105 protein-coding genes and 2 riboswitches (2 of these 107 cut by a window edge) are annotated in these 111,738 nt (G+C 67.7%); of the genes, 48 read left to right on the forward strand and 57 right to left on the reverse strand.

Annotation, left to right across the window (positions count from 1 at the left end):
* Positions 1-972, forward strand: partial view of a helix-turn-helix domain-containing protein gene (locus tag ACUVWL_RS16355; RefSeq protein ID WP_014645590.1) — the 3' portion only. 396 nt of this gene lie to the left of the window's left edge; 972 of the gene's 1,368 nt are visible here — the last part of the coding sequence; its start codon lies beyond the left edge, outside the window; it ends in the stop codon at positions 970-972.
* Between the two features lie 134 nt (positions 973-1,106).
* Here ACUVWL_RS16355 and ACUVWL_RS16360 read toward each other — a convergent pair whose 3' ends face one another.
* Positions 1,107-2,999, reverse strand: a complete 1,893-nt coding sequence (locus ACUVWL_RS16360; RefSeq protein WP_445978568.1) for a patatin-like phospholipase family protein — start codon at positions 2,997-2,999, stop codon at positions 1,107-1,109.
* A 193-nt stretch (positions 3,000-3,192) separates the two neighbouring features.
* Here ACUVWL_RS16360 and ACUVWL_RS16365 point away from each other — a divergent pair, with 193 nt between their 5' ends.
* From ACUVWL_RS16365 to pncA, 4 genes are all read left to right on the forward strand, one after another.
* Complete coding sequence (locus tag ACUVWL_RS16365) at positions 3,193-4,242, forward strand: bifunctional nicotinamide-nucleotide adenylyltransferase/Nudix hydroxylase (RefSeq protein WP_014645588.1); 1,050 nt, start codon at positions 3,193-3,195, stop codon at positions 4,240-4,242.
* A 64-nt stretch (positions 4,243-4,306) separates the two neighbouring features.
* The gene (locus ACUVWL_RS16370; RefSeq protein WP_329768280.1) at positions 4,307-5,716 is read left to right on the forward strand and encodes a nicotinate phosphoribosyltransferase; all 1,410 of its coding nucleotides are present in this window, start codon (positions 4,307-4,309) and stop codon (positions 5,714-5,716) included.
* Positions 5,717-5,849: 133 nt separating this feature from the next.
* Positions 5,850-6,079: riboswitch (cobalamin riboswitch) on the forward strand.
* A gap of 161 nt (positions 6,080-6,240) precedes the next feature.
* On the forward strand, positions 6,241-6,927 hold the full coding sequence (locus ACUVWL_RS16375; protein WP_080281917.1) for an epoxyqueuosine reductase QueH: 687 nt from the start codon (positions 6,241-6,243) through the stop codon (positions 6,925-6,927).
* 55 nt (positions 6,928-6,982) lie between these two features.
* Entirely contained in the window at positions 6,983-7,609 is a 627-nt protein-coding gene (pncA, locus tag ACUVWL_RS16380) for a bifunctional nicotinamidase/pyrazinamidase (protein WP_014645585.1), read from the forward strand.
* A 133-nt stretch (positions 7,610-7,742) separates the two neighbouring features.
* On the opposite strand, the gene purU is transcribed toward pncA, so the two are convergent.
* A complete protein-coding gene (gene purU / locus ACUVWL_RS16385; RefSeq protein ID WP_005411937.1) occupies positions 7,743-8,594 on the reverse strand; it encodes a formyltetrahydrofolate deformylase in 852 nt (283 codons plus the stop codon).
* A 114-nt stretch (positions 8,595-8,708) separates the two neighbouring features.
* Here purU and ACUVWL_RS16390 point away from each other — a divergent pair, with 114 nt between their 5' ends.
* Entirely contained in the window at positions 8,709-9,620 is a 912-nt protein-coding gene (locus ACUVWL_RS16390) for a LysR family transcriptional regulator (RefSeq protein WP_142235534.1), read from the forward strand.
* 3 nt (positions 9,621-9,623) lie between these two features.
* Here ACUVWL_RS16390 and ACUVWL_RS16395 read toward each other — a convergent pair whose 3' ends face one another.
* The 3 genes from ACUVWL_RS16395 to ACUVWL_RS16405 form a co-directional block, all read right to left on the reverse strand.
* A complete protein-coding gene (locus ACUVWL_RS16395; protein ID WP_014645582.1) occupies positions 9,624-10,724 on the reverse strand; it encodes an NADH:flavin oxidoreductase/NADH oxidase in 1,101 nt (366 codons plus the stop codon).
* A gap of 141 nt (positions 10,725-10,865) precedes the next feature.
* Positions 10,866-11,672, reverse strand: coding sequence for an NAD-dependent protein deacetylase (locus ACUVWL_RS16400; protein WP_014645581.1), 807 nt, complete (start codon positions 11,670-11,672; stop codon positions 10,866-10,868).
* A gap of 56 nt (positions 11,673-11,728) precedes the next feature.
* Positions 11,729-12,130, reverse strand: a complete 402-nt coding sequence (locus ACUVWL_RS16405) for an acyl-CoA thioesterase (RefSeq protein ID WP_004153688.1) — start codon at positions 12,128-12,130, stop codon at positions 11,729-11,731.
* A 152-nt stretch (positions 12,131-12,282) separates the two neighbouring features.
* Between ACUVWL_RS16405 and ACUVWL_RS16410 the strand changes: the two genes are divergently transcribed.
* A complete protein-coding gene (locus ACUVWL_RS16410) occupies positions 12,283-12,918 on the forward strand; it encodes a LysE family translocator (protein WP_032956621.1) in 636 nt (211 codons plus the stop codon).
* Between the two features lie 123 nt (positions 12,919-13,041).
* On the opposite strand, the gene ACUVWL_RS16415 is transcribed toward ACUVWL_RS16410, so the two are convergent.
* Together ACUVWL_RS16415 and ACUVWL_RS16420 are read right to left on the reverse strand one after the other, a co-directional pair.
* Complete coding sequence (locus ACUVWL_RS16415) at positions 13,042-14,061, reverse strand: ribonucleotide-diphosphate reductase subunit beta (RefSeq protein ID WP_005420683.1); 1,020 nt, start codon at positions 14,059-14,061, stop codon at positions 13,042-13,044.
* Positions 14,062-14,205: 144 nt separating this feature from the next.
* A complete protein-coding gene (locus ACUVWL_RS16420; protein ID WP_014645579.1) occupies positions 14,206-16,608 on the reverse strand; it encodes a ribonucleoside-diphosphate reductase subunit alpha in 2,403 nt (800 codons plus the stop codon).
* A gap of 554 nt (positions 16,609-17,162) precedes the next feature.
* Between ACUVWL_RS16420 and ACUVWL_RS16425 the strand changes: the two genes are divergently transcribed.
* Positions 17,163-17,999 (forward strand): DUF2884 family protein, encoded by an 837-nt coding sequence (locus ACUVWL_RS16425; RefSeq protein ID WP_032956617.1) that lies wholly within the window; start codon positions 17,163-17,165, stop codon positions 17,997-17,999.
* 100 nt (positions 18,000-18,099) lie between these two features.
* Here ACUVWL_RS16425 and zapE read toward each other — a convergent pair whose 3' ends face one another.
* On the reverse strand, positions 18,100-19,200 hold the full coding sequence (zapE, locus tag ACUVWL_RS16430) for a cell division protein ZapE (RefSeq protein ID WP_049441797.1): 1,101 nt from the start codon (positions 19,198-19,200) through the stop codon (positions 18,100-18,102).
* Positions 19,197-19,868, reverse strand: coding sequence for an alpha/beta hydrolase (locus tag ACUVWL_RS16435; protein ID WP_014645576.1), 672 nt, complete (start codon positions 19,866-19,868; stop codon positions 19,197-19,199). Before ACUVWL_RS16435 ends, zapE begins: the two co-directional genes overlap by 4 nt.
* A gap of 43 nt (positions 19,869-19,911) precedes the next feature.
* Here ACUVWL_RS16435 and ACUVWL_RS16440 point away from each other — a divergent pair, with 43 nt between their 5' ends.
* The gene (locus ACUVWL_RS16440; protein ID WP_445978569.1) at positions 19,912-20,769 is read left to right on the forward strand and encodes an EamA/RhaT family transporter; all 858 of its coding nucleotides are present in this window, start codon (positions 19,912-19,914) and stop codon (positions 20,767-20,769) included.
* Between the two features lie 122 nt (positions 20,770-20,891).
* On the opposite strand, the gene ACUVWL_RS16445 is transcribed toward ACUVWL_RS16440, so the two are convergent.
* The 3 genes from ACUVWL_RS16445 to ACUVWL_RS16455 form a co-directional block, all read right to left on the reverse strand.
* The gene (locus ACUVWL_RS16445) at positions 20,892-22,337 is read right to left on the reverse strand and encodes an ExeM/NucH family extracellular endonuclease (RefSeq protein WP_445978570.1); all 1,446 of its coding nucleotides are present in this window, start codon (positions 22,335-22,337) and stop codon (positions 20,892-20,894) included.
* 208 nt (positions 22,338-22,545) lie between these two features.
* Positions 22,546-23,064, reverse strand: coding sequence for a c-type cytochrome (locus tag ACUVWL_RS16450; RefSeq protein WP_014035592.1), 519 nt, complete (start codon positions 23,062-23,064; stop codon positions 22,546-22,548).
* A 208-nt stretch (positions 23,065-23,272) separates the two neighbouring features.
* The gene (locus ACUVWL_RS16455; protein WP_014645572.1) at positions 23,273-23,890 is read right to left on the reverse strand and encodes a TetR/AcrR family transcriptional regulator; all 618 of its coding nucleotides are present in this window, start codon (positions 23,888-23,890) and stop codon (positions 23,273-23,275) included.
* 159 nt (positions 23,891-24,049) lie between these two features.
* Between ACUVWL_RS16455 and ACUVWL_RS16460 the strand changes: the two genes are divergently transcribed.
* Genes ACUVWL_RS16460 through ACUVWL_RS16470 form a run of 3 tightly spaced genes read left to right on the forward strand, consistent with a single transcriptional unit; the run spans position 24,050 to position 28,858 of the window.
* On the forward strand, positions 24,050-25,213 hold the full coding sequence (locus ACUVWL_RS16460; RefSeq protein ID WP_014645571.1) for an isovaleryl-CoA dehydrogenase: 1,164 nt from the start codon (positions 24,050-24,052) through the stop codon (positions 25,211-25,213).
* Between the two features lie 10 nt (positions 25,214-25,223).
* Positions 25,224-26,834, forward strand: coding sequence for a carboxyl transferase domain-containing protein (locus ACUVWL_RS16465; protein ID WP_329890313.1), 1,611 nt, complete (start codon positions 25,224-25,226; stop codon positions 26,832-26,834).
* 8 nt (positions 26,835-26,842) lie between these two features.
* Positions 26,843-28,858, forward strand: a complete 2,016-nt coding sequence (locus ACUVWL_RS16470; protein ID WP_445978571.1) for an acetyl/propionyl/methylcrotonyl-CoA carboxylase subunit alpha — start codon at positions 26,843-26,845, stop codon at positions 28,856-28,858.
* A 19-nt stretch (positions 28,859-28,877) separates the two neighbouring features.
* Here the strand turns inward: ACUVWL_RS16470 and ACUVWL_RS16475 are convergent, their stop codons facing one another.
* Positions 28,878-30,044, reverse strand: coding sequence for a putative peptide maturation dehydrogenase (locus tag ACUVWL_RS16475; protein WP_046427993.1), 1,167 nt, complete (start codon positions 30,042-30,044; stop codon positions 28,878-28,880).
* 138 nt (positions 30,045-30,182) lie between these two features.
* Between ACUVWL_RS16475 and ACUVWL_RS16480 the strand changes: the two genes are divergently transcribed.
* Positions 30,183-30,476 (forward strand): NHLP-related RiPP peptide, encoded by a 294-nt coding sequence (locus tag ACUVWL_RS16480; protein ID WP_445978572.1) that lies wholly within the window; start codon positions 30,183-30,185, stop codon positions 30,474-30,476.
* 7 nt (positions 30,477-30,483) lie between these two features.
* On the opposite strand, the gene ACUVWL_RS16485 is transcribed toward ACUVWL_RS16480, so the two are convergent.
* From ACUVWL_RS16485 to aceB, 4 genes are all read right to left on the reverse strand, one after another.
* Positions 30,484-32,973, reverse strand: coding sequence for a putative peptide modification system cyclase (locus ACUVWL_RS16485; protein WP_445978573.1), 2,490 nt, complete (start codon positions 32,971-32,973; stop codon positions 30,484-30,486).
* Between the two features lie 13 nt (positions 32,974-32,986).
* Positions 32,987-34,027 carry a GGDEF domain-containing protein gene (locus tag ACUVWL_RS16490; protein ID WP_032956218.1) on the reverse strand — a complete coding sequence of 347 codons (1,041 nt, stop codon included), beginning with the start codon at positions 34,025-34,027 and terminating at the stop codon, positions 32,987-32,989.
* Positions 34,028-34,459: 432 nt separating this feature from the next.
* Complete coding sequence (aceA, locus tag ACUVWL_RS16495; RefSeq protein WP_019337654.1) at positions 34,460-35,761, reverse strand: isocitrate lyase; 1,302 nt, start codon at positions 35,759-35,761, stop codon at positions 34,460-34,462.
* Positions 35,762-35,825: 64 nt separating this feature from the next.
* The gene (aceB, locus tag ACUVWL_RS16500; protein WP_445978574.1) at positions 35,826-37,448 is read right to left on the reverse strand and encodes a malate synthase A; all 1,623 of its coding nucleotides are present in this window, start codon (positions 37,446-37,448) and stop codon (positions 35,826-35,828) included.
* Between the two features lie 110 nt (positions 37,449-37,558).
* Between aceB and ACUVWL_RS16505 the strand changes: the two genes are divergently transcribed.
* Positions 37,559-38,527, forward strand: a complete 969-nt coding sequence (locus ACUVWL_RS16505; protein ID WP_046427979.1) for a LysR family transcriptional regulator — start codon at positions 37,559-37,561, stop codon at positions 38,525-38,527.
* Between the two features lie 224 nt (positions 38,528-38,751).
* Positions 38,752-39,660, forward strand: coding sequence for a LysR substrate-binding domain-containing protein (locus tag ACUVWL_RS16510; protein ID WP_014645561.1), 909 nt, complete (start codon positions 38,752-38,754; stop codon positions 39,658-39,660).
* 118 nt (positions 39,661-39,778) lie between these two features.
* Here ACUVWL_RS16510 and ACUVWL_RS16515 read toward each other — a convergent pair whose 3' ends face one another.
* Positions 39,779-41,035 carry an MFS transporter gene (locus ACUVWL_RS16515; protein ID WP_445978575.1) on the reverse strand — a complete coding sequence of 419 codons (1,257 nt, stop codon included), beginning with the start codon at positions 41,033-41,035 and terminating at the stop codon, positions 39,779-39,781.
* 123 nt (positions 41,036-41,158) lie between these two features.
* The gene (lepB, locus tag ACUVWL_RS16520; RefSeq protein WP_014645559.1) at positions 41,159-41,785 is read right to left on the reverse strand and encodes a signal peptidase I; all 627 of its coding nucleotides are present in this window, start codon (positions 41,783-41,785) and stop codon (positions 41,159-41,161) included.
* A gap of 275 nt (positions 41,786-42,060) precedes the next feature.
* On the opposite strand from lepB, the gene ACUVWL_RS16525 reads away from it, so the two are divergent.
* Positions 42,061-42,462 (forward strand): hypothetical protein, encoded by a 402-nt coding sequence (locus ACUVWL_RS16525; RefSeq protein ID WP_014645558.1) that lies wholly within the window; start codon positions 42,061-42,063, stop codon positions 42,460-42,462.
* Positions 42,463-42,465: 3 nt separating this feature from the next.
* Positions 42,466-42,912: a 3-dehydroquinate dehydratase gene (locus ACUVWL_RS16530; RefSeq protein WP_004153636.1), complete on the forward strand. Its 447-nt coding sequence runs from the start codon at positions 42,466-42,468 to the stop codon at positions 42,910-42,912.
* Between the two features lie 146 nt (positions 42,913-43,058).
* On the opposite strand, the gene dcp is transcribed toward ACUVWL_RS16530, so the two are convergent.
* The 3 genes from dcp to arfB form a co-directional block, all read right to left on the reverse strand.
* Positions 43,059-45,215 (reverse strand): peptidyl-dipeptidase Dcp, encoded by a 2,157-nt coding sequence (gene dcp / locus ACUVWL_RS16535; protein ID WP_049405170.1) that lies wholly within the window; start codon positions 45,213-45,215, stop codon positions 43,059-43,061.
* A gap of 110 nt (positions 45,216-45,325) precedes the next feature.
* Complete coding sequence (locus tag ACUVWL_RS16540) at positions 45,326-45,928, reverse strand: lysophospholipid acyltransferase family protein (RefSeq protein ID WP_014645556.1); 603 nt, start codon at positions 45,926-45,928, stop codon at positions 45,326-45,328.
* A gap of 4 nt (positions 45,929-45,932) precedes the next feature.
* The gene (arfB, locus tag ACUVWL_RS16545; protein ID WP_005420755.1) at positions 45,933-46,364 is read right to left on the reverse strand and encodes an alternative ribosome rescue aminoacyl-tRNA hydrolase ArfB; all 432 of its coding nucleotides are present in this window, start codon (positions 46,362-46,364) and stop codon (positions 45,933-45,935) included.
* Positions 46,365-46,477: 113 nt separating this feature from the next.
* Between arfB and ACUVWL_RS16550 the strand changes: the two genes are divergently transcribed.
* Positions 46,478-47,026 (forward strand): DUF2059 domain-containing protein, encoded by a 549-nt coding sequence (locus ACUVWL_RS16550; RefSeq protein WP_401730180.1) that lies wholly within the window; start codon positions 46,478-46,480, stop codon positions 47,024-47,026.
* 70 nt (positions 47,027-47,096) lie between these two features.
* Here the strand turns inward: ACUVWL_RS16550 and ACUVWL_RS16555 are convergent, their stop codons facing one another.
* Both ACUVWL_RS16555 and ACUVWL_RS16560 read right to left on the reverse strand, forming a co-directional pair.
* Positions 47,097-47,840, reverse strand: a complete 744-nt coding sequence (locus tag ACUVWL_RS16555; protein ID WP_014645554.1) for a pseudouridine synthase — start codon at positions 47,838-47,840, stop codon at positions 47,097-47,099.
* Between the two features lie 85 nt (positions 47,841-47,925).
* On the reverse strand, positions 47,926-48,513 hold the full coding sequence (locus tag ACUVWL_RS16560) for an O-methyltransferase (RefSeq protein ID WP_142235527.1): 588 nt from the start codon (positions 48,511-48,513) through the stop codon (positions 47,926-47,928).
* A gap of 166 nt (positions 48,514-48,679) precedes the next feature.
* Here ACUVWL_RS16560 and ACUVWL_RS16565 point away from each other — a divergent pair, with 166 nt between their 5' ends.
* Genes ACUVWL_RS16565 through ACUVWL_RS16580 form a run of 4 tightly spaced genes read left to right on the forward strand, consistent with a single transcriptional unit; the run spans position 48,680 to position 51,812 of the window.
* Positions 48,680-49,291, forward strand: coding sequence for a PIG-L deacetylase family protein (locus ACUVWL_RS16565; RefSeq protein WP_014645552.1), 612 nt, complete (start codon positions 48,680-48,682; stop codon positions 49,289-49,291).
* Positions 49,291-50,430, forward strand: a complete 1,140-nt coding sequence (locus tag ACUVWL_RS16570; protein ID WP_014645551.1) for a glycosyltransferase — start codon at positions 49,291-49,293, stop codon at positions 50,428-50,430. The genes ACUVWL_RS16565 and ACUVWL_RS16570 overlap by 1 nt, the downstream gene beginning before the upstream one ends.
* Positions 50,417-51,022, forward strand: a complete 606-nt coding sequence (locus tag ACUVWL_RS16575) for an acetyltransferase (RefSeq protein ID WP_032962223.1) — start codon at positions 50,417-50,419, stop codon at positions 51,020-51,022. The genes ACUVWL_RS16570 and ACUVWL_RS16575 overlap by 14 nt, the downstream gene beginning before the upstream one ends.
* A 4-nt stretch (positions 51,023-51,026) precedes the next feature.
* Positions 51,027-51,812 (forward strand): YaiO family outer membrane beta-barrel protein, encoded by a 786-nt coding sequence (locus tag ACUVWL_RS16580; RefSeq protein WP_032962225.1) that lies wholly within the window; start codon positions 51,027-51,029, stop codon positions 51,810-51,812.
* Positions 51,813-51,864: 52 nt separating this feature from the next.
* Here the strand turns inward: ACUVWL_RS16580 and ubiB are convergent, their stop codons facing one another.
* Complete coding sequence (gene ubiB / locus ACUVWL_RS16585; protein ID WP_014645548.1) at positions 51,865-53,520, reverse strand: ubiquinone biosynthesis regulatory protein kinase UbiB; 1,656 nt, start codon at positions 53,518-53,520, stop codon at positions 51,865-51,867.
* Entirely contained in the window at positions 53,517-54,152 is a 636-nt protein-coding gene (locus ACUVWL_RS16590; RefSeq protein WP_445978576.1) for a ubiquinone biosynthesis accessory factor UbiJ, read from the reverse strand. The genes ubiB and ACUVWL_RS16590 overlap by 4 nt, the downstream gene beginning before the upstream one ends.
* A gap of 335 nt (positions 54,153-54,487) precedes the next feature.
* Between ACUVWL_RS16590 and ddlA the strand changes: the two genes are divergently transcribed.
* Positions 54,488-55,582, forward strand: coding sequence for a D-alanine--D-alanine ligase (ddlA, locus tag ACUVWL_RS16595; protein WP_126411594.1), 1,095 nt, complete (start codon positions 54,488-54,490; stop codon positions 55,580-55,582).
* Positions 55,583-55,658: 76 nt separating this feature from the next.
* Here the strand turns inward: ddlA and ACUVWL_RS16600 are convergent, their stop codons facing one another.
* The 3 genes from ACUVWL_RS16600 to oleC all read right to left on the reverse strand — a co-directional run bounded on the left by ACUVWL_RS16600 (position 55,659) and on the right by oleC (position 58,543).
* Positions 55,659-55,814, reverse strand: coding sequence for a DUF1328 domain-containing protein (locus ACUVWL_RS16600; protein ID WP_005407633.1), 156 nt, complete (start codon positions 55,812-55,814; stop codon positions 55,659-55,661).
* A gap of 81 nt (positions 55,815-55,895) precedes the next feature.
* Positions 55,896-56,888, reverse strand: a complete 993-nt coding sequence (gene oleD / locus ACUVWL_RS16605) for a 2-alkyl-3-oxoalkanoate reductase (RefSeq protein WP_049441777.1) — start codon at positions 56,886-56,888, stop codon at positions 55,896-55,898.
* Entirely contained in the window at positions 56,885-58,543 is a 1,659-nt protein-coding gene (oleC, locus tag ACUVWL_RS16610; protein ID WP_111206826.1) for an olefin beta-lactone synthetase, read from the reverse strand. The genes oleD and oleC overlap by 4 nt, the downstream gene beginning before the upstream one ends.
* Before the next feature lie 104 nt (positions 58,544-58,647).
* Between oleC and ACUVWL_RS16615 the strand changes: the two genes are divergently transcribed.
* Entirely contained in the window at positions 58,648-59,079 is a 432-nt protein-coding gene (locus ACUVWL_RS16615) for a YkgJ family cysteine cluster protein (RefSeq protein ID WP_029380125.1), read from the forward strand.
* 111 nt (positions 59,080-59,190) lie between these two features.
* On the opposite strand, the gene ACUVWL_RS16620 is transcribed toward ACUVWL_RS16615, so the two are convergent.
* From ACUVWL_RS16620 to ACUVWL_RS16635, 4 genes are all read right to left on the reverse strand, one after another.
* Positions 59,191-60,081, reverse strand: coding sequence for an alpha/beta fold hydrolase (locus ACUVWL_RS16620; RefSeq protein ID WP_445978577.1), 891 nt, complete (start codon positions 60,079-60,081; stop codon positions 59,191-59,193).
* 140 nt (positions 60,082-60,221) lie between these two features.
* Complete coding sequence (locus ACUVWL_RS16625; protein ID WP_014035559.1) at positions 60,222-61,238, reverse strand: 3-oxoacyl-ACP synthase III; 1,017 nt, start codon at positions 61,236-61,238, stop codon at positions 60,222-60,224.
* A gap of 103 nt (positions 61,239-61,341) precedes the next feature.
* Complete coding sequence (locus ACUVWL_RS16630; protein WP_005407628.1) at positions 61,342-61,659, reverse strand: DUF4156 domain-containing protein; 318 nt, start codon at positions 61,657-61,659, stop codon at positions 61,342-61,344.
* A gap of 213 nt (positions 61,660-61,872) precedes the next feature.
* Complete coding sequence (locus ACUVWL_RS16635) at positions 61,873-64,722, reverse strand: M16 family metallopeptidase (RefSeq protein WP_049441774.1); 2,850 nt, start codon at positions 64,720-64,722, stop codon at positions 61,873-61,875.
* A gap of 416 nt (positions 64,723-65,138) precedes the next feature.
* Here ACUVWL_RS16635 and ACUVWL_RS16640 point away from each other — a divergent pair, with 416 nt between their 5' ends.
* Positions 65,139-65,615 carry a hypothetical protein gene (locus ACUVWL_RS16640; protein WP_014645542.1) on the forward strand — a complete coding sequence of 159 codons (477 nt, stop codon included), beginning with the start codon at positions 65,139-65,141 and terminating at the stop codon, positions 65,613-65,615.
* A 69-nt stretch (positions 65,616-65,684) separates the two neighbouring features.
* Positions 65,685-66,164 (forward strand): tRNA (cytidine(34)-2'-O)-methyltransferase, encoded by a 480-nt coding sequence (locus ACUVWL_RS16645; RefSeq protein ID WP_049441773.1) that lies wholly within the window; start codon positions 65,685-65,687, stop codon positions 66,162-66,164.
* A 202-nt stretch (positions 66,165-66,366) separates the two neighbouring features.
* On the opposite strand, the gene ACUVWL_RS16650 is transcribed toward ACUVWL_RS16645, so the two are convergent.
* Positions 66,367-67,530, reverse strand: a complete 1,164-nt coding sequence (locus ACUVWL_RS16650; protein WP_046427898.1) for an acyl-CoA dehydrogenase family protein — start codon at positions 67,528-67,530, stop codon at positions 66,367-66,369.
* A 257-nt stretch (positions 67,531-67,787) separates the two neighbouring features.
* Here ACUVWL_RS16650 and ACUVWL_RS16655 point away from each other — a divergent pair, with 257 nt between their 5' ends.
* Both ACUVWL_RS16655 and ACUVWL_RS16660 read left to right on the forward strand, forming a co-directional pair.
* The gene (locus ACUVWL_RS16655; RefSeq protein ID WP_041862952.1) at positions 67,788-69,464 is read left to right on the forward strand and encodes an electron transfer flavoprotein-ubiquinone oxidoreductase; all 1,677 of its coding nucleotides are present in this window, start codon (positions 67,788-67,790) and stop codon (positions 69,462-69,464) included.
* Between the two features lie 65 nt (positions 69,465-69,529).
* Positions 69,530-69,931 (forward strand): c-type cytochrome, encoded by a 402-nt coding sequence (locus ACUVWL_RS16660; protein WP_014645538.1) that lies wholly within the window; start codon positions 69,530-69,532, stop codon positions 69,929-69,931.
* On the opposite strand, the gene ACUVWL_RS16665 is transcribed toward ACUVWL_RS16660, so the two are convergent.
* Positions 69,925-73,524, reverse strand: coding sequence for an ATP-binding protein (locus ACUVWL_RS16665; protein ID WP_445978578.1), 3,600 nt, complete (start codon positions 73,522-73,524; stop codon positions 69,925-69,927). The genes ACUVWL_RS16660 and ACUVWL_RS16665 overlap by 7 nt on opposite strands.
* 75 nt (positions 73,525-73,599) lie before the next feature.
* Here ACUVWL_RS16665 and ACUVWL_RS16670 point away from each other — a divergent pair, with 75 nt between their 5' ends.
* From ACUVWL_RS16670 to pnuC, 7 genes are all read left to right on the forward strand, one after another.
* On the forward strand, positions 73,600-74,238 hold the full coding sequence (locus ACUVWL_RS16670) for a response regulator transcription factor (RefSeq protein ID WP_014035550.1): 639 nt from the start codon (positions 73,600-73,602) through the stop codon (positions 74,236-74,238).
* A 375-nt stretch (positions 74,239-74,613) separates the two neighbouring features.
* Complete coding sequence (locus ACUVWL_RS16675; protein WP_049441770.1) at positions 74,614-75,384, forward strand: hypothetical protein; 771 nt, start codon at positions 74,614-74,616, stop codon at positions 75,382-75,384.
* Positions 75,385-75,496: 112 nt separating this feature from the next.
* Positions 75,497-77,485, forward strand: a complete 1,989-nt coding sequence (locus ACUVWL_RS16680) for a peptidoglycan-binding protein (protein ID WP_111206065.1) — start codon at positions 75,497-75,499, stop codon at positions 77,483-77,485.
* 247 nt (positions 77,486-77,732) lie between these two features.
* Positions 77,733-78,140: a glycine zipper 2TM domain-containing protein gene (locus tag ACUVWL_RS16685; protein WP_014645533.1), complete on the forward strand. Its 408-nt coding sequence runs from the start codon at positions 77,733-77,735 to the stop codon at positions 78,138-78,140.
* 121 nt (positions 78,141-78,261) lie between these two features.
* Positions 78,262-79,386 (forward strand): phosphotransferase enzyme family protein, encoded by a 1,125-nt coding sequence (locus ACUVWL_RS16690; protein WP_445978579.1) that lies wholly within the window; start codon positions 78,262-78,264, stop codon positions 79,384-79,386.
* Between the two features lie 98 nt (positions 79,387-79,484).
* Positions 79,485-79,580, forward strand: a riboswitch (TPP riboswitch).
* A 70-nt stretch (positions 79,581-79,650) separates the two neighbouring features.
* On the forward strand, positions 79,651-81,840 hold the full coding sequence (locus ACUVWL_RS16695) for a TonB-dependent receptor (protein ID WP_111206050.1): 2,190 nt from the start codon (positions 79,651-79,653) through the stop codon (positions 81,838-81,840).
* 8 nt (positions 81,841-81,848) lie between these two features.
* A complete protein-coding gene (gene pnuC, locus ACUVWL_RS16700) occupies positions 81,849-82,418 on the forward strand; it encodes a nicotinamide riboside transporter PnuC (RefSeq protein WP_046427881.1) in 570 nt (189 codons plus the stop codon).
* A 104-nt stretch (positions 82,419-82,522) separates the two neighbouring features.
* Here the strand turns inward: pnuC and ACUVWL_RS16705 are convergent, their stop codons facing one another.
* The 6 genes from ACUVWL_RS16705 to ACUVWL_RS16730 all read right to left on the reverse strand — a co-directional run bounded on the left by ACUVWL_RS16705 (position 82,523) and on the right by ACUVWL_RS16730 (position 86,440).
* Positions 82,523-82,942 carry a hypothetical protein gene (locus ACUVWL_RS16705; protein WP_111206051.1) on the reverse strand — a complete coding sequence of 140 codons (420 nt, stop codon included), beginning with the start codon at positions 82,940-82,942 and terminating at the stop codon, positions 82,523-82,525.
* A 119-nt stretch (positions 82,943-83,061) separates the two neighbouring features.
* Positions 83,062-83,367, reverse strand: coding sequence for a hypothetical protein (locus ACUVWL_RS16710; protein ID WP_126411590.1), 306 nt, complete (start codon positions 83,365-83,367; stop codon positions 83,062-83,064).
* A gap of 69 nt (positions 83,368-83,436) precedes the next feature.
* Positions 83,437-84,411 carry a Dyp-type peroxidase gene (locus ACUVWL_RS16715; RefSeq protein WP_241887712.1) on the reverse strand — a complete coding sequence of 325 codons (975 nt, stop codon included), beginning with the start codon at positions 84,409-84,411 and terminating at the stop codon, positions 83,437-83,439.
* Between the two features lie 123 nt (positions 84,412-84,534).
* Entirely contained in the window at positions 84,535-84,903 is a 369-nt protein-coding gene (locus ACUVWL_RS16720) for a VOC family protein (RefSeq protein ID WP_197606300.1), read from the reverse strand.
* Between the two features lie 68 nt (positions 84,904-84,971).
* Positions 84,972-85,739: a helix-turn-helix domain-containing protein gene (locus ACUVWL_RS16725; protein ID WP_445978580.1), complete on the reverse strand. Its 768-nt coding sequence runs from the start codon at positions 85,737-85,739 to the stop codon at positions 84,972-84,974.
* A 125-nt stretch (positions 85,740-85,864) separates the two neighbouring features.
* Entirely contained in the window at positions 85,865-86,440 is a 576-nt protein-coding gene (locus ACUVWL_RS16730) for an OmpO family porin (protein WP_005411880.1), read from the reverse strand.
* Positions 86,441-86,601: 161 nt separating this feature from the next.
* Between ACUVWL_RS16730 and ACUVWL_RS16735 the strand changes: the two genes are divergently transcribed.
* The 4 genes from ACUVWL_RS16735 to ACUVWL_RS16750 all read left to right on the forward strand — a co-directional run bounded on the left by ACUVWL_RS16735 (position 86,602) and on the right by ACUVWL_RS16750 (position 89,462).
* The gene (locus ACUVWL_RS16735; RefSeq protein ID WP_445978581.1) at positions 86,602-87,606 is read left to right on the forward strand and encodes a DUF2268 domain-containing putative Zn-dependent protease; all 1,005 of its coding nucleotides are present in this window, start codon (positions 86,602-86,604) and stop codon (positions 87,604-87,606) included.
* A gap of 211 nt (positions 87,607-87,817) precedes the next feature.
* Entirely contained in the window at positions 87,818-88,090 is a 273-nt protein-coding gene (locus ACUVWL_RS16740) for a hypothetical protein (protein ID WP_010487149.1), read from the forward strand.
* 167 nt (positions 88,091-88,257) lie between these two features.
* Entirely contained in the window at positions 88,258-88,944 is a 687-nt protein-coding gene (locus tag ACUVWL_RS16745; protein ID WP_014645514.1) for a L,D-transpeptidase, read from the forward strand.
* A gap of 185 nt (positions 88,945-89,129) precedes the next feature.
* Positions 89,130-89,462 carry a hypothetical protein gene (locus tag ACUVWL_RS16750; RefSeq protein WP_227864434.1) on the forward strand — a complete coding sequence of 111 codons (333 nt, stop codon included), beginning with the start codon at positions 89,130-89,132 and terminating at the stop codon, positions 89,460-89,462.
* A 28-nt stretch (positions 89,463-89,490) separates the two neighbouring features.
* Here the strand turns inward: ACUVWL_RS16750 and arsH are convergent, their stop codons facing one another.
* Positions 89,491-90,219, reverse strand: coding sequence for an arsenical resistance protein ArsH (gene arsH / locus ACUVWL_RS16755; protein WP_049441739.1), 729 nt, complete (start codon positions 90,217-90,219; stop codon positions 89,491-89,493).
* Positions 90,220-90,236: 17 nt separating this feature from the next.
* Here arsH and ACUVWL_RS16760 point away from each other — a divergent pair, with 17 nt between their 5' ends.
* From ACUVWL_RS16760 to ACUVWL_RS16775, 4 genes are all read left to right on the forward strand, one after another.
* Complete coding sequence (locus ACUVWL_RS16760; protein ID WP_111206056.1) at positions 90,237-90,566, forward strand: ArsR/SmtB family transcription factor; 330 nt, start codon at positions 90,237-90,239, stop codon at positions 90,564-90,566.
* Positions 90,567-90,603: 37 nt separating this feature from the next.
* The gene (locus ACUVWL_RS16765) at positions 90,604-91,107 is read left to right on the forward strand and encodes an arsenate reductase ArsC (RefSeq protein ID WP_111206057.1); all 504 of its coding nucleotides are present in this window, start codon (positions 90,604-90,606) and stop codon (positions 91,105-91,107) included.
* A 13-nt stretch (positions 91,108-91,120) separates the two neighbouring features.
* Positions 91,121-92,152 carry an ACR3 family arsenite efflux transporter gene (gene arsB / locus ACUVWL_RS16770; protein ID WP_046427852.1) on the forward strand — a complete coding sequence of 344 codons (1,032 nt, stop codon included), beginning with the start codon at positions 91,121-91,123 and terminating at the stop codon, positions 92,150-92,152.
* Between the two features lie 487 nt (positions 92,153-92,639).
* Positions 92,640-93,014, forward strand: coding sequence for a hypothetical protein (locus tag ACUVWL_RS16775; RefSeq protein ID WP_445978582.1), 375 nt, complete (start codon positions 92,640-92,642; stop codon positions 93,012-93,014).
* A gap of 13 nt (positions 93,015-93,027) precedes the next feature.
* Here ACUVWL_RS16775 and ACUVWL_RS16780 read toward each other — a convergent pair whose 3' ends face one another.
* Positions 93,028-93,693: a hypothetical protein gene (locus tag ACUVWL_RS16780; protein WP_197574344.1), complete on the reverse strand. Its 666-nt coding sequence runs from the start codon at positions 93,691-93,693 to the stop codon at positions 93,028-93,030.
* 114 nt (positions 93,694-93,807) lie between these two features.
* Between ACUVWL_RS16780 and ACUVWL_RS16785 the strand changes: the two genes are divergently transcribed.
* Complete coding sequence (locus ACUVWL_RS16785) at positions 93,808-94,284, forward strand: YybH family protein (protein WP_445978583.1); 477 nt, start codon at positions 93,808-93,810, stop codon at positions 94,282-94,284.
* Positions 94,285-94,408: 124 nt separating this feature from the next.
* Here the strand turns inward: ACUVWL_RS16785 and ACUVWL_RS16790 are convergent, their stop codons facing one another.
* The 5 genes from ACUVWL_RS16790 to ACUVWL_RS16810 all read right to left on the reverse strand — a co-directional run bounded on the left by ACUVWL_RS16790 (position 94,409) and on the right by ACUVWL_RS16810 (position 97,493).
* Complete coding sequence (locus ACUVWL_RS16790; RefSeq protein WP_005420929.1) at positions 94,409-95,434, reverse strand: NAD(P)H-dependent glycerol-3-phosphate dehydrogenase; 1,026 nt, start codon at positions 95,432-95,434, stop codon at positions 94,409-94,411.
* A gap of 20 nt (positions 95,435-95,454) precedes the next feature.
* Entirely contained in the window at positions 95,455-95,973 is a 519-nt protein-coding gene (secB, locus tag ACUVWL_RS16795) for a protein-export chaperone SecB (RefSeq protein ID WP_005407596.1), read from the reverse strand.
* A 99-nt stretch (positions 95,974-96,072) separates the two neighbouring features.
* On the reverse strand, positions 96,073-96,510 hold the full coding sequence (locus ACUVWL_RS16800; RefSeq protein ID WP_014645505.1) for a rhodanese-like domain-containing protein: 438 nt from the start codon (positions 96,508-96,510) through the stop codon (positions 96,073-96,075).
* A 57-nt stretch (positions 96,511-96,567) separates the two neighbouring features.
* Complete coding sequence (locus tag ACUVWL_RS16805; RefSeq protein WP_014035526.1) at positions 96,568-96,993, reverse strand: hypothetical protein; 426 nt, start codon at positions 96,991-96,993, stop codon at positions 96,568-96,570.
* 32 nt (positions 96,994-97,025) lie between these two features.
* The gene (locus tag ACUVWL_RS16810) at positions 97,026-97,493 is read right to left on the reverse strand and encodes a YiiD C-terminal domain-containing protein (RefSeq protein WP_005407593.1); all 468 of its coding nucleotides are present in this window, start codon (positions 97,491-97,493) and stop codon (positions 97,026-97,028) included.
* Between the two features lie 35 nt (positions 97,494-97,528).
* On the opposite strand from ACUVWL_RS16810, the gene ACUVWL_RS16815 reads away from it, so the two are divergent.
* The 3 genes from ACUVWL_RS16815 to ACUVWL_RS16825 all read left to right on the forward strand — a co-directional run bounded on the left by ACUVWL_RS16815 (position 97,529) and on the right by ACUVWL_RS16825 (position 100,722).
* Complete coding sequence (locus ACUVWL_RS16815) at positions 97,529-98,338, forward strand: uroporphyrinogen-III synthase (protein ID WP_111206059.1); 810 nt, start codon at positions 97,529-97,531, stop codon at positions 98,336-98,338.
* Between the two features lie 104 nt (positions 98,339-98,442).
* A complete protein-coding gene (locus ACUVWL_RS16820) occupies positions 98,443-99,420 on the forward strand; it encodes a uroporphyrinogen-III C-methyltransferase (RefSeq protein WP_032959352.1) in 978 nt (325 codons plus the stop codon).
* Between the two features lie 6 nt (positions 99,421-99,426).
* Positions 99,427-100,722, forward strand: coding sequence for a heme biosynthesis HemY N-terminal domain-containing protein (locus tag ACUVWL_RS16825; RefSeq protein WP_049418860.1), 1,296 nt, complete (start codon positions 99,427-99,429; stop codon positions 100,720-100,722).
* Positions 100,723-100,948: 226 nt separating this feature from the next.
* Here ACUVWL_RS16825 and ACUVWL_RS16830 read toward each other — a convergent pair whose 3' ends face one another.
* Positions 100,949-102,244, reverse strand: a complete 1,296-nt coding sequence (locus ACUVWL_RS16830) for an acetyl-CoA C-acetyltransferase (protein WP_111206060.1) — start codon at positions 102,242-102,244, stop codon at positions 100,949-100,951.
* Positions 102,245-102,337: 93 nt separating this feature from the next.
* Here ACUVWL_RS16830 and ACUVWL_RS16835 point away from each other — a divergent pair, with 93 nt between their 5' ends.
* Positions 102,338-103,225, forward strand: coding sequence for a hypothetical protein (locus tag ACUVWL_RS16835; RefSeq protein WP_041862938.1), 888 nt, complete (start codon positions 102,338-102,340; stop codon positions 103,223-103,225).
* Positions 103,226-103,521: 296 nt separating this feature from the next.
* Here the strand turns inward: ACUVWL_RS16835 and ACUVWL_RS16840 are convergent, their stop codons facing one another.
* The 8 genes from ACUVWL_RS16840 to ACUVWL_RS16875 all read right to left on the reverse strand — a co-directional run.
* A complete protein-coding gene (locus ACUVWL_RS16840; protein ID WP_049408330.1) occupies positions 103,522-104,148 on the reverse strand; it encodes a superoxide dismutase family protein in 627 nt (208 codons plus the stop codon).
* Between the two features lie 32 nt (positions 104,149-104,180).
* On the reverse strand, positions 104,181-104,750 hold the full coding sequence (locus tag ACUVWL_RS16845; RefSeq protein WP_014645498.1) for a superoxide dismutase family protein: 570 nt from the start codon (positions 104,748-104,750) through the stop codon (positions 104,181-104,183).
* A 93-nt stretch (positions 104,751-104,843) separates the two neighbouring features.
* Positions 104,844-106,292 carry a nitrogen regulation protein NR(I) gene (ntrC, locus tag ACUVWL_RS16850; RefSeq protein ID WP_032959347.1) on the reverse strand — a complete coding sequence of 483 codons (1,449 nt, stop codon included), beginning with the start codon at positions 106,290-106,292 and terminating at the stop codon, positions 104,844-104,846.
* Positions 106,285-107,346, reverse strand: a complete 1,062-nt coding sequence (locus ACUVWL_RS16855) for a two-component system sensor histidine kinase NtrB (protein WP_032959394.1) — start codon at positions 107,344-107,346, stop codon at positions 106,285-106,287. Before ACUVWL_RS16855 ends, ntrC begins: the two co-directional genes overlap by 8 nt.
* Positions 107,347-107,461: 115 nt before the next feature.
* Positions 107,462-109,507, reverse strand: a complete 2,046-nt coding sequence (locus ACUVWL_RS16860) for a TonB-dependent receptor (protein WP_445978584.1) — start codon at positions 109,505-109,507, stop codon at positions 107,462-107,464.
* Between the two features lie 103 nt (positions 109,508-109,610).
* Positions 109,611-109,925, reverse strand: coding sequence for a hypothetical protein (locus ACUVWL_RS16865; protein WP_005411860.1), 315 nt, complete (start codon positions 109,923-109,925; stop codon positions 109,611-109,613).
* Between the two features lie 107 nt (positions 109,926-110,032).
* Entirely contained in the window at positions 110,033-111,199 is a 1,167-nt protein-coding gene (mltA, locus tag ACUVWL_RS16870; protein ID WP_032959393.1) for a murein transglycosylase A, read from the reverse strand.
* Positions 111,200-111,266: 67 nt separating this feature from the next.
* On the reverse strand, positions 111,267-111,738 hold the 3' portion of the coding sequence (locus ACUVWL_RS16875) for an N-acetylmuramoyl-L-alanine amidase (protein ID WP_032959392.1). The gene runs 275 nt beyond the window's last position; 472 of the gene's 747 nt are visible here — the last part of the coding sequence; the start codon falls outside the window, past its right edge; its stop codon occupies positions 111,267-111,269.

Below are 111,738 nucleotides of genomic sequence, written 5' to 3' on the forward strand. Positions count from 1 at the left end.
GGCGAGCCCGGCGCCGGCAGCACCCTGCCCGCCGGTGACCAGGTGCGCGAGTTCTTCAACCGCATGCACAACCACATTCCCGAGCTGGACGAGCTGGCCGAGCAGCTGTTCGCCGAATGGGGGCTGTCGCCCGGGCATGTGGCACCGCGGCTGCGCCAGCTGCTGGCCGACCGCCATGGCGTGCTGGTGGAAGTGGCCGCACTGCAGGCCGGGCGCGAAAAGCGGCACTACGATGCCGGTGCGCGGCGGCTGTGGCTGCCCGATTACCTGGAGCCCGGACAGCAGGCGTTCCAGATGGCGGCCGAGCTGGCCCTGCACGGCTACCTGCCGCAGATCGATGCGGTGGTGGCGCGCGCCGGGTTCACCGATGAGGCACGCATCGCGCAGGCGCGGATCGGTCTCTCCAACTATTTCGCCGGTGCGCTGGTGATGCCGTACATGCGCTTCCTGCGTGCAGCCGAAACCAGCAGCTACGACATCGAACTGCTGGCGCACCAGTTCGGCGTCGGCTTCGAAGCGGTCTGCCACCGGCTGAGCACGCTGGCACGGCGCAGCGCGCCAGGCCTGCCGTTCTTCTTCATCCGCGTGGATCGGGCGGGCAACGTCTCAAAGCGCCATTCGGCCACCGATTTCCACTTCTCGCAGGTGGGTGGATCGTGCCCGCTGTGGATCGTCTACGAGGCGTTCAACCAACCCGGGCGCATCCTCACCCAGACCGCGCGCATGCCCGATGGCCGCCGTCATTTCTGGCTGGCGCGGCAGGTCAGCAGTGGCCCGGTCGGCCATGGCCAACCGCGCAAGACCTTCGCGGTGGCGCTGGGCTGCGACCTGCAGCATGCCGAACGCCTGGTGTATTCACTGGGGCTGGATGTGCAGAGCCCGGGCAATTCGGTATCGATCGGCCCGGGGTGCCGGGTGTGCCCGCGCGAGGACTGCATGCAGCGCGCGTTCGCGCAGTTGCCGGGGCGATAGGGCGGGTTTGGCAGGGCCGCGCCCTGCACCCGTGGTAGCGCCGGCCGCTGGCCGGCAACAGCAGCAACCACTGCGGGGTCAGATCCGTTTTCCTGCGGAAACGGATCTGACCCCGATTCGAACGCAGGATCGGGTCAGTAGATCGGCGTGACCTTCATCTGCGGAAGCGGACGCGGTGCACCGTCGGTGAGGTCGGGGCCGAGGTCCTCCCAGGTGCGGCCCTGCTCGACCATCAAGCCCCACAACTGCTGCGAGGCCAGCCGTTTGTCTTCCGAGCCCAGCTTGTACGACGGTGGCGTCGGCTGACCGCTGGCGACCATCGCGTACGCCGCGCGGTAGGCCAGCACCTGCTGCGCCGGATCATCGGTGCGCGCCACTTCCAGCGTGTAGCGCTGGTAGGCCGAGGCCAGGTTGCGCCAGCGGATCCAGTAGTGGTTCTCGAACGAGAACGAACAGAAGCGCGCACCGGCCAGGCTGCCCTTGTCGGCGATGCGGGAGAGTACCTCCTGCGGCATGTCCAGGTTCATGCCGCCTTCGTCGCCCTGCAGGCTGACGTGCACGATGCGGTCGCGATAACCCGGTGCGCGCGCCTGCAGCAGGTCGCGCCAGTTCTGCATGGTCGCCACCACCGCGAACAGGAAACGACCCAGCTCGGCTGCGGCCAGTGGCGTGGCGATGGACTGGTAATGCCGTTGCCAGCCGTGGCGGTTTTCGGTGGGCAGGAACACCGCATGTTCCAGCGCCTGGCGGCCGCCGCTGCCCTGGCTCACCGCTTCGGCGTGCTGTGGATAGACCAGGTTGATGGCGAAGGTCGGCCAGCGCGGCAGGGCGGCATCGAACAGATGGATCGGGAAGTTGCTGCTGATGCCGCCATCGGAGAACCAGCAGATGCGGAAGGCGGTGATCACCGGGCCGCAGGTCTGCCCGGCACTGGTCAGCCCTTCCATGCTGTCGGCAACGTTGTGCTCCTGGTCGGCCGCAGGGGCGGTCGGTTCGCAGCGTCGTTCGCGGCGTGAGGGTTCATGCAGCGGCACCGCGCTGATCAGCAGCGGGAAGCTCAGGCTCATGCGCGTGGCCACCAGCACCGGCAGCTTCGGGCCCTGCGGCAGGTGGTAATACTGCCGCCCGTCCACCTCCAGCGGCGGGCCGGCCTGGCTCACCAGCCACTGCACCACGCTGGCGGGAAACAGCTGCTCGAACTCCTCGCGCAGGAACCAGAACTGCGCACCGCCCAGTGGCAGCGTGCGCGGCTCGTTGTGTGAGATGCAGGTGGTGATCATCTGCAGGCTGATCGCATGCGGGCTGTCCGGCTCACCGGCGTAGCGCGGCGCATCGTGCAGGTCGGCGAAGGTCAACGGTGCATCCAGCGGCTTGCCCGACAGCTGCTGCAGGCATTCATGCAACCACTCGGTCAGCGCCGGCGTGCGTGGATCGCGGCTGAGGCCGCTGCACAGGCCCAGCAGGTTGCGACGCGCCACCCGCGCGACCCGCAGCGCGGCACCGGCCACACCCGCACCGTAGGCGCACAACAGTGATGGCAGCAGCGTGGCGGCCACGCCGCTCCAGCCACCGCCCCACCAGCCCAGGCCGAGCAGCAGCGCCAGCGACACCAGCACTTCCAGCGGCGCGATCTCGAATACCGCAACGGCCAGGCACAGCAGTTTGTGCGGCAGGCGGGCATTGCCGGTCAGCACCACCAGCAGCCGATAGGCCGCGCGCGCGCCGCGCGCCGGCTGGAACAGGCTGTAGATGAAGCCGCGCCGCGACAGCTGTGCCGACACCGCCGACAGCCCGCCATAGCCTGCATCGCCGGGCAGCTGCTCGCCGGCCTGCTGGCGGCGATCGCCGCAGGCCGCTGCAGCCGCCACCGCTGCCGCAATGGCGCCGGCTGAAGTGCCGCCGATGCTCTTGAAGCGATACTCGCGGGCCAGCGCCAGTACCGCATTGGGGTACACGATGCCGCTGGTGATGCCGCCTTTCATGACCAGATCGCAGTACTTGTCCGCCACTGTCTTGCCCCCGAGCATGCCGTCCGCCGCGTGGGTTGCAGTATGGCGCAGCGGCTTCTCAGGGCCTGAGAACAACGGCGCAGTCCGCGCACGCAATGCGCCGTTCAGCAGAAAGCACGGCTGCAGGCTTGACCCGCCCCGCCATCGGCGTAGCATCTGCAGCAAGCCAAGGGACAGACCCGCGGCTGCCACAACGACATGAGGGATTCTCATGGAATTCGACTATCTCGTCTTCATCGGGCGATTCGAGCCCTTCCACAACGGCCACGCCGCCGTTGCCCGCCTGGCCCTGAGCCGGGCCCGCAAGCTGATCTTCCTGGTCGGCTCTGCCGATACCCCCCGCAGCCTGCGCAATCCCTGGACCGTGGCCGAACGCGCCGTGATGATCCAGGCGGCCCTCGACGGCCACACCGACCGTCTGCTGATCCGCCCGCTGCGTGACCACCTGTACAACGAAGCACAGTGGATCGCCAACGTGCAGCGCCAGGTGGCTGACGCCCTGCGCAACGACGGTGCCGCCGCCGATGCCAGGGTAGGCCTGATCGGCATGGACAAGGATGCGTCCAGCTACTACCTGCGCGAGTTCCCGCAGTGGCCGCTGGTGGACGTGCAGCACACCGCCACCCTGTCGGCCACCGAGCTGCGGCGCTACCTGTTCGAGGCCGGCGACGTCGACTTCCACGGCGCGCTGCTGATGCTGCGTGGCAATGTGCCGGCGCCGGTGTACGACATGCTCGAAGCGTTCCGCAAGAGTGCGCCTGCGTATGGCCAGCTGGTGGCCGAGTACCGCTTCATCGAACAGTACAAGGCCGCGTGGAAGGATGCGCCCTACGCGCCCACCTTCGTCACCACCGATGCGGTGGTGGTGCATTCGGGCCACGTGCTGCTGGTGCGTCGCCGCTCGGAACCCGGCAAGGGGCTGTGGGCATTGCCCGGCGGCTTCGTCGGCCAGGAACAGAGCCTGCTCGACAGCTGCCTGCGCGAACTGCGCGAGGAAACCCGGCTGAAGATTCCGTTGCCGGTGTTGAAGGGGTCGCTGAAGGGCCAGCAGGTGTTCGACCACCCGGACCGCAGCCAGCGTGGCCGCACCATCACCCACGGTTTCCACTTCGAGTTTCCGGCCGGCGAGCTGCCGCCGGTGCGCGGTGGCGACGATGCCGACAAGGCACGCTGGATACCGGTGAGTGAGGCCCTGGACATGGGCCCGCAGCTGTTCGAAGACCACCTGCACATCCTGGAGTACTTCCTCGGCCGCGGCTGACCGGCCCGGCTTTCCCACTGGCGGATAGACCGCCGGTGCCACCCGACGCGAAGGAGCTTCCGTCATGCACTACCTCGATAATCTTCTCCTCAACACCGACAGCTACAAGGCCAGCCATTGGCTGCAGTACCCGCCGGGTACCGATGCCACGTTCTTCTACGTCGAATCACGTGGCGGCCTGCACGATCGCACGGTGTTCTTCGGCCTGCAGGCGATCCTCAAGGACGCGCTGGCACGGCCGGTCACCCACGCCGACATCGACGACGCTGCTGCGGTGTTCGCCGCGCATGGCGAACCGTTCAACGAGGCCGGCTGGCGCGATATCGTCGACCGGCTTGGCGGCCACCTGCCGGTGCGCATCCGCGCCGTGCCCGAGGGCAGCGTGGTGCCTACCCACCAGGCGCTGATGACCATCGAATCGACTGATCCGGCAGCGTTCTGGGTGCCGTCGTACCTGGAAACGCTGCTGCTGCGGGTGTGGTATCCAGTCACCGTGGCCACCATCAGCTGGCACGCACGGCAGACCATCGCCGCGTTCCTGCAGCAGACCAGCGACGATCCGCAGGGGCAGCTGCCGTTCAAGCTGCACGACTTCGGCGCGCGCGGTGTATCGAGCCTGGAATCGGCCGCGCTGGGCGGTGCCGCACACCTGGTCAACTTCCTCGGCACCGATACCGTATCGGCGCTGTGCCTGGCGCGCGCGCACTATCACGCGCCGATGGCCGGCTATTCGATTCCCGCCGCCGAGCACAGCACCATCACCAGCTGGGGCCGCGAGCGCGAGGTGGACGCCTACCGCAACATGCTGCGCCAGTTCGGCACGCCCGGTGCGATCGTGGCGGTGGTATCGGACAGCTATGACATCTACCGCGCCATCAGTGAGCACTGGGGTACCACCCTGCGCGATGACGTGATCGCCTCGGGCGCCACCCTGGTCATCCGCCCCGACTCGGGCGACCCGGTGGAGGTGGTTGCCGAAAGCCTGCGCCGGCTGGATGAAGCGTTCGGCCACAGCCTCAACGGCAAGGGCTACCGCGTGCTCAACCACGTGCGGGTGATCCAGGGCGACGGCATCAATCCGGACACCATCCGGGCGATCCTGCAGCGCATCACCAACGACGGCTACGCCGCCGACAACGTGGCCTTCGGCATGGGCGGTGCGCTGCTGCAGCGGCTGGACCGCGATACGCAGAAGTTCGCACTGAAGTGCTCGGCGGCGAGGGTCGAGGGTGAGTGGATCGACGTCTACAAGGATCCGGTCACCGACGCCGGCAAGGCCAGCAAGCGTGGCCGCATGCGCCTGCTGCGCCGCCTGGACGATGGCAGCCTGCACACGGTGCCGCTGCCGGCCAACGGCGACGACACCCTGCCGGACGGCTTCGAGGACGCAATGGTGACCGTGTGGGAGAACGGCCGCCTGCTGCACGACCAGCGGCTGGACGACATCCGCACGCGGGCGGCCGTGGGGCATTGAAGGTGCATCCCGACCGGGGTCAGAGCCCGCTGCGTGGCAGCGGGATCCGACCCCTTCCTTCCGCTGGGGCCGGATCCCGTTGCAGCGTAGCGGGTTCTGACCCCTGCGCTCTTGACCGGCGCCACCAACAGGTCCACCTTGCACACGCCGAAGGTATCCCTCCCATCGCTGCGGCGCGGGGAGGGATTTAAACGGGAATCCGGTGAAGCCGCCTCGCGCGTCCATTCCGGAGCTGCCCCGCAGCGGTGAATGGAAACGAATCCTGCCAACAGCACTGGGCTCGCGCCTGGGAAGCGGCGGGTAGTAGGTGGGCTGCGGCCCGTGTCCATCAGCCCGAATACCGGCCCCGGCCGGGGGACACGACCGTCCCCTGACTCGACCTGGAATCTCCGCGGGGAGGTTGCCGGGGCCGTCGTCGTCCTGCGCGTGCAGGCGGTGTGGCCGCGCGCGTCCTGTTCACGGTATCCGGCCAGACCCGTTCACCCACGCGCTGATGCATGGGCCACCGCCGTTGCCGGCGGTCCATGCGGTACCTGACGATGACCGAGCTCCAACGCCCCACCCTGACCCTGCCCGCCGACGGCAAGCGCCTGCTGCTGCATTCGTGCTGCGCGCCCTGTTCCGGCGAAGTGATGGAGGCGATCACCGCCTCCGGGATCGACTACGCGATCTTCTTCTACAACCCCAACATCCACCCGGTGAAGGAGTACGAGCTGCGCAAGCAGGAGAACATCCGCTTCGCCGAGCAGCACGGCATTCCCTTCATCGACTGCGACTACGACACCGACAACTGGTTCAGCCGTGCGCGCGGCATGGAAAACGAACCCGAACGCGGTATCCGCTGCACGATGTGCTTCGACATGCGTTTCGAGCGCACCGCGCTGTATGCGCACGAGCACGGCTACGACACCATCAGTTCGTCGCTGGGCATCTCGCGCTGGAAGAACATGGCGCAGATCAACGACTGCGGGATCCGTGCGGCGTCGCGCTATGAAGGCCTGCAGTACTGGGACTACAACTGGCGCAAAGGCGGCGGCGCCAGCCGCATGATCGAGATCAGCAAGCGCGAGCAGTTCTACCAGCAGGAATACTGCGGCTGCGTGTACTCGCTTCGCGATGCCAACCGCCATCGCCGCGAGAATGGCCGCGAGCGGATCAGGATCGGCCTGCTGTACTACGGGCAGGACGCTGGGACGCCACAGGGCGATTGACGTGCAGGCATGGGGCGGCCACGCTGGTCGCCCCTTCTGTTGTAGCGGACCTGCCATGACCGCCCTGCCCGCCGATGTCGCCCTGCTGGTGATCGACCTGCAGCCGGACTTCATGCCCGGTGGCGCCTTGGCCTGCGACCAGGGCGATGCGCTGGTGGCACCGATCGCCGATCTGTTGGCGCAGCGCCGCTACCGCACCGTGGTGGCGACCCAGGACTGGCACCCGGCCGACCATGCCTCGTTCGCCAGCCAGCACCCCGGCCAACGCCCCTTCGAGACCATCCTGCTGCACGCGCAGCCGCAGACGCTGTGGCCGGACCACTGCGTGCAGGGCAGCGCCGGTGCCGCGCTGCACCCGGGCGTGGACTGGACCGTGGCCGACCTGATCCTGCGCAAGGGCACGCGCCAACAGGTGGATTCGTACAGCGCCTTCCGCGAGAACCATGGCCCCGATGGCGAACGCCCGGCCACCGGCCTGGCCGGCTGGCTGCACGAACGCCGCATCCGCGAAGTGCACGTGTGCGGCCTGGCCCGCGACTACTGCGTGCTGTGGAGCGCGCAGGATGCGGTGAAGTCCGGCTTCCGGGTGAAGTTCCTGTGGGACCTGACCCGGCCGGTGACCGAAGCCAACGACGCGATGGTGCGCGATGCGCTGGGCAAGGCGGGGATCGCGACCGCCTGACCCACAACGGTAGTGCCGGCCGCTGGCCGGCAACCTCGGGATCTCTGCAGTTGCCGGCCAGCGGCCGGCACTACCGGATCACATCCGTGGGTAGCGCCGGGCCATGCCCGGCGGACCTGGAAGGGGCAGCGCGTTACCGGAATACCACCGTGCGATGCCCGTTGAGCAGGATGCGGTGCTCCACATGGCGGCGCACGGCGCGTGCCAGCACCAGCGATTCGGTATCGCTGCCCAGCCGCACCAGCTCGCGCGGCGCCATGGCGTGATCCACGCGGGCCACGTCCTGTTCGATGATCGGTCCTTCGTCCAGATCCTCGGTGACGTAGTGCGCGGTGGCGCCGATGATCTTGACCCCGCGCGCGTGCGCCTGGTGGTACGGCTGCGCGCCCTTGAAGCTGGGCAGGAAGCTGTGGTGGATGTTGATCGCACGCCCGGCCAGCGCGCGGCACAGCGTGGGTGACAGGATCTGCATGTAGCGCGCCAGCACCACCAGGTCGATGCGCTCGCGCTCGACCAGGTCGATGATCTGCTGTTCCTGCACCGCACGCGTATCGGCGGTCACCGGCAGGTGGTGGAACGGTACCTGGTAGGACGCGGCCAATGGCGCGAAGTCGGCGTGGTTGGAGGCCACCGCGGCAATATCGACCTTCAGCTGGCCGCTGTGGGCGCGGAACAGCAGGTCGTTGAGGCAGTGCCCCTGCTTGCTGACCAGCACCAGCAGGCGTGCCCGGCGGCGGCCATCATGCAGCTGCCAGTCCATGCCGAAGCCTTCGGCAAGCGTGGCCATCGCGGCGTGCACGGTCTCCAGCGGCAGGCCGGCGTCACGGTCGAAATGCACGCGCAGGAAGAAGCGGCCGCTTTCCTCATCGCCGAACTGCTGGGCGTCGAGGATGTTGCAGCCGTGGTCGAACAGCAGGCCGGACACGCGGTAGACGATGCCGGTACGGTCGGGGCAGGACAGGGTGAGGATGGAATCGGGGCGCATCGCCACAGTGTAGGGCAGCTTCCTGCCCAGCAGCCGGATGATCACCGATGCAACCGAACCGCTTGGTTCAGTCCCAAGCGATACTTGGCCATCACCGTGGCAAGCTGGTCGGTCATGAACCTGTTGCAACTGATCCGCAGCTTCACCCGCACCGCAGAGACCGGCAGCATTGCCGCCGCGGCCCGCATCCTTGGCATCAGCGCCACCGCAGTCGGCCAGAACATCAACCGGCTGGAAGCGCATCTGGGCGTACGGCTGCTGAACCGGAGTACGCGCCAGCTGGCGCTCAGCGAGGCCGGCGCGCTGTACCTGGCGCAGGTCCGCCACATCGAGGCCGACCTGGCGCGCGCGCAGGCGATGGTCACCTCCGGTGATATCGAACCGGCCGGGCCGCTGCGCATCGCCAGCAGCAGCGCGTTCGGCCGCCACGTGCTGGCCCCGTTGCTGCCGTCACTGCAGCAACGCTACCCGCAGCTGCAGCTGGAACTGCGGCTGACCGACCGCGCCGTGCAGCATGGTCCAGAGGCGGTGGATGCCAGCATCCGCATCGGCGCGCAGCTGGAAGACGGCGTGGTCGCACGGCAGCTGGCACGCGTACCGTTCGTGTTCTGCGCCTCGCCGGCCTACCTGAAGGCCCATGGCACCCCGCAGGAACCATCGGATCTGGGCAGCCATCGCGGGCTGCTGCACCGCTTCCCCACCGATGGCCGGCCGTTGCGCTGGGGCCTGCTGAAGGACGGCCAGCGTGTGGACGCCGCGCTACCGCCGAGCATGGTCTGCGATGACATCGATGCGCTGGCGTCGCTGGCGGCGGCCGGTGCCGGCATCACGCGGTTGGCTGCGTTCGTGGCCGAGCCCTACCTGCGCGATGGACGCCTGCAGGCCGTGTTCGGCGCCGACAGCACGTGGCGTCCGGAGCCGATGGAGGTCTATTTCTGCGTCAGCGATCGCCGCGACTTCACCGCCAAGATCCGCGCGCTGTTCGAGCACCTGCGGGCCGGCATGGCGCCGGCCTGGCGGGTGTGAGCCTCAGCGCGCCTTGAACACGCCGCGCGCATCGCGCGGCTCGCAGCGCAGGTACTGCGGCGCCGGTTCCACGCTGTCGCGCAATGCGGCGGCGGCATGCCACGGCCAGCGCGGGTCGTAGAGGATGCCGCGCGCCAGGGCCACGGCATCGGCGTGGCGATGGCGCAGGATCGATTCGGCCTGCTCCGGTTCGGTGATCATGCCCACGGCGATCACCGGCATGCGCACCTTGGCCTTGATCGCCGCCGCGAACGGCACCTGGTAACCGGGGCCGACGGTGATCTTCTGGCGCTCGTCCAGGCCGCCACTGGAGACATGCAGGAAATTGCAGCCGCGCGCGTCCAGCACCTGGGCCAGTGCTTCGCTCTGCACCAGGTCCCAGCCACCCTCGACCCAGTCGCTGGCGGAAATGCGCACGCCCACGGCGACCTTGTCGGACACCGCCGCGCGTACCGCGTCGAACACTTCCACCAGCAGGCGCAGGCGGTTCGGCAGCGACCCACCGTAACCATCGGTGCGGCGGTTGCTCAGCGGCGACAGGAACTGGTGCAGCAGGTAACCGTGCGCGGCATGCAGCTCGATCAGCTCGAAGCCCAGGCGCTCGGCGCGCACCGCACTGGCAGCGAAGGCGGCGATGACCTCGGCGATGCCGGCTTCGTCCAGTTCCTGCGGTGCCGGATCGGCGGCATGGAACGGCAGCGGCGACGGCGCCACGGTGGCCCAGCCACGCGCATCGCCGGCCGGCAACTGGCCACCCCCGTCCCACGGGCGGGCGGTGGATGCCTTGCGGCCGGCATGGCCCAGCTGGATGCCCAGCGGCATCGGCGACCAGCGGCGGACGCTGGCCAGCACCTGTGCCAGCGCGGCCTCGGTGCCGTCATCCCACAGGCCCAGGTCGGCCCAGCTGATGCGGCCGCGCGGCTCGACCGCGGTGGCTTCCAGGATCAACAGGCCGGCGCCGGACTGCGCCAGGTTGCCCAGGTGCATGGCGTGCCAGTCGCTGGCGCGGCCGTCTTCGGCGGAGTACTGGCACATCGGCGCGATGACGATGCGGTTGGACAGGGTCAGGGGGCCGAACGAGATCGGCGAAAACAGCTGGCTCAAGGGGGTGATGAACGACGTAGGGGGTGTGTATTGCACCGCTGCGCGGCTTCTGGATCAACCGTCTGGATGGATCGCTGTTTCGCAGCCGATCATGCCGCCGAGCGCCGAACAGCCCCTTGTAGAGCCGAGCCGACGCTCGGCTCAGCCCGCCACCCAACCGGACAAGGCTTCAGCGCAGTCCCGCTCATCCTTGAACAACAGCAGGTCGTCGGCACGGGTGCGGCCGCGGTTCAGCGCCGCCACCGGCAATCCTGCCTTCGCCGCCGCCTGCACGAAGCGGAAGCCGGAATAGACCATCAGTGACGAGCCCACCACCAGCACCGCATCGGCCTGCTGCAGATGATCGTGCACCGCCGCCACCCGCTCGCGCGGCACGTTCTCGCCGAAGAACACCACGTCCGGCTTCAGCACGCCGCCGCAGTGCGGGCAATCGGGCACCACGAATGTGGAGAAATCGGTCTCCAGGTCGGCATCACCGTCGGGGGCGATGCCGGCCTCCAGCGCGTCCCAGCCGGGATTGGCGTCCAGCAGCCGCTGCTGGAAATCCTCGCGGCCACTGCGGCGCTCGCAGCCCATGCAGCGCACCAGATCCAGGCGGCCATGCAGGTCGATCACGTTGCGGCTGCCGGCGCGCTGGTGCAGGCCGTCCACGTTCTGGGTCAACAGCACCTGCAGCTTGCCGCGGCTTTCCAGGGCGGCCAGGGCCTGGTGGGTGCCGTTGGGCCGGGCCAGGCCGAAGCGCGGCCAGCCCAGCAGGCTGCGCGCCCAGTAACGCTGGCGGGTGGTCGCCTCGCCCATGAAGGCCTGGTAGGTCACCGGCGGCGTGCGTTTCCACTGGCCGTCGGCGTCCCGGTAATCGGGTATGCCCGAGGCGGTGCTGCAACCCGCGCCGGTCAGCACGAACAGGCGCTCGGCGCGGTCGATGAAGTCGGTCAGTGGCGGGGTCATGGCTGCCAGATGGGGGCGCCGCAGCGCCCCCGCAAGCACCGGTTCAGCCGCTGGTCTCAGGCGGCCGGCAGCGGCGGCACCGCGATCGGGTGGCCTTCCTCGTCCAGCGCGATCATCACGAAGTGGCCGCGGGTGCACAGCTTGCGCTCGCCGCTGTGCAGGTCCTCGGCGACCAGTTCCACCTCGACCTTCATCGAGCTGCGGCCGACTTCGACGATGCGGCCGATGGTTTCCACCATCTGGCCGATGCGGATCGGCAGCTTGAAGTCGACCTGGTCGCTGCGCGCGGTCACCACGGTGCGGCGCGAATAGCGGGCGGCGGCCAGGAACGCGGCCTTGTCCATCCATGCCAATGCCTGGCCACCGAACAGGGTGCCCAGGTGGTTGGTGTGGTTGGGGAAGACGATTTCAGCCATGCGCACTTCGGTGGGCGGCACGGTCTCGGGGATCGGGGTCATGGGGGTGCTTCGGTGTGGGGTGCTGCGGATTCTAAGCGACCGGCGTGATGGCCATCGGCATGCACGTGCAACAGGCACCCGGCAGCGGTGCCTGCGCAGGCCGCGCCTGCGGCAGGCGTTACACTGCGCCACGCCCACTGCCAGGACTGCCCATGCCCGCCACTTCCGACCTGCTGGCCTTTGCGCTGGTTTCGCTGGCCATGGTGCTCACGCCCGGGCCGAACATGATCTACGTCATCTCGCGCTCGATCTGCCAGGGGCCGATGGCTGGCCTGATCTCGCTGGGCGGGGTGGCGCTGGGCTTTGTGTTCTACATGCTGTGTGCGGCACTGGGCATCACCGCCCTGCTGATGACCGTGCCGTTCGCCTACGACGCGCTGCGCATCGGCGGCGCGCTGTACCTGCTGTACCTGGCCTGGCAGGCGCTCAGGCCCGGCGGCCGTTCGCCGTTCGCGGTGCGCGACCTGCCGCAGGACAGCCCGCGCAAGCTGTTCACGATGGGCTTCCTGACCAATCTGCTGAACCCGAAGGTGGCGGTGATGTACCTGTCGCTGCTGCCGCAGTTCCTGCACCCGGACGGCGAAGGCAGCGTGCTGATGCAGTCGATCGTGCTGGGCTCCACCCAGATCCTGGTCAGCGTCAGCGTGAACGGCATGATCGCGCTGACCGCCGGCAGCATCGCCGGCTTCCTGGCCGCGCGCCCCACCTGGCAGATGGTGCAGCGCTGGCTGATGGGCACGGTGCTGGCCGGGCTGGCGGTGCGCATGGCGGTGGAAGGGCGGCGCTGATTGTAGAGTCGAGCCATGCTCGACTTTCTTGCGAACAGCAGTCGAGCATGGCTCGACGCTACGGAAACAAGAAACCCCGGCATTGGCCGGGGTTCTTCGTTGCGGCAGGCCTGGCCGGTTCGATCAGAAGTTCATGTCGAAGGCGACTTCGCCCTGAACGCCGACCTGGTAGGCCGAGACGCGGCGTTCGAAGAAGTTGGTCAGCTCCTGCACGTCCTGCAGTTCCATGAACGGCAGCGGGTTGCGCACGTTGTACTTCTTTTCCATGCCCAGCTTGGCGAAGTGCTGGTCGGCGCAGTGCTGCAGGTACTGGCGCATGTCGCGGGTCGAGATGCCGGCCACGCCACCGGACAGCACGTCCTCGGCGAACTGCACTTCGCATTCGATGGCTTCGGCCAGCATGTCGTAGACCTGCTGCTTCATCTCGTCGTCGAACAGGTCCGGCTCTTCCTCACGCACCACGCGCACCGACTCGAACGCAAACTCCATGTGCGCGCTCTCGTCGCGGAACACCCAGTTGGTGCCCGAGGCCAGGCCCGGCAGCAGGCCGCGCGAACGGAAGTAGTACACGTAGGCGAACGCAGCGAAGAAGAACAGGCCTTCGATGCAGGCGGCAAAGCAGATCTGGTTGAGCAGGAACTGGCGGCGCTGTTCGCGGGTCTCGATACGGGTCAGGTCCTGGATCGAGTCGATCCACTTGAAGCAGAAATCGGCCTTCTTCTTGATCGAGTCGATGTTCTCCACCGCCGAGAACGCCTTGGCGCGCTCTTCCGGATCCGGCAGGTAGTTGTCCAGCAGGGTCAGGTAGAACTGCACGTGCAGTGCTTCCTCATACAGCTGGCGCGACAGGTACATGCGCGCTTCGGGCGCATTCAAGTGCTGGTACAGGTTCAGCACCAGGTTGTTGGACACGATCGAATCGCCGGTGGCGAAGAACGCGACCAGGCGGTGGATCAGGTGGCGCTCACCCGGCGACATCTTGCTGTGCAGGTCGGTGATGTCGATCTGGAAGTTGATCTCTTCCACCGTCCAGGTGTTCTTGATCGCATTCCGGTACATGTCATAGAACTGCGGGTAGCGCATCGGGCGCAGGGTCAGTTCGAAACCGGGATCGAGCAGCATCTGCTTGGGCTTGTCGGCCATGGGTGTTTCCTTGAATTCCTGGGTGAGCCGCCGGGCGTGGCCCGGCGCTACCGTGGGTGTTTTTCCGCAGCCGGGCATGGCTCGGCTCTACAGGTGCGAGGTGTTCGAGTGCCGACCAACGGTCGGCACCCACCGCGCGGTGTCTTACTGGCAGGCCTCGCAGGCTTCCGGGTTTTCCAGCGAGCAGGCGATGGCTTCGTCCGGGCTGAACACCTTGGCCGGGGCCGCAGCGCTGACCGTGGTCTTGGCGATCTTGGTGGCCGGGCGCGAACGCAGGTAGTAGGTGGTCTTGATGCCCTGCTTCCAGGCGTACATGTACATGGAGGACATCGCGCCGATGTTCGGGCTTTCCATGAACAGGTTGAGCGAGGCCGACTGGTCGATGAAGGCGCCACGCTCGGCGGCCATGTCGATCAGCGAACGCATCGGCAGTTCCCACGCGGTGCGGTAGACCTCGCGCAGCGTTTCCGGAATCTGTGCCACGCCGGCGATGGAGCCTTCGGCCAGCTTGATGGCATCGCGCATGTCGGCGGTCCACAGGCCCAGCTTCTTCAACTCGTTGACCAGGTAGCGGTTGACCTGCAGGAAGTCACCGGACAGGGTCTCGCGCTTGAACAGGTTGGACACCTGCGGCTCGACGCACTCGTAGCAGCCGGCGATCGAGGCGATGGTCGCGGTCGGGGCGATCGCGATCATCAGCGAGTTGCGCAGGCCGTGCTCCTTGATGCGGGCGCGCAGGGCATCCCAGCGCGCGGTGTCTTCCGGCACCACGTTCCAGGCGTCGAACTGCAGTTCGCCACCGGCGGCACGGGTGTCGTTGAACGACGGGTGCTTGCCACGTTCCTGGGCCAGCTCGCAGGAGGTTTCCAGCGCGTGGAAGTAGATCGCTTCGGCAATCTTCTTCGACAGGGCGCGGGCTTCGGCGCTGTCGAACGGCAGGCGCTTGCGGAAGAACACGTCCTGCAGGCCCATGCAGCCCAGGCCGACCGGACGCCAGCGCAGGTTGGCGCGGCGGGCGGTTTCGATCGGGTAGAAGTTCAGGTCGATGACGCGGTCGAGCTGGCGCACGGCCAGGCGAACGGTCTCGGCCAGCTTCTCGAAGTCGAACTCGTTGTGCTCGTCGAAGTGGTTGCCCAGGTTGATCGAACCCAGGTTGCACACGGCGGTTTCATCGTTGGAAGTGACTTCCAGGATTTCGGTGCACAGGTTGGACAGGTGGATCACGTTGCCCGGGCGCAGGGTCTGGTTGCTGGCGCGGTTGCACTTGTCCTTGAAGGTCATCCAGCCGTTGCCGGTCTCGGCCAGCGTACGCATCATGCGGGCATACAGCTTGCGCGCGGAGATGGTGCGGTTGGCCTTGCCCTGGGCTTCGGCCTGCAGGTAGGCCTGCTCGAAGGCTTCGCCGAACAGGTCGGTGAACTCCGGCACGACGCGCGGATCGAACAGCGACCATTCCTGGTCGGCTTCGACGCGCTTCATGAACAAGTCCGGCACCCAGTTGGCCAGGTTCAGGTTGTGCGCACGACGGGCTTCGTCACCGGTGTTGTCGCGCAGCTCGAGGAAGTCCTCGATGTCGGCGTGCCAGGTTTCCAGGTACACGCAGGCCGCGCCCTTGCGCTTGCCGCCCTGGTTCACTGCGGCCACCGACGAATCCATGGTCTTCAGCCACGGCACGATGCCGTTGGAATGGCCGTTGGTCGACTTGATCAGCGAACCACGCGAACGCACGCGGGTGTAGCTGACGCCGATGCCGCCGGAGAACTTCGACAGCTGGGCGATGTCGCCGTACTTGGAATAGATCGATTCCAGCGAGTCCTGCGGCGAGTCCAGCAGGAAGCACGAGGACAGCTGCTCGTGGGTGGTGCCGGAATTGAACAGGGTCGGGCTGGACGGCAGGTAGTCCAGGTTGCCCATGCGCTTGTACAGCGCCAGGGTCTCGGACACGTCCTCGCTCAGCGCGCTGGCGATGCGCAGGAAGAACTGCTGCGGGGTCTCGATCACCTTGCGGGTGTGCGGGTGGCGCAGCAGGTAACGGTCGTACAGGGTCCGCAGGCCGAAGTAATCGAAGTTCAGGTCCAGCGAGATGTCGATGGCATCGTTGAGCTTGCGTGCGTTGGTCTGCACGAAGTTCAGCAGGCGGTCGTTGATCAGGCCGACTTCATGGCCACGGCTGACCGACTGCGAGAAGGCGTAGATTTCCTGGCCCGAGACTTCCTTGGCGATGTAGTTGGCCAGCAGGCGCGCGGCGAGACGGCCGTACTCGGGCTCTTCACCGATCAGCAGGGCGGCGGTGCGGATGGACAGTTCGTCCAGCTCGCGGGTGGTGGCACCGTTGTACAGGCCGGAAATGGTGCGGGTGGCCACGCGCATCGGATCCACGGCGTGCAGGCCTTCGGAGGAACGCTGCACCGCACGCACGATCTTGTTCAGGTCCACCAGTTCGGTGGTCCCATTGCGCTTGGTCACACTCATCGCGTTGGCCGTCGGCGGCGACGTCAACAGGAATTCGCTTTCCTTCTCGATGGTGGCGCTGGATTCGGTGCTCACGGCGTGTGTCCTCTTGGCGTGATTTGGGGGTGCTCGATGCATCGGGTGACGCGGCCCGGGACATGACAGCCCAGGATGGCAGGACGGCGTCGCAGGGGATGAGACCCTGCGCCTGCCACTGCCGTTGACGATCGCGGATGGGTACCCCGGGGCAACCCCTGGAATGGGGGTTGCTGCGACCGACGGCCACAAGATAGTGGGGGTAATGGGGTCCGTCAACGCCAAATGTAGTGAAATTCGGCAATCCCTTGCGCCGCAAGGATCGTGCCATCGGCGCCCTGATCAGACGCTTCAGACCTGCCGGAACGGGCTGCGCAGTCAAGTCCGAAAGGCGTCATTGCGGTGGCACAACGCACCGCGAAAACGGAACAATGACAGCTTCACATGACAGTGATGAAACTGGCTAGGGACAACCCTGTGGATAGGTGGTGGGCAGCCGGTGGGAAAGCCGGTATGGCCGGACGAATCGCCATCGCGCAGTGACTTTCGGCGGGTGACGGCGCCTGCCGAACGCGGGATGCTGGGGTCCTGCAATGACCGGAAAGGATTCCACCATGCGCCTGTCAGCACCCGCCTTGGCCCTGCTGGCTGCTGTGGTCACCGTACCTGCAATTGCCGCTGACACCCCGAAGCTGCGCGCGGACCAGTGCGGTATCCACACCGACTATGACGTGCTGGTGGACAGCGGTGGCATCTGGCTGCGGCATGGCCCGCAGGCACCGCACGAGGTGGTGTTCCACGATGGCGTGCTGAGCCTGGACGACACGGTCGTGCCGGTCAGCGAGGCCGACGCGGCCCGCCTTCGGCAGATGGAGGCCGGGGCACGGCAGCTGATGCCGGCCGCCACGGCGCTGGCCCATGAAGTGAGCGGACTGAGCTTCGACGTGCTCGACGGGGTCTATGAAAGCCTCACCGGTACCGCCAACAGCCGCAAGGTCCGGCGCCTGCGCCGGCAGGCCGATGACTGGATCGGCGGCACGCTGGGCAAGGGCTACTGGGAACAGGCTGTGTTCGGGCCAGGCTTCGAGGCCAAGGTGCAGGACATGGCCGAGTCGCTGTCCGCCTCCATCGCCCGCAGCATGCTGTGGCAGATCTTCACCGGACGCAGCGATGCGATGGAGGCACGCGCCGACCGTCTGGACGCGCAGATGGAACAGCAGCTGGAAGGCCGCGCCGAACGCATCGAGGCCCAAGCACAGTCGCTGTGCCCGCTGGTGCAGTCGCTGGCCGACACCCATGACGCGCTGGAAGTGCGCTACCAAGGCCAACCGCTGCGGCTGCTGGAGCGCAGCGAGAGCGTTCGGGTGGAGCACGGCGATGGCTCGGGCCTGCAGGTGTCGGCCGGGCCGGATGAGCGGCCGCGTGGGAATGCGGTGGCGCCTTCCCGATAGCTGCGCGGCGCTGCTGTAGAGCCGAGCCCATGCTCGGCTCCCTTTCGGCACATCATCCAGAAGCAGCCGAGCGTGGGCTCGGCTCTACAGTAAACCGCCCTCACGCCCGGTGCGGGGTACCCAGGTACTCGGCGCTCTGCATCTCGATCAGGCGCGAGGCGGTGCGTTCGAACGCGCCCTGCAGGCGCTGGCCGGTGTACAGCTCGATCGGCGAGGTGCTGGCGGTGCAGACCAGGTTGACGTGGCGGTCGTACAGCTCGTCGATCAGGTTGACGAAGCGGCGCGCGGCATCCTCATTCAAGCGGTCGAAGGCGGGAATGCCGCCCAGCAGCACCGTGTTGAACTCGTGCGCGATCTCGATGTAATCCGAGGGTCCGCGCGGGCCTTCGCACAGCGCGGCGAAATCGAACCAGGCAATGCTCTTGCCGCGGCCACGCACCGGGATCTTGCGGCCCTCGATCTCGATGTTGCCGGGCTTGGCCGGCTGGCCGCCGCTCAGCTCGTTCCAGCGCGTGGCCAGCCAGTCGTCGCTGTCGGCCGCCAGCGGTGCGCGGTATACCGGCGAGCGGGTCAGCGCGCGCATCCGGTAATCCTCGGTACCTTCGGCGTACAGCTCGACGCAGAAGCGCTGCAGCAGGCCGATGGCCGGCAGGAAGCTCTCGCGCTGCAGGCCGTTGAGGTACAGGTTCTCCACTGCGGTGTTGGAGGTGGTGACCAGGGTCACGCCCTCGGCGAACAGGCGCTCGAGCAGCCGCGCCAGCAGCATCGCATCGCCGATGTCGGTGACGAAGAACTCGTCCAGCACCAGCACGCGCAGGTTGCTGCGCCATTCCTGGGCGATCTTCGCCAGCGGGTCGCTCTGGCCCTGGTGCTCGCGCAGGCGCTCATGGACGCTGCGCATGAAGCGGTGGAAATGGGTGCGGTACTTCTGCTTGATCGGCAGCCCGTCGTAGAACAGGTCGACCAGGAAGGTCTTGCCACGGCCGACGCCGCCCCAGAAGTACAGGCCCTTGATCGGCTCGGGCTTCTTCCAGAACGAAGACAGGCGGTCCAGCCAGCCATCCTCGGCACTGTCCAGCAGGCCCAGGTGGATGCGGTCCAGCTCGGCCAGCGCCGCATGCTGGGCCGGATCGTTCTGCCAGTCGCCACGGGCAACCCCTTCCGCATACCGCTGCGACGGGGTCAGCTCGGGTGCACTCATGCCGCCGCGCCCAGCCAGTGCTTGACGCCGTGGGTCAGCGCGCCGCGCAGGTCGATCAGCTTGCGGTGGAAGAAGTGGCTGGTCTCGGGCATGCGTACCAGCTCATGCGGGGCGTCCAGCGTGTCCAGCCACTGGTAGACGGCCTGCGGGTCGACGATCTCGTCCTGCTCGCCCTGGATCACCAGCCAGCGCGCCGGCGGCGCGATGCCGTCGAAATCCCAGCGACCGGCCGGCGGCGCGATCGAGATCAGCGCTTCCGGCTGCAGCGTGGCGGCGGCCTTCAGCGACACGAACGCACCGAAGCTGAAACCGGCCAGCCACAGGCGGTCGTCCGGGCGCTGGCTGCGCACCCAGGCCGCGACGGCCTTCAGGTCATCCTGCTCGCCCACGCCGCCATCGAAGGTGCCAGCCGAACCACCCACGCTGCGGAAGTTGAAGCGCACCGTGGCGATGCCCAGCTCGCGCAGGGTGGAGGCGGTCATGGTGACCACCTTGTTGTGCAGGGTGCCACCTTCGGTGGACAGCGGATGGCAGACGATGGCCACGATCGGCTGCACCGGCACATCGGCCTTGGGCAGGTCGACGACCACTTCCAGCGGGCCGGCCGGGCCGTCCAGTTCGAGGCAGGCGGTTTCGCCGGGGGCGACGGGGAACAAGGGCTTGTGCATGGCACCATGATACCGTCCCCCGCCCCTGCCCTGTGCCCGCCCCATGCTCTATCTGTCACTGGCCGTGATCTGCAGTGTGCTGGTTTCGGTGTTGTTGAAGGTGGCCGCACGCCGCCAGCTGGATGTTGCGCAGATGGTCACCTGGAACTATCTGGTGGCGGCAACGCTCACCACCGTGGTGCTGCAGCCACCGCTGGATGCACTGCGCGCGCCGCGTGCGCCGTGGCCGTCACTGCTGGCGCTGGCGGTGGTGCTGCCCTCGATCTTCCTGGTACTGGGCCGCGCGGTGGCGGTGGCCGGCATCGTCCGCAGCGACGTGGCGCAGCGGCTGTCGTTGCTGCTTTCCCTGGCCGCCGCCTTCCTGTGCTTCGGCCAGACCGCAACGCCCTGGAAACTGGCCGGCCTGGGCCTGGGCCTGCTGGCGATGGTGGCCATCAGCCTGCGCCCGCGCGGCCCGGCGGTGGCGTCCTCACCCGGCGGCTGGGGCTGGCTGCTGGGCGTATGGGCCGGATTCGCAGTGGTGGACGTGCTGCTCAAGCAGGTGGCGCTGTCCGGCACGCCGTCGATGGCGGCGGTGCTGGCCAGTTTCAGCGTCGCCTTCGTGCTGATGCTGGCAGTGCAGCTGTGGCGGCATACGCGTGGCCGCAGCCGGCTGGCCTGGCGCAACCTGGGCGCGGGCGCGCTGCTGGGCCTGCTCAATGGCGGCAACATCCTCTTCTATGTACACGCGCACCAGGCGATGCCGGACAGCCCGGCCACCGTGTTCGCCGGCATGAACATCGGGGTGGTGGTCTTGGGCGCGCTGGTGGGTGTGCTCGCCTTCGGCGAGGCCACCACGAAGTGGAACCGCGCCGGCCTGGCACTGGCGGTGCTGGCGATCGGGATGATCGCCTGGGGGTGAGCGATACCCGGGGTCGGATCCCATTCCCACGGAATGGGCTCTGACCCCTACGCCTCAGACCCCGCGATGCCTTGGGTCAGAGCCCATTCCGTGGGAATGGGATCCGACCCCGGCCTGGCGCGTTACTTGTCGAAGCCCAGCAGCAGCGGGTCGTGGTCGGAGCTGCGCCACGGGCCCTGCACGTTGCGGCCCTGGTAGCCGCTGGCGTCCTGCTCGTCGGCGTTGCTGTGCCATTCGGCGGCACCGCGCAGGCGCCTGGCCATGCCCGGGTTCAGCAGGGCGTGGTCGAGGCGGCCGGTGTAGCCGTTGTAGACGTAGCTGTAGGGATGCTCGACCTTGGCAACCTTGAACGCGTCCTGCCAGCCCAGATCATGCAGGGCGCGGATCGGGTCTTCCATCGCGTAGGCATTGAAGTCACCCAGCAGCACCGCGTCCCTGGCGCCGGTACCGGTCGGATCGGTCTGCAGCCAGGCGTGCAGCTGCTGCGCCGACGTCACACGGGTGGCGTTCCAGCAGCCCTGATTGTCGTTGCGATCGGCGTCGGCACCGGCCGCGTCACGGCAACCCTTCGATTTGAAATGGTTGGCAACCACCACGAACGGCGCGCCCTGCTTGCCCTGGAAGGCCTGCGCCAACGGTACGCGGCTGTGCTCGACGAACGGGCCGCCGGTCAGCGTGGCCGGCTTGCCGACCGGCTGCAGGCGCGTGCTTCGGTAGATGATCCCGACCCGGATCGGGTTGGCGCCGGGGCCGTTGCCGGCGTCGACGAAGCGCCAGTCGCCCTGCGCGCCGCGGTCGCGGTTGAGCGCATCGACCAGTTCGGCGATGGCCGACTGCGGGCCGTAGCCGTCGTTCTCCAGTTCCATCAGCGCAGCGACATCGGCGCCCAACGCATTGACCGTGGTGACCAGCTTGGCGAGCTGCGCCTTGTGCTCGTCCAGCGTGCGCGCGCCGCGCAGCGTCGGGAAGCCACCGCCCTGGCCGTCACCATTGAAGAAATTCTCCAGGTTGAAGGCGGCCACGTGCAGGCTTCCCGGCACCGTGGGTACTGCCGGGCGCTTCAGTTCCGGCAGCTTCAGCGCGCCTTCGACCTGCAGGCGCGGATGGCCCTGCGCGTCCACGCGCACGATGCCCTCCACATTGCGCAGTTGCATGCCGGTGCGCAGCACCGGGTTGCCCGGCAGGTAGGGCACGCTGGCGGGGTCGCGGGCATCGCTGCCATCCTCCAGCACCAGGCGGCGGCGCTGGTTGTCGGCCATCACCTGCTCATAGCCGGCAGTGCCCGGCGCGGCCACTTCGGTCGGCTGCCAGAGGCGGCCATCGAACGCCACCGTGAGCTGGCCGAAGTGCTGCAGGCCATCGGTACCGGCCAGGGTAAGCGGCGCGGCGATGCGCACGCGCTGCCCATCCAGCGCGCGCCAGTCGGCCGGCGCAGCGGTCAGCACCACAGTGGCGCTGCCGCGCGCGACGGAGGGCGGCGCGACCGGCGTGGCCTGCGGCTGGGCCTGGGCAAAGGCGCCGGCCGGCAGCAGCAGGGACAGGGCAAGGGCGAGGGAACGGCGGCGCATCAACGGGCGACTCCATGGAAGAGGCGCACAGACTAACCCTGAAATGCGAAACCCCGCCTGCGCAGCGGGGGCATATGAGCGATCAGGCCTCGGTGGGCAAAGCCGGGGGATCGTAGAGCCGAGCCCATGCTCGGCTGCACCTGGCCACACCGCGCGGAGAGCAGCCGAGCGCGGGCTCGGCTCTACAGGAAGCGGCGCGTTGCGGCGGTTACTTCAGGTTGCCCAGCATCCAGTCCACGGTGGCGTGGATCTGTTCTTCGGTCAGCGCCGGGTTGCCGCCCTTGGGCGGCATGATCCCGCCGTCGGGGCCGGTATAGCCCTCGATGGCGTGCTTGTAGAGGGTGTCCTTGCCCTGCGCGATGCGCTTGTCCCAATGCGAATGGTCCAGCGTCGGTGCCATGCCCACACCGTTGGTGTGGCAGGCGGTGCACAGGTTGTCGAAGATCACCTTGCCATCCTTGGTGCCGCCGTAGGCCACCTGCGACGCCGCCTTGGCCAGCGCGGCGGCCTTGGCCGCGGCCTGCGCGGCGGCGCCGGTGCTGCCGGCATAGACCGCGCCGGTGGGCGAAATGCGCTGTTCGGTGCGCTTGGCCGCAGTGGGCGACACCTCGGGCGGAATCCGGGTGTGGATGTAGGCGGCAAGGAGGATGAGGCCGAGGGTGATGGTCGCCAGCAGCGCGATCACCATGGAGAAGCGTTTCAGGAACTCCAGATCGTAATTCCGCACTCTTCGTTACCCCTGGCTGATAGTCGTTGGACCACGGCTGAGCGACTGCGTGATGGACCGAGTATAGAACGCGCCTTGCGTGCGACAACAGGCGTCACTGCTGGTGCGGCGCAACATGCCGGGGGCTGGGGTCGGGGATGGGGTCAGATCCCTTTTGCGGCGCAAAAGGGATCTGACCCCAGCAACAGAAGCCGGCCAGCGGCCGGCGCTACCGGATTACCGGGGCACCGATCGCGCGCAGGCAGAAGCTGCAGATCGCATCCACCAGCGCGTCTTCGTCGCGGTGCGCTTCGCGGCTGGGCGCGGTCGGGCCGACCATCGCTTCGGTGAAGGCGCCGACCAGGCACGCGGCGGCCACATGCGCGTCCTGTGCCGGCAGCTCACCGGCGGCCACGCCTTCCTCCACCAGCCGCAGGAACACGTCGCCGAACGCGCGACGTCCGCGCATGCGCTCGGCCTCCACGTCCGGATCGACCGGTTCGACGATGAAGGCGTGCGCCAGCCCCGGCCCGGCCAGGGCGCGGCGGACGAAGGCGGTGATTGCCAGCCGCAGGCGCTCGCTGGCCACCTCCGGACCGCTGGCGATGCGCTCCATGATCGCGACCTCGTGGGCCACCGCGGCGTTGAGCACCTCCACGAACAGCTCGGCCTTGGACGGGAAGTGGCGATAGATCAGGCCGGTGGACACCCCCGCCTGGGTCGCCACGGCGGTCACCGGGGCGTTGCGCCAGCCGCCGGTGGCGACCAGCTCGCGGGTGGCCAGCAGGATCCGTTCACGGGCGCCCGCCAGGCGTTCTTCCATCAATGCAGAGCGTTTATAGGCCATGTTCTGATTCTAGTTTCAATTTTTGAATTCGTATTCACTTCTTATCCGAACCCCGCTACGCTGGGGCCATCGCCCGTGCGGGTGGCGGTCCTGCCGACCGCCGCCCGCTCCCCCGCCGGGTGCGTCCATTCCCTGCCATCCCGCCGTGGAGCCACCACAATGCACGTGCCATCCCTGAACTTCGATCTTGGCGAAGACATCGACCTGCTGCGCCAGAGCGTGGCCCATTTTGCCGCCGCCGAGGTCGCACCGCTGGCCGCCGAGGCTGATGCCAGCAACCAGTTCCCGCTGGCCCTGTGGCCGAAGCTGGGCGAACAGGGCCTGCTCGGCCTCACCGTGGAAGAAGAATACGGTGGTACCGGCATGGGCTACCTGGCCCACGTGGTGGCGATGGAAGAAATCTCGCGCGCCTCCGGCGGCATCGGCCTGTCCTATGGCGCGCACTCCAACCTGTGCGTGAACCAGCTGCGCAAGAACGGCAACGAAGAACAGAAGCAGCGCTTCCTGCCCGGCCTGTGCAACGGCAGCCTGGTCGGCGCGCTGGCGATGAGCGAACCGGGTGCCGGTTCGGATGTGGTGTCGATGAAGCTGCGCGCCGACAAGCGCGGCGACCGCTACGTGCTCAACGGCAACAAGATGTGGATCACCAACGGCCCGGATGCCGACGTGCTGGTGGTCTACGCCAAGACCGACATGGAGGCCGGTGCCAAGGGCATCACCGCGTTCCTGGTCGAGAAGGGCATGAAGGGCTTCTCCACCGCGCAGAAGCTGGACAAGCTCGGCATGCGCTCCTCGCCCACCTGCGAGCTGGTGTTCCAGGACTGCGAGATTCCCGAAGAGAACGTGCTGGGCCAGGTCGGCGGTGGCGTGCGCGTACTGATGTCCGGCCTGGACTACGAGCGCGTGGTGCTGTCCGGTGGCCCGCTGGGCCTGATGGCCGCGGCCATGGACGTGGTCATGCCCTATGTGCACGAGCGCCACCAGTTCGGCGAACCGATCGGCAGCTTCCAGCTGATCCAGGCCAAGATCGCCGACATGTACGTGGGCCTGGGTGCCTGCCGCGCGTATGTCTATGCCGTGGCGCGCGCCTGCGACCAGGGCCGCACCACCCGCCAGGACGCCGCCGGTGCGATCCTGTACGCCGCCGAGAAGGCCACCTGGCTGACCGGCCAGGCGATCCAGATCCTCGGCGGCAATGGCTACATCAACGAATACCCGACCGGCCGCTTGTGGCGCGACGCCAAGCTGTATGAAATCGGCGCCGGCACCTCGGAGATCCGCCGCATGCTGATCGGCCGCGAACTGTTCCAGCGCACCCTGTAAGGCCACCGCGATGACCGTCCTGAACAGCCAGCTGCAACCGGGCAGCGAAACGTTTGAAAGCAACCGCGCGGCCATGCAGGCCGTAGTCGACGACCTGCATGCCACCCTCGCGCGCACCGCGCTGGGTGGCAGTGAGGCGGCACGCGCCAAGCACACCGCGCGCGGCAAGCTGCTGGTGCGCGACCGCATCGACGCCCTGCTCGACCCCGGCAGCGCCTTCCTGGAAATCGCGCCGTTGGCCGCGCACGGCATGTATGAAGACGCCGTGCCCGCCGCGGGCGTGGTGGCCGGCATCGGCCGGGTGAGCGGCGTGGAATGCGTGATCGTGGCCAACGACGCCACGGTCAAGGGCGGCACCTATTACCCGATGACGGTGAAGAAGCACCTGCGCGCGCAGGAGATCGCCGAGCAGAACCACCTGCCGTGCATCTACCTGGTCGATTCCGGTGGCGCGTTCCTGCCGCTGCAGGACGAAGTCTTCCCCGACCGCGACCATTTCGGCCGCATCTTCTACAACCAGGCCAACCTGTCGGCGCAGGGCATTCCGCAGATCGCCTGCGTGATGGGCAGCTGCACCGCCGGTGGCGCCTATGTGCCGGCGATGAGCGACGAGACCGTGATCGTGCGCGAGCAGGGCACGATCTTCCTCGGCGGCCCGCCGCTGGTGAAGGCGGCCACCGGTGAAGTGGTCACGGCCGAGGAACTGGGTGGCGCCGACGTGCACACCCGCATCTCCGGCGTGGCCGACCACATGGCCGACAACGATCTGCAGGCACTGGCACGGGTGCGCGCGATCATCGCCCAGCTCAACTGGCGCAAGCCGGAACCGGCGATGGCGGTGCGGGCCCCTGAAGCGCCATTGCTGCCGGCCCATGAGCTGTATGGCGTGATCCCGGCCGATACGCGCAAGCCCTACGACGTTCGCGAAGTGATCGCGCGGCTGGTGGATGGCTCGCGCTTCGACGAGTTCAAGCCGCGCTACGGCGCAACGCTGGTGACCGGTTTCGCCCATCTGAACGGCTACCCGATCGGCATCATCGCCAACAACGGGATCCTGTTCTCCGAGTCGGCCCTGAAGGGCGCGCACTTCATCGAGCTGTGCACCCAGCGCAACATCCCGCTGGTGTTCCTGCAGAACATCACCGGCTTCATGGTCGGCCGCAAGTACGAACAGGGCGGCATCGCCAAGGACGGCGCCAAGCTGGTGATGGCGGTGGCCTGTGCCAAGGTGCCCAAGTTCACCGTGGTGATCGGCGGCTCGTTCGGTGCCGGCAACTACGGCATGTGTGGCCGTGCGTACTCGCCGAACTTCCTGTGGATGTGGCCGAACGCGCGCATCGGCGTGATGGGCGGCGAGCAGGCCGCCAGTGTGCTGGCCACGGTCAAGCGCGATGGCATTGAAGCCAAGGGCGGCCAGTGGCCGGCGGCGGAAGAGGATGCCTTCAAGGCACCGATCCGCGACCAGTTCGAACAGCAGGGCCACCCGTACTACGCCAGCGCGCGCCTGTGGGACGACGGCGTGATCGATCCGGCCGACACCCGCCAGGTGCTGGCGCTGGCGCTGTCGGCCAGCCTCAACGCCGCCCCGCAGCAGACGCGCTTCGGCGTGTTCCGCATGTGACCCGTGCCATGACCGAGCACGCTCCTATGAAGCACGTTGCCATGTTCAGCAAAGTCCTGATCGCCAACCGCGGCGAAATCGCCTGCCGCGTCATCGCCACCTGCCGCCGCCTCGGCATCGCCACCGTGGCGGTGTATTCCGATGCCGACCGCAACGCACGCCACGTGCGCCTGGCCGACGAAGCCGTCCACATCGGCCCGGCCGCCGCACGCGAGAGCTACCTGCGTGGCGATGCCCTGCTTGACGCCGCGCGCGCTACCGGCGCACAGGCCATCCACCCCGGTTACGGCTTCCTGTCCGAGAATGCCGACTTCGCCGATGCCTGTGCCGCCGCCGGCATCACCTTCATCGGGCCACCGCCCAGCGCGATCCGCGCGATGGGTGACAAGAGCGCGGCCAAGGCGCTGATGGCCAAGGCCGGTGTGCCGCTGACGCCGGGTTACCACGGTGACCAGCAGGCGCCGGACTTCCTGCGCGCGCAGGCCGATGGCATCGGCTACCCGGTGCTTATCAAGGCCAGCGCCGGTGGCGGTGGCAAGGGCATGCGCAAGGTCGAACGCAGCGAGGACTTCGTCGATGCGCTGGCCAGCTGCCAGCGCGAGGCGGCCTCGGCGTTCGGCCACGACCACGTGCTGGTCGAGAAGTACGTCGAGCGCCCGCGCCATATCGAGATCCAGGTGTTCGGCGACAGCCACGGTGAGGCGGTCTACCTGTTCGAGCGCGACTGCTCGGTGCAGCGCCGCCACCAGAAGGTGCTGGAAGAAGCACCCGCGCCGGGCATGAGCCCCGAACGTCGTGCTGCAATGGGCAAGGCCGCGGTCGATGCCGCACGCGCAGTGGGCTATAAGGGGGCGGGCACGGTGGAATTCATCGCCGGCCCGGACGGCGATTTCTACTTCATGGAAATGAACACCCGCCTGCAGGTCGAGCACCCGGTCACCGAATACATCACCGGCACCGACCTGGTGGAGTGGCAGCTGCGCGTGGCTTCGGGCCAACCGCTGCCGCTGCGTCAGGACCAGCTGGCGATCCACGGCCACGCGATCGAAGCGCGGCTGTACGCCGAGGATGCCGACCGTGGCTTCCTGCCCTCCACCGGCACCCTGCGCCGCCTGCGCCTGCCGGCAGCGTCGGCCAACGTGCGCGTCGATACCGGCGTGGAGGAAGGTGACAGCATCACCCCGTACTACGATCCGATGATCGCCAAGCTGATCGTCTGGGACGTGGACCGCGACGCCGCGCTGCGCCGCATGAGCCAGGCCCTGGCCGACTGCCAGGTGGTGGGCGTGACCACCAACGCCGGCTTCCTGCGCCGCCTGGTGAATACCGATTCGTTCGCGCACGCCAGGCTGGATACGGCGCTGATCGAACGCGAACAGGCGGCATTGAGTGCCGTGGGCGACGCGGGTGCGGACGTGTGGCTGCTGGCCGCCGTGGCCGCGGTGGCAAGCACGGCGCCCGCCAGCACCGACGTGCGCGATCCGCATTCGCCGTGGCGGTCACAGGATGGCTGGCGCCTCGGTGCGTCCGCGCCGCGCGTAGTGCCGCTGCAGCAGGGCGAACGCAAGCACACGCTGAAGGTGTGGGCGCAGGCCGATGGCTGGCGCGTGCAGTGCGATGACGCTGCACCGGTGCGGGTGATCGGCACGGCCGATGTGCACGGACTGACGGTGCAGCTGGGCGAGCGCCGCGGGTCGCTGCAGCTGCTGCGCGACGGTAACCAGCTGCACCTGTTCGGCGCCGACGGCCAGCACCGCTTCACCCTGCATGATCCAGTGGGTGAATCGGACCACGCCGTGGCCGACGCCGGCAGCCTGCTGGCACCCATGCCGGGCAGGATCGTGGCCACGCTGGTCGCGGCCGGTACCGAGGTCAAGCGCGGCACGCCGCTGGTGGTGCTGGAAGCGATGAAGATGGAGCACACCCTGCAGGCACCGGCCGATGGCACGGTGAAGGGTTACCGTGCCAAGGCCGGCGACCAGGTCGGCGACGGCGCGGTGCTGGTGGACTTCGAGGCGACCTGATCGCCGGGGCGACGGCCGCTCAGCGGTCGTCGCCCGTCGCCACCCGCCCGGCCGGATCGAATTCGGCCGTGTCCAGCGTGGCACTGCGCCAGCCCAGGCCACAGATGGCCATCGCGCTCTGGCCGATGCCATCGAACCCAAAAGCACGATCGACATCGGCATCGTTGATCGCCGCTGTCACGAATGCTGCCAGCCCGCGCTCGGTGGCGCACAGGTACAGCAACTGCGAAATGTGGCCCACGTCCAGCGTCACCGCACGGTGCGCCTTGGCATGGTTGCGATACTTCCAGAAGCAGCGGTCATAACGCGGTGCCAGTACCAGCAGCGCTGGCGCATCGGCGAACCACGCCTGCCCGGACAGCATCCGCCGCGCCATCGCAGGCAACGCCTGCGGCGGTGGCGAGGGCAGCGGCAGCACGGCGTGCTGCACCGGATGATAGTGGTACAAGCCCGGTGCCAGTCCTTCCACGTTCTGCACCAGCAGGAAGCCCTCGGTGGGATGCAGGCCGCCACCGGAAGGCACGTTCTTCTTCAGGAACTCGGTATCGCGCTCGACCTTCTGCACCGCGTGCGCCATCAACGTCCGCTGCAGCACCTGGGCCAGCAGTGGCAGCGGCAACGCGCGCTGCGGGTCGAAATTGCGGCAGGTGGTGCGACGCGCCAGCAGTGCATCGAACGCGGCCTCTTCGCTGCGCGGCAGCGGCTGGTAGTCGCCCTGCATCGGCTGCACCACCGGCGGTGGCGGCCCCAGGCGCTGGCGCAGGCCGGCCGCGGTGTCCAACCCCTGCCGGCGCATGTCCTCCACGCTGTCCACGGCCTGCCAGCGCGCATGGCGATGGGCCAGCGCAGCCAATGGCCACCACTGGCTGCGCCGCAGCGCCTCGTCGCGCATCTGGTGCCCCACCTCGCTCGGTGGGTCGGTCAACAGCAGGCCCTGTTCGACCAGGCGGGCCAGCATGGCCGGGCAGGCATCGGCGGGCGGTTCGCTCCAGCGGTGCGCGCTGAGCCCGCCCAGCAGCTGGCGCTCCTCGGCGTCCACCGGCAGTGGCTGGTCCAGGTGGGCGGCCAGCGCCACCCAGCTGATCTGGCTGTCCATCTCGGCGTGGCCGGCCAGCATCGCGCGCAGGTCCAGGGTGACCGCCTCGCGAGGCTCGAACATCAGGCTGGCGCAGCGGCGCAGGCGCATCGGTTTCCTTCCTTGTGCCGCACAGCCGGCATAGCAGCAACGACCGCAGCGCGGCCAACTTTAGCGACGTGCACAGCGCGGCCCTCAATGGCGGGCTGTCGCGGCCGATACGAGTAGCTCCACCTACGGACAATCCCCATGAGCCGTCCCCGTCTTTCCGCCGCCGACGCCAGCACCCTGCTGGACCACCTGATCGGCAGCGAAGCGTTCCGCAGCCACTTCACCGCTTCGCCGGCCAAGGCCCTGGCCTCGATCGGGCTGGACGGTGCCGTTGGCGAAAACGACTGCATGAAGATCGGCACCCTGGCCTCGGTCGAGGAGCTGAGCCGCACCCGTGATTCGCTGCATGCGTACCTGAGTACCTCGACCGCCTCGATGACCGTGGTGTTCTGCTTCGAAGCCGACCGCATCGACGAGCGCGTCAACGCCTGAGTCCGCATCAGCGCGACACTCGCACCGACGTCGCCTCGGTGGCGATGTCGTGCACATTCAGGGGTTGCCAGACCTGCATGGACGCCACCTCGGCAATGGCCTGGCCGTGGTGCCGGGCCAGCCAGGCCTGCTCGCGACGCACGCCGGCAGTGTCCTGCTCGGCACGCAGTGCCTGCAGCAGCACAACGTGGGCCTGCACAGGTTCGCTGCCATCAAAGGTGGGCTCGAGCAGATGGCGTGCCGCCCGCGGACGCTGTTGCGCCAGTTCGGCCATCGCCAACACAACCCGACGCCACTTGCCCACCACAGGGCTGCGCTGCCGCTCCAGCAGTTCGCCATGGTTGCGCAGCCACTCTGCGGCCAGCGCATGCTGGCCCTGGCGCTGGGCCAGATAAGTCAGGGCCAGCAGCTGCAGGCTGCGGCTGCCCACGGCGGAGTCGTCGTTGTTCCGCAGCAGCGGCCGCAGCACGGCGGCAATGGATTCAAGCTCCTTCGCATCGCCGGCCGTGCACAGCGTGGTCACGGTGGCGTGCTGCAGGCGTTGATGGATCTGGTAGTCGATCAGATCCGGTGCTGGACCGTCCGCAGCAATCGCGGCATGCAAACTGCTGCAATCACGCTGCTCCGCAGCCACCAGCAGGTGGGCCCGCAGGCGCATGCGCTGTTGCAGGTCGTCCCCCCGCGGCAACCGCATCAACAGCTGCTGCGCCTGTGCATCCAGGCCCTGCGCAACCAGCACGTCCACATCCAGGTCGTCGGCCTCGTCATTGCCGCGCAGCATCCGTGCCTGGCGCAAGGTGCGCATTGCCTGCTGCGGCTGGCCGAGGCCCAGCTGTGCCCGCGCCAGATGGATGGTCGGATACAGCCGCAACGGGTCCTGAGGCACCGTCGCGGCGCGCGCATAGGGCTCGGCCTCGGTGAAGCGATTGTCCTGCAGCAACCCCCAGGAGGTATTGGACAGCCCAGCAAACGAATCCGGATAGATCTTGGCCAGTGCACGCCACTGTTCCAGCGGCCAGCCACCGGGTTCCAGTTCGGCCTGCCAGCCCTTCAGGTACAGGCGCTCACGCGCGGGCAGGCGCTGCTGCTGGGCCAGCGCGTGCTCCAGCGCGTCACGCGCGTCCGCGACCTGCGCGGTGCGCGCATGCAGCTTGGCCACGCCCATGTAGGCCAGGGCAAAACCGGGATCGATGTCGATCGCGGCCTGGTAGAGGTTGCGGGCTTCTTCGAAGCGACGCTGACCCAGTGCGCTCTCGGCCAGCGCGAACGCGCGCAGTGCGCGCAGGTCCTGGGTCGAGGCGCGCGGCAGCGGCAGGGATTGCTCCAGGCTGGCCACCGACTCGCCCAGTCCGCGACGCAGGCGACCGACCACGTCGTCCACGGCGAACACCATCTGGTCGGATCGATCGGCGGTGGCGGTGAAGGTCTGGATCACCTGGCCACTGCCCGGTGCGGCAACATCGATGGCCAGCTCGTAGCCACCGATCTTCTGCCGCACGGTCGGCAGCAGCACCGCGCGCGCGCCCTCCCGCACCGCCACATCGACCGCGGTATCGCGGTTGAGCCGGGTATCGCCCGAGAGCCGCGCCATTTCCAGGCTTTCGCGGATCTTGCCTTCCGACAGCACGTTCACGTAGCGCGACTGTTCCAGCGCGATCCGGATCGCGTGCCGCATCGAGTCATCGAAGATCGGATCGCCGGTGAGGTTGTCGACATCGCCAAGCACCACCCAGTCACGTTCGGCGAAGGCAATGGCCGGCTCCGACCGCAGCAGCAGCCAGCCGCCCAGCACGGCCGCGGCAAGGATCAGGCCTTCGGCGGCCAGCACCAGCGGTTGCCGCCACAGCGGCAGGTCGCGGCGCGCCTTGGCGTTGGCGCGCGGCATGCGCAGCGGCGCCGAACCGATCTCGCCCACTTCGATCACTTCCTGCACCACCGGCACGCCCTTGAAGCGCCAGCGCCCGTGCGATTTCCACAGCAGGCGCGTGCCACGCTCGCCCAGTGCATCGGTGGCACGGCGGGTCAGCGATTCGGCCACCGCCGAAAGCAGGATCTGGCCGGGGCGGGCCAGCATCATCAGGCGCGCCGCCATCGGCTTGGCCAGGCCTTCCACCTCCATCGACTTGGCACCGGCACGGACCGCCTCGGCACTGTTCTCCCAGGTCAGCACGTCGCCCACGTGCAGGCCGGCGCGCGCGCGCAGTTCAATCGCGCGCTGCTGGCCCAGCGCGTGCAGTTCGCGCTGGTAGTCCAGGGCGAAGCCCAGTGCGTCGACGACGCGCTCGAACAGCATGAACAAGCCATCGGAGCGATCGATCAGCTGGCCGTTCCAGCGCTGCTGCAGCACCAGTACCAGGCGATCGTGTTCCTGGAACAGGCTTGCCGCCGCCACATCGCCGATCCGCTCGACCAGCTGCAGCGAATCACACAGATCGGTGAACAGCAGGGCGCGCAGCTGTGGGCTATGCGGGGCTGACGTTCCGTTGTCGCCATTCATCGCCTGCCTCTCCCTATTGGCCGTCCGGATCATCCGCCCAGCGCAGGCAGTTGCCGCCATCGCGCTTGGCCTGGTACAGCGCACGATCCGCGCAGGCATACCACTCGCTCCAGCCTGCCTCCGGCGCCAGCAGGCAGGCGCCGATGCTGACCAGGCTCACATGCGGCGTGCCATGGCTGCGCTCGAGCAGGCCATGCACCGCACTGATGATGAACTCGGCCGCGTGCTGCACGATCTCGTGATTGCCACGGCGCAGGATCAGGCAGAACTCATCGCCACCAAGCCGGCAGGCCAGGTCCTGCTCGCCGGCCATCGAGCGCAGGATGTTGCCCATGCTCTGCAGCACGCGGTCGCCGGCCTGGTGGCCGTGGCGGTCGTTGATCTGCTTGAAGCGGTCGCAATCGATCAGCAGCAGCGCCTGCGGCGGCCCCTCGGCCCGCTCGCGGCACTCCTGCAGGTACAGGGTGAGGCCTCGCCGGTTGTGCAGCCCGGTCAGTTCATCGGTACGCACCAGCTCACGGGTGTGGGTCAACTGATGGGTAGTGATGTACAGATTGTCCAGCGCGGTTTCCAGATCGTGGTTGCGCCGGCGCAGCTGTGCGATCAGTGCCTGTTCGTTGGCCAGCACGCGCATGATCGTGCGGCGCAGGAAATAGGCCACCAGGCCGGGATCGGATTCGACCAGCCGATGGAAATCGGCCGGGCCCAGCTCCAGCACATCGCAGTCGACCAGCGCGCGCGCACTGGCGCTGCGCAGGTGGTCGCCGACCAACAGGCCCAGTTCTCCGAAGAACTCGTGCTGCCCGAGCGTCTTGATCACCAGGTCCTCGCCGAAGTCCAGTTCGATCTGGCCTTCGAGGATCACATACATGCGCTCGCCGCGGTGGCCACGCTGGAACAGCCACTGTCCGGCACGGAGCTTGCATGCGCGGGCGAATCTGGCGAACAATGCCACCTCGGCATCGGACAACAGAGCGTGCACGATCTCGGCCATCGCCACCCGGGCGATACCTGTCGTCACATCACTGTTCTCGGCCGCACCCCTGCCGGTCATTCCCTGCACCCGCCGCCAGCGTCCCCTGGTGAGCCGCGGAGCATAGCACCGCTTTAAAGTGTGCGCCCTATCTCATTTTGACCCTTCTGCCGATCTTGATTGATGTGAAGATCGGTGATGGCCCGTTCTGGTCACGGGTGTCCGGGCAAAACTCCTGCTGGATCAATCCGATGCCGGGCTTCACAGGGTTTCGGCCAAGTTGCCGGCACCGGGGTGCGCCTGATTGACGCTCCGCGCGTGCTGCGCCCTTGCATCGATACAACAACGCCGGCAGGTCCCCCGACCGGCCGGCGTTGTCTGGCCCTTCCCTGGCCACCCTGATCACCCGGAGCCCGGTAGTGCCGGCCGCTGGCCGGCAACTGCATGGGCTTCGGAAACATCGATGGGTTGCCGGCCAGCGGCCGGCACCACCGGATCACGCGGCGCGCCGCATCACGCCGCGCGTTCGCTGCGCCCGCCATGGAACTGTTCTTCCTCGGTCGAGCCGGTCAGCGCGGTGGTCGACGACTGGCCCTGCTGGATCGCCTGGGTCACCGCATCGAAGTAGCCGGTACCGACCTCGCGCTGGTGCTTGACCGCAGTGAAGCCGCGCTCGGCCGCTTCGAACTCGGCTTCCTGCAACTCGACGAACGCGCTCATCTGGCGGCGTGCGTAGCCGTGGGCCAGGTTGAACATGCCGTAGTTCAACGCATGGAACCCGGCCAGGGTGATGAACTGGAACTTGTAGCCGTAGCTGCCCAGTTCGCGCTGGAACTTCGCAATGGTGGCGTCGTCCAGGTTCTTCTTCCAGTTGAAGCTGGGCGAGCAGTTGTAGGCCAGCAGCTTGCCCGGGAACTTCGCGTGGATCGCCTCGGCGAACCTGCGTGCGAATTCCAGGTCCGGCTTGCCGGTCTCGCACCACACCAGGTCGGCGTAGGGCGCGTAGGCCAGGCCACGGCTGATCGCCTGGTCCAGGCCGTTGCGGGTCTTGTAGAAGCCTTCGACGGTGCGCTCGCCGGTGGTGAACGGCTTGTCGTTGCCGTCGATGTCGCTGGTCAGCAGATCAGCCGCTTCGGCATCGGTGCGCGCCACCAGCAGGGTCGGCACACCCAGCACATCGGCGGCCAGCCGCGCGGCGTTGAGCTTCTCGATCGCCTCGCGGGTCGGCACCAGCACCTTGCCGCCCATGTGGCCGCACTTCTTCACCGACGCCAGCTGGTCCTCGAAATGCACGCCCGCAGCACCGGCCTCGATCATCGCCTTCATCAGTTCGAAGGCGTTGAGCACGCCGCCGAAGCCAGCCTCGGCATCGGCCACGATCGGCTGCAGGAAGTCGATGTCGTCCTTGCCTTCGGCGTGGTGCAGCTGGTCGGCGCGCAGCAGCGTGTTGTTGATGCGCTTGACCACTGCCGGCACCGAATCGGCCGGGTACAGCGACTGGTCCGGATACATCTGCCCGGCCAGGTTGGCGTCGGCCGCCACCTGCCAACCGGACAGGTAGATCGCCTTCAGGCCCGCCTTGACCTGCTGCATGGCCTGGTTGCCGGTCAATGCACCCAGCGCGTTGACGAACTCGCGCTCATGCAGCGATGCCCACAGCTTCTCCGCACCCAGGCGGGCCAGCGAATGCTCGATGTGGACGGTGCCGCGCAGGCGCACCACGTCGGCGGCACTGTAGTTGCGCTGGATGCCTTCCCAGCGCGGGTTGGTATCCCAGTCGTGCTGGATCTGTTCGGCAGTGGGCAGCTTGCTCATGTCTTTCTCCAGTTCGGTTCGTGCGTGCAGCGGGGAGGGAAACGCCGGGAATCGCGGGCGGCGATCAGTCGATGCGCGCGTAGGCCGGCAGGGTCAGGAAATCGGTCAGTTCGTCGCTGCGGCTCAGTTCGCCGAGCAGGGCGATGGCCTCGCCGATGCGTGCGCCACCGGGCAGCGTGGCGGTGTCACCCAGCCGTGCCGGCAGCTGTGCCAGCGTGGCATCCAGCAGTGCCAGGTCGATGGCGGTGCCATCGTCCAGCTGCTGGCCCGGCGTATGCAGCCACTGCCACAACTGGCTGCGGCTGATCTCGGCGGTGGCCGCGTCCTCCATCAGGTGGTGGATCGGCACGCAGCCGTTGCCATCCAGCCATGCCGCCAGGTAGCGCACGCAGACTTCCACGTTGCCTTCGAAGCCGGCGCGGGTGATGGTGCCGGGCGGCCGTGCGATCAGTTCGTCGCGGCCGACGCACACATCCTGGCGCAGCACGCTGTGCTGGTTCGCACCGGGCATGTGTTCGTCGAAGATCGCCATCGCCACCGGAATCAGCGCCGGATGCGCGACCCAGGTGCCGTCGTGGCCGGCGGTCACTTCGCGCAGCTTGTCAGCGCGCACGCGGGCCATCGCCTGTTCGTTGGCGGCGGCATCGTTGTTGATCGGAATCTGCGCGGCCATGCCACCCATCGCATGTGCACCACGGCGATGGCAGGTCTGGATCAGCAGTTCCGAATAGGCCTTCAGGAACGGCTGGGTCATGGTCACCTGGCCGCGCTCGGGCAGCACGCGGTCGGCGTGGCGCCGGAAGGTCTTCAGGTACGAGAAGATGTAGTCCCAGCGCCCACAGTTCAGGCCGACGATGCGGTCACGCAGCGCGTGCAGGATCTCATCCATCTCGAACACCGCCGGCAGCGTTTCGATCAGCACGGTTACCTTGATCTGGCCGTGCGGCAGGCCGAGCATGCCTTCGATGTGCGACAGCGCGGTTTCCCACAGCGCCGCCTCTTCCATGCTCTGCAGCTTGGGCAGGTAGAAGTACGGGCCGCGGTCCTCTGCCTGCAGGGTGCGGGCGTTGTGGAAGGCGAACACCGCCGCGTCGAACAGGCCGCCGGCGATGAACTGGCCATCGATGCGCACGTGCTTTTCGTCCAGGTGCCAGCCACGCGGGCGCACGATCAGCACCGCCTGCTCGTCATACGGGCGCAGCGTGTAGTGCTTGCCATTGGGGGCGGTGTAGTCGAGATCGCCACGCACCGCGGCGGCCAGCGACTGCTGCCCGGCCAGCAGGTTGCGCCAGGTCGGCGAGGTCGAATCCTCGAAGTCGGCCATGAACACCTTGGCGCCGGAGTTCAGCGCGTTGATGACCATCTTCGGATCGGTCGGGCCGGTGATCTCGACGCGGCGGTCCTGCAGCGCGGCCGGCAGCGGCGCAACGCGCCAGTCGCCGCTACGGATCGCAGCGGTGTCCTCGCGGAAGTCCGGCAGGCCGCCCTGGTCGAAGAACGCCTGGCGCTCGCGGCGCGCCTGCAGCCGTGCCTGCCGGCCCGGTTCCACCGCACGGTGCAGCGACACCAGCAGGGCCAGCAGCGGCGCCGGCAGCACGGTGTCCTGGCCGGCCACGCGGGTCGCCAGGGCGATGCCGGGGGTAGCCTTGCTGGCAGGGGTGGGAACAGCGGAAGCGACGGCGGACATGGGGCGACTCCAGCGGTGGGGGAACGTCTCCACGGTGCCGCTGGGCCGGAGTATTTGGCAAAACAGTTTTTGCAATGTTCTACATAAGTTGTGCTAATACTCGTGACACGATGAGCACACGCACCCCGCCAAGTCCGCGTTTTTCCTACAAATCCGACCGGCTGAAGCCATTGCGTGCGTTCTGCCAGACGGTGCGCCTGGGCTCGGTCTCACGGGCGGCTGAGGCACTTTTCGTCAGCCAGCCGGCCATCAGCCTGCAGTTGCAGGCGCTGGAACGGGAACTGGGGGTGCCGTTGTTCGAGCGCAGTGGGCGCCGCCTGGTACCCAGCCGCGAGGGCCAGCTGCTGTACGAGATGGCGCAGCCGCTGGTGGAGAACCTGGACGGGCTGGAGGCGCGCTTCCGCGACAAGGTGCGCGGCCTGGATGCGGGCGAGCTGAACATCGCCGCCAACAGCTCGACGATCCTGTACCTGCTGCCGAAGATCGTCGAGCGCTTCCGCCTGCACCACCCGGACGTGCGCCTGACCCTGCACAACGCGATCAGCGCCGATGGCACCGACCTGCTGCGCGAGGATGCCGCCGACCTGGCGATCGGTTCGATGACCGATGTACCGGCCGACCTGACCTACGCCCCGGCCTACCGCTTCGAGCAGGTACTGATCGCGCCGCACGACCATCCGCTGGCCAGTGGCGGCGAGCTGGAGCTGGCCGACATCGCGCGCTATCCGCTGGTGCTGCCGCCGAAGCGGCAGATCACCTACCGGCTGGTTGACCAGGTATTCCAGCGCCACCGCATCGCCTACACCGTGGCACTGGAAGTGGGCGGCTGGGAGGTGATCAAGCAGTACGTGGCGATGGGCATGGGCATTTCCATCGTGCCGGCGCTGTGCCTGAACGAGGCCGACCGCGAGCGGTTGGCGGCGCGGTCGATGAAGCGCTGGTTCCCCGAGCGCAGTTACGGGGTGATCGTGCGCCGGGGCAAGGCGCTGTCGGCGCAGGCGCGCGCGTTCATCGAGCTGATCCAGCCGGAGTTGTTCAGTCCGCGCGATTACGACCAGAGCGGGCATTCGGAGCGGTGAGGGGTGTTCGGCAGGGCTGCGCCCTGCACCTGCCGAATCAACGTCAACGGCAACGTCAAAAGCGGGCATTCCGTAGATGGCGGGGCGGTGTGGGTGGGTGTCGACCTCGGTCGACACGGTAGATCCACGCCATGCGTGGATGACGGGTGACCGGGGTCAGATCCGTTTTCCGCAGGAAAACGGATCTGACCCCATTTCCGGCTGGCGATGAATAGACTGCACCCATGTCCATCGAACTCCGCCACCTGCGTTACTTCCTCGCCGTTGCCGATACGCTGCACTTCGGCCAGGCGGCGGAGCGGCTGGGCATGTCGCAACCGCCGCTCAGCCAGCAGATCCGCCAGCTGGAAGACCTGATCGGGGCGCGCCTGTTCGTGCGCAGCCATCGTCGTGTGCAGCTGACGCCTGCGGGTGAGCTGCTGCAGGAGCGCGCACGGGCCATCGTGCAGCAGGTGGAAACCGCGGTGGACGAGGTACAGCGCGCGCAGCGCGGCGAGCAGGGCGAACTGCGTATCGGCCTGACCCGGGCCACGCCGCTGTCGCCGCAGATTCCGCGTTCGATCCTGCGCTACCGCCAGCAGTACCCACAGGTGCGGCTGCAGCTGAGCGAGATGAACACGCTGCAGCAGATCGATGCGCTGCTCGACGGTTCACTTGACGTGGGCATCATCCGCAAGCGCGCATTGCCGCCGGAGCTGGTGGCGCACAGCCTGTTCGTCGATCCACTGGCGTTGATCGTGCATGCCGACCACCCTGCCCTGCGCAGGCTGTCGAAGCAGGGCACGTTGTCGCTACGCGACTTCGCGCAGGAGCCGTTCGTGGCATTTCGCCGCAGCGCGGGCGCGGGCATCCATGACCACATGATCGCGCTGTGCGCGGCCGCCGGGTTCACGCCGCGCATCGTGCAGGAAGCCGGTGAGGCATCGACATTGATCAGTCTTGCGGCTGCAGGCCTGGGTGCGGCGATCCTGCCCTCGTCCTGCGATCACATCCGCGTGGAAGGCGCGCGCTTCGTGGCGCTGGCCGATGCCGGTGCGCATTCGGAGGTGCAGCTGGCATGGCACCGCGAGGGGGTGACGCCGCTGATCCGCAACTTCGCCGGGCTGTTGCGCGGGGCGTTCGCCGAAGGGTGAAGTGCCACCCACCTAGGTTTGCTAGACGCCAACCTTGGTTGGCTGCCGTGCCAGAGCGCCGACCAAGGTCGGCATCTACCAGAGCAACGCCGCGCCCGTGCGGAACGCGAGGCTGGCGTCAGGCCGTGACCGGCTGCGGCGCGCGCTGCTGCAGCGCCCAGACGATGCCGCCCCCGATCAGGGTCAGCACGGCAGCGAACGCGCACACGCCCAGCCAGTCCCAGGCCGCGTAGGCCAGGCCACCCACCCCGCCCAGCACGCTGGAGCCCAAGTAGTAGGCGAACAGGTACAGCGCCGACGCTTCCGCGCGCATCGTACCGGCACGGCTGCCGACCCAGCTGCTGGCCACCGAGTGGCCACCGAAGAAGCCGAAGGTCACCAGCGCGATGCCCAGGGCCATCGTGCTCAGCCACGGCATCGCCAGCAGCGCGATGCCGGCGCCGATCAGCGCGAACGAGATCGACAGGATGCGGCCGCGCCCGTACCGCGTGGCCTGCTGGCCCATCCACGCCGAACTGAAGGTGCCCACCAGGTACACGCTGAAGATCAGCCCGACCACGGTCTGGCTGAGGTGGTACGGCGGCGCCAGCAAGTGATAGCCCAGGTAGTTGTAGAGGGTGACGAACACGCCCATCAGCACGAACGAGGTGGCGAACAGCCACGGCAGGCCCCGGTCGGCGAACAGCGTGCGCCAGCGCGACGGCAACTCGCGCAGGCCATCGCGTCGCGCGCTGAAATGGCGCGACGGCGGCAGCTGCAGCCACAGCAGCACGGTGCTGGCCACGGCGATGATCGAGACCACGCCGATGCCCCAGCGCCAGCCCCAGTGATCGGCGATGATGCCGGCCAGCAGGCGCCCGCTCATGCCACCGATGGCGTTGCCGCCGATGTACAGGCCCATCGCCAGGCCCAGCGCGCGGCTGTCCATCTCCTCGACCAGGTAGGTCATCGCCACTGCCGGCACGCCGCTCAGCGCCAGGCCAAGCAGGGTGCGCAGCACCAGCAGCGTGGTCCAGTCGTCCACCAGCGCCGTGCCCAGCGACAGCATGGCCGAGGCCAGCAGCGCGGCAATCATCAACGGGCGGCGGCCGACCGCATCGGACAGCAGGCCGGCCAACAGCATCGCCACCGCCAGCGTGCCGGTGGTCAGCGACAACGACATCGCGCTGCCTGCGGCGGACACGCCGAAGTGGCGGCTGAACTCGGGCAGCAGCGGCTGCACGGTGTACAGCAGGCCGAAGGTGGAGAAGCCGGCCAGGAACAGTGCCAGCGCGGTGCGGCGGAAGGCCGGCGTGCCCTGCTGGATGCGGGTCTCGGCGATGGGATCGACAGTGGGGGGGCGGCGCTCGACGGCCGCCGCGGTTTCGCCAGTCATGGGATCGAAGGGCCGGTGGGGCGGCCGGGCATTGGAGGGAACGGGCCTCAGACTAGGCCTGTCGATCCAGTCGATCCATAACCTGATAAGTCAGGATTGATACCCAAGAAGTATTAATTCAGCTTACAGGCGCTGCCACTCGAAACCGTCGCCGCGGCGGTAGTACACCGCCACCGCACGGCCGTAGACCTTGTCGGCGTCGACGAAGCCGAAGAAGCGGCCGTCGAAGCTGTTGCCGCGGTGGTCACCCAGCACCAGCACCTTGCCGGCCGGCACCACCAGATCGGCGATGTCCGGACCGCCGCCCATGTCCAGGTCGAGGCGGGCACGGCGCTCGCCGAAGGCTTCCACGTCCTGCAGATCGGCGATCTGCAGCGGCTGGCCGTTGATGCTCAGATGGCCCTCGCGCATCTGCACGTGGTCACCGGCCACCGCCGCCACGCGCTTGATCAGGCGGGTGCCGTCGGCCGGTGAATCGAACACCGCCACTTCACCGCGCTGCGGGACGCCGGTGGCCATCAGTTCCTTGCCGGTGAACGGCAGGCGCAGGCCGTAGGCGCGCATGTCCACCACCACCCGGTCGCCCGGCTGCAGGGTCGGCTGCATCGAGCCACTCGGCACCACGTAGTGGTTGGCGAGGGTATCGCGGGCGGCGGCGAGCAGGCCGAGCATCACCAGCAGCGGCAATGCTTCCTTCTTCAGCCAGACCAGCGCGCGTTCGGACAAGGGAGGACGGGCAGCAGCATCCATGACAGGCTCCGGGTAGGTGGTAGCTGCATCAGACCACATCCAGGCGGGAGAGGTTCCCGCGACGCGATCCGGTAGAGCCGAGCCCACGCTCGGCTTGTTCCTTGCAGCGTCGAGGTTGCCCGACTGGGGCGCAGAGCAGCCGAGCGCAGGCTCGGCTCTACAGGAAGGGTTACGCAGGTTTTACGCGCGGGACCGGCCGCGGGCATCGCACCTTTACGGGCGGCACGCGCATCGTGTGCCCACCGCGCCGCAGGGCGCATTCCGCAAGGTGTTGTATGACCCTCCTGGTGATCCGCCACGCCTCTTCGTCGGCACCGCGTCCCCAACTGCCGACGCAGCTGGCCGGCCATCGCGTGCTGTGCAGCGACTGCGCCAGCCTGTCCGAGGTACGCCAGTGCCTGTGCCAGCCGCAGGCGCGCTCGGCCGACTGGGTACTGCTGGATGTCGGTACCGCTGACGAGGCGCAATGGCAGGCCGAAGGTGGCGCGCTGCAGGCGGCGCTGGAACGGCTGCCGGCGCAGTACATCGAACTGCAGGCCCCCAGCGAACCCGGTCTGGAGGCACGCCTGCGCCTGCAGCACGGTCCCGCCGCCGTGGTGGTCGACCAGCGCAGCCAGCAGGCCGGCTACCCGCTGTCGCTGGCCATTGTCGGCCGCCGCCTGGCACAGGAGGGCTGAGCCATGTCGATCTTCATCATCCGTGGCCCGGAAGCGGCCGGCGCCCTGATCCGCACCGCGATGCCGCTGCCGGCACCGGTCCTGAAGTCACTGGTGCATCGTGCGATCGACGCCGGCACCAGCGTGGCGATCCGTGCCTGTGGTTCGGAACAGGAACTGCTGGACGCCCTGCGTGTGGCCGATCACAGCCGCGGCGAGGTGACCCTGCTCGATCCGGGCGCGTGTGCCAACAGCCTGCGCCTGCAGCGCCTGCTGCCGTACCTGCACAACGCCTATGTGGAAGTGCATGACGACGGCGCGGTAGCCGAGCCGTGCCTGCCGGCTGGTGTCGGCCAGCGCCTGGGCATCGCCGCCGGCTACGGCGCGCAGAGCTACGTGCTGGCGCTGGATATCGCGCTGGATCACCTGGGCCTGGCCGAGCAGGCCAACCGGGTGCACGTGGGAACGTAACGCTGTTTGTAGAGCCGAGCCCATGCTCGGCTGCCTTTCCAGGAACCATCAGCCGAGCGTGGGCTCGGCTCTACAGAAGAACGTCGAGCATGGCTCGACGCTACAGAAAGAAAAACGGCGGGGTTGCCCCCGCCGTTTTCGCTTTCTTATTTCAGCCCGCGGAACTTCAGCAGCGGTTCCACCGACGGGTCCTTGCCGCGGAAATCGCGGTACAGGGTCGACAGCTCCACGCTGTTGCCGCGCGAGAGGATCTTGTCGCGGAACTCCTGGCCGTTGGCCGCGGTCAGGCCACCGTGCTCGGTGAACCACTGGTAGGCATCGTGGTCGAGCACTTCGGCCCAGAAGTAGGCGTAGTAACCGGCCGAGTAGCCACCACCCCAGATGTGGTCGAAGTAGGTGGTGCGGTAACGCGGCGGCACCTGCGGCAGGTCGACCTTGAACTTCTTCAGCGCGCTGGCTTCAAAGGCGCCGACATCCTGCAGCGGCGCGTCGGCCTTCTGCGTGTGCCAGGCCAGGTCCAGCAGCGCGGCCGACAGGTACTCGGTCGTCGCGTAGCCCTGGTTGAAGCTGCGTGCCTTGAGGATCTTGTCGACCAGCTCCTGCGGCATCGCCTCGCCGGTCTTGTAGTGCTTGGCGTAGTTGGCGAACACCTTCGGGTCCAGCGCCCAGTGCTCGTTGAACTGCGACGGGAACTCGACGAAGTCGCGCGAGGTCGCGGTGCCGGCGATCGACGGGTACTTCACGTTCGAGAACATGCCGTGCAGCGCATGGCCGAACTCATGGAACATGGTGGTGACGTCGTCGAAGCTGATCAGCGCAGGCTGGCCGGCGGCCGGCTTGGTGAAGTTGCAGACGTTGTAGACCACCGGCTTGGCACCGGTCAGGCCGTCCTGTTCGACGAACACGTCCATCCAGGCGCCACCGGACTTGCTGTCACGCTTGAAGTAGTCGGTGTAGAACAGCGCCAGCGAGGTGCCGTCCTTGTCGAACACTTCGTACACCTTCATGTCCGGGTTGTAGGTCGGAATGTCGGTGCGCGGCTTGAAGGTGATGCCGTACAGCTGGGTGGCGGCGTAGAAGACGCCGTTCTGCAGCACGTTGTCCAGTTCGAAGTACGGCTTGATCTGCGACTCGTCCAGGTCGTACTTGGCCTTGCGCACCTGCTCGGCGTAGAAGTCCCAGTCCGAAGCGGCCACCTGGAATCCACCCTTCTGCGCGTCGATGACCTTCTGGATCTCGCCGGCTTCGGCACGCGCCTTGGCAGTGGCGGCCGGCACGGTATCGGTCAGCAGCTTGAGCGCGGCGGCCGGGGTCTTGGCCATCTGGTCGCCCAGCTGGTAGTCGGCGAAGGTGTCAAAGCCGAGCAGCTTGGCCTTCTGCGCACGCAGCTGGGCCAGGCGCTGCACGGTCTGCCGGGTGTCGTTGGCATCGCCGCGCTCGGCGCGGGTTTCCGAGGCCTTCAGCACGGCGGCGCGCTGGTCGCGGTCGCTTAGCGAGCCGAGCACCGGCTGCTGGGTGGTGTTCTGCAGCGGCAGCAGGAACTTGCCATCCAGCTTGCGGTCCTTGGCGGCGGCGGCAGCGTTGTTGATAGCGCCCTCGTCCAGGCCGGCCAGCTTGGCCTTGTCGTCGACGACGACGGCCGCAGCGGCGGTGGCGGCCACCAGGCGGGTGTGGAACTGGGTGGAGAGCGTGGTCTCTTCCACGTTGAGCTTGCGCAGGCTCGCCTTGTCGGCGTCGGACAGCTGCGCACCGGCGCGCACCAGGCCGTCGTAGTAGTGCTCGACCAGGCGCTTCTGCACCGGGTCCAGCTCCAGCGTGTCACGCTGGTCGTACAGCGACTTCACGCGCGCGAACAGCTTCGGATCGAGGTTGATCTCGTCCTGGTGCGCGGCCAGCTTCGGCGCCACTTCTTCCTGGATCTTCTGGCGTGCGTCGTTGGTATCGGCCTGGACCAGGCCGAAGAAGATGCGCGACACGCGGGTCAGGGTCTCGCCGCTGCGCTCCATCGCCACGATGGTGTTGTCGAAGGTGGCCGGCTCGCTGCTGTCGGCGATCCTGCGCACGTCGGCCAGGTGCTGGCGCATGCCTTCTTCGAACGCCGGCAGGTAGTCGCTGTCCTTGATCTTGTCGAACGGCGGTGCCTGGAACGGCAGCGTGCTCGCGCTCAGCAGCGGATTGGTGGAGGCTTCGGCCGGCTGCTGGGCCGGGGTCTTCTGGGCATCGGACACGGGGGTGGACTCCTTGCCGGAACAGGCCGCCAGCGCCAGGCTGATGGCGGCGGCCAGGACTACGGTACGCGACATGTAAAACGCTCCTTGGGCAGACGGTATGGATACCAGCCCTCCACCCTACTCCTGTCGCGCTCGCCCGGCATGTGCCGGACGTGGCGTCTATGCGGCGGCCTGCAACCGGCTCAGACCGTGCCGCGGGTCTTGCCGATCCAGGGCCGGTAGAACTCGCGGATGGCAGCCATGTCGGCCACATCGTCGCCGCTCGGGGTGAACAGCGGACCGATGCCGATGGTCTTTTCCGGATAGTGGAAATACGCGGTCAGGATCGGTACGTCAGCCATCCGGGCAATCTTCAGGAAGCCGGCCTTCCAGTCCTTCACGGCCTTGCGGGTGCCCTCGGGCGTGATGGCGAACCACATCTTCTCGTTGTTGCGCAGCAGGTCCACGGCCTGGCCGACGGTGCCCTGCGGCGAGCTGCGATCGAGCGGGATCACGCCCAGCTTGTGCAGCAGCGGGCCCAGCGGCCACCAGAACAGCGAGGCCTTGCCCAGCACCTTCACCTTCATGCCCAGCGCGATCTTGGCCGCCATGCCCCACAGCCCGTCCCAGTTGGACGAATGCGGGGCGATGATGAAGACCAGCCTGGGGATGTCCGGTAGGGTGCCGGTCACCTTCCAGCCGCCCATGCGCAGGGTGCAGCGCGCCAGCCAGCGCAGGAAGGCGTTGGGTTTGACCTGTGGCATCTGCGGCGGCACGGCCGGCAGCAACGAAGTCGGGTTGTTCAAGCAATCACTCCCAGTCACGTGATGAGCGCCCGCGCTTGATCTGCGCGCGCCCGCGTTTGGCGTCCAGACGACGCAGTTTCGACCCGAGGGTCGGCTTGGTGGCCTTGCGCGGTTTGGGCACGCTCAGCCCGGCCTGGATGAAGGCCGCCAGCCGCTCGCGCGCATCCTCGCGATTGCGATCCTGGGTGCGGAATCGTTGCGCGTCGATGACCAGCACGCCTTCGCCGGTCATGCGCCGGTCACGCCGCGCCAGCAGGCGCGCGCGCAACGGTTCGGGCAACGAGGGCGAGTTGGCCACGTCGAAACGCAGTTCCACCGCGGTGGACACCTTGTTGACGTTCTGGCCGCCGGCGCCACTGGCGCGCACGAACCGCTCGACGATCTCGCCGTCGGGGATTTCAAGCTGCGCGCTGATGGTGACCGGTCCACTGCCCATCCGCGCATTGTAGCGGCAGGCACGTGGTGAAGTACGCCATCGCGCCCCGTATGCCGCCGATCAGGCACCGAACACGCCGCCTTCGCCTGGGCTGCGGGTATGCTGGCGGTCCCATGTACCGCAGGAAGCCCCGCATGACCCGCTCCACACCCGCCCTGCCGTCCCTGCTGCGCCGCGCCGCCCTGCTGCTGGCGCTGGCCGTGGCCAGCGTTCCGGCCCTGGCCGCCCCGCCGACCGACGGCGACATCAACCGCCTGCTGTCGGCCTCGCGCGCGCAGAGCATGATCGACACCATGGTGCCGCAGATCGAAGCCATGCAGCAGCAGCAGTTCCAGCAGGTGGCCGCGCAGCGCCAGCTCACCGCCCAGCAGCAGGAACAGCTGAAGCGGATCCAGGCCCGGACCAGCCAGACCCTGCGCCAGGCGATGTCGTGGCAACAGCTGCGGCCCATGTACGTGGACCTGTACAAGAAGACCTTCAGCAAGGAAGACGTGCTGGCAATGGCCGAGTTCTACGAGAGCGCGGCCGGCCAGAGCCTGCTGGACAAGACCCCGGCGCTGATGCAGAACGTGATGGTGGCGATCCAGGCGCGCATGCAGCCGCTGTTCGCGGATCTGCAGAAGGACCTGGAAGCGATCGTCAACGAGCCGGAAAAGAAATAACGGGGTGCGCCGGGCCACGCCCGGCCGCTGGCTGTAGAGCCGAGCCCACGCTCGGCTTACCGCAGCAGCATCAGGCGTCGTCCACCTGCCAGCCGAACAGGTCCAGCGCCTTCTGGAACTCGCGATCCAGCGGCGCACTGACATCCACGCTGCCACCGTCCGGGTGCGGGAAGCGCAGGCGCTCGGCGTGCAGCAGCATGCGGTGCACGCCCTGCATGCGGAAGATGCGGTTGTGGCGGCCATCGCCGTGGCTGGTGTCGCCGATCATGTGGTGCGACAGGTGCTTGAGGTGCCGGCGGATCTGCCGGAAGCGCCCGGTCTGCGGCTGGCAGCGCAGCAGCGCGTAGCGCGAACTGCTGAACTCACCCACCGGCACCGACAGCTCGCCGGTGGCCAGGCGCTGGAAGTCGGTGACCGCCGGCTTCTTCACCGGCTTGCCCGGCCCGCCGTCCAGGTCATGGTCCACCCGCCAGGACAGCTCGGCCGGCCAGCCCCGGCAGACCGTCAGGTAGTCCTTGGCCACTTCACCCCCCATCAACGCCTTGCCCAGCGCACTGGCGGTCTCGCGGTCGAAGGCCAGCAGCAGGCAGCCGCTGGTGGCCCGGTCCAGGCGGTGCACGAGGAAGATCGGGCGGCCCAGCTGCTCGCGCAGGCGGTCGGCCAGGAAATCATCTTCGCCACGGGCCAGCTTGCTGTCGTGGACCATCAGCCCGGCGGGCTTGTTGACCACGGCCAGGCGCTCGTCCAGGTGCAGCAGCTGCAGGGGCGCGGTTTCGGTCTCGACCGCGGCGAGGGTGTCAGGTTCGGTGCTCACCGCAGGATTATACGGGCGCCCTGATCGGGGTCAGATCCCTTTTCCTGCGGAAAAGGGATCTGACCCCGGGTTGGTGGCGCGGCGGTCAAGCGTTGCGCACGGCCAGAAGCTCGCCGTTGCCCACCGGCACCAGGCTGGTGCCGAAGTCCGGATCGGCATCCAGCAACGCGCGCAACGGTTCCATCTGCGCGGCGTGCGAGGTGGCGTTGTCCACCACCAGCAGGCCCCCCCGCCGCAGCACACGGCGCAGCTGCGGCCACCAGCCGGCGTACTGTTCGCGGTCCGAATCGAGGAACAGCAGGTCAATGCTGGCATCGGCGGCCTGTGCCAGCCACTGCCCGGCATCGCCGTGGACCAGCGTGATGCGATCGGCAAGGCCACTGCGCGCGAAGGCGTCACGCGCCATCGCCACCTTGTCCGCGGCGTATTCCAGTGTGGTCACGTGTCCGTCGATGGCGGCTGCGGCTTCGGCAATCCACAGCGTGGAATAACCGTTGGAGGTGCCGATCTCCAGCACCCGGCGCGCATTGCCGAAACGCACCAGCACCGACAGGAATTCACCGGTGTCCGGCGTGATGTTGAGCATGCGCCGGGCGCGCTCGGTTTCATGCGCGTCGTTTTCAGCACCGAAGCGTGCCAGTTCGTTCTTCAATTCCGAAAGCTGCATCGTCATTGCTTCTTTCATTTGCCACAGCAAGGGTGAGCATTGTGGCCTGTCCGGCCACATTTCGTACTTCTCTTAAGCCTGTACTCCGATGAGGTTGCGATAGTTCCCGCCTTCTTCACGCGGGATGGTCCACCGGCCCGCGGCCCTCATTGGTTTCCGCAAGGACACGGCCATGGTTCTCGACATTCTGGCAATCGGCGCCCACCCCGACGACATCGAACTCGGTTGCGGCGGCAGCCTGGCCAAGCTGGCCCGCGACGGTGCACGCATCCATGCGCTGGTGCTCAGCCGTGGTGGCCGTGGCTGCCATGCCGGCATCGACCGCAGCGACGAATCCCACCGCGCGTTGCGCCGCCTGGGTGTGACCGAGGTGATCCAGCAGGATTTCCCGGATACGCGCTTTCCTGCCTGCCGCAACGACATCGTCGCGGTGATCGAGCAGGCCTGCGCGCAGATCGCACCGCATCGCGTCTACACGATGTGCGGCGAAGACCACCACCAGGACCATCGCACCGTCCATGAAGCGTCAATCATCGCCTGCCGCAGCATCCCGCAGATCCTCTGCTACGAGAGCCCCAGCACCCTGCCGCAGTTCGCACCGCAGGTGTTCGAGGACATCAGCGCACAACTGGACCTGAAGATCCACGCATTGCGCGAGCATGCCAGCCAGGGCGATCGCCACTACATGCAGGAGGACCACCTGCGCTGCCACGCGCAGTTCCGCGGCCAGCAGATCGGCATCGGCCCCAGTGAGGGCTTCGTGCCCTACCGGCTGGTGCTGTGATGAAAACGCTGCTGTTCCTGGCCATGTGTGCCTTCATCCTGGTGCGTGTGTGCGTGCAGGCCTCGCGTCGCCCCAGCACGCGCCTGTACAGCATCGATGCGATCGTGCCGGCCTACAACGAAGCGCCGTGCCTGGAGCGCTCGTTGACCGGCCTGCTGCAGAACCCCTACGTGGCACGGGTGATCTGCGTGAATGACGGTTCCACCGACAACACCGCCCAGGTACTCGATGCGCTGCAGGCGCGCTGGCCCGGGCGCCTCGTGGCCGTGCACCAGGCCAACACCGGCAAGGGCGGCGCGCTGATGCATGGCCTGCGGCACGCCACCGCCGAGCAGGTGTTCCTGACCGACGCCGACACCCACATCGATCCGCGCGGCCATGGCCTGGGCCACCTGCTGGACGAGATCGAGCGCGGTGCCGATGCGGTCGGTGGCGTACCCTCGTCCAGCCTGCAGGGTGCCGGCTTCCTGCCGCATGTGCGCGCCAGCCTGAAGCTGCCGATGATCGTCATCAAGCGCAGCTTCCAGCAGTGGCTGGGCGGCGCACCGTTCATCGTCTCCGGCTCGTGTGGCCTGTTCCGCACCTCGGTGCTGCGCAAGGTCGGTTTCTCCGACCGCACCCGCGTCGAAGACCTGGATATGTCCTGGTCGCTGGTCGCGCAGGGCTACCGTGTCCGCCAGAGCGTGCGCTGCGTGGTCTACCCGCAGGAATGCAACACGCTGGTGGAGGAATGGCGGCGCTGGCGACGCTGGATCGTCGGCTATGCGGTATGCATGCGCCTGCATCGCGGCCTGCTGCTGACCCGCTTCGGCGTGTTCAGCATCCTGCCGATGATGCTGCTTGCCCTTGCCGGCATCGTGCTGACGCTGCAGGTCTGGTTCGGTGCGGCCCAGCTGCATGGGCCGGGTGGCCTCGCCCTGTCGGTGATGCCGTTGTTCTGGATCGGCATCGTCATGTTGCTGGCGGTGATCAGTGCGATCCACCACCGCCGCGCGTCGCTGGTCCCTGCCGCCGCGTTCTCGATGCTGTACGTGCTGCTCGCCTATGCGATCTGGCTGATGCATGGCGTGGCCGGGCTGTTTACCGGCCGCGAGCCGGCACGCGACAAGCCGACCAGGTATCCGCATGTGGTGGAATGACCTCGCCGCCATGGCCGACGCGCTATCGACGCTGCCACCCCACGTCGATTCCAGCGCCCAGGTTTCGCCGCGTGCGATCGTGCGGGGCGAGGTACGGATCGGCGCTGGCAGCCGCATCTGCGACGGCGCCCAGCTGCACGGGCCGGTATCGATCGGCCGCGACTGCCTGATCGGCAACAACGCACTGCTGCGCGGTCCGCTGCACATCGGTGACGGTGTGCGCATCGGCTTTGCCAGTGAACTGAAGAACGCACTGATCGGCGACGGCGCCTGCATCGGCCCGCAGTGCTTCATCGCCGACAGCCGCGTCGACGCCCGTGCCTACCTGGGCGCGCTGGTGCGTACCAGCAACCATCGCCTGGATGGCGCAACGGTCACCGTCCACATCGGCGACACCGTCATCGACAGCCAGCGCGACAAGCTCGGCGCCTGGATCGGCGAAGGTGCCGCGCTGGGCGTCGGCGTGATCATCCTGCCCGGTCGCATCGTCGCCCCGGGCAGCCAGTTCGGCCCGCGCATCACCGTGGAACGAAACCTGCCGCCCGGTCGCTACCGGCTGCTGCAGTCGCTGCATTCCCAACCCCTGGAGTAACCCCATGCGATTGATCATCCGTGGCGCACTGCCGTGCGCCCTGCTGCTGGCTGTGTCCAGCGCCCATGCCGGCATCGACCGGGTCTCGGTGCAGCTGGATCATGCCGACTACACCGATGGCTTTGGCAAGCGCGACGTACAGACCGTGGATGTGGCCGGTCGCAGCGGTGACAGCCGCTGGCATCTGGGCCTGGCCCATGGTGAACGCGACTACGGCAGCAAGCGCTTCAGCGGCAATCGGGTGCAGGGCTCCCTGCACCAGCGCTGGAGTCAACGCTTTTCGACCCGCACCGCCTTCACCGCCTCCAACGATGACCCGGTATTCGTCAACCGCCAGCTCAACCAGGACTTCCAGTGGAAGGTGGCACCGCAGACCGTGCTGAGCGTGGGCGGCAAGTACGCCCAGTACCATGCCGGCGCATACGTGAGTGGCTGGTCGGTAGGTGCCTCGCACTACTTCCCGCGCGTGACCACCTCACTGCGCCACGAGCGGCATCGCCAGTCCAATGGGCCCGACGGCCATGGCACCACGCTGTCACTGCGCCTGAAGGATGCGCAGGGCGGTGGTTCGACCCAGCTGTGGCTGGGCAGCGGTACGTCCGGCTACACCGCCGATTCCGATCCGCTGCTGCTGCGCGAACACGATGCACGTCGTGCCTTCCTGCGCCGCAGCCAGCCGCTGGGGGAGCATCTGGTGCTGGACATGGGCATTGGCAAGACCTGGCACAGGACGCGCCTGGACCGCTTCCAGAGCGTGCAGTCGCACCTGGGCCTGGGCTACCACTGGTAGAGCCGTGGCCGGTCGGCGGCGCGTGACGCCGCCGACCCTCGATCAACAGGCTTCAGCGCCACCACGCGCGCGCCAGCGCCAGCGCGCCGACGGCACCGGACACCCAGCTCCACATCGGCAGGTCGCCCCAGTACCAGCCTGGCGGTTGCAGCACGTACACCAGTGCGGCGATGGCCAGCAGGCCGACGCCGGTGATCGCACCGACCGCGCGCTTCTGCAGGCGCTGCACGCTGGCATCGAGCGCGACCAGATCGCGCGAGCGCATCGCCAGCTCATGGCGGCCCTCCACCTGCTGGGTCAGCCAGGCGTGCACCAGGCGCGGCATGTCCGGCGCGTGGGTCATGATTTCCGGCAAGCGCTTGCCGATCTCGCGCACGACCCGACGCGGGCTGTAGCGCTCGCGCAGGATCTTCGCCAGCACCGGCTTGGCCACCGCCCAGATGTCGATCTGCGGATCCAGCTGGCGCCCGACACCTTCGATGTTCAGCAGGGTCTTCTGCAGCAGGATCAGCTGCGGCTGCAGGGTCAGCTGGTAGCGCTGCGCCACGCGGAACAGCTTCATCAGCACTTCGGCCAGCGAGATCTGCGACAGCGGGCGGGTGAAGTACGGCTCGCACACCGAACGCACGGCCGCTTCCAGATCATCGATGCGCACGTTGTCCGGCATCCAGCGCGCCTGCACGTGCAGTTCGGCGATGCGGCGATAATCGCGGTTGAAGATGGCCATGAAGTTCTCGGCCAGGTAGTACTGATCTTCCTGCGACAGCTGGCCCATGATGCCGAAGTCCAGCGCGATGAAGCGCGGGTTGGCGCGACGCGACGGATCGGTATCGACCCAGATGTTGCCGGCGTGCGCATCGGCATGGAAGAAGTTGTCGCGGAACACCTGGGTGTAGAACACCCGCACGCCCTTGGCGGCCAGCGCCTTGCGGTCGATGCCGGCCTTGTCCAGTGCAGCGATGTCATCGGACGGAATGCCCCACACGCGCTCCAGGGTCAGCGCGCGCTCGGCGGTGTGGCTCCAGATCACTTCCGGCACGTACAGGTCGTCGCTGTTTTCCCAGAAGCGGCGCAGCACGCTGGCATTGGCGCCTTCGCGCTGCAGGTCCAGCTCAGCGGCCAGGGTGTTCTCGACTTCGGCCACCACTTCGCGCGGACGGATCTTGTCGGCACGCGGATGGGTACGCTCGACCAGGGCAGCCAGCGAGTTGAGCAGGGCGATGTCGGCGTCGATCTGCTTCTCGATGCCCGGGCGCAGCACCTTGACCACCACCTGGCGGCCATCGGCCAGCGTGGCCGCATGCACCTGTGCGATCGAGGCCGAGGCCAGCGGTTCGGTATCGAAGCTGGCGAATGCCTCGCTGACCGGCAGGCCGAGTGCTTCCTCGACGATGCGGCGCGCGGTATCGCCGTCGAACGGCTTGACCCGGTCCTGCAGCAGGGTCAGTTCGTTGGCCACGTCCGGCGGCACCAGGTCGCGGCGGGTGGACAGGATCTGGCCGAACTTGACGAAGATCGGACCGAGATCCTGCAGCGCCAGGCGCAGGCGCGCACCGCGCGACTGTACAGCGATGTCGGCCGAAGCACGCGGCACGAACGGTTTGGCCAGGCGCAGCCAGCGCTCAGCCGGCGTGCCGTGCAGCAGGTCGTCCAGGCGGTAGCGCAGGATCACCCGGCCGATGCGGCTTGCCCGCAGCACGGCCTTCATGCGGCACCCCGCAGGCGCTGGACGCGCGCGCCAAGGCGCTCGACGTCATCACGCAGTACGTCCACATCATCGTGGAAGGCATCCAGTTCGGCGCGCGGTACCACGTCGCGCGATTCCTCGGTGATGAACTCGGCAGCGCTGTGGGCCAGATCGATCGCACCCTGGCGCGCGTGCTGCAGGGCGCTGCGCAGGGTGTTGGCCACCTGCACACCCAGTACCTCGCCGAACACGCTGACGAACGGCTGCTGCCAGTCCGGATCGAAACCCTTGGCCAGCTGCTGCAGGCGTCGCGCCAGTTCGGCGTCACCGGCCACGCGTACACGGCCCTCGTTGTTGGACTCGCCGCGCCGTGCGTTGGCCAGCAGCGGCAGCTGCGCCAGCACGCCGGCCAGGCTGCTGCGCACGGCCAGGTCGGCTTCCTGCGCATCCACCGGGCCGACCAGCAGCTGGTCGCCGTCGACGCTGATGCGCATCGCCAGCGACGGCGCTTCCAGGGTCAGGTCGATGTGCCGGCCATCTAGACTGGCCAGTGCATGGCGGGTATCCGGATCCAGCGCCAGCGCGCGGTTCAGGGCGATCTGCAGGGCGCGGCCAGCGACCGGCTTGAGGGACTTGAGCAGGGAAAGAGCCATGTGCGCATTCTACCTGCGTGGGTGGGGGGCTTGCGCCGGGCTGCCGCCCGGCACCCGCGGTAGTGCCGGCCGCTGGCCGGCAAGATCAACATCAAAAGCTGGCGATCCGTGAGATGGCGGGGTGGGTCCCGTTGCTGCGCAACGGGCTCTGACCCCAATGCTGATGGGATCTGGCGTTGGTAGATGCCGACCTTGGTCGGCGCTGGATGTCAGGGGGCCAACCATGGTTGGCCGCTACCCGAGCCGGCAGCCCGGTGATTCATCTGTGCCTCACCTGGGTGGCTATGGAAGGTTCATGCTGTACGGCCACGCAACGCACAGGACATCGCATTCCCATGGCACGGACCCGGGTCGGCATCATCTTCGGGGGCAAATCCTCCGAGCACGAGGTTTCACTGCAGTCGGCGAAGAACATTCTCGATGCGCTTGATCGCGAGCGCTTCGAGCCGGTGCTGGTCGGCATCGACAAGCAGGGCCAGTGGCATCTGAACCAGCCGGACACCTTCCTGATCAACGCCGATGATCCGTCGCGCATCGCGCTGCATCGCTCGGGCCAGTCGCTGGCGGTGCGCCCGGGTGCGGAACAGGCACAGCTGCAGCCGTCCGATCCGGCCAGCGCGCTGGGCCAGATCGATGTGGTGCTGCCGATCGTGCATGGGCCGCTGGGCGAAGACGGTGCGCTGCAGGGCCTGCTGCGCATGGCCAACCTGCCCTTCGTCGGCTCGCCGGTACTGGCTTCGGCAGTGGCGATGGACAAGGACGTGACCAAGCGCCTGTTGCGCGACGCTGGCCTGCAGGTGGCACCGTGGCTGTGCATCCGTCGCCACCAGGCGGCAACGGTCGATGTCGATGCGGTGATCGCACAGCTCGGTCTGCCGCTGTTCGTGAAGCCGGCCAACCAGGGTTCGTCGGTGGGCGTGAGCAAGGTCAAGGACGCAGCGGGCTTCGCCGACGCACTGGCATTGGCGCTGCGCTACGACCACAAGGTGCTGGTGGAATCGGCGGTGGTCGGCCGCGAGATCGAGTGCGCGGTACTGGGCAACGCGCACCCGCAGGCCAGCCTGTGCGGCGAGGTGGTGGTGCACGACGAGTTCTACGCCTACGACACCAAGTACATCAACGAAACTGGCGCCGAGGTGGTGGTACCTGCGGATATCGATGCCGCAACCCAGGCGCGCATCCAGCAGATCGCACTGCAGGCCTACCAGGCGCTGGAGTGTGCCGGCATGGCGCGCGTGGACGTATTCCTAACTGCGGGCGGCGGGATCGTCATCAACGAGGTCAACACGCTGCCGGGCTTCACCCGCATCAGCATGTACCCGAAATTGTGGGGTGCCAGCGGAGTCGATTACACGACGTTGATTACGCGCCTGATCGAACTGGCACTGGAGCGTCACGAAGCCGATCGCGGATTGCACAGCGCCGCGTAGCGTTGTGATCGCCCGCAGAGCCGAGCATGGCTCGACTCTGCGGAAAGCGATGCCGGCCAGCGGCCGGCACTACCGGCTAGCCGCGCTTGCGGAACATCGAGATCACCGCAAGGATCAGGAACACCACGAACAGGATCCAGGCGATGTTCGTTGCGGCGCCGGCAATGCCGGAAAAGCCCAGAACGGCGGCGATGATGGCGATGACAAAGAAAATGATGGCGTAATGCAGCATGGCGCTCCTCGCGGGTGGTCGAGCCTTGGATGGCGTGGGTCCATCCTCCCGATCCTGCGGTGTGCAACCAGTGACGGCGATCTATGCAGCAGATGAAGCCTTCAGCCTGCGCAGCCCTTCTTCGATGCTGACCTGCGGCACATAGCCGAAATCGCGGCGGGCCGGCTCCATGCTGTACCAGTGCGGCGTGCACAGCTGCTCGGCCAGGAAGCGGGTCAGCGGCGGCTCGCCACGCAGGCGCAGCAGCGGCCACAGCCGTTCGCAGACCGCGCCGATGCGATAGGCGGTCTTGAAACTGATCGCCTTGTCCACCGTCGGCGCGCCAACAGCGGCCAGCAGCCGGTTGACCAGCTTGCGCATGGGCAGCGGTTCGCCGTTGGAAATGAAGTAGGCCTTGCCCGCACACGCGGCACCCGGCGCCAATGCCTCGAAAGCGAGGAAATGCGCGAGCGCGGCGTTGTCGATGTAGGTGGTATCGACCTTGTTGTTGCCGTCGCCGACCAAGCGCAGGCGACCCTGACGTGCACGCTCGGCCAGGCGTGGCACCAGCTGCTGGTCACCCGGGCCCCAGATCAGGCGCGGGCGCAGTGCCACCGTCGCCAGCGATACATCGTTGGCGGCCAGCACGCGCTGTTCGGCGATCGCCTTGGTCGCCGCATACGGTGCCTGGAAGTCCTCGCCGTACGGCACCTCGTCAGCCCCCAGGCCTTCCACCGGATGCGTGGCGCGGTGGGTCACGCTGGGCGTTGAGGTGTAGACCAGCCGGTTGATGCCGTGCGCGCGGCATGCCGCAATGACATTGTCGGTGCCGACCACGTTGGCCTGGTGGTAGCTGTCATAGCTGCCCCAGGCGCCGGCCTTGGCGCCGTTGTGGAACACCGCATCGACGCCGGCCACCGCGTGCAGCACTGCCTGCGCATCGGCCAGATCGCCGCGGATCTGGCCCACGCCCATGGCCTGCAGTTCCGGGTAGTGGCTGCGGTTGAACGCCAGCACCTGGTGGCCACGTTCGACCAGCCCGCGGCACAGCGCCTGGCCAAGGAAACCACCACCACCGGTGACCAGGATCTTCATGCGCGCTTCTCCAGTTCGGCGCTGGCCCAGACGGCGAGCTTCTCGCGGCCGATCTTGGCGTTGTGACGGATATCGACGGGGAACGCGGGATGCATCAGGAAGTGCTGCAGGCCGGCCTCAGGGGTGCGCGCTGCGGCATGCGCACGCAGCGCTTCCTGCAACGCCGGGCTGTCGCTCTGGCCACGCTGCAGTTCCACGCACAGCACCGGTACCTGCGCACCCGCCGGGCCAACGCCGACCAGTGCCGTGCGTGCCACGCCGGGCACGGTATTGAACACCGGCTCGACCTGTTCGGTGTACAGCGGCCCTTGTGCGGTTTCCACGCGATGGGTCTTGCGCCCGCAGAACCACAGCCGGCCCTGCACATCGAAGTAGCCCACGTCACCCATGCGATGGACGATGCGGGTGCTGCCATCGGCCAGCGTCTCGCGGATCTTAGCTGCGGCCGTGGCCTGCGGGCGGTTGAAGTAGCTGTCGGTGGCGGTCGGGCCAGCCACCGTGATTTCTCCCACTTCGCCAACCGCCAGCACGCGCGCCTGCGACCAGTCGGCCAGCGGCGCGTCATCGATGGCGATGATGCGCACTTCGTTCGGGGCCACCACGCTGCCCACGCAGGTGCCGGCGCCGGCCTCGGTGGCCGCGCGGGTACGCTCCAGCTCACGCCCCTCGACCACCGCCACCGGCAGGCACTCGGTGGCGCCGTACGGGGTCCAGAACTGCGCATCGGCGGGCAGCAGGCTGCGGATGGTGGCGACCACGTCCGGCGGCACCGGCGCACCGGCCGAGGTCACCCGGGTCACCGTCGGCAACGGCCGGCCATGCCGGGCCAGCACCCGCATCAATGCCGGCGAGCCGAACAGCTGGGTCACGCCGAAGCGCTGGATGGCATCGTGCAGGCGTGCCGGATCGGCCTGCGCCGGCCGGGTCGGGTCCATGTCCGGGATCACCGAGGTCAGGCCCAGCGCCGGGTCGAACAAGGCAAAGGGCGGGAAGGTCGGCAGGTCCACGCCGCCCGCTTCCATGCCGAACGCGCTGCCCAGCAGCTGGATCTGGCCCAGGAAGTGGCGGTGGCGGTAGACCACGCCCTTGGGCACACCGGTGGAGCCGCTGGTGAACAGGATCGCCGCCATGTCCTCGCCATCGGTGTCGGCCAGCATCGCCCCGCCCTTGGCGCCGGCGCGCTCCAGCGCGGCCAGGCTGGTACCGCCCCAGCCGAGGCGGCGGCCAACGGTGACCAGGCGGGTCGCCGACGGCGCCCAGCGCAGCGCCAGCCGCGCCACGTGCGCCAATGGAATGCCAATGAAGGCCTGCGGCTGCGCCTCGTCCAGGCACTGTTTCAGCGCGCGCTTGTCGATGCCCGGATCGACCAGCACCGGCACCGCGCCCAGCTTGAACAACGCGAACATCAGCAGGAAGAACTCCGGCGACGGCCGCACCATCACCACCGTGCGCACTCCACGGCCGATCCCATAGCCGGCCAGGCCGGCGGCCATGGCATCACTGCGGGCGTCCAACTGGCGGTAATCCAGGGTGACATCGTAGGCGGCCATGCCGTTGCCGGCGCCCCGGCGGCCCGGGCAGCGGATGGCGATCTGGTCAGGGCGTTCACGCGCCAGTTCAGGCAGGCGCGCGGCAATGTTGCAGGGTCGGTTCATCCGTTCATTGTCGCCGCTTACGGAATTTCTTGCGCGGCGGCCCACTTCGTGGAAAATCCGCACCCTCGTTCCTGATTCCGACTGCCGCCCGAGGCGGCTTGCCCATGCAACATCCCTGCATGACCTGCGGCGCCTGCTGCACCCAATACCGCGTGGCCTTCCACTGGATGGAATCGGACGAGGTCACCCCCGGCGGCGTGCCGCACCAGCTGACCGAGGTGCTGGACCCGCACCGCCTGTGCATGCGCGGCACCCACTCCAAGCCGGTGCGCTGCGTGGCGCTGGACGCGCAGATCGGCGTGTACTCACGCTGCACCATCCACCCCAACCGGCCCAGCGTGTGCCGTGAGGTGGATGCATCGTGGGAGTACGGCAAGGCCAGCCCGCAGTGCGACAAGGCACGCATCGCCTATGGCCTGGACCCGCTGACGCTGGCCGACTGGCGCTGGCGCGATGATGCCGACAATGACGACGATCACCCGGACGACAACGGCAACAGCCCGTCCTCACCGCCGCAGGCACCGGTCGCGGCGTAGTAGTGCCGGCCGCTGGCCGGCAACCTCATGAACCCTTCGGGTGTGCCGACCAACGGTCGGCACCCACCGGAAGAGGAAGGGGTGGGTGCCGACCGTTGGTCGGCACACCGATCAGATCGGGTTGGCGTCCAGGAACGCGCGGATCTCCGGCACCAGCACTTCGTGCTTGTCTTCCAGCACGTAGTGCCCGGCGTCCTCGAAGGCATGCACCTGGGCCTGCGGCAACGCGGCCTGGAAGCCCTTCAGGAAGTGGTGGTCGAACACGAAGTCGCGCAGGCCCCAGCCGAGGAAGGCCGGTCGGTCGGCGAACGACGGCAGCGCCTTGCCGGCCCGCTCCAGCAGCGACCAGGCCTTGTCGGCCGGCGACAGCGGGATGTCCTGCATGAAACGGATGGTGCTGATGCGGTTGGCCCAGCTGTTGTACGGCGACACGTAGGCGCGGCGCACGTCGGCCGGCATCTTCCGCGCCACGCCCAGCCACGAGGCACCGGACGAGAACGCGTTGAAGCTGCGGATGATCCACTCGCCGATCTTCCAGTGGCGGCCCAGCGCGATCTGCCACGGCATCGTCTTCGCCGCCGGCATCGGGAACGCGGCGGTATTGAGCACCACCAGGCGCTTGACCTGGTCGTGGTGCGACAGCGCCCAGCCGAAACCGATCATGCCGCCCCAGTCGTGCACCGCCAGGGTCACCGGGCCGGTGATGCCCAGGTGCTTCAGCAGCGCATCGAGGTCGTCAACGCGCGACTGCAGCGTGTACTCGTAGCGGCTGTCATCGGGCTTGTCCGACAGGCCCATGCCGATGTGGTCCGGCACGATGCAGCGGTATGTGTCCGACAGGCCGGCCACCAGCGTGCGCCAGTAATAGCTCCACGACGGGTTGCCATGCACCATCACCACCACTTCGCCATCGCGCGGGCCTTCGTCGAGATAGTTCATCGACAGGCCGGGGCGAACCTCGAAGCGCTGCGGGTGGGCGGGGTAACCGGGAAGATCGCGCATGCGGAGCACCTAGGGAGAGTCGCGGCGCAATGTGGAGCCGAGCCGATGCTCGGCTGCTCTCCGGTCCGCTGCGGAAGAGCCGCGCTGCGCGCGTGAGCCGAGCATGGCTCGGCTCTACAGGAGGTCGGGCAGCGGGCTGCTTACCAGACCACTTCGGCCATCGAGCAGTTCAGGCCGGAACCAATGCCCAGAAGTGCAATGCGATCGCCCTTCTTCAGCTTGCCCAGCTGCTTGAGCTTGCTCAGCACGATCGGCACCGAGGCCGGGCCGATGTTGCCGTGCTCGCCGAAGATGGTCATGACCTTCTTCGGGTCGATGCCGAAGTTCTTGATGAACGCAGCGGTGTGCGGCTGGCTGACCTGGTGGATCACGAACTGGTCCAGCTCTTCCACGGCCCAGCCCAAGGCGATCTTGGCGGCGGTGAAGGTCTTCTGGGCCAGCTTGATGCCTTCGATCAGCAGCAGGCGGGTATCGGTGACCATGCGGTCCAGATTGCCCAGGCACAGCTGGTTCCACTCGGTGGCCGAACGGGTCACGCCACCCTTGTAGCGGGGTGCATCCGGCACCAGTTCCGAGCGCGCCATCACCATCGCGGCGGCGCCCGAACCGGTGGTCAGGGCGGCCAGCTCGTTGCGGAAGTCGTCGGCGGTGACGTCCGGGGCGGTCATGCGCTCCAGGGTCTTCTCGTACACCAGGTTGGCGGTCTCGCCATCCACCACCAGCGCGTAGTCGATGTCGCCACGCTCGATCATGCGCGCCGCGATATCCATGCCGTTGATGAAGGCCAGGCAGGCATTGGCGACGTCGAAGGTCATGCACTCGTCGCTGACGCCGAGGTTGCCCGACACGATCGAGGCGGTGGACGGCTCCAGGTAGTCGCGGCTGACCGAGGTGTTGACCAGCAGGCCGACCTGCGTCGCATCGATGCCTGCGTCTTCCAGCGCCTTGCGGCCGGCCATGGTGGCGGCATCGGACGCCAGCACGCCGTTGTCCCACAGGCGGCGGGCATGGATGCCGGCGATATCGCCGAGCACGTCGGTGCGGATACCGAGGCGATCCAACGTCGGCTGCAGCCGCTCGTTGATTTCCTTGGTCGTCAGCGTATGCGGCGCATCAACGTGTGCCAGGCCGGCGATCGAGACATTCTTGAAGAGCATCGAGGTTAGCGCCAAGGCTCAGGCAAAAGGGGGCGCTATTCTATAACCCCCGGGGCCTTCACCGCATCTTTACGAATTCAGGCTTGGCCGTATGGTGAAGCGTTCAGCGCGGCGGGCACTGGAACGCGGCGAACCGCTGGCTGCCATCGGCGGGCGCGGCGGCGGCCTGTACGGCGTTGGCGCCGGCACTCGGGGCCTCGTTGCGGGCCAGGGTTTCCAGCTCTTCCTGCACGCGCAGCGGGTTGCGGTTGTAGAAGCCGACCTTGCTCTTCACGGTGACCACCACCTCGCCCTTGGCGATGCAGCCGGCCGGAACCGGACCTGCCGGCAACACGCGGGTCGCCTTGCCGGCCGGTTCGATCGGCACCCAGGTACAGGCAGTGACGGTGAGCAGCAGAGAGGAAAGCAGCAGAACGCGCATGGGCAGATCCTGGAAGGGTATGGGGCGATTCTGCCTGAACAGCCTGAATCGGGGGTAGCCGGGGCCGGGGGCAGAGCCCCCTGCGGGGGATCCGACCCCAGGTCGGCAGAGGGGTCGGATCCCCCGCAGGGGGCTCCGACCCCTTAAGGGTTTGCCGGCCAGCGGCCGGCACTACCGGGGAGCCGGCCCGCCACAGGCGGGCCGGGTCGTGCCTTATTTCTTGACCGGGTTGCCCTCGGCGTCGATCACCGTCACCTCGCCCAGGTTCAGCGCGCGCACGGCCGCTTCGGTCTGCTTGAGATCGCCCACCACCACCCAGGTCAGGGCCTGCGGCTTGATCTCGGCAGCGGCCTGCTGCACCTGCGCCGGGGTCATCGCTTCGATCTCGGCCTTGCGACGCAGCACATAGTCGTCCGGGCGCTTGAACTGCACGATCGAACCGATGGTCGCGGCCACGGCACTGGCGGTCTCGTAGGCACCGGGCAGGCTGAGGGTCTGGATGTTGCGGATGCGGTTGACTTCGGCAGCGGTGGCCGGCTTGCTGCCGTCGGCGAATGCGGCGATCTCCTTGCGCATTTCCGCCAGTGCCGGGCCGGTCTTGTCGATCTGCACCGGCGCACTGGCCATCCACGGGCGCTGGCCCACCGAACTGGTCGCGCTGCTGCGCGCGCCGTACGACCAGTGCTTGTCCTCGCGCAGGTTCATGTTCAGGCGCGAGGTGAAGTCGCCGCCGATCACGCCGTTGGCAATGTCGAAGCGGGTCGAACTGGCGGCGCTGGACGGCGCCACCACCTGGCCGGCGAACAGGTTGGCCTGCACCGCACCCGGCTGGTCGATCAGGAACACGCGCGGGCCCTTCGGCAGCGCGACATCGGTGGCCGCCTTCACCTGCGGCGCCTCGCCGGTCGCCTTCCAGTCACCCAGCTGCTTGTCCAGCAGCGGCACGATCTCGGCAAGGGTGGTGTCACCGACCACGATCAGGGTGCCATTCTGCGGGCGCAGCCAGTCGTGGTGGAAATCAACCAGATCTTCGCGGGTGAGGCCGTTGATCGCCGCCTCGTCGCCGCTGCCGGTGAACGGGATGGCGTACGGGTGGCCCTTGCCGTACAGCAGCGGCGGCAGCACGCGCATGGCCACTGCACCCGGGTTCACCTTCTCCTGCTGGATGCCGGCGATCCAGGTCGCCTTGACCCGGTCGATCTCGCCCTGCTCGAAACGCGGTTCGCGCAGCAGGTCGCGGTACAGCGCCAGCGACGGTGCCAGGTTTTCCTTCAGCGCCGACAGGTCCACGCTCATCGAGTCCAGACCGGCCGAGGCATCCAGGCTGGCGCCCAGTGCGTCGGCGGCGTCGGCGAAGGCCAGCGAACCGAGCTTGCCGGCGCCTTCGGTCATCAGGCTCATGGTGAAGTTGGCGGTGCCGGGCTTGCGGCCCTGGTCGGCGCTGAAGCCGCCCGGGAACTGGTAGCTGAACTGCACCACCGGAATCTCGTGGCGTTCGGCCAGGATCACCTGGGTGCCGTTCTTCAGCGTGGCGCGCTGCAGTGCCGGGAACTTCAGCTGCGGGAACTCGCGGGTCTGCGGCACGCCGGCCTTGCGGTCCACCTGTTCCGGCAGGGTGCTGTACTTCGGGTCCACCGCCGGCACGGTGAACGGCTTCGGCGTCTGGCTCGGTTCTTCCTTCAGCGCCACGCGCTCACCCGGTGCGATCACCAGGGTGTGGCTGCCCTTGTCCAGCCACTCTGCGCCCAGGCGGCTCAGATCGGCGGCACTGGCCTTCTCGATGTTGGCCAGCGAGGTGCGGAAGCAACCCGGGTCGCCGGTGAACACCGCGCACTCGGCCAGCGCATCGGCCTTGCCGCCGAAGCCACCGATGCGCTCGATGCCACGGATGAAGCCGGCACGGGCGCCGGTCTTGGCGCGCTCCAGCTCGGCCGCGGTCGGGCCCTGCTTGATCAGGCGGTCCAGTTCCTCGTCGATGATCTTCTCGACCTTGGCCGGGTCCTGGCCCTGCTTGACGGTCGCCACGATCACGAAGTTGGAGCCCAGCTGCGAGGTCGACAGGCCCGAGCCGATGCTGTCCACCAGCTTGTCCTGGTGCTGCAGGCGCTGGCTCAGGCGTGAGGACTTGGCGCCGCCCAGCACTTCGGAGAACAGCTGCAACTGGTCGATGTCGGCGGTGCCGACCTGTGGCACGTTCCAGGCGCGGTAGATGCGCGCCTGCGGCACCTTGTCGGTCATCGTCTCGCGGGTATCGGCACTGCGCTTGGCCACGTTCACCGCCGGCTGCGCCATGGTCGGGCCAGCGGGGATGCTGCCGAAGTACCTGGCGACCTTCTCCTTGGCGGTGGCCAGATCGATGTCGCCGGCCAGCACCAGCACCGCGTTGTTGGGGCCATACCAGGTACGGAACCAGGTCTTCACGTCATCCAGCGAGGCCGCGTTGAGATCGTTCATCGAGCCGATCACGCCGTGGTGGTACGGGTGGCCAACCGGATACAGCGCCTTGTTGATCTGGTCCCAGGCCTGGCCGTAGGGCTGGTTCTCGCCCTGGCGCTTCTCGTTCTGCACCACGCCGCGCTGCTCGTCCAGCGCAGCCTGGTCGATCGCACCGACCAGATGGCCCATGCGGTCCGACTCCATCCACAGCGCCATGTCCAGCGCGGTGGTCGGCACGTTCTCGAAGTAGTTGGTGCGATCGGTGTTGGTGGTGCCGTTCTGGTTGGTGGCACCGACCTGCTTGAACGGTTCGAAGAATTCGCCGTCGTGGTTCTCGCTGCCCTGGAACATCAGGTGCTCGAACAGGTGCGCGAAGCCGGTGCGGCCGGCCGGCTCATCCTTGCTGCCCACGTGGTACCAGACGTTGACCGCGACGATCGGCGCCTTGCGATCGGTATGCACGATCACGCGCAGGCCGTTGGGCAGGGTGAACTGCTCGTACGGGATATCGACCTTGGCCGGTGCCGTCGGCCTGGCGGCAAGCGCGGAGGTGGGCGCAAGCGTGCCCAGGGCGGTGCTGAGGGCGACGGCCAGCAATGCGGCGCGCGGGCGAAGGGCGAGAGACATATCCGGATCCTTGGTCACATAGGTGAACCCCGATCCTAGCCTGCGCAGGCAACGGCAGGAATCGGTCGCCAGTCACTGGGGGTGTTTGCCCTGAAGGCCATCCGGCCCGGCCCCAGCCGGGGGGCGTGAACCGTCACATGTGCCGGCTGAAGGCGTCCGGACAGTGTCCGCGGCACATCGAATGGACAGGTGTCCGCCCACCGGACACTTTTCGATTGATAAAAAACCCTTGTAAATCAATGAATAAAAGTTGGCACGGGGATTGCTCGGCACTTCCTGCGCCAGGAAGGGCTTCAGACGCAAGCTGACTGAAGACTGAACAAATGCAGGAAATCGAAAATTCTTCTTGCATCCCCAGAACTGGTGTACTACCTTACTACCACACCACTGATCACCAACACTAAACAGGCCCCGTCATGAACGCCAAGACCATTGCCATCGCCATCGCCCTGATCGCCGGCACCGCGGTTGTTTCGTCGGTGCAGGCCTCCGAATCCATCAAGACCCTGGCCACCGTGCAGGTTCGCCCGGCGGCCGACCAGCTGGCCCAGCAGGCCTGGGAACAGGCCAGCGGCATCCCGACCCTGGCCACCGTGGAAGTGCGCCCGAGCGCCGACCAGCTGGCCGAGCGCAACGGCTACGTCGCCGCCCCGGTCGCCGCCGCGATGCCGATCACCACCCTGGCCTCGGTGGAAGTGCGCCCGAGCCTGGAACAGCGCGTCGCCCTGGCCGCCGAACTGGAAGCCCAGCGCTACGCCGCCACCCTGGCTGCCGCTGCCACCAGCGTCGCCAACCAGGTGATCGTCAACCTGCCGGCCCTGCAGGTGCGTCCAAGCGCTGCAGACCTGCAGGCCCTGGCCACCGAAACCGCGCAGGTCCTGCTGCGCCCGTAAGCGGTGCCGCCCTGCCCAGCGCAGGGCGTGCGCCGTAGAGGCGGCGGTCGTCGCAGGTACACTGCGCCGATGAATGCCGCGCCCCCGTTCCACGTGATCCTGTTCCAACCGGAAATCCCGCCCAACACGGGCAATGTGATCCGGCTCTGCGCCAACACCGGCGCGCAGCTGCACCTGGTCGAGCCGCTCGGCTTCGCACTGGAAGACAAGCAGCTCAAGCGCGCCGGCCTGGACTACCACGAGTACTCGCGCCTGCAGGTGCACCCCGACCTGGACACCGCGCTGGCGCGGATCGCACCGAAGCGGTTGTTCGCCCTGAGTACGCGTGCCAGCGTCCGCTATGACAGCGTGGCGTTCGAAGATGGTGATGCCTTCCTGTTCGGCCCGGAAAGCCGTGGCCTGCCGCAGGACGTGCTCGATGCGCTGCCGGATGGCCGCCGCCTGCGCCTGCCGATGCGGCCGGGCAACCGCAGCCTCAATCTTTCCAACACCGTTGCCGTGGTGATGTACGAGGCGTGGCGGCAACATGGGTTTGCCGGCGGCGCGTAAACCGCCTCAGGTGGGTGCGAAGCACTGCTGATGGGTGTGACCTGCTTCTGGTGGGTGCGGACCTTGGTCCGCACAAATGCCTGGTCGCGCGCTGAAGGAGTGTGCCAACCAAGGTTGGCACCTACCAAAGACAGGTCAAGGCGGCTGCAGAAACTTCTGGAAAGATGTGCCAACCAAGGTTGGCACCCACCGGAACCAGGTTTCAGAACGCGTTGATGCCGGTCAGTTCGCGGCCGATCACCAGCTGGTGCACGGTCTCGGTGCCTTCATAGGTGATCACCGATTCCAGGTTCAGTGCATGCCGGATCGCCACGTGTTCGGTGGTGATGCCGGCCCCACCCAGCAGATCGCGACATTCGCGGGCGATGTCGATGGCCATGCGGCAGTTGTTCCATTTGGCCAGGCTGACCTGCTGCGGCTGCAGCTGCCCGGCTTCCTTCAGGCGGCCCAGCTGCAGGGCCAGCAGCTGCGCGGTGGTGATGCGGCGGGCCATTTCGGCCAGCTTGATCTGCGCGCTCTGGGTGGCCGCCAGCGGGCGGCCGAACAGCACGCGCTCCTTGGCATAGCCCAGCGCTTCATCCAGGCAGGCAACGGCGGCACCGATCGGGCCCCAGCTGATGCCGTAACGGGCCTGGGTCAGGCAGCCCAGCGGCCCCTTCAGGCCCTTCACGTTCGGCAGGCGATGGCTGTCGGGCACGCGCACGTCATCGAAGAACAGCGCGCCGGTCAGCGACGCGCGCAGGCTCATCTTGTGCTTGATCTCCTGCGTGGTGAAGCCGGCCATGCCCTTCTCCAGCACGAAGCCCTGGATGCCGTCCTCGGTCTGCGCCCAGACGATGGCCAGGTCGGCCACCGGGCCGCTGGTGATCCACATCTTGCTGCCGCTGATGCGCCAGTCGCTGCCGTCGCGCACCGCGCGGGTCTTCATGCTGGCCGGGTCGGACCCACCGTGCGCCTCGGTCAGGCCGAAGCAGCCGATCAGTTCGCCGCGCGCCATCGCCGGCAGCCACTGCTGGCGCTGTTCCTCGCTGCCGTAGGCATAGATCGGGTACATGCACAGCGAGCTCTGCACCGAGACGAAGCTGCGCAGGCCCGAATCGCCGCGCTCCAGCTCCTGGCAGATCAAGCCATAGCTGACCGCACCCAGATCACCGCCGCCGTATTCGGCCGGCAGGGTGGCGCCCAGCAGGCCCAGCGAGGCGATCTCCGGCACCAGTTCAGAGGGGAAACGGGCCTGGTCGAAGGCATCGCCGATGATCGGCAGCACGCGCTCGTTGGTGAAGCGGGCGACGCTCTCCTGCACCGCGCGCTCTTCCTCATTGAGCAGGGAACGGACATCGAACAGATCGTACGGATGCAAAGCCATGGCACTCACGCGCAGTCAGGACCCGGCCATTGTCGGTCATCCGGGCAGAGCGTGCCGACCAGGGTCGGCACCCACCCGGGCCGCAGCCTTACGCTGCACCGCAGCAATCGTGACGTGAACATCGGCGATCTAGCTCGATCACGCGCGGCCCGGTACCCTGACACATTCAAACAACCGTTTCGCTCGTGGCTGCACGCGCGATTCCCAGGCACCGCCGGTGGCCCCGATGCCGGCCCTACCCACGAGTCATGCAATCGATGAGCGCTGAAGCCAACGCCCTGCCCCCGCGTGAAGTAATGGAATTCGACGTGGTGATCGTCGGCGCCGGCCCCGCCGGCCTGGCCACCGCGATCCGCCTGCGCCAGCGCGCGATCGAAGCCGGCCGCGAGTTGTCGGTGTGCGTGCTGGAGAAGGGGTCCGAACCAGGCGCGCACGTGCTGTCTGGTGCGGTGATGGATCCGCGCGCGCTGACCGAGCTGTTCCCGGACTGGGCCGAGCGCGGCGCACCGCTGAAGCAGAAGGTCACCCGTGACGAATTCCTGTTCCTCAGCGAAACCGGCGCGCGCAGCACGCCCAACGCGCTGCTGCCGGAGTGCTTCCACAACGAAGGCAACTACATCATCAGCCTGGGCGAAGTGACCCGCTGGCTGGCGCAGCAGGCCGAGGCGCTGGAAGTGGCGATCTTCCCCGGCTTCGCCGCAGCCGAGGTGCTGTACGGCGACAACGGTGAAGTGATCGGCGTGGCCACCGGCGACATGGGTATCGAGAAGGATGGCAGCATCGGCCCGGCGTTCGAGCGCGGCATGGCGCTGCAGGCGAAATACACGATCTTCGCCGAAGGCGCGCGCGGCCATCTCGGCCGCCAGTTGATCGCGCGTTACACGCTGGACGAAGGCAAGGACCCGCAGGCCTACGGCATCGGCATCAAGGAGCTGTGGCAGATCGACCCGTCCCGGCATGAGCCGGGTCTGGTGGTTCACGCCGCCGGCTGGCCGCTGGACAGCGACACCTACGGCGGCGCGTTCCTGTACCACGCCGACGGCGGCAAGGTCGCCATCGGCTACGTGGTCGGCCTGGACTACAGGAACCCGTGGCTGAGCCCATTCGAAGAGTTCCAGCGCTTCAAGACCCATCCGTCCATCCGCAAGCACCTGGAAGGCGGTACCCGCATCGGTTACGGCGCGCGTGCGATCACCGCCGGTGGCCTGCTGTCGCTGCCGAAGACGGTGTTCCCGGGCGGTGCACTGGTCGGCTGCGAGGCCGGCTACCTCAACGCCAGCCGCATCAAGGGCAGCCATGCCGCGATCAAGACCGGCATGCTGTGCGCCGACGCCGCGTTCGACGCGCTGGCCGCCGACCGCCAGCACGATGAACTGAGCGCCTACCCGAAGGCGTTCGAAGCCAGCTGGCTGTTCACCGAACTGCAGCAGGCCAAGAACTTCAAGCAGTGGTTCAAGAAGGGCCAGACCGTGGCCACGCTGATGACCGGCGTCGAGCAGTGGCTGCTGCCGAAGCTGGGCGTGCGCAACCCGCCGTGGACCCTGCACCGCACGCAGCCGGATCATGCCTGCCTGGAACCGGCCGCCAAGCACACCCGCATCGCCTACCCGAAGCCGGATGGGGTGCTGACCTTCGACCGCCTCAGCTCGGTGTTCCTGAGCAGCACCAACCACGACGAGAACCAGCCCAGCCACCTGACGCTGAAGGACCCCAGCATTCCGGTGAAGGTGAACCTGGCCGAGTACGCAGGCCCGGAAGCCCGCTATTGCCCGGCCGGTGTGTACGAGTTCGTTGGCGAAGCCGACAACGCGCGCCTGCAGATCAACGCGCAGAACTGCGTGCACTGCAAGACCTGCGACATCAAGGATCCGACCCAGAACATCGTCTGGGTGACCCCGCAGGGCGGCGGCGGCCCGAACTACTCGGGCATGTGATCGCCCCGGGCTGCGACCGTGTGTCGCAGCCCGACCGCTCCACCGCACCGCTATCCTGCCCACCCATGCGTGCCTGCCGCCTGCTCACCGCCGTTGCCGTGGCCCTGCTTGCCACGGCCTGCCAGCGCCCGCCCGCGGTGCCGGCCACGCCCGAACAGGCCCGGCAGCAGGCCATGCAGCGCGCGTTCGAACTGTGTGCCGGCTGCCACACCGTGCAGCCCGGTGGCATCCACCGCTTCGGACCCAACCTGCACGGCGTGATCGGCCGCCGCGCCGGCAGCCTGCCCGACTATGGGTATTCCGACGGCATGCGCCGCGCCGACATCACCTGGACCGCACAGACGCTGGATACCTTCCTGCAGTCACCCACGCACCTGGTGCCGGGCACCCGCATGTACAACGCCTTCCCCAGCGCAGAACGCCGCGCCCTGGTGATCGCCTACCTGCAGCAGCAGTCGGCTCAGTGAGCCAGGCGCTGCAGCTGTTGCTGCAGCCGCGCCACGAACGTCGTTACGGTGGCGAACAACGGCGCCGTATCGGCCTCTGCCGCATCCTGCAGGCGCTCGACCAGGGCATTGGCCTGCTGGGCCAGTGCCGTGGCCCCGATCGCCCCGAGCCCGCCGGCCTGGCGATGCAGGTGCAGCGCCGCAGCCTGGCGGTCGCCAGCCTGCACGGCGCGCTGCACGGCGGCCAGGTCACCCTCGCTGGCCTGCAACAGGCTGTCGCGCAGCTGCTCGGCCACCACGCGCGAGCCGAAGCGCTGCTGCAGGGTGGCCAGATCAGGCAATGCTTCACCGTCGTCGGCGGCAACCTCCGGCACCGGCACCTCGAACGACTGGCCCTGGGCCTGCGGCAGCCAGCGCAGCAGCGCCGCACGCAGCGTGGCCAGCGACAGCGGCTTGGCCAGTACCTCGTCCATGCCGGCCTCGCGGCAGCGGCGCGCATCGTCGTCCAGCACGCTGGCGGTCAGCGCCAGCACCGTCAGCCGCGGCTGGCCGGTACGGCCCTCGCGTTCGCGCAGCAGGCGGGTGAAGCCAAATCCATCGAGTACCGGCATGCGGCAGTCGGTGATCACCAGGTCGAAGCTCTCCGACGACAGGCGATCCAGCGCCTGCTGGCCATCGCCCAGCAGCACATGGGGCACGCCCAGCTGCTGCAGCCGCCACGCCATCATCGCCTGGTTGGTCGGGTGGTCCTCGATCACCAGCACCCGCGCCTGGCGCAGCGCGGCGGGCAGCAGCGCGGACTGGTCCTGCTCGGCCAGCAGTGCCGCCGCGTCCTCGCTGCCGGCCTCCACCAGCGATACCCGCACTTCGGCGCGGGTTCCTTCGCCCAGCGTGCTGTGCAGGGTCAATTCGCCCTGCATCATCTGCACCAGTCGCTGGCAGATGCTCAAGCCCAGGCCAGTGCCGCCGTGGTCACGCTGGATGTAGGCACCGGCCTGCGTAAAGGGCGCGAACAGGTGCTGCAGTTGTTCCGGTGCGATGCCGATGCCGGTGTCGGTAACGCTCAGGCACAGCGGTTGCACGCCGTCTTCGCTGGTCGGCCCCAGCACCTCCAGCTGCAGGCGCACCTCGCCCTGTGCGGTGAACTTGATGGCATTGCTGAGCAGGTTGAACACGATCTGGCGCAGCCGCACGCCGTCCACTTCGTGGGCCGGCGCCAGCTCGGGATCGATCTGCACGTGCAGCGCCAGGCCACGCGCGCTGGCCTGGGCCGACAGCAGGCGGCACACGCTCTCCAGCAGGGGCCGCAGCGGTTGCGGCACCGGTTCCAGGCGCAACGCCCCTGCTTCCAGCCGCGAGTAATCGAGGATGTCATCGAGGATCTGCCGCAGCATCTGGGCCGAATCCTCGATAACGCCGAGGATGCGCTGCTGTTCGCTGTCCAGCGGTGAGTGCGCCAGCACCTCCAGCATCCCCAGCACGCCACTCATCGGCGTGCGGATCTCATGGCTCATCGTGGCCAGGAAGCGCGATTTGGCCTCGGCGGCCTGCTCGGCGTCCGCCTTCGCCGCCGCCAGGGCATCGGCCTGCATCCGCGCTTCGCTCACGTCCACCCAGTAACCGCTCCAGATCACCGCGCCCTCTTCGGCGGCATAGGGGTGGGCCTGGCTGCGCACCCAGCGCACGCCCTCCCCATCGCTGCGCAGGCGGAACTCCAGGATCAATGGGGCGAACTGGCGCGCGGCCTGCTCGATGGAGTGCAGGATGTGCGCGCGGTCCTCTTCCTCGATGCGTTCCAGCAACACCCTCGCATCCTGTTCGGCCTGCTGCCGTGTAATGCCGAACAACGCAGGCAGGTCACCGGCGATGAACGGGAAGCTGAGCGCGCCATCGGCGTCGCGACGCGCCTGATAGACCACTGCAGGCAGGTTGTCGGTCACCTCGGCCAGACGCTGCTCCAGCTGGCGACGTCCTGCCACCTCGCGGCGCAGCCGCCAATGGCCGACGCCATGTACCAGCAGCGCGGTCAGCAGCACCAGCAGCACCGGCACGCCCCACCGCAGCACCTTGTTCCAGTCGACACCGTTGCGGTACTCCACCCCCAGCCAGGCATTGCGCAGGGCCTCGCGCTTGCGTGGGGTCATCTGCAGCAGCAGGCGATCGAAGGTGGTAGCCAGTGCCGCGTGGCGGCGGTCCACAGCCAGCACCAGCTGGTCGTTGAAGCCGGCCGGTGCCGCCACCTGCAGCCGCCCCGGGAAACGGCTGCGCAGCAGGTGATCGACCACGGCAAGGTTGCCGATGTACGCATCGGCGTCGCCAGCGAGCAGGCGCTGCAGCGACTGTTCGGCGCTGCGTGCAGCGATGATCCGCGCCTGCGGTGCCTGCTGCAGCACGTAGCCGCGCACACGCTCCGGGTCGGACAGCAGCACGCGCTTGCCCTGCAGGTCAGCCAGGCCCAGCAGCGACTCGCCATCGCTCCTGACCACAATCACGTTCGGCACGCTGATGAAGGGCTGGCTGAACACCCAGTCCGGGCCCAGGTACCGTGAATCGACAGGAATGCCCATCACCGCCTGCAGCTCACCGCGGCGGGCCTTCTCGCGCACCTCGTACCAGTCGTGGCTGTCCTCGACCTGCAGGTTGGCACCGGCCTGCATCAGGCGCTGCAGGTATTCGCTGGCCAGCCCGCTGGGCCGGCCATCCTCGCCGGTGAACGACAGTGGCGCGGCATTCGGGGCGAAACCGATCTTCAACGGCTGCTCCAGCACGCGCTTCTCGGCCTGGCTCAGCGCCAGCTGCGCCGATGCCGACCAGTGCGGCGGTGGCAGCCATCGTTGTGCGAGGGCATCACGCTGGGCCTGGCTGGTGGCCGCCAGCGCCAGGTCCAGGGCTTCAGCCAGGGGTTGCTTGCTGTTGGGAATGCCGAAGTGCAGCCGTTCAGGGGGCAGGTCGCTGGGCCGCAACAGCGCCACGCCCTGCAGGCGCCGGCTGGCAATCAGCTCGGTGGCGACAAAGGCATTGCCGATGTAGACGTCGGCCTTGTCGTCTCTGACCATCTGCAATGCGCTCAACGTGTCGTTTACGACAAGCTGGCGGGCACGCGGGAATCGGGCGCGCACCTGCGGACCGGTCAGGAAATCCTGCTCGATCACCACCCGCAGACCCTCCAGGTCGGGCATGTCGGAGGCACGCAGGTCGTCCGGCCGGCCCACCAGGGCCAGCGGCGCTTCGCTGTAGGCCGCGGTATAGACCATGCAGCGGGTGCGGTCGGCACTGAGGCCGACACTCATCACCACGTCGATCTCGCCACGACATGCCGCATCCAGCACGGATGTCCAGTCCGGATAGCGGCGCGCCTCGACCTTCATGCCGAGCTGGCGTGCAAGATGCGACAGGTAGTCCGGTCCCAGACCGACCTGCTGGCCGTCACGGAGGGACTCGAAGGGCGGCCAACCGCTGTCATACTGCCCGACAACGATGGTCGGATGCGCCACCAGGTATTCGCGCTGCAACGGGCTGAGCGGCAGCAGCCCAGGGGCCGGCTGTGCCTGGGCCACGGGCAGGGCCAGCACCGCCAGCAGCAGGAGCAGCCCGCGAACAGCCCACCTACGCATCTGCGTCGATCTCCTAGAATCCTGCCAGGGACCGCGATGGTCGCGGCCCGGCGTGCCCGATGGCCATACTAGAGCATGAGCTTGCGCATCATCATCGCAGACGATCACCCGGTGGTCCGCATCGGTACCCGCGCCGTCATCGAGTCGAGCGGCGTGGGCCGCGTGGTCGGCGAGGCCGACAGCGCGCAGGCGCTGATGACCCTGCTCGCCAACCAGCCCTGTGACCTGCTGGTCACCGACTACTCCATGCCGGGCAGCCCGCAGGCCGATGGCTTCGCCATGATCGGCATGATCCGCCGCCGGCATCCGGACCTGCCGGTGCTGATGCTCAGCGTCTCCAGCAACCTGGCGATCCTGCGCATGGTGCTCGACAGTGGCGTGCTCGGTCTGGTCGACAAGAGTTCGTCAATGGACGAGCTGCCGCAGGCCATCCAGTCGGTGTACCGCGGCCAGCCCTACATCAGCCGCAGCCTGCGCGAGCGGGTGGACGCGGCCGGCAGCTGGCGCATGCGCGAGGGCGACGGCAAGCCGTTGTCACCACGCGAAGTGGAGGTGCTGCGACTGCTCGGCACCGGCATGACGGTGAAGGAGATTTCGCTGCAGCTGCACAAGAGCGTCAGCACCATCAGCCGGCAGAAGGGCGACGCCATGCTCAAGCTGGGGTTGAAGGGCGACGCCGAATTGTTCGACTACCTGCGTGATGGCAAGATCTGAGACGCACTTCACATCACAGACCCGGCTGCCGCCCCCCTCTTTGACGGCCTGCGGATCTGTGCCAAGATGGACAGGCATGAGTTCTCAATGCGAGGTCGAAGGAATCGACCGGCTCATGTCCTCGCTCCCGTCCGTGGTGGATGGGGTGCGGCTTCCTGCCGGCCGTCTGGCCCGGCAACGCTGACCATGGAGAGGCGCATGCAGTCCCCCCCCGAGCTACGTTGGACCCTGCCGTTGCGGCCCCTGCGCGCATTCGCGGCATGCCTGCTCGTCTCCCTTTCCGCTGCCGCCTGCAGCGCCGCCGATCCGGCCCCCTCGTCCTCCCGGCCTGCGCCTGCGCAGGCTGCCAAAGCGCCCCGACAGGATGTTGCCCCGATGCAGAACCCCTCTCCCGATGCCGCCGTCACCCCGCCCGACGCGCCGTCCGTGATGTATTTCATCTACCAGGTGGATGGCGATGGTGCGACGTCCTATGAGGTCCAGAACGGCAGCGTGGCGACCTTCTGGTTCGGCCACCGCTTCACCCTGGACGGCACCACCTACTACACCGGTTTTTCCTGGGACACCCGCGAGCACTACGGCAAGCCGGGCGAACAGCAGCCGGCCGGCCCCGACGACCGCGCCAATCTGGCCGAGGCCACCTTCGTACTGGCCGGCGGCGACGCGAAGAAGCCGTGGAAGTTCCGTGGCCAGGAATGGACCATCGGTGCGCTCGGCGCCTACGACAAGGCCGACGACGTCGATACCCGGCGCAAGCCGATCGAACACCGCACCGCCGACGGCCGCCTGCTGCTGGCGGTGCCGACCAGCAGCTTCGACCGCGGCATCAGCAGCAGCGGCTACGCCCTGCTGCTGTTCAACCCCAAGCGCAGCGAGGACGACCTGGACAGCAAGGTCTGGCGCTACGTCGGCTCGGTGCGCACCGGCGAAGACAACAGCGCGGCCTGCGACGACGGCAACGTGATGCCGTGCACCGACAGCGATGGCGAACTGGCCTTCGTGGCCGATGGCAACGGCCTGCCGCAGCTGACCGTGACCTTCAAGGGCACCACCATCGAAGCCCCGGGCAAGACCCGCGCGCTGGGTGCCGGCGACACCGTGCACTACCGCTTCGACAGCAAGGCCCAGCAGTACATCGCGCCCTGATTTCCATCCGCCGCAGGCGGGTTACCTGTTGACCGACATGTTCTTGACTCACGGATGAGTCCGGTTGGCGATTCGCGGCATCGGCCGCTCCATCAACCCCGAGGAAAACGTCATGGCACAGCATGACTACAGCAAAAAGGAAGTCCTGGACATCGTCGAGCAGGTCGCCCGGCAGAAGGGCATCCCGGTCGATGACTTCATGCGCTTCGCGCACATCGAGACCGGCGGCACCTTCAACGAGCGCGCCCACAACACCTCGACCGGCGCCAAAGGCCTGTTCCAGTTCGTGCCCGGCTCGGCCCGCCAATACCACCTGACCGGCCACGAATTCGACCCGACCCGCAACACCGAAGCCGCCGCGCAGATGTACCAGGACAACCTGGGCTCGATGGCGCGCCGCAATGAGCGCACCGGCCACCCGTACCTGTCCGGCGGCGACACGCCGACCGGCCTGGACCTGTACCTGGCCCACCAGCAGGGCAGCGCCGGCTATGGCTCGGTGCAGACCGCGATCGCCACCGGCACCTTCGGCGTGGTCCGCAACGGCCATGGCGAAGAGATCAACATGCGCCGCAACGTGCTCAACCAGATCGGGTCCGATGCCAAGGCGCTGACCGGCCACACCCTGGCCGAAATGCGTGGCATGAACGACGGCGACCTGGCGCGGACCTTCTCCAGCTACTACATCCACAAGTACGCAGCGATCAGCATCCCGGAAAAGCACATCACGCCGCAGACCGTGGCACCGGGCCAGGCCCAGGCTCCAGGCACACCTGCGCAGACCGCCGCAGTGGGTGCCGCTGCGGCCACGCTGGCGGCGACCGCAACGGCTCCTGCTGCGCCGAAGCCGGGCATCGAACTGCACGCCGCGTACGACGCTGGCGTGAAGTACGACGATGTGAAGTACGCCATCAACATCCCGGGCCACGCGCTGTACGTGCCGGGCAAGACCGGCAAGAACGTGGACCAGGGCTACATCGATTGCTCCGGCTGGGTCGGCACCCTGCAGAACCGGACCATGGACGAGATCAACCAGAAGGCCGGGCACGCTGTCTTCAGCAAGGCCGACCGCATCGACCTGGGCAACCTCGGTTCCGGCGGCATCGTGCACAAGGCCGTCGAACAGTCCGGCGTGCTGCTCGAGCGCGACGCCATCCTCAAGCCCGGTGCGCTGAAGGAAGGCATGGTCATCGGCCTGGATACGGCCAGGACCCGCCACGAGCACTGGAATGGCATCGACCACATCGTGATGGTGGTGCGCGACCCGAACACCGACAAGCTGCTGATCAGCCAGTCCACCGGCAGCAAGGGCGTGCACACCATGCCGGTGGAGGATTACCTCAAGCAGGTGAAGGACCACCCGCACTGGAAGCTGTTCGCGTCGGACCCGTTGTCCAAGGCGCGCGACCTGCTGGAAAGCCGCACCCAATCGCATGAGCAGACCCAGGGCAAGCCTGCGGCCGAACACAAGGCCGCTGCCGCCCCGCACGCCGAGCTGTACAAGCCGGGCGCGCACAGCGAGGGCGTGCGCAAGGTGCAGGAGCAGCTGGGCCACCTCGGCTATGCCGGGGCCGACGGCAAGCCGCTGGCCGAGGACGGCCGCTTCGGCCGCAATACCGAAGCGGCGGTACGCCAGCTGCAGAAGGACAACGGGCTGATTGCCGACGGCATCGTCGGTGCAAAGACGCTGGATGCGATCAAGGAGGCCCGCGAGCGCCCGCTGCTGAACGACGAGCGGCACCCGCGCAATCCGATGTACCTGCAGGCCACCGAAGGCCTGGAGCGGATGCCGGCGGGCACCTTCAAGGACCGCCACGCGCTGGAAAGCGCCGCAGCGGCCCTGACCAGGGAGGCGCATGCCGCCGGCCTGCAGCGCATCGACGCGGTGGTGCCCAGCCCGAACGGTGAGCGCCTGTTCGCCGTGCAGGGCACGGTCGGTGACCCGGCGGCCAGCCGCGTTGCGGTGGAAACCCGCACCGCCAGCGAGCAGAGCATGGCGCTCAGCAGCGGCGCGGTGCAGGGCGCGCCGAACGTGCTGCACCAGCAGCAGGACGCGCAGCAGGAACAGACCCGCCAGGCGCAGAAGGCCATGGGCGTCTGAGCCCGCAGCGCCTTGCAGACCGGGAGGGGCCGCGCCATGCGCGGCCCTTTCCCTTTCTGCCAGCTGAGCGGTAAAAGCCACTTTCAGCCTTGCTTCATGCCGCCTGCCGCTAGATGAATGCGCAAGCCGCCCGGTAGGCCAGGCAATGTTCCGGCAATGTCGGAACGCCAGCGTGGTCTCCACGGCAGCCGGGGCGCCCCGCGCCCTCCCTGCCCAGCGTGGCATGCACCTCACAGGAGAACCGAACATGCTCAGTACTTCCACACTCAGCTTCCGTGGTCTGGCGATGGCCCTGGCACTGGTTGCCGGTGTCGCCGTGGTCAGCGATGCCAGCGCGATGTCGAGGAAGGACAAGCGCACCCTGGTCGGCGCCGTGGTCGGTGGCGTGGCCGGCAACCTGCTGTCCAACGGCGACCCTGCGGCCACCGTCGGCGGTGCCGTGGCCGGCGGCGCGATCGGCAACCTGACCACCTCCGACCGCCGCGACCGCCGTTACTACGACAATCGCCGTTACGACGACCGCTACGATCGCCGTTACGACCGTGGCTACTACCGCAGTGGCTACTACGACCGTGGCGATGACCGCCGCTGGCAGCGTGAGCGCTACTACGACAACCGCTACTACCACGACCGCGGCCGCCATCGCGGCTGGTAAGCAGCGCCGACATACCGATGACGCGGAGACGGGCGGGTCGATGACCCGCCCGTTTGCGTTGGCCACGCGCATGGCGTTGAATGCGCAGCCTTGGATGTGACTTTCCCGATCGGACTGTGGCATGACGTCTTCCTCCCACCGCGTGCAGGGCCTCAACAACGACGAGGTCGCTGCCGACTGGCCACCGATCAGCGCGGCGGACATCGCGTGGCTGAGTACGCGTTACCCGCAGCTGGGCGGGCACAGCCAACCGCGCTGGCACAGCCCGCGGCCGCTGTCTGCCGCCGCCATCGTCGACGACACGCGCGGCGCGGTGTTCATCAAGCGCCACCACCACAGCGTGCGCAGCGCGGCCTGTCTGGAAGAAGAACACCACTTCATCGCCCATCTCGCCGCCGCCGGCGTGCCAGTGGTGCAGGTGCTGCCGGCCACCGATGGCCACACTGCGGTCGAACACGGCGAATGGACGTTTGAACTGCACGATGTCGGCGTGGGCGACGACCTGTATCGCGACGCGGTGTCGTGGTCGCTGTTGACCGATGTCGCGCAGGCCCGCGAAGCAGGGCGCACGCTCGCACAGCTGCACCGTGCCGCCGCCAGCTACCACGCGCCCCAGCGCAGCACCCATCTGCTGGTGGCGCGCGACGACCTGATCCGTGCCGACGATCCGATCGCCGCCATCAAGGCAGGACTGGATGAACGTCCCGGGCTGGCACGCTATCTCGCGCGCATTCCATGGGAAGCACAGCTGCAGCGCGACGTGCTGCCGTGGCACGCCGGCCTGGCCGAGCGCCTGCGCGCCGAGCCCCGGCTGTGGGCGCACAACGACTGGCATGTCTCCAACCTGCTGTGGCGCAACGGCGAGGTCAGCACCGTGCTGGATTTCGGCCTGGCGTCGCCCACCAGCGCGCTGTTCGACCTCGCCACCGCGATCGAGCGCAACGCCGTGGCGTGGCTGGAACTGGAGCGCGGCATGGAGGCAGTGCGCATCGATATCGCGCTGGCCCTGCTCGACGGCTACCGCGAGGTGCTGCCGTTGTCGGCGGCACGCGTGCACCTGCTGGCCGACCTGCTGCCAATGGTCCATTTCGACTTCGCACTGTCCGAAGTGGAGTACTTCGAAGGTTTCACCCGCTCAACCGCGAATGCCGACGTGGCCTGGCAGCCCTTCATGCTGGGCCATCCGGCGTGGTTCCACAGCGCGCCGGGGCGGGCACTGCTGCAGGCCCTGCACGCCGTCGCGTGATCCGGTTGACGCAGCGTTGCGGTCAGATCCCTTTCCGCAGGAAAGGGATCTGACCCCGGCTGGCGCTCGCAAATCCGTACCATTTGTAGTGAAATGGTCACCTGAAGCGGGGGTGCCTGGATCTGCCAGGCTGAGAGAGTCCCTTGGAACCTGATCCGGTTTGCACCGGCGTAGGGAGCTTTGAGCCGCAGCCACACCCCCATCATGGGCCGGTGCACCTGCGCGCCGTCGCTTCGTCTCCCTTGTTGTCCGAAGACGAACCGAATGAACCGCTGCCTGCGCCCCACCCTGCTCTCACTCGCCCTCTGCGCCGCGCTGCCGCTGCATGCCAGCGAGGCCGAGGCCACCACCGATGCGGCTGCCACTGGTGCCGAACGCTCGCCGACCGAACTGGCGGCGGTGCGCGTGGAGGCCGGCAAGCCGAAGGCCGATACCTCGCGCGTGAATGCCTTCGGCGGCGGTTCGTGGAAGGACACGCCGGCTTCGGTGAACGTGCTCGAGCGCGACTATCTCGAACGTCGCCAGGTACGTTCGCTGTCCGAGCTGGCCAGCAACGATGCCTCGCTGGGTGATGCGTATGCACCTGTGGGCTACTACCAGAACATCGCCATCCGGGGCTTCGCGCTGGACGCCGCCACCGGCTACCGCTTCAACGGGCTGTCCATCGCCGGCGAGCAACGCTTGGCGCTGGAGAACGTGCAGTCGGTCGAGATCCTCAAGGGTGAAGCCGGCCTGGCGGCAGGGGTGATGGCGCCGGGCGGGATCATCAACTACATCGGCAAGCGCCCGGCTGAAGTACGCACCGCCACGCTCGGCACCGATTCGGAAGGCTCACGCTACGTCGCCGTCGATGTCGGCCACTGGATCACCCCGCGTTTCGGCCTGCGCCTGAATGCCGCATGGGACTCCAGCAATTCCTACGTCGCGCACGCCGATGGCCGCCGCAACTTCTACTCGCTGGCCGCCGACTGGCTGATCGGCGAGCGCGGCAAGCTGGAAGTAGATGCCAACTACCAGACCAGCTCGCAGCGCTCGGTGTCCGGCTACCAGCTGCTGGGCGCGCGTGACCTGCCGCGCGGTGTCGACCGCGAGCACCTGCTCGGCTACCAGCCGTGGCAGCGCCCGGTGGATATCGCCAGCACCAACATCACCGCGCTGCATACCTACGACTTCAACGATGCCTGGCAGTCGCGCGTCTCGGTCGGCCACAGCCGCTCGGTGATCGATGACAACGTCGCCTTCGCCTACGGTTGCTACTACGCCGTGCAGTGCGCCGATGGCAGCGTGCCAGGCAACTACTTCGCACCCAACGGCGACTACGATGTCTACGACTACCGCAGCCCGGACGACACCCGCCGCAACCAGCAGGCCCGTGCCGAGCTGCGTGGCCGCTTCGAGACCGGCAGCGTCGGCCATCAGCTGACCCTCGGTGCCGACTACTTCCGCCGCACCGTGGACAAGCGCCCGAGCGTCAACGAGTACGTCGGCACCAGCAACATCCACGACCCGCAGGTGCCCGTATTCGCGCCGTCGCCGAAGATGCCCGGCCCCTCCGCACGACGCCTGGACAGCCGGCAGACCGCGTTCTTCGCGCTGGACCGGATGAGCTTTGGCGATGACTGGCAGTGGTTGGCCGGTGGCCGCTTCGTGCGCCTGGACGAGCGTGCCTACGACAAGCGTGGCGTTCCGCAGCGGCACAGCCGCCTGTCGCGGTTCCTACCGCAGACCGCGGTGGTGTGGAAGGCCACCGATCAGCTCAACGCCTATGCCAGCTACGTGCGCGGCATTTCGCTGGGCCAGGAAGCGCCGTTCTGGACCAGCAATGCCGACACTTTCCTGCCGTCGGTGCAGTCGCGCCAGCTGGAAGTAGGCGTGAAGTACGTGCCGGTCGAGGCGCTGACCCTGGGCGCAGCCGTGTTCCGCATCTCGCAGCCGTACCAGTACGCCAGGCCCGACAGCAGCGACGTCGGCTACACCTTCGTCGAGGAAGGCACGCAGACCCACACCGGCCTGGAGCTGACCGCCAACGGCCAGCTGACCGACGCACTGCAGATCGTGGCCAGCGCCAGCATGCTGCAGGCCCGGGCGCGCGACACCGGCACGCCGGCCTATGAGGGCCATCAGCTGGTGAACGTGCCGAAGGTGCGCGCCAGCGTGCACGTGGCCTACGCGTTGCCGTTCGTGCAGGGCCTGGACGTGACCGGTGGCTGGCGCTATGCCGGTGCCAACGTGGCACGCGCCGACGGTGGCGTGCGCGCGCCGGACTACTCGGTGTTCGATGCCGGCCTGCGCTTCCAGCATCGCCTGCACGAACGCGCGGTGACCTGGAACCTGTCGGTGGACAACGTATTCAACCGCTTCTACTGGCGCGATACCGGCAGCAGCGGCGGTGACTACTACCTGTTCCCCGGTGCACCGCGACAGGCCCGCCTGTCGGTGACGTTCGCGCTGTGAGCGGCGTGATGCTCGAGTGGACCGCCGCGCTGTGCAGCATCCTCGGCGTCTGGCTGATGGCCAGGCGCCGGCTGTCGGCATGGCCGGTGGGCCTGCTGTCGGTGGCGCTGTATGGCCTGGTGTTCGCCGAGGCCAAGCTGTACTCGGACACCCTGCTGCAGGTCGCCTTCGGTGGCTTCCTGGTCTATGGCTGGCTCAACTGGCGGCAGCACGCCGCCGATGAGGGCAGCATCCGCATCGTGCCACTGGCACGCGGCACGCTGCTGCGCGACCTGGCCTTCGGCCTGTGCGGTGGCGTGGCGCTGGGTGCGGCCATGCACACCTTCACCGATGCCGCGCTGCCCTGGCTGGACGCGATGCTGACCGCGCTGAGCCTGGTCGGCCAGTGGTGGCAGGCACGCCGCCACGTGGCCTGCTGGTGGGTGTGGATCGCGGTGGACGTGGTCTATGTGGGTGCGTACCTGTTCAAGTCGCTGCACGTGACCGCGGCACTGTACGTGTTCTTCCTCGGCCTGGCCGTGTTCGGGCTGCGCGCATGGAGCGCCGCCGCGCGTGAACCGCAGGTGGCAACGCGATAGAGCCACGCCATGCGTGGCCGGGCTACCGGTAGTCGCCAACCTGGGTTGGCGCGCCTGCCGACCAAGGTCGGCATCTACCCACCACATCCACGCATGGCATGGATCTACTTCGGCTCCAGCAACAGGCCCAGGCGCATCGGTTGGCGCATGTCGGCCGGCGGTGCCGCCTGCAACGGCGCGGCCTGCAGCGTCGCGCGCAGGTCGGCGTCGACCTGGGCATCGCCCAGGCTGTCGAATTCCAGTTTCGAAATACGGCCATCCGCCGCGATCCACACGCTCACCGGCAGCGGTGCCGGTGTGTCAGGGTGCGCCTGCAACCACGCCAGCACACGCTGCGCCTGCGGGTCCTGTTCCTGCTGCAGGCGCTGCTGCAGCTGGCCACCCACGGCGGCGGCGTAGGCCATCCAGTGCGCAGGGGCTTCCTGCGCGGAAACGCTGGCACTCCCCAGTGCCAACGCGCCGAACACCGTGGCCAGACGCCGCCACCAGCGGCGCATGCCGGTCCTGTTCCCTGCCATGGCCATCACCTGCCTCCTGCGCTCCCATCCAGCGCGCCATGGTCGGCGCCCTAGATGACAGGCGGATGGCGGGCCATGATGGCGCCGCGCGTCGAGCTTGCCCGATTGCGAGGGATTGCCTTCGATCAGTCCAGGCAGGCCTTCAGATCATCACGTGTCCAGCCGGTGAGACCTGCACCCTTCCAGTAGCGTGCAGACGTACCAGCCGGGACAGGGGCAAGCTCGACAATGGCAATCACCCCATGGTTCACAGGGTTGTCGATGACAATGCGCTGCCCGGATTCAGTGGGCAGCACGCGCACGACCTTATTGCGTTGTGTCCACGTCTGGGACAGGCAGACGGTGACCTGCTGTACCGATTTCGAAGAAGCAAATGACTCGGGTGCTTGTTCAAGCAGACCAGGTGCTGTCGAGCAGCCGGCGATGCCCATGAACAATGCCGCCAGGAATGGGGCTCTCAAGACAGACATACGTCCTCCAGATGCATACGCGTGCGTTGATCACTCGCCCAGGTCGGCCAGCACCTTGCGCGAGGGCGCGAAGAAGGTCACGCCGGTGGTGGCGGTGGAGAAGTCGAGGATGCGGTCGTGCAGCGGTGCAGGATTACCGATGAACATGCGCTCGAGCATCTTCTCGATCACCCACAGGCGGCGCGTGTAGCCGATGAAGTAGGTGCCGTACTCGCCGCGGCCAGGGTTGGCGAACGGCATGTTGTCGCGCAGGATCTCGTGCTCGCCGTCGGCATCCTCGATGGTGCATAGCGTCTTGTGCGATTTCTGCGCATCGGCCGGCGCGTCGTCCAGCTCGATGTTGTCGTGCTTGGTGCGGCCGATGATCGCCTCCTGCGCCTCGGTCTTCTGCGCGCGCCACGCATCGAGGTTGTGCAGGTACTTCTGCACCACCACGTAGCTGCCACCTGCGTGGTCCGGATCCTCGTCACCAACAATCGTGGCTTCGGGCAGCGACAGTCCTTCCGGATTGGCGGTGCCGTCGACGAAGTCGAGCAGGTCGCGGCCATCGAAATAGCGGAAGCCGGCCACGTCATCGACTGCTTCCACCGCATCGCCGAACGCCATCAGCAGGTTGCGCTCGAACGCCACGATCAGGTCCATGGTGCGTGCGCGGATGTGGTACAGCAGGTCGCCCGGCGTGGACACGGCAGTGTGGGTCGCGCCCTTGATCTCGCGGAACGGCTTCAGCTCGCGCGGCGGCGTGGAGCCTACCAGCGGCTGCCACACGCGATGGCCGATGGCCACGTTGCAGGTGAAGGTGCGCTCGATCTCGCGGATGGCGGTGTTCTTGATCAGATCGTCGGTACTGGCGAGCACCTCGCGCGCCTTGGCGATCGACGCCTCGTCATCCTTCACCTTCAGCACCAGGAACGCCGCCGAATGGGTGAGCGGCGCAGTGATCTGCTGCGGCTCGTTGTCGAGCGTGTGGTTGACGGCGGTGATCGGTGCGGGCTGGGAGTTCACGGCGGTTCCTGCTGGCTTGAGGCGGACGCATCGCGTGTGGCGATGTGCGGGCGATCATAGCGGAACCGCCTGACCGGGGACGGAGCGGTTCTCGTTCCGTCCACCGGCGAAGGTACGAAGACTTCAGTCCACATCACTCCAGACCGCCAGCTCGTAGCCGTCCAGATCGCGGAAGTGGAAGCGGCGGCCGCCGGGGAAGGCGAACACCGCCTGCACCACCTCGCCACCGGCGGCGACCACGCGCTGCTGTGCGTCGGCCAGGTCCGCGCAGTACAGGATCACCAGCGGACCGCCGTGCGCATGCACCGCTGCGTCGGCCACGAAGCCACCTTTCAGGCGGCCGTCGTCGAACTCGGTATAGGCCGGACCATAGTCGGTGAAGCGCCAGCCAAACACCTCACCGTAGAAGCGCTTGCTGCGTGCGATGCTGGCGACGGCGAATTCGATGTTGTCGATGCGGCGTTCGGCTTCGTGGGTAGCTTCGTGGCTCATGAGGTTGCTCCGTGATTGGAACCCCAGCTTCGGTCAGCGCGGCACGGCGGTCTTGAACAAAACGGCCATCATTGTCCCCACTCCAGGCGCAGCTCGCTGGCGGTCATGCCAGTCAGCTCGCGCGCCTCGCGGCTGAGATGGGCCTGGTCGGCATAGCCGGCATCAGCGGCCAGCATCGCCAACGAATGCTGTGGCAGCGCGCGACTCTGGCGCAGGAAACGTTGCAGCCGCAGGATCCGCTCCAGCGTCTTGGCGCCGTAGCCGAACTGCGACTGGCTGAAACGCCGCAGGCTGCGCGGGCTCAGGCCCAACTGCGCCGCCAGCGTATCCAGCGTGGCATTACCCGCGGCGAGCGCTTGGAACATGACATGGGCGCGCTGCGCCGGCGTATCGAGCGCGGCCGCACCCATGTGCTGTTGCAGGCAGTGCGCCATTCGCTGCAGGCGCTGTGCAGGCGCGGTGTCGCCGATGGAGGCCGCCGCCTTGTTCGCCCACGCGCCCTTCAGATCAGCCAGTGGCACGGCCTGGCCGGTGATCCCGGCCAAAGGCAGGCCCAGCGCGGCCAATGCCTGGCCGGGGCGGAAGCGTGCGCCCAGCACCTGCGCACCGGGTGCCAGCGCCGGGTGCGCGGCCACACGGTCCGGGCCGACGACGAACAGCGCACCGTCGCGCCAGAGGATATCCACGCAGCCATCGGGCAATACGGTGATGTGCCCATCGGCATCGGCAGGAAGCTGGCTCTGCCACAGCTGGCCAAAGTGGCCGCGCAGCGGCGCAGGCGTCAGATGTTCCTGGTAGGTCGTGCCGGTGCCTGCAAGAGAGGAAGGGTCGCCCATGCCGCATTGTGGCGCCACGGGGCCCATAAAAGTGAAGCCCGGCGCGAGGCCGGGCTTCGGTTGGCGTGTGGGAGAGAGAGAGAGAGTCACACGCCAGCACAACACGCACTAACGACAGGCGTTTGTTACCAGGTGAAGCGCGGGCCCACGAACCACTCGCGGTCGCCGGCCTTGGCCAGCTTCACTTCGCCACTCAGGCCCCAGTTCTGGTTGAACTTGGCGGTGGCGCCGACACGGCCGTAGAACTCGCCGTCCGGGTTGATGCCGTGCTTCTTGGTGTAGTCCTCGTAGCCGGCCATCACGTAGCCTTCCACGTACGGGTTGAACGCGGTGCGCACGCCGACTTCGGTCGAGTAGCCGTTGAAGTCCAGGCCATGCTTCATGTCGAACTTCTGGTACGCAACGCGGGCCACCAGGTCGGTGTTCGGTGCGATGCCGTAGTTGTAGCCGGCACCGATGCGCCACTGGTCGACGTCATTCTTGAACTTGTCGGTCTCCTGCGCGCTGTAGTCGCCGAAGATGTGGAAGTTCGGGTGCACCGCCACGGAACCCTTCACCTTCCAGCCATCGGCGTCGCCGCCCTTGGCATCGGTGTTCACGTAGCCGCCTTCAACGTAGTTGTACGACAGGCCGTCGGTTGCCGATGCAGCGAACGGCAGGGCAGCCAGGAGACCCAGGGCGAGCAGCGAATTCTTGTTCATCGGGACACACCTTTAATTATTTTGGTTTCGTCGGCCGCCTCCCGGGAGGGGGAGAGAGAGGAGGCGGTCGACAGGTGTGAATTATCCGTTAGGGGGTCTAATCGACCCTGAATATTGAACTGACTGGTGTATAAATAAGGCTGGCGTTCAGGGAACTCCACATGCAGCACGCGTCCGTCGCATCACTGCTGTTTCCGCCCCATGCGCGCCGCGCGGTGCGGGTGCTGCTGCTCGTCGCCCTTCCGATGATGCAGCTGCCAGCCAACGCGGCCGAGCGCGCCCAACCTTCTGCACGCATCGTGGTACAGACAGACGATGTCACGCGTTTCTTCAGCGTGCTGGATGCCACTGGAGGAAAACCAAGTGCCGAAGACCTGCAGCGCGGCTATCTGGACACCGGCACGGAGGCATTGCGCAGCTTCACCGACAGCCGCATCGGATCAATGGAGCGTTTGGCCAGGGCCATCCAGGACAAGCCGGCGTTGTTCGCCAGGGCGCGGACCTGTGCAGCGGCATTGCCGGCGATCCGCGCGCGGGTTGCCGACGCACTCGATCGGTTGGGCACGCTGCTCCCCACTGCACGTTTTCCTCCGGTCACCGTGCTGGTCGGGCGGGGTAACAGCGGCGGCGTCACCACCGAAGATGGTGTGGTGATCGGACTGGAAGCACTGTGCAACGCCGACTGGATGCAGGCCGATGTAGGTGACCGCTTCGTGCATCTGATCGCGCATGAGTATGTGCACGTGCAACAGCCCGGTGCACGCGTGGACGTAGAGCAGCCCACCCTGCTCTATCAGACGTTGCTTGAAGGCGGCGCCGAGTACGTGGGTGAACTGATCTCGGGGCAACCGGCCAACGCGCATCTGCGTCGCTGGGCCCAGGGCCGCGAATGTGCGCTGGAGCGCGCGTTCGTACAGGACAGTGGGGGCACCGATCTTTCGAAGTGGCTGTACAACGGCCCCGGCGATGAAGCACGACGTGGAGATCTCGGATACTGGGTCGGCTACCGCATCGCGCGCAGCTATGTTTCCCGCGCGCCAGACGGGACCAGGGCCATCGCCACGCTGCTGGATGTGCGGCCCGACACCGCCGCGACCGTGTTCGAGGCGAGTGGATGGACGCCTGCCTGCACTGCTGCCAAAGGCATGGAAACGCAAGTGCTGTGAGAGCCGCTTCATACTGATGAATTGGCGACCTTGAACAGGCACAAGGCACGCCGCCGACGTAGATCAGCTCGCCTGATCCCGCTTGTTAATGTTGGGTCAGAGGCCGGCTTCACAGTGCTTCCACGTATTCAAATTCCAGCTGAAAGCGCTTGGTAGCGGCGGGAACAAACGCCGCTATATTCCAGCTTCCCCAGACGAAGGAGGGAGTGCAATGAACCTGAACCCGCAACACATGAAGACGGCCCGCGCACTTGCTGTAGCGCTCATCGCCACCGTAAGCCTTGGCGCCTGCGCGTCATACAAGAACGAGTTTGCAACCATCAACTCGCGTCTCGATCAGCTCGACGTCAAGGTGCAGGGCGCTGCGCAGAGCGCGGAGTCCGCCAACCAGTCCGCACAGCAGGCCAATCAGCGCCTGGACCAGATCGAAGGTCGCGTGCAGCAGCTTGAAAGGGCACCTGCCGGCCGCAAGCCGCGCGGGTAATCGCTCCCTCACCTTTTGAATTGATCCACCTCTGTATCGGGTGTATCGGGGACCCAGTGGCCTTCGCCGGCCACTGGCATCCTTCCACCCACGATTGCATTGCAAGGAGCCGTCCCATTCGTACTTCCCCCTCCCCTGCACGCCGCGCCCTCCATGCCTCCCTGGCCATGGCACTGGCCGTTGCGTGCAGCGGCGTAGCCAACGCCAGGGACAAGGACGCACCTGCACCATCGGTCGCCGCCGTTGATGAACTTCCGCCCGACCAGAGCGTGTCCGAGACAGTGATCGAGCTGGCCGGCTGGGTGGTCGCCAGCAAGGACAACCAGGGCTATCCGTTTGCGGTCATGGACAAGGCGGCGGCGCAGGTTCTGGTCTTCGGCGGTGACGGCAAGCTGCGCGGCGCCGCACCGGCGCTGTTTGGGTCGGCGATCGGCGACCATTCCGCACCGGGCGTCGCCAAGCTCGCACTGAGCGCGATTCCCGGCCACGACCGCACCACGCCTGCCGGCCGCTTCATTGGCGGTTACGGCCCGTCCGACGATGCCGGACGCGTGCTGTGGGTGGACTACGATTCCGCCGTGTCGATGCACCCGCTGCCGCCGGGCAGCCCGAAGGAAAAGCGCGCCGAGCGGTTGGCATCGCCCTCGCCGGACGACAACCGCGTCACCCACGGCTGCATCAATGTCTCGCCCGCGTTCTACGAGCAGATCGTGCAGTCCACGTTCGAGAAGGGCGGCGTGTTCTACATCCTGCCGGACAAGGATTCGATCGCGAAGACGTTCCCGGAGTTCGCGCAGAGCCGTGCCGTCACAGATGGCAACCAAAAGAAGACCGCACAGCACGCTGGCGAGTAGTGCGTTTGTGCGTCCGCCCTGGGCGTTGTGGGCACATGCCGCCCGCCGGGCGGCTGGGATGCACAGTCTGCTCATGGAGAGTCGCCTGCGTGTGAGGCGTGGTGCCCCCGAGGCCCGGCACGCTGGCATACTGCGCCCGTAGACGATCCTGCGAGGCAATGTCTGCCTCGTCCATGAGGCCGCCGGTGGACCCACTCTTCCAGTTTCTGCTGAGCACGATGGGAGGCGTATTCGTCTTCCTGTTCTTCGTGGCGCGCGACTACCTGCGTGGCTTGGGGTGGCTGCTCGGTTCCTGGGATCCGAACATGGGGCACGCGACCGAAGATGCGCTCATTTCGAAGGCCAATCGCAGCGCCTTGCTGATTGCGGCGGTGCTTCTGGCGTGGGCCTTCATGGGCCCTTCTCCCTACCGCCGCAACTGGGAAATCGAAGTAATGGGCATCGGCACCGGCATGTTGCTGGCCTATGTGGTGATCATCCGCCTTGCAGCTTCAAGGGTGAAGAGGCTGCTTGGGTGAGCGTGCCTCACATCGGCACCAATGAGGATCAGGAAGCCGTAGCCTCTGCAGCCCGCGCCAATGCCGCGGCGTGGGCGTCGCCCTTCCGCTCGCTGTAACGGTCTACCAGGTAGTCCGACCGGCCCCGCGTCAGCAGCGTGAACTTCACCAGCTCTTCCATCACATCCACCACCCGATCGTAGTACGGCGAGGGCTTCATCCGGCCGTCGTCATCGAATTCCTGCCAGGCCTTGGCCACCGACGACTGGTTGGGGATGGTCAGCATGCGCATCCAACGACCAAGCACGCGCAACGCGTTGACCGTGTTGAACGACTGCGAGCCGCCGCTCACCTGCATCACCGCCAACGTCCTGCCCTGCGTGGGCCGCACGCTGCCATCTTCCAGCGGCAACCAGTCGATCTGGTTCTTGAACACGCCGGTGACCGTGCCATGCCGCTCGGGGCTGACCCATACCTGGCCTTCCGACCACTGCGACCATTCGCGCAGTCGCTGCACTTCAGGGTGGTGCGGGTCCACGCTGTCCAGCATCGGCAGCGCATGCGGATCGAACACCCGGGTTTCGCACCCCAGATGGCGCAGCAGTCGCTCGGCTTCCAGCGCCAGCTTGCGGCTGAACGACTGGGGCCGCAGCGAGCCGTAGAGCAGGAGGATGCGTGGCGGCCCCAGATCTGCCGCGGCGAGCTGGTGATGATTGGGCTGGGGCAATGACGATTCCACCAGGTTGGGCAGGTCCAGGCTTGTGATTGGCTCATTCATTCGATTATTCTAGAAACATGGAAACATCGAATGCAATCTCCGCCCTGACCGCCCTCGGTCATGCCACCCGCCTGGCTGCCTTCCGCCTGCTGGTGGAGGCCGGCCCGGCAGGGCGCATGGCGGGCGACATCGCTACGGCCCTGCAGGTGCCGCCGGCCACGCTCAGCTTCCACCTGAAGGAGCTGGTGCAGGCCGGGCTGGTGGAGAGCGAGAACCAGGGCCGCCACGTCTGCTACCGCGCCAACTTCGATGCCATGAACGGCTTGATCGAGTACCTCACGCACAACTGTTGCGCGGGCTCACCCAGCAACCAGTGCGTCCCCGCCGAACCCGCCTGCAAGTGCTGATACCGCACACGACCCACCCCATCGAAGCGATTGCCACATGACCCGCAATGTCCTGTTCCTCTGCACCGGCAACAGCGCGCGCAGCGTGCTGGCTGAAGCCACCCTGCGCGCCTGGGACAGCGATCGCTTCAGGGCATTCAGTGCGGGCAGCCAGCCCACCGGCCAGGTCAATCCGTTCGCGCTGGCACAACTGCATGCCGAAGGAATGCCCGTTGAAGGGCTGCGCAGCAAATCATGGGACGAGTTCGTGGATGCAGCGCCCATGGACCTGGTCATCACCGTGTGTGATGCGGCCGCTGCCGAAGCTTGCCCAGTGGTGTTCGGTGACTTCATCCGCAGCCATTGGGGCCTGCCCGATCCGGCCGCCGTGGCAGGCAGCGATGCCGACAAGGCCGCAGCCTTCGCGCTGGCCCATGCCATCGTGAAAACCCGCCTGCGTGCGCTGCTCGCACTGCCCGAATCGGTGTGGTCCGAACGCGAAGCGCTGCAGCACGCGCTGGACCGGATCGGCCAGCTGTTGCCGACCGACGGCGCGCAGTGACGGTGCCACTGCCATGGGTCTGTTCGAGCGACACCTGACGCTGTGGGTTGTGCTGTGCATTGCGATGGGCACGCTGCTGGGCCACGTCCTGCCCGGTGCCTTCGCGGTGCTGGCGTCCGCCGAAGTGGCCAAGGTCAATCTGCCGGTTGCGGTGCTGATCTGGCTGATGATCATCCCGATGCTGCTGAAGGTCGACTTCCGCGCGATGCGCCAGTTGCAGCAACACTGGAAGGGCATCGGGGTAACACTGTTCATCAACTGGGCGGTCAAGCCGTTCTCGATGGCGCTGCTGGGCTGGCTGTTCCTGCGCCATGCCTTCGCCGACTGGCTGCCCGCAGCACAGATCGACAGCTACATCGCCGGGCTGATCCTGCTGGCAGCCGCACCCTGCACCGCCATGGTGTTCGTGTGGAGCAACCTGTGCCGCGGTGATGCCAACTTCACCCTGAGCCAGGTGGCGTTGAACGACGCGATCATGGTGGTTGCCTACGCGCCGGTGGTTGCACTGCTGCTCGGCCTGTCAGCGATCACCGTACCGTGGGATACGCTGTTGCTGTCCGTTGGTCTCTACATCGTGGTGCCGGTGCTGGCTGCTGCACTGCTGCGGCACTGGATCCTTTTGCGCAGCGGCGAGGCGGGCCTGCAACTCACGCTTCGAAGGTTGGGGCCGCTGTCCCTGTCCGCGCTGCTGCTGACGCTGGTGGTGCTGTTCGGGTTCCAGGGCCAGCAGATCGTGAAGCAACCGCTGGTAATCGCGCTGATTGCCGTGCCGATCCTGATCCAGGTCTATTTCACCTCGGGCCTGGCCTACCTGCTCAACCGTCGGCTGGGCGTGGCACATTGCGTGGCCGGCCCGTCAGCGCTTATTGGTGCCAGCAACTTCTTCGAACTGGCGGTGGCGACTGCGGTGGGACTGTTCGGCGTGCATTCCGGGGCGGCGCTGGCGACGGTGGTGGGCGTGCTGATCGAGGTGCCGGTCATGCTGTCCGTGGTGCGCATCGTCAACCGTACTCAGGCCTGGTACGAAAGACCCCAAGAGCGCTGACAACCAGAGTGGGGCGAGTTCGATTTACGTTCTTCGCTCCGCACTGTCGTCATCGGCTTGGTGGGGTACCCATATCCCTGTCATCAAGTTCGAACCATGTCGCATATTCCCCACGCTGCCACGGACGTTGCGGCACCTGCGTCCGCGACGGCTTAACAGCATGCAAGAATGCTGAAAGCGTCTTCGATCAAACGCTGTTTGCAACTCGTCTGATTGGCGTTGCGCAGCGACAGCGGTACAGATGGCGGGCCACCGGAAAATCGGTGGCCGGGCCTCGAAAACCCGTTAGATCACGAACGTTGTTTGCGCTTGCCAGCCGGCGTCACCCCGCGTGGCGCCGGCTGGCATTCCGTCTGCCGGCTATGGCGGGCGGAGCGTGGAGGCCTTGCGCCTGCCGGTCTTGTTCGTGATCTCCCGGTTTTCGAGCCACGTCTCCGCCCGCCACCTTTGTGTGGCGGCTACCGTCTGTCCTGCACGGAGCACTGCCATGACCACACCGGACTTCCCTCGCCTGCATCCGCATCGCTCATCCGCCACTGGCGGTGGGCCGCCAGAGCACGCGGCTGCGACCGATCCGAATGCCTTCATCGCCACGCTTCGCCGCATCGGCAAAGGCGCGGCCGCCGACGGCCAACCCTGGCCGGAGCGTCACCAGATGCCGGGCCGCTGCATGGCGCTGGCCGATGCGGACTGTGCACTGGCCGGCCAACGCGTGACGCTGGAGCTGCTGCTGGCGGCCGAGCGCGTGCGTCAGAACGGCACGGAGGCCGAGTACGTGGGCGACCGGGTGATGGAAGGGCTGATCCTGGCGTGCCTGACCATGAACGCACAGGCCAGCGCGCGCATGCAGCCGGAAGGATGAGGCGGGCACCACATCACTCGCAGAGCGCGCTGTCTTCCTTCAACGCGGCATCCTGCAGTGGCTGGCGTTGTTCAATCTGCGCACGTTGTTCCGCCGTCGGCTCGCCCAGCCACCACACACGACAGCGCGCGGTAAGACGGCCGACCATCTTCGCCTCCGTCGGCGAATACAGCATCGCCAACGCGGTGCCGGGGCAGTCGTGGGCCTGGCAGGCGGTATAGAACCACCACGGCTCGCCCTGCAGCACCAGCAGCTCACCAGGACCGCTGGGCCCGCTCAACAGGCGTTCGCGCAGCGATGGAATCTCCCTGTCAGCGGATTCGGCTGCGGCTGTGTTCTTCATCAGGGCGTTGAACGCGGCCAGCACCTTCGGGTCCTTGCGGCCGCAGTCGTCCACGGTATTGCCGCCCACCAGGGTGAAGAAATGCGTCGCCAGCGGGTTGTCCGCGCAGGTGAGTTCGCCGCCGGCACTCGGGTCTTCCGGTTCGCCTTCGTTGTCCCACACCGAGGGATCCACGCCACCTTCGATGGATGGCGCCTTCTCGCCCACCGTTGCCGTGGCCGCAGGTGCTTCTGTGGCCGGTGCTGGTGCGGCTGGTGCTGCATCGGGTGCCGGTGCCTGCCCGCAGGCGGCCAGCAATGCGACCGTCAGTGCCATCCCTGTGATTCGAATCTTCATTCCCTGTCCTTGTCTGATCTGCGCTGCATCCAGCAAATCGGCAGCCGCGTGATTCTAACCAGCACCGTGCCAGGATGCGTTCGTAGCGTCCCGTCATCGCCTGGAGCCGGACGCATGCGCCGTACACGACTCGCCAAGATCTTCTGCAGTGCCCTGCGGCTGGCATCGCCGGCAATTGCCCACGATGCAGAAAACGCGAAGCCTGCACGGCCTCTCCCGGGCGCAGCCCTGCCCGCACCGCTGGAGCGCGTACTACGCGATTACGAGCGGGCGTGGCGCTCGGCTGATGCCAGGGCATTGGCTGCGCTGCTTGCCGAGGATGGTCTTGTACTGCAGAGCAACCAGCCGCCGGTGCGCGGGCGTACTGCGATCGAGGCCGCGTATGCCGGCCAGGGCGGCAGTCCGTTGTGGCTGCGGGCGTTGGCTCACTCGGTGGAGGGCAACAGGGGCTACATCATTGGTGCGTATCGCTACGGCAGCAACGAGGGGGACACCGGCAAGTTCACGCTGACGCTGAAGCGCGTGGGCGACGGGCCGTGGTTGATCTTCTCGGACATGGACAACACCAGCGCGCCGCCACGGGCGCGGTGATTGCCGCCGTCGGGCGCCAACCAAGGTTGGCAGCTACCAGAAGCGGGTTCGGCAGTAGATCCACGCCATGCGTGGATGGCTCGCGCACATAAAAAACCCCGGCACGTGGCCGGGGTTTTTCGATTCACTTGAACAGCGTGTCCGGGTATTCCGGTTTCTGTTCCCGCGCCAGCAGTGCGCGCAGGCCTTCTTCCGGAGTCTGCTCGCCGTGCAGCACGGCACGCACGCCGTCGGAGATCGGCAGGTCGATGCCATGGCGGCGTGCCTGTCGCATCACTTCGTCGGCGGTCTGCACCGACTCGACCACCTGGCCGATTTCGCGCACGGCATCCTGCAGCGTCTGGCCACGGCCCAGGGCCAGGCCCAGGCGACGGTTGCGCGACAGATCGCCGGTGCAGGTCAGCACCAGATCGCCCAGGCCGGCCAGGCCCATCAGCGTTTCCGGCTTGGCGCCGATCGCCGCAGCCAGGCGCAGCATTTCATTGAGACCGCGGGTGATCAGGCCGGCACGGGCGTTGAGGCCCAGCTGCATGCCATCGGCCACGCCGGTGGCCACCGCCAGCACGTTCTTCATCGCACCGCCCAGCTCGGCACCGACCATGTCGTCGCCGGTGTAGGCGCGGAACGCCGGGCCATGCATCGCCTCGGCCACCGTCTGCGCGAACTCGGGCACGTCGCCGTGCACGGTGATCGCGGTGGGCAGGCCCTGGGTTACTTCCTTGGCGAACGATGGCCCGGTGACGACGGCCAGCGGCACGTCCTCGCCCAGCACTTCGCGCGCCACTTCATGCAGGAAACGGCCCGAACCGGGTTCGAAGCCCTTGGTGGCCCAGGCCACGCCGGCACCGGCCGGACGCAGCGGCGCCAGCGCACGCACGGTTTCACCGAAGGCATGCGACGGGGTCACCACCAGGATCCAGGCCGCGCCTTCCACCGCCGACGCCAGGTCGGTGGTGGCACGCAGGCTGTCCGGCAGCGGGATGCCCGGCAGGTAGCGCGGGTTCTCGTGGCGCTGGTCGATGGCCTCGACCACGGCAGCGTCGCGCCCCCACAGCACGGTCGGATGACCGTGCCGTGCGAGCAGGCTGGCCAGCGCGGTTCCCCAGGAACCGGCGCCCAGCACGGCGATCTTGTCAGCGGGAGTGCTCATCCGTGACGTCGCGGCAGGAATCAGGCGTTGCCAGCCGGCTCGGAGTCAGCCAGCGACGGTGCGTCGCCCTGCTCCTGGCGCTGGCGCAGGGTTTCTGCGTACAGGCCTTCGAAGTTGATCGGCTGCAGGAAGAACGGCGGGAAGCCGCCGGCCTGGATCAGGTCGCTGATCAGCTGGCGCACGTACGGGAACAGGATGTTCGGGCACTGGGTGCCAAGCAGCACGTCGATCGACTGCGGGTCCAGGCCGACCAGGCCGAACACGCCGGCCTGCTTCACTTCGGCCACGTAGGCGGTGCGCTCACCGGCCTGGCAGGTCAGGGTCACGGCCAGCACGACTTCGAAGGCGTTCTCACCCAGGCGCTGCACCTGCTGGTTCAGGTTCAGCTGCAGCTCCGGCTGCACCTGGTCATTGAAGATGGTCGGGGCGTTCGGCGACTCGAAGGAGACGTCCTTGACGTAGATCTTCTCGACGGTGAAAGCGGGGCCGGTGGCGGCATCGACCGGCGCAGCAGCGCCGTTGGTGATCTCTTCGGACATTTCCAGTAACTCCAATGAATGCAATGAAAACGATGGTCGAATTACTGCGATGGGGGCGGGATCAGGCCCATACAAGGCCGGATCCGCCACATGCGGCAATCAGTTGCGGCCCTTGACCAGCGGCAGCTCGGCCTGCTGCCAGGCGGGAATGCCGCCGTCGAGCACGTAGACCTTCTCGAAGCCGGCCTTCTTCAGCGCCTTGGCGGCGGTTTCCGAGGCGTTGCCGCTGCGACACACCAGCACCACCGGCGACTGCTTGGCGTTGGCCACCAGCTTGTGGTCCGGGCCGAAGGCACTGGCCTGGGCGTTGCGGCTGCCGGCAATGTGGCCCTTCTCGAAGTCACCGCTGGCCGACAGGTCGACCACCACCGTGCCGCCCGCGTTGATCAGCTGGGTCAGTTCGGCGGGCTTGATGCCCTTGAAGCCCCGGAACAGGCGGCGGATCTCGGTGACGATGATGGCCACGGTCAGGCCGACCAGGGCCGCGGACAGCATCGGGTTTCGGCCTGCAAAGGCCAGCAACTCTTCGTAATTCACTCAGGTCACGGGTCGATTAAGCGGGCGCCGATTGTCGCACAAGCCGGACGCGGCCCGTCACTGCCCCTTCCACAGGTCCGGCAGGCCGGCGGTCTGCCACCAGCGCTTGGCTTCCGGGTCCCAGCGCCAGCGCTCGACCACGACCACCGTGCGCTCGGCCTGGGTGTTCTGGTTGATCACCCCGATTTCGACCCGGCGCTCGACCAGTCCCCCGTCCAGTGAGGCACTGCTGCGCTCGCGGTAGGACGACACGCGCAGCTGCGCGTAACGGTTGAGCTCGAACTCGGTGGGCGGCTTTTCCTTGCGCAGCTTGGGGTCGAGGTAGCCGATGGCATCGTCCATGCTGCCCCAGCGGATGGTCGCCCCGTAGGCGATCTGGGTCTCTTCCAGCAGCTTGCGCTGCTTGCGGCTGAGGTCGTCGGCCGAGGCCACGGCACTGGCCAGCAGCAGGGAACAGATCAGGAACTGGATCAGGCGGCGCATCAGTGGTTTCCCCAGAACGTCAGCCTGCCATCCTACCCTTTGGCGAAGGCAACGAAGCGACCGCTGAATTCGGCGGCGGGCTTGCCATCGGCGCCGGGCTGGGTGGCGATGATGCTGATGCGGGCCTTGCGGCGCTGCCGGAAGGTGTTCAGGAAGGCATCCCAGCCGGTGGCCTCGGCCGCCTCAGCGTGGGCGTGCAGGTCTTCGTAGACCGGGGCCAGGTAGCGCAGGTTGCTGTCGGCCACGTAGACCTCGGCATCGTGGCCGGCCAGGCGCAGGCGCAGGCTGACCAGCGCCCAGCCGGACAGGGTCAGCACCGAGGCCAGGCTGCCGCCGAAGGCGTTGCCCTTGTCGTTGACGTTGGCGGCCAGCGGCGCGGTGATGCGCAGCACGCCATCGGCATAGCCGTCGAGCTGGATCTGCATGGCGCGCACCGCCGGCATGCAGTCCAGCACGTCCTGCAGGGCGGCCAACGAGGAAGTCAGGGCATCAACGGACATCGGAGCAGCGACCACGACAACGAAGGGCCCGCATAATGCAGGCAATGGCCGACCATACGATACCCACTGGCGCCACCCGTTCCGGCGCGCGCTGGACCCTGATCTCGCTGCGCCCGCGGGGCCAGAATGTGGCGCTGCGCCGCGCCGTTGCTGGGCTGGGCGGGGATGTCCTGGCCCTGGCGCCCTGGCGCCTGCAGCGCCTGCATGGCACGCCTGTGGTGCGCCAGCTGCAACGCGCGCTGAACTGCGATCGGGTGGTGTTCACCAGCCCGGCCGCCGTCACCGCGGCCGCCACCCTGCTGCCGCTGGCCGAGGCGCAGCGCAGCCCGTGGCTGACCGTCGGCGAAGGCACCGCGCGCGCATTGCGGGCACACGGCATCACCGAGGTGCATGCGCCGCAGCGGATGGACAGTGAAGGCCTGCTGGCGCTGCCGGTGCTGGCTGACGTACAGGGCCTGCGCATCGGCCTGGTGACCGCGCCCGGCGGGCGTGGCCTGATTGCCGCGCGGCTGCAGGCGGCCGGCGCCACAATCGAACGTGCCGACATCTACCAGCGTCGCCTGCTGCACCTGCCGCCCCGTGCGCTGGCTCGATTGGCGCATTCAGCGCAGCCGTGGATGCTGGCGGTGAGCAGTGGCGAAGCGCTGCAGCATTTCTGGCAGCAGCTTCCGCCGCCCTTGCAGCAGCGTCTGCAGGCGCACGCGACTGCCGTGGTGGCCAGTGATCGCCTCGGCGAACAGGCCCGGGCACTGGGCCTGCAGCATGTCGTGCGCGCGGCAGGCCCCACCAGCGCGCAGCTGGTGGCGGCCGCACACGCCACGCTCACCGTCCCGGCAGCGACCTGAACAGGGACGTGGGTCACGCTTGCCGCTGTCGTCGGCAACAGTGATGCTGTGCACAATGCGGCCTGCCGGCCCCCGACCGGCGACGTTGCCGACAAGGAAGCCCGATGAACGACACTCCGCCCGTTTCCCCGCCCCGTCGACCCGTGCGCTGGCTGCTGCCGCTGGCCGGTGTGGTCGTGCTCGGCGTGGGCGGCTATGCCGGCTGGTATGTCTGGCAACAGCAACAGAACGAACAGGCAGCGCAGGCACAGACCACGGCTGTCCAGCTGAAGGGCCTGGAGGCCACGCTGGATGCGCTGCGTCGTGACCAGCGCGCGACCAGCCAGCGCCTGCAGGACGCGGCCGCCACCAACCGCGTGCTGCGCGACGAGATGCTGGGCCTTTCCCAGCGCAGCGCATTGCTGGAAGAGAACCTGGCCAAGCTGGCCGACAGCGCCAACCAGGGCCGCCAGGCGGTACAGCGCGATGAGGCCGAACTGCTGCTGACCCAGGCCGCGCAGCGCCTGAACTACGCCGACGATGTGGAAGGCGCACGCCGGTTGTACGCCCAGGCCGCGACGGCACTGGCCGAACTGCCCGACAGTGATGGCCTGAACCTGCGCCAGGCGCTGGTGCAGGAGCGCGAGGCACTGGATGCGCTCGGCAGCGGCCCACGCGTGCAGTCGCTGCAGCGCCTGGATGCTGTGGGCAGGGCACTGCAGGGCCTGCCTTCGCAGATCACCGGCACAACCGGCAGCAGCACCGCCAAACCCTGGTGGCAGGCAGCTCTGGCGCCGTTCGTGGACATCACCCCGAGCCGCCAGAACGGCCCGCTGACCGCCGCCGAACAGCGCAATGCCGACGACGCGCTGCAGCTGGAACTGACATTGGCACGTGCGGCAATCGAGCGCGGCGACCGCGCGGGGCGCAATACCGCATTGGACCGCGTGGAGCACTGGGCACAGCGGCGCTGGCCGGATTCACCAGCCCTGCGCGCGCAACGTGCTGAACTGAAGGCCTTGCGCGAACTGCCGCTGCAGGCCAACGACGCTGTCCTTGGCAGCACCCTGCAACAACTGCGCACCCAGACCGACCGGAGGTAAGCCCGCATGAAACCCCTGCAATCCCTGGTCGTGCTGTTGCTGGCCGTGGCCATCGGCGTGGTCGCTGCGCAATGGCTCGGCGCCGATGACCTGAACCGCTTCGGCGAAGTGACCCTGCGCTACGGCGGCTACGACTACCACAGCAACCTGCCGAAGGTGGCGCTGCTGGCAGTGATCGCGGTGCTGGTGCTATGGCTGCTGTGGAGCCTGATCGCCGCACCGTTCCGCGCCTGGGGCCGCTACCGCCGCAAACAGGGCCGGGTGCGCCTGATCGACGGCCTGCAGGCCTATGAGCACGGCCAGTGGCAGCGTGCCGAGAAACTGCTGGACGGTGCCGCCAAGGATCCGGAAGTGAGCGCGGTGGCGCTGGCCAACGCCGTGCGCAGCGCGCAGGCACGTGCCGACGGCCCGGCTGGCGAGGCGCTGCTGCAGCGCCTGGGCGAAAGTGATGCCACCCTGCAGGCGCTGCTGCGCGCCGAACAGCTGCTGGCGCGCGATCTGCCGGTGGATGCGATCAACGCATTGGACGTAGCGGCGATCCAGCCGCTGCCGCCACGTGGCCTGTGGCTGCGCACCGAGGCACTGGCACAGGCCGGCCGCGCCCACGAGGCGTATGGCCAGCTGGGTGCACTGCGCCAGAGCAAGGTGCTGCCGGCCGAGGCCAGCAGTGAACTGGAAGCACGCCTGGCTGCACAAGCGCTGCTGGAAGCGGCCGACGTCAACGCACTGGCCGCGCAGTGGGAAGCCACGCCGAAGGCACTGCGACCGACTCCGGACGTGGTTGGCGCCTATGCCAGCCGCGCGGTGGCGCTGGACTGGGACGAGCCGGCGCTGCTGGCGCTGGAACAGGCCTTGGACCAGCGCTGGGATGACGAACTGGTGGCGCTGTATGGCCGTCTGCCGGCCGAGCGCCTGGCTACCCGCCAGGCCAACCTCGCACGTTGGCGCAACGTGCATGACGGCTCGGCCGCGTTGCGCCTGGCGCAGGGCCGCGTGGCCCTGGCCCAGCAGCAGTGGGAGGCCGCCGATGCGTTCCTGCACGAGGCCATCGCCGCGGGCGCCGGTGCACCGGCGTGGGAAGCGCTGGGTGAACTGTTCGCCCAGCGTGGCGAACACGCGCTGGCCGCGCAGTGCCTGGCCAATGCGCTGCGCCTGCAGCGCGGCGAGGACAGCGTGGCGCTGGTGCGCGGCGGCGAGACGCCACTGCGTGCCACGGTGGAAGAACAGCCGCTCGCGGTGCAGCCGCCGGTGTATGACGCCAACGAAGAGCGCGACGAATTCGGTAATCCGCGGTTGCCGTGACCGCTGCTGAAATAGGCCGACCAACGGTCGGCACCCACAGGAGCAAAAAACGCCGCCCAATGGGCGGCGTTTTCATGTGCGGGACCCGTTAGTCGCCAACCCTGGTTGGCGCGTGGCCTTTCCGAGCGATGCCGTTTCACGGCCGACCAAGGTCGGCATCTACCACAGCAGATCCAGCACGCATTTCTGGTAGTCGCCAACCTTGGTTAGCGCGCGGTCGCAGCGATCAGCGTTCGACGATCGCCACCACGCCCATGCCGCCGGCGGTGCAGATCGACACCAGCGCGCGACCACCGCCGCGTTCGGCCAGCTGCTTGGCGGCGGTGGCGATGACGCGGGCGCCGGTGGCGGCGAACGGATGACCGGTGGCCAGCGACGAACCCAGCAGGTTGATCTTGTCCGGGTCGATGCGGCCCAGCGGTGCGTCCAGCCCCAGGCGGTTGCGGCAGTAATCCTCGCTCTCCCACGCACGCAGGGTGCACAGCACCTGCGCGGCGAAGGCTTCGTGGATCTCGTAGATGTCGAAGTCCTGCAGGGTCAGGCCATTACGCTTGAGCATCTCCGGCACCGCGATGGTCGGCGCCATAAGCAGGCCTTCGCCATGCACGAAGTCCACCGCAGAGACATGCGCGTCGCGCAGGTAGGCCTGCGGCTCATGGCCGTGCGCGCGCGCCCACTCTTCGCTGGCCAGCAGTACCGCAGCGGCACCGTCGGTCAGCGGGGTGGAATTGGCGGCGGTCAGCGTGCCACGGCCGGAAACCTTGTCGAACGCCGGCTTCAGCGTGGCCAGCTTTTCCAGCGAGGTATCCGGGCGCAGGATGTTGTCACGCTCGACGCCACGGAACGGTGCGATCAGGTCGTTGAAGAAGCCACGCTCATAGGCGGCGGCCAGCTTCTTGTGCGAGGACACCGCCCACTCATCCTGCGAGTCGCGCGAGATGTTCCATTCCTTGGCCATGTCCTCGCAGTGGTCGCCCATGCTCTTGCCGGTGCGCGGCTCGGCCACGCCCGGGAACTCGGGCTTGAGCTCGGAGAACTTGAAGCCGGAAGTGAGCGCGCGGATCTTGTCGCCAGTGCTCTTGGCGCGGTTGGCGGCCAGCAGGCGCGCGCGCAGCTTCTTGCCGTAGACGATCGGCACGTCGGAGGTGGTGTCCGAACCGCCGCCGATGCCCGATTCGATCTGGCCCAGCGCGATCTTGTTGGCGACAGTGATGATGCTGTCCAGCGAGGTGCCGCAGGCGCGCTGCAGGGTGATGCCCGGGGTCAGCGGCGACAGGCCGGAGGACAGCGTGGCTTCACGGCCCAGGTTCCAGTCGCTGGAGTGCTTGATCACCGCACCCATCGCCACTTCACCCAGTTGCTGGCCGTGCAGGCCGAACCGTTCGACCAGCGCGCCCAGCGTACGGACCGACATGCCGAGGTTGCCGACATCCGAATACGCGGTGTTCTGGCGGCAGAACGGAATGCGGACGCCACCGAGGATGGCGACGGGACGAGCGTTGGGCATGGAGATACCTGGCATGGATGAGGGTGTCTGCAACATGGCCTGCACGGCGGAGCAGGCATAATGGAGCCAAGTGTAGCTGCCGCCCTGTGATGGGCCAACCGTGGAACCATGAGCAAACCCGACCCCGCGATGAATGCCCTTGGCGTGCTGGCCCTGGAACTGGCCGGCGGCGAAATCCCCCGCCAGGCGGTGCTCAGCGCTGAACAGGCCGGTGAACTGGCCGAACGCGTCGGCCGTGACCTTTCCAAGCTGGTGCCGCAGGTGGCCGAGCTGGACCTGGTGTTCGCGGCCGCCCATTTCGACCCGGCCGAAGTACTGCGCCCGGGCTGGCCGATCCATCGCCGCCTGGAAGAACTGCAGATGCGTGCCCCGGGCCGCAACCAGGGCCCGCGCCTGCTGGCCTTCGGCACCGATGCCGCAGGCGATGTGCCGCTGCCGTTCCAGGCCGATGCGACCCTGGTGGGGGGCGGCCTGCGCGTGGTGCCGTTCCTGCTGACCGGCAGCGACGTGGCCACCACCAACGCGGTGGCCAATGCGCTGGAAGAAACACTGCTGGCCAACGGCATGGCGCATGCCGACACCGCGTTGATGGCACAGAACAGCTTCGGTGCCCGCATCGAACACGCGCGCTATTTCACCGTGAACGACCTGGCCGCGATGATGTCGATGCAGTACGACAACCAGGGCTTGGCGGCGCTGTGGCCGCTGATCGAGACCGCGATCATGGCGCCGGGCGAAGACGAGTGGCTCAATGCCGCGCCCGAGCCGCTGCTGCGCTATACCCATGGCGAGGCACGCATGGCGCTGTTCGATCCGGCGGGTTGGTGCGCGTACTACAACCACAGCAAGAACGATTGCGACCGCCTGCAGGGCATCTACGAGCAGTTCCTGATGCGCCAGCGGCAGATGGCCGCGGTGCTGGAAGCGCACGGCGTGCCGGTGCTGTTCGTGCACTGCGAGGCCGGGCAGGACGCGCGCGAGCTGCTGGCGCGCTGAAGGCGGGTAGTGCCGGCCGCTGGCCGGCAACGTCCGGATGTGCGATTGCCGGCCAGCGGCCGGCACTACCGATAAAGAAGAACGCCGGCTTGCGCCGGCATTTTCCGTTTCCAGCATAAAGGGCCGCAGTGCTGTTCGTGCACTGCGGGGCCGGGCACGACGCGCGCGAGCTGCTGGCGCGCTGAAGGCGGGTAGTGCCGGCCGCTGGCCGGCAACGTCCGGATCTGCGATTGCCGGCCAGCGGCCGGCACTACCGATAATGAAAAACGCCGGCTTGCGCCGGCGTTCCTTGATTCTTACGGGGCCTTCTGGATCACCGCACACGCCAGGCGTGCGCCGGCGTTGCCGGTCGGCTGGGTCTTGTAGTCGTCCGCATCGGCGTGGACGATCAGGCCGCGGCCGATGATGTCGAAGTCATCACCCTTGCCGATGTTGACATTGCTCGACACCGGGCCGTCGATGGTGGCCACGCCCTTGTCGTCGGCCTTGATGTTGGGCATGTCGCCGCCGTGGTGCGGATCGGTGGCGACGTTGCCGTGATCCTGCTTGCCCGGGTTGAAGTGGCCGCCGGCGCTCATGCCGTCCGGCGCGCTGCAGTCGCCCTTCTCGTGGATGTGGAAGCCGTGCTCGCTGCCCGGCTTCAGGCCAGTGATCTGGCCGGTCACGTGGACCTTGCCGTCGACCACCTTGAAGGTGACGCTGCCCTTGGTTTCGTTGCCCTGGGTCGGTGCCAGTTCGGCGGTGGCCGAGGCATCGGCAGCCGGTGCCGCAGCCGGTTCAGGAGTTGCAGCCGGCTCGGTGGTGGCGCCGTCAGCCGGCGCGGCCGGCGGAGTCTCAGTCTGCGGCGCGGCGGGCTGCTGGTTACAGGCCGCCAGGCCCAGCGCGGCGATGGCCGCAAACAGCGAAGTGTGGATCAGACGCATTGGAATCTCTCCCTGGATGTTGCCTGCAGTGATCAGCGGACGACCCGGATCACGCCACAGGCGATGCGGACGCCGGCATTGCCGGCGGGCTGGCTGCGATAGTCGTCGGCGTTGGCATGCACGACCAGTGCACGTCCGGCGATATCGGTGGCGGCGCCTCCGCCAAGGGTAACGCCCTTGAGGTGGATATCGACGTTGGCGCGGCCCTGGGCATCGGCACGCAGGTTGTCCATGTCGCCCAGGTGGTGCTTGCCGGTGCCGGCGCGGCCATGCGCGGCGCCACCGGGGTTGAAGTGGTTGCCGGCGCTGCTGGCATCCACCGCGCTGCAGTCGCCGCGCTCGTGGATGTGGAAGCCGGCCTGCTGCATCGGCTGCAGGCCACCGATCAGGCCGGTGATGTGGATACCGCCGGGCTCCACCATCAGTGCGATGCGGCCACTGACGATGCTGGCCGAGGCCGGAGACAGATTGGCCTCGCCCTGCTTCGCTGCGCTGACCACGGTGGGCGGCGGCGGGGTGGGCTCGGCCTTCTTCGGCGCGCTGCCACAGGCAGACAGCAGCACGGCGGCGGACAACGGCAGGATGGCAAAGGACAGACGCATCGAAGACTCCTTGCAGGTGACACTAAGCATTGCATCGTCCATGAACGATCAACGGTTCGGCAAGCGGGCGCGAGGATCGCGTGCAGGGACCGTTCAATGGCCCCCGCGACGGCGCCCGGCGCCCAGCTTGCGGGTAAGGGTATTGCGGCCGAGGCCGAGGCGGGCAGCGGCTTCGGCGCGGCGACCGTGGGTGATCTGCAGCGCTGCCTCCAGCAGGGCATGGTCGACCCGCTCGCGCACCTGCGCGTGCAGCCCTTCCACGCCTTCGGCCAGCTGACGGCGCGCCCATTCGGCCAGCAGCGCTTCCCATTGGCCCGGATCGGCTGCGCTGCCGCTGTTGCGGCGGCCGCGCGCGCGGTTCAGCGCGGTATCGACATCGGCCACGCCGATGGTGTCGGCGGCGGCCAGCGCGGCCATCCGCCAGCACACGTTCTCCAGTTCGCGCACGTTGCCCGGCCAGTCGTGTTCGCGCAGCGCCTGCAGAGCCGCGGCGGTGAGGCGCTTCGGCGGCGTATCCAGCCTGCGTGCGGCGGCGGCCAGGAACGTGCTGGCCAGTTGCGCGATGTCCTCGCGGCGCTCGCGCAGCGGCGGCAACTGCAGGCGCACCACGTCCAGGCGATGCAGCAGATCGGCGCGGAACTTGCCCTGCGCGACCAGGCCTTCCAGATCCTGGTGGGTGGCGGCCACCACGCGCACATCGACGCGGATCAGCTCGCGGCCACCGACGCGGAAGAACTCACCCTGCGCCAGCACACGCAGCAGGCGGGTCTGCAGCGGCAACGGCATGTCGCCGATCTCATCCAGGAACAGCGTGCCGCCGTTGGCCTGCTCGAAGCGGCCGACATGACGGCGCTGCGCACCGGTGAAGGCGCCAGCTTCGTGGCCGAACAGCTCGCTCTCCAGCAGTTCGGCCGGGATCGCGGCGGTATTGAGCGCGACGAACGGGCCCTGCGCACGCGGCGATTCGCGGTGCAGCGCATTGGCCACCAGCTCCTTGCCGGTGCCGGTCTCGCCGGTGATCAGCACCGCCAGCGGTGCCTGCGCCAGGCGACCGATGGCGCGGAACAGCGCACGCATCGGGGGGGTATCGCCCACCAGTTGCGGCGGCTGGTCGCCGGGCGTTTCGGCGGCGGGGCTGGGGGCGGCCAGCGCGGGCGCCACGGCCGGCAGCACACGCTGCGCCAGCGCCACGGCATCGTCCAGGTCGAACGGCTTGGACAGGAATTCATGCGCGCCCCCGCGGAACGCACCGGCGGTGCTGGCGACATCGGTATAGGCCGACATCACCACCACCGGCAGCTGCGGCAACGCGGCCTTGAGCTTGTCCAGCAGTACCAGGCCATCGTCGCCGGGCATGCGCACATCGGTGAACAGCAGCGCCGGTGGCGGGCCCGCGCTCAACGCCTGCAGGGCGGGAGCGGCACTGTCGAAATCAACGACCTGGTACCCCGCCTCGCGCAGCGCGGTGCACAGTACGAAGCGCACCGCACGATCATCGTCGACCACCCAGATGCGCTGTGCGGTGGTGGGGGACTCAGACATCGCGCGGGGCCTCCTCGGCAGGAGCGGCGCCGTTGCCGATCGGCAACAGCAGGGTGAACACGGTATGGCCCGGACGCGAGCGGTAGGTGAGCGTGCCGCGATGCTCGCGCGCGACCTGCTGGGCCAGTGCCAGGCCCAGCCCGGTGCCTTCGGCACGGCCACTGACCAGCGGCAGGAACAGGTGTTCGGCCAGCTCCTCGGGCACGCCACGGCCGTCGTCGGCGATTTCCAGGCGCAAGGCCAACGTGTGCAACTGCTCGGCGATGCGCACCCCATGCTCCACGCGGGTGCGCAGGGTGATGCTGCCGGCACCGGCCTGGATCGCGTTGCGCACCAGGTTCCACACCGCCTGGGTGAGGCGGTCGGCGTCGCCGTGGAATTCGGGAATGCTGGGGTCGTAGTCGCGCTGCAGGCGTACCGCCCAGCCGGCCTCGTTCTCGGCCAGGCGCAGCACACGTTCCAGCGCGGCATGGATGTTCAGTTCCGCATGCGGCGCGGCCGGGGCCGGCGACAGCAGCTGGTCGAGAAGGCCGTTGAGGCGCTCGATCTCCGAGCCGATCAGTTCGATCAGCTCACGTTCGCTGGCGTCGCGCTGCGCCGCGCGGCGGGCCAGCAGCTGGGCCGCGCCCTTCAGCCCGGCCAGCGGGTTGCGCAGCTCGTGGGCCAGGCCCTTCAGCGCCGCGCTGAGCGCACTGGGCAGCGCCTGGGTTGGGTCCAGCCCGGGGAATTCATCGACCGGATGCGCCTCCAGCAGCCAGCCACCATCGTCGCGGCGGCTCATCCAGCCCTCGGCGAAGCGCGGCGCCTCGCCGGGCACCGCCAGCGCCAGCCGGTTCAGGCGCAGGCTGTCGCGCTCATCGCGGGCCAGGAAATGGGCAAGTGCCTCGCCCTGCACTTCCAGTGCGGCCAATGGCCGACCCAGCAGGCGCCGGACGCTGACGCCCAGCCAGCGGGCGAAGGCCGGATTGCAGCCGGCAATGCAGCCATCGGCCCCGGCCCAGGCCAGCGGCGTGCCCAGGGCATCAAGGGACGGCGGGGGTGCGGGGTCGGACATTGCACCAATGTAGTGCAAAACGCGGGGTTCGGGGTCAGAGCCCTTTCCTGGCGGAAAGGGATCTGACCCCTGCTGCAGGTCGAGCAAGCTCGACCATTGCCAGATGCGTGGCCGGCTACAGCTTCATGTTGAGGCCGACGAATACGCTGCGGCCCGGCGCCGGCGAGAACATCGGGCGGGCGCTGTCCCAGAAGAAGCTGTCGTACCAGGCGTAGGCGTACTCGCGGCCGGTGACGTTCTTCAGTTGCAGGTCCACGCTGAAACGCGGGGTGAGCTGATAGGCAGCACTGAGGTCGAGCACGGCGAAGCCACCGAACTTGCCGGCCACGTTGCGCTCCTCAAGGTAGTAGTCGCCCTGCGCGCGTGCCTGCAGGCCGAGGCGCAGCGCGTCGCTGGCGCGGTAGTCCACACCCAGATTGCTGATGTGGCGCGGGGTGGCGGCCACTTCGCGGCCGTGCAGGGAAATGCCGGCATCGCGGTCGTCGCGGGTGATCTTCGCTTCCTGGTAGGCGTGCGACGCCCATACCGTCCAGTCATCGCCCAGTTGCAGGCTCAACTGCGCATCCACGCCGCGCCGGCGGGTCTTGCCCAGGGTGACCGTGGTGCCGGTGGCAGGCATGTTGGATACCTCGTTTTCCGCGTCCTGCTGCCACACCGCCAGGCGCGCCTGGGCGCCCTGGAACGGCTGGAACTTCAGGCCCAGCTCCATGCCCGTATTGGTGGACGGCTGCATCGGCACCTGCCCCGGGGTGAGGTAGGCCGGTGCGGTGGACCCGGTCAGCACCTGGAAGGTGCGGCCCCAGTTGGCGTAGACGTGGGTGGTCTGGCCCAGGCTGTGGATGATGCTCAGCTTGGGCTGGCCGATGCTGCCGTAATCCTGCAGCCGGGCGGTGATGCCGTTCATCAGGTGCGTGCTGCCACTGAAGCGATCGATACGATAGGCCGGCACGATCTTCCACGCCTCGGCGGGCTGGTAGATCGCCTGCACGTAGGCGCCCCAGTTGTCGAAGCTGTGGCGGTCGTCGTTCTGCACGCGCGCCGGCGGCTGGCTGTAATCGGTCGGTTCGGCGTAGGCATAGCGCTCGCGGATATAGCCGTTGTCCTGCTGCTCGTAGTTCAGGCCGCCCTCGACAGTAAGCGTGGAGCTGGCCTGCCAGGTCAGCGTGCTGAGCAGGCCAGTCTGGCGTTCATCCCACACGCGGCGCTGGCGCGGCAGGTTGCCGGTGGGCAGGTCGCTGAAGGTCACGCGGCGGTCGTCTTCATAGCGGTTGTAGTAGAGCCGCGTGCCGAAGGTGAGTGCGTCGGACAGCTTCAGGTCGACGTGCGCGGCGATCTGGCGCATGTCGCGGTCATCGCCGTCGTTGCCGTTGCGCAGCTCGCTGCCACGGCGGTGCGTGCGCAGTTCCTCAGCGGTCATGAAGCCCGGTTCGTCGGCTTCATGGTGATAGGCGCGCGCGGTCAGGCCCACGCGCAGCCCTTCGTCCAGCGTGCCGAAGAACCACTTGCCGCCCAGCGAGTACTTCCTGGAGGTGTCGTGGTCGCGATAACCATCGCTGGCCTGGGTGCCGACAAAGTAGTTCTGCGCGAAGCCATTGGCTTCGCGGCCAATCGCCAGCTGCGCATCACGGGTGTTGTAGCTGCCGTAGGCCAGGCGCGCATCGGTGTAGCTGCCGCCCTGGCGCGTACCGAAGTTCACGTTGCCGCCGATGTTGTGCAGGCCATAGCGCGGATCGTTGGTACCACGCACTACTTCGATGTAGCTGATGTCCAGCGGGAACAGCATGTCGATGAAGCGCTGGTTGCCGCTGTTGACGTTGCTGGGGATGCCGTCGATGAGGGTCTTGATGGCATTGAGGTAGCCCTCGCCGTTGAAGGCGCGGAAGCTGACCTTGCCCGATTCGGCACCCTGCCGGGTTTCGGTGAGCTGGATGCCGGGCATCTGCCCGAGCAGTTCCCAGCTGTGCGAAACGTTGCGGTTTTCGATCTGGTCTGCACCCAGCACGTCCACCGAGGTCAGCACCTGGTGCGCACTGAGCTGGCCTTCGCCGTGCTGGTGCACCTGCACCTTGCCGAGGGTGAGCGCGGCATCGGCGGCCTGTGCGAAAGCTTCAGGGGCGAACGGCGCGGCCGCCAGGGCGGCCACAAGGGTGGGAGTCTTCATGGGAAGGGGCGGTTACGGTGAAATGTAATTATATAACATTTCACATGCCCGCTTTTGCAGCGTCGAGCAAGGCTCGGCGCTACAAGGGCGGGAGCCGGGCGGATTACACCGGGTAGCCGGTGGCTTCCCGTGCCTTCTTCCAGGCGGCTTCGAATTCACGCGCGGAGATTTCGTCGTCCTCGTCGAAATCCAGGAACGACACCGGCTGGTCGGCCAGCAGGAAACGGTCATCGCTGTGGGCGTGCTCGTCGGCCCAGACCATCTTGGTGCCGTAGATTTCCACCTGCCGCACGATCTTGTCGCCGCGCGCTTCCATCAGCACGTTGCCCTTGCCCAGGCCCGATTCGGCCCAGTGCTTGTAGTACTTCTTTGCGGCGGATTTCGCGCCGGGTTTTGCGTTGTGCTTTGCGTAGGTCATTGCAGGGGTCCTGGCCGCAGGCGCGGCCGGAAAGTTCGGAATGGCGCCATTATCAGGCATCCGGGGCCAGAGCCTTTCCTTTGGAAAGGGATCCGCCCTCTGCTGGTTCAGTTCGGCAGGGGCACGCCCTTCGGCCACAGCATCCAGATGTTGCCCTTCTGCTTCATGTCGCCGGCCAGCTTGCCGGCGGCATCGCCACTGCCCCAGTACAGGTCCGCGCGCACTTCGCCGGCGATGGCGCCGCCGGTGTCCTGCGCAGCCACCGGGCGTACCACGGGCGTGCCATCGGGGCGCGTGGTCGACAGCCACAGCAGGCTGCCCAGCGGCACCACGGTACGGTCTACCGCCACGCTGTAGCCCGCGGTGAGCGGCACGTTCAGTGAACCACGCGGGCCTTCCGGGCTGTCCGGATTGCGCACGAAGAACACATAGCTGGGGTTGCTGCGCAGCAGTTCCGGCACGCGCGCGGGATTGGCCCGGGCCCAGGCGCGGATCGCGTCCATGGTGACGTCTTCCTTCTTCAGCTGGCCCTGGTCCACCAGCCAACGACCGATGGCACGGTAGGGGTGGCCGTTCTGTTCCGCATAGGCCAGCCGTACCTGCTTGCCATCGGCCAGGCGCACGCGGCCGGACCCCTGGATCTGCAGCAACTGCAGGTCCATCGGATCGGTCAGCCAGGCCAGCACCGGCGCCTTGGCGCCCTTGGCCGCGATGGTGCCGGCGTCGTCATAGGGCTTGAGCACCTTGCCTTCGACGCGCCCGCGCAGGCGCTTGCCCTTCAGTTCCGGGTAGAGGCTGTCCAGCTGCACCACCACCAGATCATCCGGCGTGCCGTAGACCGGCACCGTCGCCTTGTCGGTGCGGGTCAGGCTGCCGGGGTAGATCGGCTCGTAGTAGCCGGTGATCAATCCGTCGGCCTGATGGCCACCGGCACGCAGCGCATAGGCATCGAGGTCGCGCTGCAGGAACTGGCGGATCGCGGCCGGGTTCTTGTCTGACACCGCTGCGGCGGTGGCGCAGGGCTTGGCCCAGACAGCGTCGTTTTTCAGGCGGGCGCAGCTGCTGCGCCAAGCCACGAAGCCGGCCTGCAGATCGCTGTCCGAGACCGCTGGCAGGGCTTTCCAGCCGACCTTGGCGTAGGTGGCCGCCGGCGGCGAGGTCGGCGTGGGCGCTTCGGAGCCCGTGCGGGGAGCGGTGGTGGCGCAACCAGCGAGCACGGCCGCTGCCAGCAGGGTCCAGTGCTTGCGCTTGAAGAAGGTGGCGGAATCGATCATGCCGCCATGGTGGCGGGCCGGCCGCTGGGCGGCAACCCAGCGCGGGGCCAAGCGTTCATGCGCGGAGTCACGGCGTCTGCAGCAGCAGCGAGTGCAGGATGCGGGCGTCCTCGGCATCCAGCGTCTTCGGCAGGTCGTCGCGGCCACGGAAGCGGCGGTGGAACGCAGCGACGGTGGCGTCGCGGTTATCGAGCGGATAGCCGAAGCGGGCCAGCGCATTCCACGCGTCGAATCCTTCCGGTGCCGCGCCGTCGGCCGCGCGCGGCCACACGCCGAAGCCGGCCTCGGCCAACTGCTGCCATGGGAAGAAGCGGCTCGGATCCTGCTTGCGCGTCGGCGCCAGGTCGGCATGGCCGATCACCTGGCGCGGCGGGATGTTCAGGCGCGTGGTGAGATCGCGCAGCAGCACGATCAGCGATTCGATCTGTGCCGCACTGAACGGGCTGCGGCCATCGTTGTCGAGCTCGATACCGATCGAAGCCGAATTGAGATCGGTGATGGTGCCCCAGCGCCCGGCGCCGGCGTGCCAGGCACGGCGC

Source organism: Stenotrophomonas muris (genome assembly GCF_052751275.1).

Excerpts from the sequence above, each read along its gene's own strand:
- ACUVWL_RS16360 (WP_445978568.1), bottom strand. The coding sequence starts at position 2,999 with ATGCTCGGGGGCAAGACAGTGGCGGACAAGTACTGCGATCTGGTCATG.
- ACUVWL_RS16365 (WP_014645588.1), top strand. The coding sequence starts at position 3,193 with ATGGAATTCGACTATCTCGTCTTCATCGGGCGATTCGAGCCCTTCCAC.
- ACUVWL_RS16370 (WP_329768280.1), top strand. The coding sequence starts at position 4,307 with ATGCACTACCTCGATAATCTTCTCCTCAACACCGACAGCTACAAGGCC.
- ACUVWL_RS16375 (WP_080281917.1), top strand. The coding sequence starts at position 6,241 with ATGCGGTACCTGACGATGACCGAGCTCCAACGCCCCACCCTGACCCTG.
- pncA (WP_014645585.1), top strand. The coding sequence starts at position 6,983 with ATGACCGCCCTGCCCGCCGATGTCGCCCTGCTGGTGATCGACCTGCAG.
- purU (WP_005411937.1), bottom strand. The coding sequence starts at position 8,594 with ATGCGCCCCGATTCCATCCTCACCCTGTCCTGCCCCGACCGTACCGGC.
- ACUVWL_RS16390 (WP_142235534.1), top strand. The coding sequence starts at position 8,709 with ATGAACCTGTTGCAACTGATCCGCAGCTTCACCCGCACCGCAGAGACC.
- ACUVWL_RS16400 (WP_014645581.1), bottom strand. The coding sequence starts at position 11,672 with ATGACCCCGCCACTGACCGACTTCATCGACCGCGCCGAGCGCCTGTTC.
- ACUVWL_RS16405 (WP_004153688.1), bottom strand. The coding sequence starts at position 12,130 with ATGACCCCGATCCCCGAGACCGTGCCGCCCACCGAAGTGCGCATGGCT.
- ACUVWL_RS16410 (WP_032956621.1), top strand. The coding sequence starts at position 12,283 with ATGCCCGCCACTTCCGACCTGCTGGCCTTTGCGCTGGTTTCGCTGGCC.
- ACUVWL_RS16415 (WP_005420683.1), bottom strand. The coding sequence starts at position 14,061 with ATGGCCGACAAGCCCAAGCAGATGCTGCTCGATCCCGGTTTCGAACTG.
- ACUVWL_RS16425 (WP_032956617.1), top strand. The coding sequence starts at position 17,163 with ATGCGCCTGTCAGCACCCGCCTTGGCCCTGCTGGCTGCTGTGGTCACC.
- zapE (WP_049441797.1), bottom strand. The coding sequence starts at position 19,200 with ATGAGTGCACCCGAGCTGACCCCGTCGCAGCGGTATGCGGAAGGGGTT.
- ACUVWL_RS16435 (WP_014645576.1), bottom strand. The coding sequence starts at position 19,868 with ATGCACAAGCCCTTGTTCCCCGTCGCCCCCGGCGAAACCGCCTGCCTC.
- ACUVWL_RS16440 (WP_445978569.1), top strand. The coding sequence starts at position 19,912 with ATGCTCTATCTGTCACTGGCCGTGATCTGCAGTGTGCTGGTTTCGGTG.
- ACUVWL_RS16445 (WP_445978570.1), bottom strand. The coding sequence starts at position 22,337 with ATGCGCCGCCGTTCCCTCGCCCTTGCCCTGTCCCTGCTGCTGCCGGCC.
- ACUVWL_RS16455 (WP_014645572.1), bottom strand. The coding sequence starts at position 23,890 with ATGGCCTATAAACGCTCTGCATTGATGGAAGAACGCCTGGCGGGCGCC.
- ACUVWL_RS16460 (WP_014645571.1), top strand. The coding sequence starts at position 24,050 with ATGCACGTGCCATCCCTGAACTTCGATCTTGGCGAAGACATCGACCTG.
- ACUVWL_RS16465 (WP_329890313.1), top strand. The coding sequence starts at position 25,224 with ATGACCGTCCTGAACAGCCAGCTGCAACCGGGCAGCGAAACGTTTGAA.
- ACUVWL_RS16470 (WP_445978571.1), top strand. The coding sequence starts at position 26,843 with ATGACCGAGCACGCTCCTATGAAGCACGTTGCCATGTTCAGCAAAGTC.
- ACUVWL_RS16475 (WP_046427993.1), bottom strand. The coding sequence starts at position 30,044 with ATGCGCCTGCGCCGCTGCGCCAGCCTGATGTTCGAGCCTCGCGAGGCG.
- ACUVWL_RS16480 (WP_445978572.1), top strand. The coding sequence starts at position 30,183 with ATGAGCCGTCCCCGTCTTTCCGCCGCCGACGCCAGCACCCTGCTGGAC.
- ACUVWL_RS16485 (WP_445978573.1), bottom strand. The coding sequence starts at position 32,973 with ATGAATGGCGACAACGGAACGTCAGCCCCGCATAGCCCACAGCTGCGC.
- ACUVWL_RS16490 (WP_032956218.1), bottom strand. The coding sequence starts at position 34,027 with ATGACCGGCAGGGGTGCGGCCGAGAACAGTGATGTGACGACAGGTATC.
- aceA (WP_019337654.1), bottom strand. The coding sequence starts at position 35,761 with ATGAGCAAGCTGCCCACTGCCGAACAGATCCAGCACGACTGGGATACC.
- aceB (WP_445978574.1), bottom strand. The coding sequence starts at position 37,448 with ATGTCCGCCGTCGCTTCCGCTGTTCCCACCCCTGCCAGCAAGGCTACC.
- ACUVWL_RS16505 (WP_046427979.1), top strand. The coding sequence starts at position 37,559 with ATGAGCACACGCACCCCGCCAAGTCCGCGTTTTTCCTACAAATCCGAC.
- ACUVWL_RS16510 (WP_014645561.1), top strand. The coding sequence starts at position 38,752 with ATGTCCATCGAACTCCGCCACCTGCGTTACTTCCTCGCCGTTGCCGAT.
- ACUVWL_RS16515 (WP_445978575.1), bottom strand. The coding sequence starts at position 41,035 with ATGACTGGCGAAACCGCGGCGGCCGTCGAGCGCCGCCCCCCCACTGTC.
- lepB (WP_014645559.1), bottom strand. The coding sequence starts at position 41,785 with ATGGATGCTGCTGCCCGTCCTCCCTTGTCCGAACGCGCGCTGGTCTGG.
- ACUVWL_RS16525 (WP_014645558.1), top strand. The coding sequence starts at position 42,061 with ATGACCCTCCTGGTGATCCGCCACGCCTCTTCGTCGGCACCGCGTCCC.
- ACUVWL_RS16530 (WP_004153636.1), top strand. The coding sequence starts at position 42,466 with ATGTCGATCTTCATCATCCGTGGCCCGGAAGCGGCCGGCGCCCTGATC.
- dcp (WP_049405170.1), bottom strand. The coding sequence starts at position 45,215 with ATGTCGCGTACCGTAGTCCTGGCCGCCGCCATCAGCCTGGCGCTGGCG.
- arfB (WP_005420755.1), bottom strand. The coding sequence starts at position 46,364 with ATGGGCAGTGGACCGGTCACCATCAGCGCGCAGCTTGAAATCCCCGAC.
- ACUVWL_RS16550 (WP_401730180.1), top strand. The coding sequence starts at position 46,478 with ATGTACCGCAGGAAGCCCCGCATGACCCGCTCCACACCCGCCCTGCCG.
- ACUVWL_RS16560 (WP_142235527.1), bottom strand. The coding sequence starts at position 48,513 with ATGACGATGCAGCTTTCGGAATTGAAGAACGAACTGGCACGCTTCGGT.
- ACUVWL_RS16565 (WP_014645552.1), top strand. The coding sequence starts at position 48,680 with ATGGTTCTCGACATTCTGGCAATCGGCGCCCACCCCGACGACATCGAA.
- ACUVWL_RS16570 (WP_014645551.1), top strand. The coding sequence starts at position 49,291 with ATGAAAACGCTGCTGTTCCTGGCCATGTGTGCCTTCATCCTGGTGCGT.
- ACUVWL_RS16575 (WP_032962223.1), top strand. The coding sequence starts at position 50,417 with ATGTGGTGGAATGACCTCGCCGCCATGGCCGACGCGCTATCGACGCTG.
- ACUVWL_RS16580 (WP_032962225.1), top strand. The coding sequence starts at position 51,027 with ATGCGATTGATCATCCGTGGCGCACTGCCGTGCGCCCTGCTGCTGGCT.
- ubiB (WP_014645548.1), bottom strand. The coding sequence starts at position 53,520 with ATGAAGGCCGTGCTGCGGGCAAGCCGCATCGGCCGGGTGATCCTGCGC.
- ACUVWL_RS16590 (WP_445978576.1), bottom strand. The coding sequence starts at position 54,152 with ATGGCTCTTTCCCTGCTCAAGTCCCTCAAGCCGGTCGCTGGCCGCGCC.
- ddlA (WP_126411594.1), top strand. The coding sequence starts at position 54,488 with ATGGCACGGACCCGGGTCGGCATCATCTTCGGGGGCAAATCCTCCGAG.
- ACUVWL_RS16600 (WP_005407633.1), bottom strand. The coding sequence starts at position 55,814 with ATGCTGCATTACGCCATCATTTTCTTTGTCATCGCCATCATCGCCGCC.
- oleD (WP_049441777.1), bottom strand. The coding sequence starts at position 56,888 with ATGAAGATCCTGGTCACCGGTGGTGGTGGTTTCCTTGGCCAGGCGCTG.
- oleC (WP_111206826.1), bottom strand. The coding sequence starts at position 58,543 with ATGAACCGACCCTGCAACATTGCCGCGCGCCTGCCTGAACTGGCGCGT.
- ACUVWL_RS16615 (WP_029380125.1), top strand. The coding sequence starts at position 58,648 with ATGCAACATCCCTGCATGACCTGCGGCGCCTGCTGCACCCAATACCGC.
- ACUVWL_RS16620 (WP_445978577.1), bottom strand. The coding sequence starts at position 60,081 with ATGCGCGATCTTCCCGGTTACCCCGCCCACCCGCAGCGCTTCGAGGTT.
- ACUVWL_RS16625 (WP_014035559.1), bottom strand. The coding sequence starts at position 61,238 with ATGCTCTTCAAGAATGTCTCGATCGCCGGCCTGGCACACGTTGATGCG.
- ACUVWL_RS16630 (WP_005407628.1), bottom strand. The coding sequence starts at position 61,659 with ATGCGCGTTCTGCTGCTTTCCTCTCTGCTGCTCACCGTCACTGCCTGT.
- ACUVWL_RS16635 (WP_049441774.1), bottom strand. The coding sequence starts at position 64,722 with ATGTCTCTCGCCCTTCGCCCGCGCGCCGCATTGCTGGCCGTCGCCCTC.
- ACUVWL_RS16640 (WP_014645542.1), top strand. The coding sequence starts at position 65,139 with ATGAACGCCAAGACCATTGCCATCGCCATCGCCCTGATCGCCGGCACC.
- ACUVWL_RS16645 (WP_049441773.1), top strand. The coding sequence starts at position 65,685 with ATGAATGCCGCGCCCCCGTTCCACGTGATCCTGTTCCAACCGGAAATC.
- ACUVWL_RS16650 (WP_046427898.1), bottom strand. The coding sequence starts at position 67,530 with ATGGCTTTGCATCCGTACGATCTGTTCGATGTCCGTTCCCTGCTCAAT.
- ACUVWL_RS16655 (WP_041862952.1), top strand. The coding sequence starts at position 67,788 with ATGAGCGCTGAAGCCAACGCCCTGCCCCCGCGTGAAGTAATGGAATTC.
- ACUVWL_RS16660 (WP_014645538.1), top strand. The coding sequence starts at position 69,530 with ATGCGTGCCTGCCGCCTGCTCACCGCCGTTGCCGTGGCCCTGCTTGCC.
- ACUVWL_RS16665 (WP_445978578.1), bottom strand. The coding sequence starts at position 73,524 with ATGCGTAGGTGGGCTGTTCGCGGGCTGCTCCTGCTGCTGGCGGTGCTG.
- ACUVWL_RS16670 (WP_014035550.1), top strand. The coding sequence starts at position 73,600 with ATGAGCTTGCGCATCATCATCGCAGACGATCACCCGGTGGTCCGCATC.
- ACUVWL_RS16675 (WP_049441770.1), top strand. The coding sequence starts at position 74,614 with ATGCAGAACCCCTCTCCCGATGCCGCCGTCACCCCGCCCGACGCGCCG.
- ACUVWL_RS16680 (WP_111206065.1), top strand. The coding sequence starts at position 75,497 with ATGGCACAGCATGACTACAGCAAAAAGGAAGTCCTGGACATCGTCGAG.
- ACUVWL_RS16685 (WP_014645533.1), top strand. The coding sequence starts at position 77,733 with ATGCTCAGTACTTCCACACTCAGCTTCCGTGGTCTGGCGATGGCCCTG.
- ACUVWL_RS16690 (WP_445978579.1), top strand. The coding sequence starts at position 78,262 with ATGACGTCTTCCTCCCACCGCGTGCAGGGCCTCAACAACGACGAGGTC.
- ACUVWL_RS16695 (WP_111206050.1), top strand. The coding sequence starts at position 79,651 with ATGAACCGCTGCCTGCGCCCCACCCTGCTCTCACTCGCCCTCTGCGCC.
- pnuC (WP_046427881.1), top strand. The coding sequence starts at position 81,849 with ATGCTCGAGTGGACCGCCGCGCTGTGCAGCATCCTCGGCGTCTGGCTG.
- ACUVWL_RS16705 (WP_111206051.1), bottom strand. The coding sequence starts at position 82,942 with ATGGCCATGGCAGGGAACAGGACCGGCATGCGCCGCTGGTGGCGGCGT.
- ACUVWL_RS16710 (WP_126411590.1), bottom strand. The coding sequence starts at position 83,367 with ATGGGCATCGCCGGCTGCTCGACAGCACCTGGTCTGCTTGAACAAGCA.
- ACUVWL_RS16720 (WP_197606300.1), bottom strand. The coding sequence starts at position 84,903 with ATGAGCCACGAAGCTACCCACGAAGCCGAACGCCGCATCGACAACATC.
- ACUVWL_RS16725 (WP_445978580.1), bottom strand. The coding sequence starts at position 85,739 with ATGGGCGACCCTTCCTCTCTTGCAGGCACCGGCACGACCTACCAGGAA.
- ACUVWL_RS16730 (WP_005411880.1), bottom strand. The coding sequence starts at position 86,440 with ATGAACAAGAATTCGCTGCTCGCCCTGGGTCTCCTGGCTGCCCTGCCG.
- ACUVWL_RS16735 (WP_445978581.1), top strand. The coding sequence starts at position 86,602 with ATGCAGCACGCGTCCGTCGCATCACTGCTGTTTCCGCCCCATGCGCGC.
- ACUVWL_RS16740 (WP_010487149.1), top strand. The coding sequence starts at position 87,818 with ATGAACCTGAACCCGCAACACATGAAGACGGCCCGCGCACTTGCTGTA.
- ACUVWL_RS16745 (WP_014645514.1), top strand. The coding sequence starts at position 88,258 with ATGGCACTGGCCGTTGCGTGCAGCGGCGTAGCCAACGCCAGGGACAAG.
- arsH (WP_049441739.1), bottom strand. The coding sequence starts at position 90,219 with ATGAATGAGCCAATCACAAGCCTGGACCTGCCCAACCTGGTGGAATCG.
- ACUVWL_RS16760 (WP_111206056.1), top strand. The coding sequence starts at position 90,237 with ATGGAAACATCGAATGCAATCTCCGCCCTGACCGCCCTCGGTCATGCC.
- ACUVWL_RS16765 (WP_111206057.1), top strand. The coding sequence starts at position 90,604 with ATGACCCGCAATGTCCTGTTCCTCTGCACCGGCAACAGCGCGCGCAGC.
- arsB (WP_046427852.1), top strand. The coding sequence starts at position 91,121 with ATGGGTCTGTTCGAGCGACACCTGACGCTGTGGGTTGTGCTGTGCATT.
- ACUVWL_RS16775 (WP_445978582.1), top strand. The coding sequence starts at position 92,640 with ATGACCACACCGGACTTCCCTCGCCTGCATCCGCATCGCTCATCCGCC.
- ACUVWL_RS16780 (WP_197574344.1), bottom strand. The coding sequence starts at position 93,693 with ATGAAGATTCGAATCACAGGGATGGCACTGACGGTCGCATTGCTGGCC.
- ACUVWL_RS16785 (WP_445978583.1), top strand. The coding sequence starts at position 93,808 with ATGCGCCGTACACGACTCGCCAAGATCTTCTGCAGTGCCCTGCGGCTG.
- ACUVWL_RS16790 (WP_005420929.1), bottom strand. The coding sequence starts at position 95,434 with ATGAGCACTCCCGCTGACAAGATCGCCGTGCTGGGCGCCGGTTCCTGG.
- secB (WP_005407596.1), bottom strand. The coding sequence starts at position 95,973 with ATGTCCGAAGAGATCACCAACGGCGCTGCTGCGCCGGTCGATGCCGCC.
- ACUVWL_RS16805 (WP_014035526.1), bottom strand. The coding sequence starts at position 96,993 with ATGCGCCGCCTGATCCAGTTCCTGATCTGTTCCCTGCTGCTGGCCAGT.
- ACUVWL_RS16810 (WP_005407593.1), bottom strand. The coding sequence starts at position 97,493 with ATGTCCGTTGATGCCCTGACTTCCTCGTTGGCCGCCCTGCAGGACGTG.
- ACUVWL_RS16815 (WP_111206059.1), top strand. The coding sequence starts at position 97,529 with ATGCAGGCAATGGCCGACCATACGATACCCACTGGCGCCACCCGTTCC.
- ACUVWL_RS16820 (WP_032959352.1), top strand. The coding sequence starts at position 98,443 with ATGAACGACACTCCGCCCGTTTCCCCGCCCCGTCGACCCGTGCGCTGG.
- ACUVWL_RS16825 (WP_049418860.1), top strand. The coding sequence starts at position 99,427 with ATGAAACCCCTGCAATCCCTGGTCGTGCTGTTGCTGGCCGTGGCCATC.
- ACUVWL_RS16830 (WP_111206060.1), bottom strand. The coding sequence starts at position 102,244 with ATGCCAGGTATCTCCATGCCCAACGCTCGTCCCGTCGCCATCCTCGGT.
- ACUVWL_RS16835 (WP_041862938.1), top strand. The coding sequence starts at position 102,338 with ATGAGCAAACCCGACCCCGCGATGAATGCCCTTGGCGTGCTGGCCCTG.
- ACUVWL_RS16840 (WP_049408330.1), bottom strand. The coding sequence starts at position 104,148 with ATGCGTCTGATCCACACTTCGCTGTTTGCGGCCATCGCCGCGCTGGGC.
- ACUVWL_RS16845 (WP_014645498.1), bottom strand. The coding sequence starts at position 104,750 with ATGCGTCTGTCCTTTGCCATCCTGCCGTTGTCCGCCGCCGTGCTGCTG.
- ntrC (WP_032959347.1), bottom strand. The coding sequence starts at position 106,292 with ATGTCTGAGTCCCCCACCACCGCACAGCGCATCTGGGTGGTCGACGAT.
- ACUVWL_RS16855 (WP_032959394.1), bottom strand. The coding sequence starts at position 107,346 with ATGTCCGACCCCGCACCCCCGCCGTCCCTTGATGCCCTGGGCACGCCG.
- ACUVWL_RS16860 (WP_445978584.1), bottom strand. The coding sequence starts at position 109,507 with ATGAAGACTCCCACCCTTGTGGCCGCCCTGGCGGCCGCGCCGTTCGCC.
- ACUVWL_RS16865 (WP_005411860.1), bottom strand. The coding sequence starts at position 109,925 with ATGACCTACGCAAAGCACAACGCAAAACCCGGCGCGAAATCCGCCGCA.
- mltA (WP_032959393.1), bottom strand. The coding sequence starts at position 111,199 with ATGATCGATTCCGCCACCTTCTTCAAGCGCAAGCACTGGACCCTGCTG.